Annotated in this window: 87 protein-coding genes (2 of these 87 only partly in view); 37 read left to right on the top strand and 50 right to left on the bottom strand. The window is 32.4% G+C overall.

Going from position 1 to position 115,343, the window contains the following annotated elements:
* Window positions 1-340, bottom strand: the 5' portion of a protein-coding gene (locus Q4Q47_RS16040) for a CoF synthetase (protein WP_303307649.1). 968 nt of this gene lie to the left of the window's left edge; only the first 340 of its 1,308 coding nucleotides appear in the window; it begins with the start codon at window positions 338-340; the stop codon falls past the left edge of the window.
* 202 nt (window positions 341-542) lie between these two features.
* Here Q4Q47_RS16040 and prfB point away from each other — a divergent pair.
* The 4 genes from prfB (at window position 543) to Q4Q47_RS16020 (ending at window position 5,135) form a co-directional block, all read left to right on the top strand.
* Window positions 543-1,653 (top strand): peptide chain release factor 2 gene (prfB, locus tag Q4Q47_RS16035; protein WP_303307648.1). Its coding sequence is split into 2 segments (ribosomal slippage): window positions 543-605 and window positions 607-1,653, totalling 1,110 coding nucleotides; the frame shifts between segments, so codons are not numbered across the junction.
* Complete coding sequence (locus Q4Q47_RS16030) at window positions 1,650-2,267, top strand: HAD family hydrolase (protein WP_303307647.1); 618 nt, start codon at window positions 1,650-1,652, stop codon at window positions 2,265-2,267. Before prfB ends, Q4Q47_RS16030 begins: the two co-directional genes overlap by 4 nt.
* A complete protein-coding gene (arsC, locus tag Q4Q47_RS16025; RefSeq protein ID WP_303307646.1) occupies window positions 2,267-2,608 on the top strand; it encodes an arsenate reductase (glutaredoxin) in 342 nt (113 codons plus the stop codon). Before Q4Q47_RS16030 ends, arsC begins: the two co-directional genes overlap by 1 nt.
* An 85-nt stretch (window positions 2,609-2,693) precedes the next feature.
* Window positions 2,694-5,135, top strand: coding sequence for a TonB-dependent receptor domain-containing protein (locus Q4Q47_RS16020; protein WP_303307645.1), 2,442 nt, complete (start codon window positions 2,694-2,696; stop codon window positions 5,133-5,135).
* Window positions 5,136-5,303: 168 nt separating this feature from the next.
* On the opposite strand, the gene Q4Q47_RS16015 is transcribed toward Q4Q47_RS16020, so the two are convergent.
* Window positions 5,304-5,480 (bottom strand): hypothetical protein, encoded by a 177-nt coding sequence (locus tag Q4Q47_RS16015; protein WP_162880248.1) that lies wholly within the window; start codon window positions 5,478-5,480, stop codon window positions 5,304-5,306.
* Window positions 5,481-5,573: 93 nt separating this feature from the next.
* Window positions 5,574-6,215, bottom strand: a complete 642-nt coding sequence (locus tag Q4Q47_RS16010) for a peroxiredoxin (protein ID WP_303307644.1) — start codon at window positions 6,213-6,215, stop codon at window positions 5,574-5,576.
* A 211-nt stretch (window positions 6,216-6,426) separates the two neighbouring features.
* Here Q4Q47_RS16010 and fumC point away from each other — a divergent pair, with 211 nt between their 5' ends.
* Window positions 6,427-7,824: a class II fumarate hydratase gene (fumC, locus tag Q4Q47_RS16005; protein WP_303307643.1), complete on the top strand. Its 1,398-nt coding sequence runs from the start codon at window positions 6,427-6,429 to the stop codon at window positions 7,822-7,824.
* Between the two features lie 146 nt (window positions 7,825-7,970).
* Here fumC and Q4Q47_RS16000 read toward each other — a convergent pair whose 3' ends face one another.
* Entirely contained in the window at window positions 7,971-8,546 is a 576-nt protein-coding gene (locus Q4Q47_RS16000; RefSeq protein ID WP_303307642.1) for a Crp/Fnr family transcriptional regulator, read from the bottom strand.
* Window positions 8,547-9,016: 470 nt separating this feature from the next.
* Entirely contained in the window at window positions 9,017-9,901 is an 885-nt protein-coding gene (locus Q4Q47_RS15995; protein ID WP_303307641.1) for a chromosome partitioning protein ParA, read from the bottom strand.
* Between the two features lie 111 nt (window positions 9,902-10,012).
* Here Q4Q47_RS15995 and Q4Q47_RS15990 point away from each other — a divergent pair, with 111 nt between their 5' ends.
* The 6 genes from Q4Q47_RS15990 to Q4Q47_RS23730 all read left to right on the top strand — a co-directional run bounded on the left by Q4Q47_RS15990 (window position 10,013) and on the right by Q4Q47_RS23730 (window position 18,698).
* A complete protein-coding gene (locus Q4Q47_RS15990) occupies window positions 10,013-11,032 on the top strand; it encodes a formimidoylglutamase (protein WP_303307640.1) in 1,020 nt (339 codons plus the stop codon).
* A gap of 77 nt (window positions 11,033-11,109) precedes the next feature.
* Window positions 11,110-11,835, top strand: a complete 726-nt coding sequence (locus Q4Q47_RS15985; RefSeq protein WP_303307639.1) for a hypothetical protein — start codon at window positions 11,110-11,112, stop codon at window positions 11,833-11,835.
* Window positions 11,836-11,841: 6 nt separating this feature from the next.
* On the top strand, window positions 11,842-14,592 hold the full coding sequence (locus Q4Q47_RS15980; protein WP_303307638.1) for a TonB-dependent receptor: 2,751 nt from the start codon (window positions 11,842-11,844) through the stop codon (window positions 14,590-14,592).
* Between the two features lie 7 nt (window positions 14,593-14,599).
* Window positions 14,600-15,802 (top strand): DUF4249 domain-containing protein, encoded by a 1,203-nt coding sequence (locus Q4Q47_RS15975; protein ID WP_303307637.1) that lies wholly within the window; start codon window positions 14,600-14,602, stop codon window positions 15,800-15,802.
* A 12-nt stretch (window positions 15,803-15,814) separates the two neighbouring features.
* Window positions 15,815-17,572 (top strand): hypothetical protein, encoded by a 1,758-nt coding sequence (locus Q4Q47_RS15970; protein ID WP_303307636.1) that lies wholly within the window; start codon window positions 15,815-15,817, stop codon window positions 17,570-17,572.
* A 175-nt stretch (window positions 17,573-17,747) separates the two neighbouring features.
* Complete coding sequence (locus tag Q4Q47_RS23730) at window positions 17,748-18,698, top strand: bifunctional helix-turn-helix transcriptional regulator/GNAT family N-acetyltransferase (RefSeq protein WP_331497743.1); 951 nt, start codon at window positions 17,748-17,750, stop codon at window positions 18,696-18,698.
* 1 nt (window position 18,699) lies between these two features.
* On the opposite strand, the gene Q4Q47_RS15955 is transcribed toward Q4Q47_RS23730, so the two are convergent.
* From Q4Q47_RS15955 to Q4Q47_RS15905, 11 genes are all read right to left on the bottom strand, one after another.
* Complete coding sequence (locus Q4Q47_RS15955; RefSeq protein ID WP_303307635.1) at window positions 18,700-20,865, bottom strand: S9 family peptidase; 2,166 nt, start codon at window positions 20,863-20,865, stop codon at window positions 18,700-18,702.
* Window positions 20,866-20,965: 100 nt separating this feature from the next.
* The gene (locus Q4Q47_RS15950) at window positions 20,966-21,463 is read right to left on the bottom strand and encodes a hypothetical protein (RefSeq protein WP_303307634.1); all 498 of its coding nucleotides are present in this window, start codon (window positions 21,461-21,463) and stop codon (window positions 20,966-20,968) included.
* Window positions 21,464-22,000: 537 nt separating this feature from the next.
* Window positions 22,001-22,279, bottom strand: coding sequence for a hypothetical protein (locus Q4Q47_RS15945; RefSeq protein ID WP_303307633.1), 279 nt, complete (start codon window positions 22,277-22,279; stop codon window positions 22,001-22,003).
* Window positions 22,280-22,290: 11 nt separating this feature from the next.
* On the bottom strand, window positions 22,291-24,003 hold the full coding sequence (locus Q4Q47_RS15940; protein ID WP_303307632.1) for a hypothetical protein: 1,713 nt from the start codon (window positions 24,001-24,003) through the stop codon (window positions 22,291-22,293).
* Between the two features lie 144 nt (window positions 24,004-24,147).
* The gene (locus Q4Q47_RS15935; RefSeq protein WP_303307631.1) at window positions 24,148-24,669 is read right to left on the bottom strand and encodes a hypothetical protein; all 522 of its coding nucleotides are present in this window, start codon (window positions 24,667-24,669) and stop codon (window positions 24,148-24,150) included.
* A 186-nt stretch (window positions 24,670-24,855) separates the two neighbouring features.
* Window positions 24,856-26,091: a DUF6638 family protein gene (locus tag Q4Q47_RS15930; protein ID WP_303307630.1), complete on the bottom strand. Its 1,236-nt coding sequence runs from the start codon at window positions 26,089-26,091 to the stop codon at window positions 24,856-24,858.
* A 157-nt stretch (window positions 26,092-26,248) separates the two neighbouring features.
* Window positions 26,249-26,854, bottom strand: a complete 606-nt coding sequence (locus tag Q4Q47_RS15925; protein WP_303307629.1) for an NUDIX domain-containing protein — start codon at window positions 26,852-26,854, stop codon at window positions 26,249-26,251.
* The gene (locus tag Q4Q47_RS15920) at window positions 26,844-28,808 is read right to left on the bottom strand and encodes an AAA family ATPase (RefSeq protein ID WP_303307628.1); all 1,965 of its coding nucleotides are present in this window, start codon (window positions 28,806-28,808) and stop codon (window positions 26,844-26,846) included. The genes Q4Q47_RS15925 and Q4Q47_RS15920 overlap by 11 nt, the downstream gene beginning before the upstream one ends.
* A gap of 211 nt (window positions 28,809-29,019) precedes the next feature.
* The gene (locus tag Q4Q47_RS15915; RefSeq protein ID WP_303307627.1) at window positions 29,020-30,081 is read right to left on the bottom strand and encodes a hypothetical protein; all 1,062 of its coding nucleotides are present in this window, start codon (window positions 30,079-30,081) and stop codon (window positions 29,020-29,022) included.
* A 2-nt stretch (window positions 30,082-30,083) separates the two neighbouring features.
* Complete coding sequence (locus Q4Q47_RS15910) at window positions 30,084-30,626, bottom strand: hypothetical protein (protein WP_303307626.1); 543 nt, start codon at window positions 30,624-30,626, stop codon at window positions 30,084-30,086.
* Between the two features lie 186 nt (window positions 30,627-30,812).
* On the bottom strand, window positions 30,813-32,159 hold the full coding sequence (locus tag Q4Q47_RS15905) for a coiled-coil domain-containing protein (RefSeq protein WP_303307625.1): 1,347 nt from the start codon (window positions 32,157-32,159) through the stop codon (window positions 30,813-30,815).
* Between the two features lie 345 nt (window positions 32,160-32,504).
* On the opposite strand from Q4Q47_RS15905, the gene Q4Q47_RS15900 reads away from it, so the two are divergent.
* Entirely contained in the window at window positions 32,505-32,747 is a 243-nt protein-coding gene (locus Q4Q47_RS15900; RefSeq protein WP_303307624.1) for a hypothetical protein, read from the top strand.
* A 227-nt stretch (window positions 32,748-32,974) separates the two neighbouring features.
* Here Q4Q47_RS15900 and ettA read toward each other — a convergent pair whose 3' ends face one another.
* The 7 genes from ettA to Q4Q47_RS15865 form a co-directional block, all read right to left on the bottom strand.
* Window positions 32,975-34,666 carry an energy-dependent translational throttle protein EttA gene (ettA, locus tag Q4Q47_RS15895; RefSeq protein ID WP_303307623.1) on the bottom strand — a complete coding sequence of 564 codons (1,692 nt, stop codon included), beginning with the start codon at window positions 34,664-34,666 and terminating at the stop codon, window positions 32,975-32,977.
* 71 nt (window positions 34,667-34,737) lie between these two features.
* The gene (locus Q4Q47_RS15890; protein WP_303307622.1) at window positions 34,738-34,920 is read right to left on the bottom strand and encodes a CAL67264 family membrane protein; all 183 of its coding nucleotides are present in this window, start codon (window positions 34,918-34,920) and stop codon (window positions 34,738-34,740) included.
* 323 nt (window positions 34,921-35,243) lie between these two features.
* The gene (locus Q4Q47_RS15885) at window positions 35,244-35,960 is read right to left on the bottom strand and encodes a pirin family protein (protein WP_303307621.1); all 717 of its coding nucleotides are present in this window, start codon (window positions 35,958-35,960) and stop codon (window positions 35,244-35,246) included.
* Between the two features lie 103 nt (window positions 35,961-36,063).
* Window positions 36,064-36,936, bottom strand: a complete 873-nt coding sequence (locus Q4Q47_RS15880; protein WP_303307620.1) for a pirin family protein — start codon at window positions 36,934-36,936, stop codon at window positions 36,064-36,066.
* Between the two features lie 101 nt (window positions 36,937-37,037).
* Window positions 37,038-37,475 (bottom strand): MarR family winged helix-turn-helix transcriptional regulator, encoded by a 438-nt coding sequence (locus tag Q4Q47_RS15875; RefSeq protein WP_303308485.1) that lies wholly within the window; start codon window positions 37,473-37,475, stop codon window positions 37,038-37,040.
* A gap of 15 nt (window positions 37,476-37,490) precedes the next feature.
* A complete protein-coding gene (locus Q4Q47_RS15870) occupies window positions 37,491-38,021 on the bottom strand; it encodes an NADPH-dependent FMN reductase (RefSeq protein ID WP_303307619.1) in 531 nt (176 codons plus the stop codon).
* A gap of 1 nt (window position 38,022) precedes the next feature.
* Window positions 38,023-38,379: a DoxX family protein gene (locus Q4Q47_RS15865; protein ID WP_303307618.1), complete on the bottom strand. Its 357-nt coding sequence runs from the start codon at window positions 38,377-38,379 to the stop codon at window positions 38,023-38,025.
* A gap of 244 nt (window positions 38,380-38,623) precedes the next feature.
* On the opposite strand from Q4Q47_RS15865, the gene Q4Q47_RS15860 reads away from it, so the two are divergent.
* The 4 genes from Q4Q47_RS15860 to Q4Q47_RS15845 all read left to right on the top strand — a co-directional run bounded on the left by Q4Q47_RS15860 (window position 38,624) and on the right by Q4Q47_RS15845 (window position 43,574).
* A complete protein-coding gene (locus tag Q4Q47_RS15860) occupies window positions 38,624-40,252 on the top strand; it encodes an acyl-CoA carboxylase subunit beta (RefSeq protein ID WP_303307617.1) in 1,629 nt (542 codons plus the stop codon).
* A gap of 33 nt (window positions 40,253-40,285) precedes the next feature.
* Window positions 40,286-42,280 (top strand): DUF3352 domain-containing protein, encoded by a 1,995-nt coding sequence (locus Q4Q47_RS15855; RefSeq protein ID WP_303307616.1) that lies wholly within the window; start codon window positions 40,286-40,288, stop codon window positions 42,278-42,280.
* 54 nt (window positions 42,281-42,334) lie between these two features.
* Window positions 42,335-43,054, top strand: coding sequence for a hypothetical protein (locus Q4Q47_RS15850; RefSeq protein ID WP_303307615.1), 720 nt, complete (start codon window positions 42,335-42,337; stop codon window positions 43,052-43,054).
* A 97-nt stretch (window positions 43,055-43,151) separates the two neighbouring features.
* Window positions 43,152-43,574, top strand: coding sequence for a DoxX family protein (locus Q4Q47_RS15845; protein ID WP_303307614.1), 423 nt, complete (start codon window positions 43,152-43,154; stop codon window positions 43,572-43,574).
* Between the two features lie 338 nt (window positions 43,575-43,912).
* On the opposite strand, the gene Q4Q47_RS15840 is transcribed toward Q4Q47_RS15845, so the two are convergent.
* Entirely contained in the window at window positions 43,913-44,185 is a 273-nt protein-coding gene (locus Q4Q47_RS15840) for a hypothetical protein (RefSeq protein WP_303307613.1), read from the bottom strand.
* A 182-nt stretch (window positions 44,186-44,367) separates the two neighbouring features.
* Here Q4Q47_RS15840 and Q4Q47_RS15835 point away from each other — a divergent pair, with 182 nt between their 5' ends.
* Window positions 44,368-45,204 (top strand): AraC family transcriptional regulator, encoded by an 837-nt coding sequence (locus Q4Q47_RS15835; RefSeq protein WP_303307612.1) that lies wholly within the window; start codon window positions 44,368-44,370, stop codon window positions 45,202-45,204.
* A 938-nt stretch (window positions 45,205-46,142) separates the two neighbouring features.
* Here Q4Q47_RS15835 and Q4Q47_RS15830 read toward each other — a convergent pair.
* The 7 genes from Q4Q47_RS15830 to Q4Q47_RS15800 all read right to left on the bottom strand — a co-directional run bounded on the left by Q4Q47_RS15830 (window position 46,143) and on the right by Q4Q47_RS15800 (window position 56,913).
* On the bottom strand, window positions 46,143-48,488 hold the full coding sequence (locus tag Q4Q47_RS15830; RefSeq protein WP_303307611.1) for a YfbK domain-containing protein: 2,346 nt from the start codon (window positions 48,486-48,488) through the stop codon (window positions 46,143-46,145).
* A gap of 134 nt (window positions 48,489-48,622) precedes the next feature.
* Window positions 48,623-48,748: a hypothetical protein gene (locus tag Q4Q47_RS15825; protein ID WP_303307610.1), complete on the bottom strand. Its 126-nt coding sequence runs from the start codon at window positions 48,746-48,748 to the stop codon at window positions 48,623-48,625.
* A 145-nt stretch (window positions 48,749-48,893) separates the two neighbouring features.
* Window positions 48,894-49,988: a DUF5007 domain-containing protein gene (locus Q4Q47_RS15820; RefSeq protein WP_303307609.1), complete on the bottom strand. Its 1,095-nt coding sequence runs from the start codon at window positions 49,986-49,988 to the stop codon at window positions 48,894-48,896.
* Window positions 49,989-50,016: 28 nt separating this feature from the next.
* Entirely contained in the window at window positions 50,017-50,664 is a 648-nt protein-coding gene (locus Q4Q47_RS15815) for a fasciclin domain-containing protein (RefSeq protein ID WP_303307608.1), read from the bottom strand.
* A gap of 25 nt (window positions 50,665-50,689) precedes the next feature.
* On the bottom strand, window positions 50,690-52,231 hold the full coding sequence (locus Q4Q47_RS15810; RefSeq protein ID WP_303307607.1) for a RagB/SusD family nutrient uptake outer membrane protein: 1,542 nt from the start codon (window positions 52,229-52,231) through the stop codon (window positions 50,690-50,692).
* A gap of 5 nt (window positions 52,232-52,236) precedes the next feature.
* Window positions 52,237-55,428 carry a SusC/RagA family TonB-linked outer membrane protein gene (locus Q4Q47_RS15805; RefSeq protein ID WP_303307606.1) on the bottom strand — a complete coding sequence of 1,064 codons (3,192 nt, stop codon included), beginning with the start codon at window positions 55,426-55,428 and terminating at the stop codon, window positions 52,237-52,239.
* Window positions 55,429-55,548: 120 nt separating this feature from the next.
* The gene (locus Q4Q47_RS15800) at window positions 55,549-56,913 is read right to left on the bottom strand and encodes a Gfo/Idh/MocA family protein (RefSeq protein ID WP_303307605.1); all 1,365 of its coding nucleotides are present in this window, start codon (window positions 56,911-56,913) and stop codon (window positions 55,549-55,551) included.
* A 407-nt stretch (window positions 56,914-57,320) separates the two neighbouring features.
* Here Q4Q47_RS15800 and Q4Q47_RS15795 point away from each other — a divergent pair, with 407 nt between their 5' ends.
* Entirely contained in the window at window positions 57,321-61,292 is a 3,972-nt protein-coding gene (locus tag Q4Q47_RS15795) for an ATP-binding protein (RefSeq protein WP_303307604.1), read from the top strand.
* A 210-nt stretch (window positions 61,293-61,502) separates the two neighbouring features.
* Here the strand turns inward: Q4Q47_RS15795 and sppA are convergent, their stop codons facing one another.
* The 7 genes from sppA to Q4Q47_RS15760 form a co-directional block, all read right to left on the bottom strand.
* The gene (gene sppA, locus Q4Q47_RS15790; protein ID WP_303307603.1) at window positions 61,503-63,275 is read right to left on the bottom strand and encodes a signal peptide peptidase SppA; all 1,773 of its coding nucleotides are present in this window, start codon (window positions 63,273-63,275) and stop codon (window positions 61,503-61,505) included.
* 91 nt (window positions 63,276-63,366) lie between these two features.
* Entirely contained in the window at window positions 63,367-64,464 is a 1,098-nt protein-coding gene (locus Q4Q47_RS15785) for an AMP-binding protein (protein ID WP_303307602.1), read from the bottom strand.
* A complete protein-coding gene (locus Q4Q47_RS15780; protein WP_303307601.1) occupies window positions 64,454-65,431 on the bottom strand; it encodes a CPBP family intramembrane glutamic endopeptidase in 978 nt (325 codons plus the stop codon). Before Q4Q47_RS15780 ends, Q4Q47_RS15785 begins: the two co-directional genes overlap by 11 nt.
* 3 nt (window positions 65,432-65,434) lie before the next feature.
* Window positions 65,435-66,472: an o-succinylbenzoate synthase gene (locus Q4Q47_RS15775; RefSeq protein ID WP_303307600.1), complete on the bottom strand. Its 1,038-nt coding sequence runs from the start codon at window positions 66,470-66,472 to the stop codon at window positions 65,435-65,437.
* Complete coding sequence (locus Q4Q47_RS15770; protein WP_303307599.1) at window positions 66,473-67,150, bottom strand: metal-dependent hydrolase; 678 nt, start codon at window positions 67,148-67,150, stop codon at window positions 66,473-66,475.
* Between the two features lie 44 nt (window positions 67,151-67,194).
* The gene (gene menA / locus Q4Q47_RS15765; RefSeq protein ID WP_303307598.1) at window positions 67,195-68,109 is read right to left on the bottom strand and encodes a 1,4-dihydroxy-2-naphthoate octaprenyltransferase; all 915 of its coding nucleotides are present in this window, start codon (window positions 68,107-68,109) and stop codon (window positions 67,195-67,197) included.
* The gene (locus Q4Q47_RS15760) at window positions 68,097-68,936 is read right to left on the bottom strand and encodes a 1,4-dihydroxy-2-naphthoyl-CoA synthase (RefSeq protein WP_303307597.1); all 840 of its coding nucleotides are present in this window, start codon (window positions 68,934-68,936) and stop codon (window positions 68,097-68,099) included. The genes menA and Q4Q47_RS15760 overlap by 13 nt, the downstream gene beginning before the upstream one ends.
* Before the next feature lie 54 nt (window positions 68,937-68,990).
* Between Q4Q47_RS15760 and Q4Q47_RS15755 the strand changes: the two genes are divergently transcribed.
* Window positions 68,991-70,112, top strand: a complete 1,122-nt coding sequence (locus tag Q4Q47_RS15755; protein ID WP_303307596.1) for a C1 family peptidase — start codon at window positions 68,991-68,993, stop codon at window positions 70,110-70,112.
* Between the two features lie 290 nt (window positions 70,113-70,402).
* Here Q4Q47_RS15755 and Q4Q47_RS15750 read toward each other — a convergent pair whose 3' ends face one another.
* Together Q4Q47_RS15750 and holA are read right to left on the bottom strand one after the other, a co-directional pair.
* Complete coding sequence (locus Q4Q47_RS15750) at window positions 70,403-71,068, bottom strand: uracil-DNA glycosylase (RefSeq protein WP_303307595.1); 666 nt, start codon at window positions 71,066-71,068, stop codon at window positions 70,403-70,405.
* 1 nt (window position 71,069) lies between these two features.
* Window positions 71,070-72,077 carry a DNA polymerase III subunit delta gene (gene holA / locus Q4Q47_RS15745; protein ID WP_303307594.1) on the bottom strand — a complete coding sequence of 336 codons (1,008 nt, stop codon included), beginning with the start codon at window positions 72,075-72,077 and terminating at the stop codon, window positions 71,070-71,072.
* A 128-nt stretch (window positions 72,078-72,205) separates the two neighbouring features.
* Here holA and Q4Q47_RS15740 point away from each other — a divergent pair, with 128 nt between their 5' ends.
* From Q4Q47_RS15740 to Q4Q47_RS15730, 3 genes are all read left to right on the top strand, one after another.
* Entirely contained in the window at window positions 72,206-72,661 is a 456-nt protein-coding gene (locus Q4Q47_RS15740; RefSeq protein ID WP_303307593.1) for a type I restriction enzyme HsdR N-terminal domain-containing protein, read from the top strand.
* A 224-nt stretch (window positions 72,662-72,885) separates the two neighbouring features.
* Window positions 72,886-73,875, top strand: coding sequence for a glycosyltransferase family 2 protein (locus tag Q4Q47_RS15735; protein ID WP_303307592.1), 990 nt, complete (start codon window positions 72,886-72,888; stop codon window positions 73,873-73,875).
* A gap of 99 nt (window positions 73,876-73,974) precedes the next feature.
* Window positions 73,975-74,814 (top strand): OmpA/MotB family protein, encoded by an 840-nt coding sequence (locus Q4Q47_RS15730; RefSeq protein WP_303307591.1) that lies wholly within the window; start codon window positions 73,975-73,977, stop codon window positions 74,812-74,814.
* Window positions 74,815-75,142: 328 nt separating this feature from the next.
* Here the strand turns inward: Q4Q47_RS15730 and Q4Q47_RS15725 are convergent, their stop codons facing one another.
* The 5 genes from Q4Q47_RS15725 to Q4Q47_RS15705 all read right to left on the bottom strand — a co-directional run bounded on the left by Q4Q47_RS15725 (window position 75,143) and on the right by Q4Q47_RS15705 (window position 83,741).
* Window positions 75,143-76,333 carry a redoxin family protein gene (locus tag Q4Q47_RS15725; protein WP_303307590.1) on the bottom strand — a complete coding sequence of 397 codons (1,191 nt, stop codon included), beginning with the start codon at window positions 76,331-76,333 and terminating at the stop codon, window positions 75,143-75,145.
* A gap of 550 nt (window positions 76,334-76,883) precedes the next feature.
* Window positions 76,884-78,284, bottom strand: a complete 1,401-nt coding sequence (locus tag Q4Q47_RS15720) for a RagB/SusD family nutrient uptake outer membrane protein (RefSeq protein ID WP_303307589.1) — start codon at window positions 78,282-78,284, stop codon at window positions 76,884-76,886.
* 11 nt (window positions 78,285-78,295) lie between these two features.
* A complete protein-coding gene (locus Q4Q47_RS15715) occupies window positions 78,296-81,754 on the bottom strand; it encodes a SusC/RagA family TonB-linked outer membrane protein (protein WP_303307588.1) in 3,459 nt (1,152 codons plus the stop codon).
* 196 nt (window positions 81,755-81,950) lie between these two features.
* The gene (locus Q4Q47_RS15710; protein ID WP_303307587.1) at window positions 81,951-83,078 is read right to left on the bottom strand and encodes a FecR family protein; all 1,128 of its coding nucleotides are present in this window, start codon (window positions 83,076-83,078) and stop codon (window positions 81,951-81,953) included.
* Window positions 83,079-83,141: 63 nt separating this feature from the next.
* Window positions 83,142-83,741, bottom strand: coding sequence for an RNA polymerase sigma-70 factor (locus Q4Q47_RS15705; protein WP_303307586.1), 600 nt, complete (start codon window positions 83,739-83,741; stop codon window positions 83,142-83,144).
* A gap of 244 nt (window positions 83,742-83,985) precedes the next feature.
* On the opposite strand from Q4Q47_RS15705, the gene Q4Q47_RS15700 reads away from it, so the two are divergent.
* The 3 genes from Q4Q47_RS15700 to Q4Q47_RS15690 all read left to right on the top strand — a co-directional run bounded on the left by Q4Q47_RS15700 (window position 83,986) and on the right by Q4Q47_RS15690 (window position 89,650).
* Window positions 83,986-85,536 carry a phospholipase D family protein gene (locus tag Q4Q47_RS15700; protein ID WP_303307585.1) on the top strand — a complete coding sequence of 517 codons (1,551 nt, stop codon included), beginning with the start codon at window positions 83,986-83,988 and terminating at the stop codon, window positions 85,534-85,536.
* Between the two features lie 383 nt (window positions 85,537-85,919).
* On the top strand, window positions 85,920-88,229 hold the full coding sequence (locus tag Q4Q47_RS15695) for a M1 family metallopeptidase (protein WP_303307584.1): 2,310 nt from the start codon (window positions 85,920-85,922) through the stop codon (window positions 88,227-88,229).
* Window positions 88,230-88,339: 110 nt separating this feature from the next.
* A complete protein-coding gene (locus tag Q4Q47_RS15690) occupies window positions 88,340-89,650 on the top strand; it encodes a VOC family protein (RefSeq protein ID WP_303307583.1) in 1,311 nt (436 codons plus the stop codon).
* A gap of 16 nt (window positions 89,651-89,666) precedes the next feature.
* Here Q4Q47_RS15690 and Q4Q47_RS15685 read toward each other — a convergent pair whose 3' ends face one another.
* Window positions 89,667-91,238 (bottom strand): M28 family peptidase, encoded by a 1,572-nt coding sequence (locus tag Q4Q47_RS15685; RefSeq protein ID WP_303307582.1) that lies wholly within the window; start codon window positions 91,236-91,238, stop codon window positions 89,667-89,669.
* 342 nt (window positions 91,239-91,580) lie between these two features.
* Window positions 91,581-92,201, bottom strand: a complete 621-nt coding sequence (locus tag Q4Q47_RS15680) for an L-threonylcarbamoyladenylate synthase (RefSeq protein WP_303307581.1) — start codon at window positions 92,199-92,201, stop codon at window positions 91,581-91,583.
* Between the two features lie 47 nt (window positions 92,202-92,248).
* Between Q4Q47_RS15680 and Q4Q47_RS15675 the strand changes: the two genes are divergently transcribed.
* From Q4Q47_RS15675 to Q4Q47_RS15650, 6 genes are all read left to right on the top strand, one after another.
* The gene (locus Q4Q47_RS15675) at window positions 92,249-93,112 is read left to right on the top strand and encodes an alpha/beta hydrolase (protein WP_303307580.1); all 864 of its coding nucleotides are present in this window, start codon (window positions 92,249-92,251) and stop codon (window positions 93,110-93,112) included.
* Between the two features lie 43 nt (window positions 93,113-93,155).
* The gene (locus Q4Q47_RS15670) at window positions 93,156-94,121 is read left to right on the top strand and encodes a retropepsin-like aspartic protease (protein ID WP_303307579.1); all 966 of its coding nucleotides are present in this window, start codon (window positions 93,156-93,158) and stop codon (window positions 94,119-94,121) included.
* Complete coding sequence (locus Q4Q47_RS15665) at window positions 94,118-95,086, top strand: glycogen-binding domain-containing protein (protein ID WP_303307578.1); 969 nt, start codon at window positions 94,118-94,120, stop codon at window positions 95,084-95,086. The genes Q4Q47_RS15670 and Q4Q47_RS15665 overlap by 4 nt, the downstream gene beginning before the upstream one ends.
* A gap of 107 nt (window positions 95,087-95,193) precedes the next feature.
* Complete coding sequence (locus Q4Q47_RS15660; protein ID WP_303307577.1) at window positions 95,194-96,021, top strand: CPBP family intramembrane glutamic endopeptidase; 828 nt, start codon at window positions 95,194-95,196, stop codon at window positions 96,019-96,021.
* Window positions 96,022-96,281: 260 nt separating this feature from the next.
* Complete coding sequence (locus Q4Q47_RS15655; protein WP_303307576.1) at window positions 96,282-96,872, top strand: CPBP family intramembrane glutamic endopeptidase; 591 nt, start codon at window positions 96,282-96,284, stop codon at window positions 96,870-96,872.
* 59 nt (window positions 96,873-96,931) lie between these two features.
* Window positions 96,932-97,804, top strand: a complete 873-nt coding sequence (locus Q4Q47_RS15650) for an alpha/beta fold hydrolase (RefSeq protein ID WP_303307575.1) — start codon at window positions 96,932-96,934, stop codon at window positions 97,802-97,804.
* 415 nt (window positions 97,805-98,219) lie between these two features.
* Here Q4Q47_RS15650 and Q4Q47_RS15645 read toward each other — a convergent pair whose 3' ends face one another.
* A complete protein-coding gene (locus tag Q4Q47_RS15645; RefSeq protein ID WP_303307574.1) occupies window positions 98,220-100,553 on the bottom strand; it encodes an ATP-dependent helicase in 2,334 nt (777 codons plus the stop codon).
* A gap of 134 nt (window positions 100,554-100,687) precedes the next feature.
* Here Q4Q47_RS15645 and Q4Q47_RS15640 point away from each other — a divergent pair, with 134 nt between their 5' ends.
* From Q4Q47_RS15640 to Q4Q47_RS15630, 3 genes are read left to right on the top strand one after another with little or no spacing between them, the layout of a single operon-like run.
* A complete protein-coding gene (locus Q4Q47_RS15640; protein ID WP_303307573.1) occupies window positions 100,688-101,959 on the top strand; it encodes an amidohydrolase in 1,272 nt (423 codons plus the stop codon).
* 1 nt (window position 101,960) lies between these two features.
* Window positions 101,961-103,541, top strand: a complete 1,581-nt coding sequence (locus Q4Q47_RS15635) for an FMN-binding glutamate synthase family protein (protein ID WP_303307572.1) — start codon at window positions 101,961-101,963, stop codon at window positions 103,539-103,541.
* 6 nt (window positions 103,542-103,547) lie between these two features.
* The gene (locus Q4Q47_RS15630; protein ID WP_303307571.1) at window positions 103,548-104,069 is read left to right on the top strand and encodes a DUF7935 family protein; all 522 of its coding nucleotides are present in this window, start codon (window positions 103,548-103,550) and stop codon (window positions 104,067-104,069) included.
* Here Q4Q47_RS15630 and Q4Q47_RS15625 read toward each other — a convergent pair.
* Complete coding sequence (locus Q4Q47_RS15625) at window positions 104,055-104,984, bottom strand: patatin-like phospholipase family protein (RefSeq protein WP_303307570.1); 930 nt, start codon at window positions 104,982-104,984, stop codon at window positions 104,055-104,057. The two genes, Q4Q47_RS15630 and Q4Q47_RS15625, sit on opposite strands and share 15 nt — an antisense overlap.
* A 276-nt stretch (window positions 104,985-105,260) precedes the next feature.
* On the opposite strand from Q4Q47_RS15625, the gene Q4Q47_RS15620 reads away from it, so the two are divergent.
* Window positions 105,261-111,344 carry a PKD domain-containing protein gene (locus Q4Q47_RS15620; protein WP_303307569.1) on the top strand — a complete coding sequence of 2,028 codons (6,084 nt, stop codon included), beginning with the start codon at window positions 105,261-105,263 and terminating at the stop codon, window positions 111,342-111,344.
* A gap of 18 nt (window positions 111,345-111,362) precedes the next feature.
* The gene (locus Q4Q47_RS15615; protein ID WP_303307568.1) at window positions 111,363-112,358 is read left to right on the top strand and encodes a PorP/SprF family type IX secretion system membrane protein; all 996 of its coding nucleotides are present in this window, start codon (window positions 111,363-111,365) and stop codon (window positions 112,356-112,358) included.
* Window positions 112,359-112,373: 15 nt separating this feature from the next.
* On the opposite strand, the gene Q4Q47_RS15610 is transcribed toward Q4Q47_RS15615, so the two are convergent.
* Entirely contained in the window at window positions 112,374-114,329 is a 1,956-nt protein-coding gene (locus tag Q4Q47_RS15610; RefSeq protein WP_303307567.1) for a M1 family metallopeptidase, read from the bottom strand.
* Window positions 114,330-114,438: 109 nt separating this feature from the next.
* On the opposite strand from Q4Q47_RS15610, the gene recG reads away from it, so the two are divergent.
* Window positions 114,439-115,343, top strand: partial view of an ATP-dependent DNA helicase RecG gene (recG, locus tag Q4Q47_RS15605; protein ID WP_303307566.1) — the 5' portion only. Its footprint extends 1,267 nt past the window's final position; the window shows 905 of its 2,172 coding nt (coding positions 1-905); it begins with the start codon at window positions 114,439-114,441; the stop codon falls past the right edge of the window.

Here is a 115,343-nt window from a genome sequence, read left to right as displayed (position 1 = left end):
ATGGTGTCCCTGTAGAACCGCTTGAGGCTACTTTAAAACTTTTCTCTAATAAATACGATTCAGATTTAAACTTTTCAAAGTTATCTTTTATCAAAGATTTATCAATAACAGGAAAGTCTTGTAAAGATTTATAATTTTTATAAGATTTATAAAATGGCGTCGTAGAAATCGCATGACTAAGTAAGTCATCAAGATTTTGCTTCCTTAAAGTATTAGATTTATCTGAATGATAATTCTCATAGATGTATTTGATTTCTTTAAAGTGTCTTAGCATCTTTCCACCTTTAAGGAAATCCATACTCCAAAACACCCTATTTCTAAGTGTTTCAAAAAAAATCATACAATATTCAGGGTTATGCAGTTTGGTTAATAATAGCAGTTAAAATATAAGTCAATAAAATCTTACCTTAAAAAAAAATCTTTGAAAAGCACTATTTATCAGTTGATTAGGATAATGAAGTATTAATAATTATGATGTTTTTTTGGCGATATGATATCTTTTAAAGTATTAAATTCTATTTTTGTTCAAAATAAAATAACTTATGATTACTTCAGATCAAATTAAAGATCTTAACTCCCGCCTTGACAAACTAAGGCACTATCTTTGACGTAGATGTTAAACTTATAGAAATACAAAACGAAGAAGAGCAAACGTTCGACCCCAACTTCTGGAATGATCCAAAAGCTGCAGAGGTGATTATGAAATCACTTCGAGTTAAGAAAAAATGGGTTGAAGACTATAATAAAATAAAGACCCTAATTGAAGATTTAGAAGTTCTTTATGAGTTTTATAAAGAAGGAGAATCTACCATAGAAGATGTTGAAGGTCTATATAATGAATCTGCGAATTTGCTTGAGGATATTGAGTTTAAAAACATGCTATCTGAAGAAGGTGACAGCTTAAGTGCTGTTTTACAAATTACAGCTGGTGCTGGTGGTACAGAGAGCTGTGATTGGGCCAGTATGTTAATGCGTATGTATTTAATGTACGCAGAAAAAAGTGGATTTAAGGTAAAAGAACTTAACTTTCAAGAAGGAGACGTTGCTGGTATAAAAACGGTTACTTTAGAAATTGAAGGCGATTTTTCTTTTGGCTGGTTAAAAGGTGAAAACGGTGTACACCGATTGGTGAGAATTTCTCCTTTTGATAGTAATGCCAAACGACACACAAGTTTTGCTTCTGTTTATGTATACCCATTAGTTGATGATACTATTGAAATTGATATCAATCCGGCTGATATAGAAATCACAACGGCCAGATCTAGCGGCGCTGGAGGTCAAAATGTAAATAAGGTTGAAACTAAAGTGCAACTAACCCATAAACCAACCGGTATTCAGATCTCATGTTCAGAAACAAGATCACAACACGATAACAGGTCTCGTGCTTTGCAAATGTTGAAATCACAGTTATATGAAATCGAGCTTCAAAAGCAATTAGCACAGCGTGAAGATATTGAAGCAGGTAAAATGAAAATTGAATGGGGAAGTCAGATTCGTAATTATGTGATGCATCCATATAAACTGGTAAAAGATGTAAGAACAGCTCATGAAACTGGTAATGTTGATGCGGTCATGGACGGAAATATAGACGAGTTCTTAAAATCTTATTTAATGATGATGGGGCAAAAAGTAGAAGACGATAATCAATTATGAGTAAAATAGATACTATAATTTTCGACCTTGGAGGGGTTTTAATAGATTGGAATCCCGAATATGTTTATTTAGATGAATTTAACGGAGACCGCGAAAAGATGCAATGGTTCTTTGATAATATTTGCACAAATGATTGGAACGAAAATCAGGATGCAGGATACCCTATGGCTAAGGCTACAGAAGAACGCGTGGCTCTTTTTCCAGAATATGAAACCCTAATAAGAATGTTTTACGGAAGATGGGTAGAGATGTTAGGTGAAGCAATAACAGGTACTGTAAATATTCTTAAAAGACTTAAAGAGTCTAAAAAATATAAAGTTGTTGCTTTAACCAATTGGAGCGGTGAGACCTTCCCTATCGCTTTAGATAAATTTGAATTTCTACATTGGTTTGAAGGTATTATTGTCTCTGGTGATGAAAAAACAAGAAAACCTTTTGATGCCATTTATAACCTGACTCTAGATCGTTTTAGTATCACTGCCGAAAATTCGATTTTTATTGATGACAATTTAAGAAACATTGAAGCAGCTAATGCTTTAGGAATTAATGGCATTCGGTTTAAATCTCCTGAACAACTTATTCAACAATTAAAAAAATATAATATTCACTTATAATGATAAAAATATACCATAACAACCGCTGTAGTAAATCGCGTTGCGGATTAGAGATACTTGAAAAATCTGGTAAAGAATTTGAAATAGTTAAATACTTGGAAGACGTTCCTAATAACAAGGAATTAAAAGCCATAATAAAGTTATTAGATATAAAACCTATAGAATTAGTTAGAAAGAACGAATCCATTTGGAAAGAGACATTCAAAAATAAAGATTTAAGTGATGAAGAAATCATTACTGCAATGGTTGAAAACCCTAAACTAATTGAACGTCCGATTATTATAAATGGTAAAAAAGCTATTATTGGTAGACCTCCCGAAAAAATACTAGATATTATCTAATACTTGATGTTCATATTAACACAATTTTAACCATCCTTCATTAAACCTTAAGTTACTTTTACTGTTTAAATAGTAAACGTAATTAATGAACAAATTTATTTCAACTAGTCTGATGTTTTTGCTGAGCATCCTCGCGACTTATGCGCAACCAAAAAACAATACGGAATCAATAATACAAAAGGATGTTATAATAACTGGTAAAGTACTCGATAAAGAGACTAAAGACCCTCTTGAATATGCGACAATTTCATTTTTTAATAAACGTAAAAACAGAATTGTAGCTGGCGGTATTACTGATATTAATGGAGCGTTTAGTATTCCCGTTCCTAAAGGTACCTACGATATTTCAATTGAATATATTTCGTTTATAACACAAACAATTCTAAACAAAAAAATCACATCCAATATAAACCTCGGAGTCTTTTCTTTAGAAATTGATCTAGAATCGCTTGATGAAGTTGAAATAATAGCTGAACGCACTACTGTTGAAATAAAACTCGATAAGAAAATATACAATGTTGGAAAAGACCTTACCGTTAGTGGTGGCTCCGTTAGTGATGTTTTGGATAATGTACCATCAGTTTCTGTAGACGGAGAAGGCAATGTAGCGCTAAGAGGAAATGACAATGTTCGTATCCTTATAAACGGTAAGCCTTCAGGCTTGGTTGGCTTAAGCTCAACTGATGCACTAAGGCAACTCCCTGCTGAATCTATTCAAAAAGTAGAAGTTATAACATCTCCTTCTGCCAGATATGAAGCTGAAGGAACTGCGGGTATCTTAAATATTATTTTACGTCGCAGTAAATTACAAGGACTTAATGGTTCTGTAACAGCTAATGTCGGACATCCAGATGCAGCTGGTCTTTCAGGAAATATAAACTACAGAACTGGAGATATCAATTTTTTTAGCACGACCACATATAGATATAATGAACGCATAGGTCACTGGTACAACAATGTTAAATATAATGATATAAACACGCCTGATTTAGATGAAAAAAGAAACTGGACAGATATACAAAAAGGCATAAATACCAATACGGGATTAGAATGGTATATAAATGATTCAGCTTCATTAACTACATCTGTAGTATATAGTAATAACAATAATGATGATCGTTCTGTTAATAACCTCATACAATTAGATAAAAATACAGGTACGACTACTAGAAGTCTCAGGTTAAATCCAGAAATAGGAGATAACGAAACGATACAGTATGCTGCCAATTTCATGAAAAATTTTAAGGATAGTGATCATAAATTAACCTTCGATTTTCAATATGAAAACACCAATAATGACAAAAATTCGATAATAAACCTTAATGGTATAGAGACCGAAATGGTCGCTAATTTTGAAGATCAAACACAAATATTATTACAAAGTGATTACGTTTTACCTATTGGTGAAAAGAGTCAATTTGAAATAGGATACCGTGGCGATTTTAGTAACAATTCAACTGATTTTAGAGTAGATACATTAAATGTAAACACCAATGAGTTTGAAGCAAATAAAAATCTTACCAATATTTTTAATTTCAAACAATATTTAACCGCTGCGTATGTTCAGTTTGGTAGCAAAATAGATAAATTTTCATATCTACTAGGGTTACGTCTTGAAAATACGAAAACAACCATAGATCAACCTACCTCTGGTGACTTTAAAAGAAAAAACCTTACTGGCTTATTCCCTACTGTTAATCTAAATTATGAAATAAGCGACGATGAAAGCGTTACCATAGGTTATAACCGAAGATTAAGAAGACCCAGAGGTTTTATGTTAAATCCTTTTCCTTCTAGATCGAGTATAACTAATGTATTTCAAGGTAATCCAGATTTAGACCCGACATACACCGATAGGTTTGAATTGGGGTATTTAAATAAGTTTAATAAATTTACATTGAGCTCAGCCTTATACTATGCTTATTCTACAAATGTGATGACCTTTGTGAGTAGAAGAACTGGTGAAACTGTTATTATAGAAGGTGAAGAATTTCCAGTTATTGAAAGGGGGCCTGTAAATTTAGCAACCGATAACCGTTATGGTTTTGAATTTAATTTGAATTATAGTCCATCTAGAAAATGGCGTATTAACACCGATTTTAACATTTTTAAATTTGAAAGGGATGGTAGCTTTAATGGCGTTAATTTAGAAGCAAACAATTTAACTTGGTCAGCCAGATTAACCAACAAATTAACACTGCCTTATAAAGTAGACTGGCAAACTAATATAAATTATAGAGGTCCGAGTGAAGATGCACAAAATAATAGAAAAGGTAGGCTAACTACTAACCTGGCATTTAGTAAAGACCTATTTAAAGAAAAAGCTTCTGTAGCGTTTAATATTCGAGATTTATTCAATAGCAATATTTTCAAAAATCATATTACAGCAGAAACGTTCACTGCAGATCAAGAGATTCAATTTAGAGGAGGCCGTACATATAACTTATCTTTTACTTATAGGTTTAACCAACAGAAAAAACAAGAACGCAATGGTGGTTTTGATGGTAACGGTGGTGTAGAAATGTAATAATACCATTTCTCATGTGGTATTACCAACTCAAATCAAAATCAATAAAATGGACAGGCAGATTCTCACGTCGCGCTTAGGCACTCCTCAGAATGAATGACAACAAAGCATAAAAAAAGGAAGCTAATTTAGCTTCCTTTTTTTATTCATATAGATTATCAAATAATGTTATGAATTTTGACGTTTTGCTTTTTTCTCTTCTCTAATTTCTTTTAATCTTTCAATTAAAGAACCTCCTATCCAATAAGGAATAACAAAAGTTAATAAGAATATCATTAACCAAAATCCTATAGTTAGTATGGTTAAAAAAGCTAAAAATCCTAAATATTGATCAAAATCAAACATAATTGTAAGTGTGTCTTTTAAAAAATCTTATGCAAAGATAATGCAAAGCTATTTGTTACACAATATCAAATTAAAATTTATTAAGGATACGCTTTAATTTAAATTGGGTTGTGGTGTCATTCTTAAATAAGGCTTCACTTCCTTAAAACCTTTTGGGAAGATGTCTGGAATGTCTTTTGTTTCAACAGCAGGAACAACAACGCAATCGTCTCCATTATTCCAATTTGCTGGAGTTGCCACTTTGTGATATGCTGTTAACTGTAGAGAATCGATAACACGTAATAATTCATCAAAATTTCTCCCGGTTGAAGCTGGATACGTTATGGTTAATTTTACTTTTTTATCATTTCCAATAACAAAAACAGATCGTACTGTTAAATTACTATCCGCATTAGGGTGAATCATATCGTATAACTCAGATACTTTTCTATCTTCATCTGCTATAATAGGAAAGTTAACTGTTGTTTCTTGTGTTTCGTTAATATCATTAATCCACCCATGGTGTGAATCGATACCATCTACACTAAGAGCTACAACTTTTACATTGCGCTTATCAAATTCTGCTTTGTATTTTGCTACTGTTCCCAATTCGGTAGTACAAACGGGGGTATAATCTGCTGGGTGTGAAAACAAAACGCCCCAACTATCTCCTAGCCAATCATGAAAACCTATAGTCCCCTCCGTTGATTCTGCTGTGAAATTTGGAGCGACGTCCCCTAATCTAATTGCTGCCATAATTATGATTTTTAAGTGTTTATAAAATTAATTTTGTATGGATGGATATTCCATTTTTTCTAATCCTTTACAAGATACAACTTTTACAATATCTATTTTAAATAACCGTGTTAGGTCAGTGTTAAAAAAGTCTTTAAAAAACTAACATATATCATATTAAAAAGCATCTTAAAACGATTAACTTTGTAACTTAAATTTAATCATTAAAGAGATGAGTTACAGAATAGAGAAAGATACTATGGGTGAGGTTAAAGTTCCTGCTGATAAGCTTTGGGGAGCTCAAACTGAACGATCAAGAAACAATTTTAAAATTGGAACTTCTGCTTCTATGCCATTAGAAATAATTTACGGGTTTGCGTATCTAAAAAAAGCGGCGGCATATACGAATAGCGAACTTGGCGTTTTGTCTGTTGAAAAACGTGATTTAATCGCTAATGTTTGCGAAGAAATATTAGAAGGTAAACATGATGATCAATTTCCTTTAGTTATATGGCAAACGGGTTCGGGAACTCAAAGTAATATGAATGTTAATGAGGTGATTGCCAATAGAGCGCATCAAATAGCAGGAAAGGTCATTGGAGAAGGAGAAAAAACGATTCAACCAAATGACGATGTTAACAAATCACAATCTTCTAACGACACCTTCCCTACTGGTATGCATATAGCTGCATATAAAAAAGTGGTAGAAACTACAATACCTGGGGTAAAACAATTACGCGATACTTTAAAAAAGAAATCAGACGATTTTAAAGCCGTTGTGAAAATTGGGCGTACTCATTTAATGGATGCGACACCGCTTACACTTGGGCAAGAGTTATCCGGTTATGTTGCCCAATTAGATTATGGTATTAAAGCCTTAGAAAACACCTTACCACATTTAAGTGAATTAGCACTAGGTGGTACTGCGGTTGGAACAGGATTAAACACCCCTAAAGGATATAGCAAGCGTGTCGCAGAATATATTGCAGAGTTTACAAATTTACCATTTGTAACAGCTCCAAATAAGTTCGAAGCTTTAGCTGCTCATGATGCTTTGGTAGAAACTCATGGTGCATTAAAACAATTGGCTGTTTCTTTAAATAAAATCGCTAATGATGTTAGAATGATGGCTTCAGGGCCTCGTTCTGGCATTGGAGAAATTATTATCCCAGCCAACGAGCCTGGAAGTTCTATTATGCCTGGAAAAGTGAATCCAACTCAATGTGAAGCCTTAACCATGGTCTGTGCTCAAGTTATGGGTAACGATGTGGCAATATCTGTTGGTGGTCTGCAAGGACATTACGAATTGAATGTATTTAAACCTGTAATGGCTGCAAACGTTTTACATTCTGCACAATTAATTGGTGATGCTTGTGTTAGTTTTGATTTGAATTGCGCTATAGGTATAGAACCCAATAAAGAAGTTATTACTAAATTATTAAACAATTCTTTAATGCTTGTAACAGCTTTGAATACAAAAATTGGTTATTATAAAGCTGCTGAGATTGCTAATACTGCACATAAAAATGGCACAACTTTAAAAGAAGAAGCTGTTAATTTAGGCTATGTTACTGCTGAAGATTATGATGCTTGGGTGAAGCCAGAAAACATGGTTGGGAGCTTAAAATAAATTTGGATTAATACACTATATAAAAAAACAGGTAATTATATTACCTGTTTTTTTTTGGTTGGTTAGCTATCAATCCTTTTATTTTACAATTAAAAGGAAATCTTTTCAAAGATATAATTTAACATAAGAATGATAATTAACAAATGTTAATTGCCATCAATTTTTTTTCTAATTCTACTTAATTGCACTGGTGTTATACTCAAATATGAAGCGATATGATATTGTGGAATTAAATCATCTACTCTAGATATTTTCTTTCTTAATTTTAAATACCTCTCTGTTGCATCCATAGAAATAAACTCCAATTGCCGTTCTTCATATCTAATAAAAATACGTTCTAAAACTTTGCTATACAGGTTACTAATATGAATATCTTCACTGCAAAGTTTTGTGATTTCTTCGAAATTTACTTCGTATACTTTACATGCTGTAAGTGTTTCGTAAGTTAACTTAGAAGGTGCTTTTTTAATCAAAGCCGTAAGTGATCCAACAAAACTAAAAGGCATAAAAAAATTCTTATTGAACTCTTTTCCTGTTTCAGAACTAAGGTAAGCTCGTATAATTCCAGATACAAGCATATAAATTTTACTAGGAATCTCTCCAGGGCGGTCTATTTGAACACCTTTTTCAATTTTTTTAAATGTTGATATACTTGCAAGTTTATTAAATGTTTCTTCCGAAACATCCAAAAAAGAATTTAAAAAAATCACATTGGGATCCATCTTTTATAGTTTTAAAGTTGCCTCAAACACATTTGGAACGCACATTGTAATTGTGTCGTTTTAGAATATACTGAAAAGTCGGTTAGTCTATTAATATAAGTAGTATTTCAGTATATTCTAAAATAACACCTTCTTCGCCATTATCTATTAATTTCTCTATAATTAGCAAATAAACTTGTTTAGATGCACCATTCTATCTCCTTTTTGACAACTCAGAGCAGATTATTCTATGAAAGTTATTTTTTATGACAAATCACAATAGCATTTTTTTGTAGGTTAAATTTTTAGCTTAACTAACGTTTTTTCCTATTCTTTTAGACTATAAGTAAAACCAATTATATCCAAACACATTAAGACCTAGACTATGCATGGTCTCTATATACTTTTATAAAACTAAATTTAATGCAAAAAAAAATCGCCTAAAAATTACTTTTTAGACGACCTCTTTGCTCTTAAGTGTTATATATAATTTACTTTAAAGTAAATTCAGAGCTTGAAACTAAATCTTTTTCGTTAAAAACATTTACAATATAACGTCCTTTTTCAAAACTATTTTTTCCTTTTGATGCTACAAATTCACATATATTAAGACTAGCATTCTCATAGTTAAACTTACTAATAATACTATAACTTAATGTTTTGTCATTAAACTGAACTTGCGCATTTAAACCCAAAGTATTGTTTTTAGGATCTATAACCTGCACATATAATTCTTGGTCTCCAGCTTGAACTAATCCATTTTTAGCAACAGTAAAACATACTCTAATTTTATCTGTACGAGTAGCTCTCTCTGTCGGTATTAATTTACCAGAAGTTCTTTCAATAACTCCAAACCCTTTTAAACCAACTGTATTTAAAACTGCTGCATTTTCAACAACTTCAGCTAAAGCATTGTTTTGAACTAATAAAGAATCAGTAAACATATTACGCTCCTCTAAACGCACACGAGTACTGTCTAAAGACGTTGCTAAATACGAGTTTTCAACTCTTAAAGAATCATTTTGCGCTAATAATACATCCATTTCTTTTTGTAAAGACTGGTACTTCTTTTTATACCTCCATAAACTTCTTACGTTTGTTTCAGAAATTTTTAAGGAGTCTATTAAACCTTGAATACGAGATCTAGCGTCTGTTAAGTTTTTGTTTGCTACATCATTTTCACTAATAGCCACATCATATTGTTTTGCCATAGCGTTTAAATCGTTCATAACCAATTGCTTTTCTTCAGTTAAGTCTTTTTGTATCTGATTACTGCTCTTATACAAGTTCATTGTATAAAACCCAGTTCCTAAAAATAAAACTAATGCAATTCCTAATCCTACTTTAAGCCCCATATTACTCTTGCTGTTTTCCATAATTACTTGTTTTTAAAAATTTAGTGTTATTCTAATTTTAATAGTTTATTTTTTTAAATGCCATAAATAAATAATGATGTATTTTTAGTGCTCAAAAATTTATTTACTCAAATGGATAAACTAGTTTTATTTAAAAATTCTTCACGAAATAAATTATTAAACAAACGCCTTGGTGAATCCAAATTTGGTCAATATACTAAAATATTAACCAGCATTTCCAATATATACGAACAACTTAAAAATTTGGATGTTATGTATGTAATAATTGGTTTACCCGAGGATGTTGGAGTGCTTGCAAATCACGGAAAATCAGGAACTTCAAAGGCGTGGAACGCTACCCTTAAAGTTTTGTTAAACATTCAAAGCAACCAGTATACACAGGCTGACAAAGTTTTAATTTTGGGACATCTTGACTTTTCTTCGGAAATATCAGAAGCTTCAAGGTTAGATCTTTCTAAGAAAAAGGATATTTTAAAAGCCAGAAAAATAGTTTCAAAGATTGATAACCATGTAACATATATTATAAACCAAATAATTTTAGCTGGAAAAAAACCAATCATTATTGGAGGCGGACATAACAATGCCTATGGAAATATTAAGGGCACATCTTTAGCACTAAACAAACCGATTAATGTTATTAATTTTGATGCACATTCTGATTTTAGATCAGAGGAAGGGAGGCATAGCGGAAATGGATTTAGCTACGCCTACGCAGAAGGATTTTTAAAAAACTATTTTATTTTCGGTTTACACGAAAATTACACTTCGGATAAATTATTTAAGACCTTGAATAAATTAAAATCTATAGAATACAATACCTTTGAATCTTTAGAAATTAGAAAAGAATTAGAATTTAAAGAAGAATTAGAACGTGCTTTGAATCATATTTCTAATACACCATTTGGTATAGAAATAGACTGTGATGCAATCGAAAACATTCCGAGTAGTGCCATCACTCCTAGTGGTTTTAGCGTTAACAAAGCCAGACGATTTTTAAGCTTTTTTGCCAAACAAGATAATGCCTGTTATTTACACATTTGTGAAGCCGCTCCTAATAAAAAAACAAACATTATGGTTGGTAAACTCATCTCCTATTTAATTACCGATTTTATTAAAGCTCATAAGAATTAATTTTTTCTAAAAAAAAGTTAATTGACAGCTAATAATTTAATAAATGTAGTATTTTAGTTCTGACTAATTCAGAAACTTTGAAATACTTCGCTTTATTATCCATTTTCCTTAATTCTTTTAATTTTTATGCTCAAAATGAATCAAGCATAAGCACCTATTATAAATGGTTTGACTCTATCATAGACATAAGTAATACAAATTTACTTAATGGTATTGAATTCAAGGAAAAGTATAGGACCATAGAAGATAACAATCAATATTTTTTGACGAAACAATTTTTGCCTGGATATGTTGTTTACGATGGACAACCTTACTATGACATTCCTATGAAATATGATATTCATAGTCATGAATTAATTATTAAGCTAACGAATAAAAATGGTTATTTCGCTATTCAATTACTAAAAGAACATATTGAAAGTTTTCAAATTGACAACCATCGATTTATAAATAAAAGTCAATTAGTATCAATGGCCACTTCTGATAGCTACAAAGGTTTTTACGAAGTTTTATCTCGTAATCAGAATTTATCCCTATTCAAAAAACATATAAAAAATATTCAACAACGGAGAAACGATAGATTTGCTTACAGTGCTTTTATTTATAAAAACGAATTTTTGATCCATTATAAAGATAAAATTTCCAGTATAAATTCTAAAAAAAATCTAATACAATTGTTTCCCGAACAAAAAAAAGCCATTAATGCGTTTTATAAAAAAAATAGAGTTTTAATGAGATTCAACTATGACAAATTTCTGGTTAATCTAATGGGATATTTGAACAATTTATTAAAAACAACATAGGGATCAATGAAATATACTATAATAATCTTATGTGTTTTAAGCTTTAATTTTTCTTTTTCACAAAACCAAAACGATCAAAAAATTTCATTGCAATATGAAAATTTAAGTAAACATGACATTATAAAACGTATCGAAGAGCTAACTAATTATCGTTTTTTCTTCCTTGAAGAATGGATAGATGATATGCAGCTTTCCGCTCAATATAATAATGTTTCTATAAAACATATATTAAATGATATCTTTGGCTCAACGGATATTAATTATTATATAACCTCAGATAACAATATTATCTTAACGCAGAATAGTTTAATTAATAGTACGCTACCTAAAGACTTTTTTAATGATACGGAAACTAATTCTTCTACAGAAGAATACGCATCACCAATATTATATACCAATCCTTCCGTATCTGAAAATGACTTCGATCAAACAGTAAGAATTGGAAAAGAGAACGGTAGGTCGAAACAACAAACTTATACCCTATCCGGATATGCAAAGAATACAAAAACTAAGGCTCCTATTGCCAATTTAGTCATAGTGACTACTGACAAAAAAATAAGTACACAAACTGACGAAAATGGTTATTATAGAATCAATTTACCGTATGGTGTAAATTATATTGAAACGCAAGGTATGGGACTTTCTGGTTCTAGAAAAAGAATTATAATGTATAGTAATGGTCGTTTTAATTTTAATTTAAAAGACGAAATTGAGGTTTTAGACGAAATCCTTATTGAAGCAAACAGGGATAAAAATGTTAAAGAAGCTTTAACGGGAGTTTTACAAATAAAAACCAAAGAAATAAAGACTGTCCCTCTTGTTTTGGGAGAGCGGGATATTTTAAAAGTTGCCACGACCCTTCCAGGTATAAAAACAGCCGGCGAAGGTGCTTCTGGTTACAATGTTAGAGGTGGAAAAGAAGACCAAAACCTTATATTATTAGATAACGGCGTACTTTATAACCCTTCTCATTTTTTTGGAATCTTTTCTGCTCTAAACCCATTTACGTCTGGAGATGTCAATATTTATAAAGGCAATATTCCAAGTGAATTTGGAGGGAGGCTCTCTTCTGTTTTTGATATTAAAACTAAAAATGGCAATACCGAAAAACTTTCAGCCGAAGCCTCTATCGGACCAGTGACCAGTAATGTTTCAATGGAAATACCTGTAGTTAAAAACAAGTCTTCTTTGATGGTTGGAGCCAGAGGTACTTATTCTGGATGGATTTTAAAATCATTGGATGACAAATCTTTAAAAAATAGTCAAGCCTCTTTTTACGATCTCGTTGGAAAATATCACCATAAAATAAATGAGAATAACACTATAGAAGCCACTGGTTACTATAGTAAAGATGCTTTTAGTATTACATCCGATTCTTTATTTAGTTATAGTAACAGACTTATGTCTCTTAAATGGGATCATACTTTTAATGAAAAACACCTTGGTAATTTTATAGTTTCTAACAGTCAGTATAAATTTAATATTGAACTTGATGGTAATCTTGATAAAAATTTCGATTTAGGTTACCGTGTAAACGAAACCGAGTTTAAAATAAGGATGAAATACCTTATGAACAAAAAATATAAGTTTGATTATGGTATGGCCAGCAAATTATATACAATAAACCCAGGGAGTATTAATCCTAAAGGGACTGAGTCTATTGTTAACGCTGTTGAAATCCCTAAGGAAAGTGCTTTGGAATCTGCGCTATATCTTTCAGGCAATTTTGAACTAAACAAGAAACTATTACTTAATTTAGGCATACGATATTCTATGTATGCAGCACTTGGAGAAGCCGAGCAGCGTATTTATCAGGATAATTCACCCAGAAATATTGGTTCTTTGTTAGAAACTAAAGAATTTGGTAAAAATGAAGTTATTAAAACCTATGGAGGTCCTGAGTTTAGAATGTCTGCAAGATATTTTTTAGGTCCAGATCTATCGATAAAAGGGGGGATTAATACAACGTATCAATACATTCATACCCTAACTAATAACACTACGGTGTCCCCAACAGATACATGGAGACTATCTGATACAAACATTAAGCCCCAGCAAGCAACTCAATTTTCTTTGGGTATTTATAAAAATATAAGCCCTTATGAATTTAGTATAGAAGGTTATTATAAAAAGTCTAAAAACATTCTTGATTATAAAGTGGGCGCTGATTTAATACTAAATGAAACTATTGAAACAGAAGTGTTACAAGGTAAAGGAAAAGCCTATGGTATTGAATTTTTAATGAGAAAAACGAAAGGAAGGCTTAATGGTTGGTTAGGATACACTTACTCGAGATCTTTTATTAAATTAGCAAGTGAATTTCCCGAAGAACAGGTTAATGGAGGTAGTTTCTTTCCTGCTAATTATGATAAACCTCATGACATAAGCCTGGTAACAAATTATAAACTAACCAAACGCTTTAGTTTATCATCCAACTTTACCTATCAAACTGGAAGACCTGTAACATTTCCTACGGGTAGCTATATTTTAAATGGTGTAGAGCGTGTTTTATATAGTGATCGTAATGAATTTAGAATTCCGGATTACTATAGGTTAGATCTGGGATTAAATATTGAAGGAAACCATAAAATTAAAAAACTGGCTCATAGTTTTTGGAATATTTCAGTTTATAATGTATTAGGTAGAAACAATCCATATTCGGTATTCTTTGTAACAGAAAATGGTAAAATTCAAGCTTATCAAAGCTCAATTTTTGCTATTCCAGTACCAACAATAACCTACAACTTAAAGTTTTAATTAGTTTATGAAAAAAGCAAAGCCTCATATTATTTATATGATTTTAATAAATGTTCTAATTAATAGTTGTATAGATCCTATTGATGTTGATAGTAATGTATTAGAAAATGCCATAGTAATTGAAGCAATTATAACAAATGAACTTAAGCATCATCAAATAAACTTATCAAGAACATTTGACCTAGATAAAGACGAACCTTCTCCCGAAATTAATGCTGAAGTAAAAATTATTGATGCCTCACAAAACGTATATAATTTTAATGAAGATACTCCTGGCAAATATATTTCTACATCAGAATTTGCAGCAGAAACTGGCAATACCTATCAGTTATTTGTAACAACTGGAGCTGGTGATTCATATACATCCAACCCATTACCTTTAACAAGTGAAACCCAAATAGGAGATGTTAATATTGCAGTAGAAACTAATGAAGATGGTGTTTTGGGAGTTGGCGTATTTGCAAATAGTTTTGATTCTTCTGGAAATTCCAGATATTACCGCTATGAATATGAAGAAACCTATAAAATAGTAGCTCCCTTCTGGAATAGGTTCGACGCTATCGTTGTATCCCCTACAGAAGTTGGACTAACTCCAAGAATTAAAGAAGAAAAGGTTTGTTATGGTAGCGCATTGTCTACTGGTATTATCCAAACAGAAACCAGTGGTTTTTCTGAAGATCGTGTAACGCAAAAACTCGTTAGATTTATTCCGGTAGATAACCCTATAATTACGCACCGGTATAGCGTTTTGATAAAACAATATGTACAATCGTTGGAATCGTATACGTACTTTAAAACACTTAAGGAGCTATCAGGCTCAGAAAGTCTCCTCTCTCAGAATCAACCCGGATTTATAAGTAGTAACATATTTTCAGAAAAGAACCCTAATGAAAAAGTGCTAGGGTTCTTTGATGTATCTTCGGTCTCGAGCAAACGAGTATTTTTTAATTTTCGAGATCTTTTTTCAACCGCACAACGTCTTCCTCCTTATTTCGTAGCCTGCGACTTTTTCGCACCGCTTGATAATGACAGTGACATTTCTTTAATTAAAGCTATTCAAGCAGGAAGTTTTAAATATTACAGACAAAATTACATTTTTGGATCGCCGCCTGTAGTTCCAAATGGAGGGCCTTATGTCTTAGTTATTCCGGAATGTGGAGATTGTACAACCATTGGAACTAATGTGGTTCCTGAGTTTTGGATAGATTAATTTATATATAAAATGCAAAAATATTTCTCAATAATAATAGTTTTCTTTTTTAGTAACATCTACTTAACTAGTGGACAAACTTTACTTAACGAAGATCAAACAGCGATATATAACAAGATACCTCAAGAAAAAATATTTGTTCATTATAATGCGTCGCTTTTATTTTCCGGGGATTATTTCTTTTATAAAATTTACAACATTAATTCTCAAACAAAAGAACTGAGTGACCTAAGCAAAATGGCTTATATTGAATTAATTGGAGTGGATAAAAATTTCGTTTTCAAACATAAAATCAGTTTAGAATCTGGTGTAGGACAAGGCGATTTCTTTATACCAACATCTGTCCCTACTGGAAATTATAAACTAATAGCATATACCCAATGGATGAAAAATGTTGGGAATCGTTATTTTTTCCAGAGCGATGTTAGCATTATTAATCCGTTTCTCAAAAATCAAAATTCAATTCATATAAAAGCACCAAATTCTATTACCAATGAAACGTATCATTCAAGTGAAAATAAAATAGATAATACCAATAAACATATACATTTAGACATAAATGCAAGAAATTTTTCTAAAAGAGAAAAAGTTATTTTAAACATTAAAACCTTGATGAATGAAGCCTTATTTGGTAGTTATTCGATTTCAGTAAGAAAAAAAGATTCTATAACGACTCCCAATCAACCAAGTGCTAATTCATTTGAACACATTTATTCTAACATTATAAAATCGAAAACTTTATCAGATAAAAAACCTATTTATCTGCCAGAACTCCGGGGAGAATTAATTAGTGGCACCGTTTTTATGAAAAACACTAATGAAAATATACCTTATAAAACTGTGAGTATGTCTATTTCTGGTAAAAAACCTGTTTTTAAAACATCAACTACCAGTAGTTCCGGAACTTTTTATTTTAATTTAGATAAGACTTATGAGGTTCTTAATGCTAATCTCCAAGTTATAGATGAGGAACATGAAAACTATAAAATTAAAATAAATCAATACCCGCCTGTAAATTATGACGGGCTTGTTTTCAGTGATTTTAAAATTAGTTCTGAAATGAAAGAATTAATCACAGAACATAGCATAAATAACCAAATAGAAAATGCCTATTATAATGTTAAAAAACATAAAACGAAACAAAAAGAAAGTATCATACCATTTTATAGCGGACAAGAGACCGTTTATAATTTAGATGACTATACACGTTTTAAAAGCGTTAAAGAAACTATTGTTGAAATAGTTAATAAAGTTTGGATTGAGGAAAAAAAAGGAGTTAGTACATTTAGATTAAGAAACGAAAACCCCAATGATAAAAATTTACCAATTTTAGTTATTACAGACGGTCTTTTAGTTTTAAATCATGATGACTTAGTTTCTTACGATGCAAGAAAAATAAAAACAATAAGCGTCATTAATACAAAATATAAATATGGAGGTCATACTTTCAAGGGGATTATTTCTGTAGAAACCTTTAAAGGTGATTTTAATAATAATATTTCAGGTAACTATACTAAAAGCATCACGCTTATAAGACCTCAAGATAATAAGGATTACTTTAATCAAGAATATGATGATACGAAGTCATTAAAACGAATTCCTGACTATAGAAGTCAATTACTCTGGAACCCTAACCTTACGATAAACAAAAAGGATAACACCGTTACTTTTTATACCTCAGATTATGTTGGTGACTACCAAATCAGTATAGAAGGTTTTACCAAAGGAGGTATACCTATTTCTTTAAAAGAAACTATAAGTGTTAAGTAAAACTAGAGTTAGGATTAATAAAGTAAATTCTTTCCTCTTTTTAATAATTTACTCTTACTTGTAATATATTGGGTTAACAAAGGCATCCCCTACTTAAATCAATTTATAACAACGACATGTTTTTTTTAAATAATTATTGTATATTTACATAAGCACTTATATAAATATTAATATTATGGATGCATTACGTGGTTATGGTGAATTAGGATTAGGATCCAGACTTAAAAGGGTGAGTGAATATATGATGAAAGAAACACAATTAGTTTACAATCATTTTAATGTAGATTTTGATCCCTACCTGTTTCCGATATTTAAAATAATAGCTAACAAAAAAGGGGTGACAAATTCTGAAATACAAAACGCTTTACAATTTACACAACCCGCCATAACTCAGGCTATAAATAAACTAAACGATAAGGGTTTGATTATCTATCAATCAGACAAATTAGATAAACGAAAAAAAATAATTCATCTATCAGATAAAGGACACCACACATTAAAAAAATTAAAACCTATCTGGAAAAGTATTGATAAAGTGATTAAAGAATATACTTTGGAAAGTTCTTCTTCCTTAATAGAACATTTAAATATTTTGGAAAATAAACTTAACGCTAAAAGTTTTAGTAATGCAATCATTAATGATGTTAAAATGAATACAACAAAAGCCCTTGAAATTATTTCTTTTAATAAAAAATTCGCTAAAGACTTTTATGAGCTAAATGTTGAATGGTTGAAAACATTTTTTTATATAGAACCCTATGATGAAGAAGTTTTAAGCAAACCTGAACAATACATTATTAATAAAGGTGGTCATATATTTTTTGCGAAACTTAATAACCAGATTGTTGGAACCGTTGCGCTTATGCCTATAGGTAATGCTGGGCTTTTTGAGTTAACAAAAATGGCTGTTTCTCCTAAACATCAAGGTTATAAAATTGGCCAACAGCTTATGCAACACTGTATTGATTTTGCAAAGTCTATTGGTCTTCCTAGCCTTATACTCTATTCAAATACAACTTTAGAAAATGCCATTTATATATACAAAAAATATGGATTCATAGAGAAACCGTTAGAACCTAATACACCATATAAACGAAGTGATATTAAAATGGAATTAACGTTTTAAACTAGTCTTCAATACCTTCTAAATCAAAAATAAAGGCGTAGGTTAAAGCTAATCTTTTATAACGTTCAAACCTCCCGGATGCACCTCCGTGACCAGTATCCATGTTACAATCCATCATTAATAAATTGTCGTCTGTTTTCAATTCACGTAATTTTGCAATCCATTTAGCTGGTTCCCAATATTGTACCTGACTATCCCAATAGCCTGTTGTAATTAAAATATTAGGATATGCTTTTGCTTCCACATTGTCGTAAGGCGAATACGATTTCATATAATCATAATATTCCTTATTCTTTGGATTTCCCCATTCATCAAACTCAAAAGTAGTTAACGGTATCGTTTCATCCAGCATCGTCGAAATAACATCAACAAAAGGAACCGCTGCAATAACACCATTCCATAAATCGGGAGCCATATTTAATATGCCTCCCATTAATAAGCCTCCAGCAGATCCTCCGTAGGCATATAAATGTTTACTACTGGTAAATCCTTCATTCACTAAATATTTACCAGCATCAATAAAATCTGTAAACGTATTTTTCTTTTTAAGTAGCTTACCATTTTCATACCAATCCCTTCCCATTTCTTGTCCACCGCGTACATGTGCAATTGCATAAACAAACCCTCTATCCAGTAAACTTAATCGGGACGAACTAAAAGTGGGCTCTGTATTGTTTCCATAAGAACCATACGCATATAATAACAATGGTGTTTCTCCATTTCTTTCTAGTCCTTTTTTATAGACCAGAGAAATAGGAATTTTTGTTCCGTCTGCTGCAGTAGCATATAAACGTTCTGATCTATAGTTATCTGTTAAAAAATTGGGATCTAGTACGGCTTCTTGCTTCAACAATACTTGCTCATTAGTCTCCATATTATATTCTAAAGTACTATTAGGCGTTGTTAAAGAACTATATCTGTAACGCAAAATTGGGGTGTCAAAATCTAAATTAGAAGTTGTAGAGGCATAATAAGCAGGGTCTTTAAACTCAATATAATGGTCATTTTCTCCATTCCAAAGCATCACTCGAATAGCTCTTAATCCATCTTTACGCTCTTCTGAAACTAAATAGTTTTTAAAAAGATCCATGCCTTGAAAATACACATCATCTCTATGCGGTATAACATCTACCCAATTTTCTTTTTCTGTTTTGTTTATAGGCGTCTTAACCAGCTTGAAATTTTTAGCACCCATATTGGTTCTAATATAAAAATGATCTTCAAAATGATCAACACTGTATTCCAATCCTTTTTCTCTAGGTTGAATAACCTTCCATGCTCCATCAGGCGTATTAGCATCTAAATATCTGTACTCTGTAGCTAATGTTTGAAAGCTACCAATCATTAAATAGGCCTCCGATTTTGTTTTAAAAACACCACATCTATAGGTGTCGTCCATTTCTTCATAAACAACAACATCTTCAGACTGATTCGTACCCAAAACATGTTTTAATATTTTATTCTGACGTAATGTTTGTGGGTCTTTAGTCGTGTAAAAAAGGGTTTTACCATCATTTGCCCAGGTCGCACTACCTCCTGTATTACTAAGTTTATCTTTTAATAATTGACCTGTTTCTAAGTTCTTAAAATGAATTGTGTATTGACGTCTAGAAACTGTGTCAATACCATAAGCTAACATCTTATTATCAGGGCTAACTGATTGCCCTCCAAAACTATAATAAGAAAATCCTTTTGCCAATTCCGGCCCGTTAAGCATAATTTCTTCTTCTGCATCTTCTGCTATTTTTTTTCTACAATACAACGCATAGTCTCCGCCTTCTTCAAAGCGGCTGTAATACGAATATCCTTTGTGGTTTACAGGTACAGACTGATCATCTTTTTTAATACGATCCACGATCTCGTTATACAGATTTTCTTGAAACATATTAGTATGCGCCATGGCTTTCTGCAAATAATCATTTTCGATATTTAAATAGCTTAGAACGTCTTGAGTTTGTGCATCTGGTGTTTCTGCATTTTTTTGTTCATCGCTTAGACGCATCCAAAAATAGTTATCGATACGTGTATCATCATGAATGGTCAATGTTTTAGGAACCTTCTTTGCTTTAGGAGTTTGAATGGCTAAATAAGGTTTCTCATTTTTGTTTGATTTACAAGATGAAAACATGGTTGTAAGAGTTATAAATGTAAGTAGAATACGCTTCATTTCGATTAATTTTTGGTATTATAAAGGAACGAAAATTAGTTCTTAAGGTTATGTTAAAGTTTATATTAGAAAATATAGCCTAAATCTAAAGTAGAGTGGTTTAATAGTCGTTTTGTAAATGCTTATCTAAGGCATCACAATACGCAATATCTTTACTACAAAGAATACTCAAAGTTTCAATTAATAGTTGATTCAACTCCTTATCATTAGGTCGAATAGCATAAGCTAGATTCAATTCGGAATACGCCGCTACTATTCTATGTTGTTTTAATCTATTTTTTCCAGAATTCAATAAAAAATTAAAAGCCATATTGTCTTTATCCGTTTTATAAATGGCTATTTGCTTTGATCGCTCATTTGAATAAACAACAAAATGCTTGTAACAAGAATTTAATATTATAGCAAAACCAATCACCGTAGTAATAGTCAAAAACCCAACTAATATTTTATTTTCCTTAATACTCGGTTTTATTGTAAAAGTTCTTGAATATTTAGGAAGCGCTGTGAAAGATGATATTCTTTCTTTTACATAAAGTTTTTTTCGTGGATTTCTGGAATAAATCCATTTTTGTAGTCCGAAACCCATATAACCTCCCATGATAATACTTTATTTATAGGTCTGAAATATGATGTAAATGTTACGGAATAAACTAGAATTAACTTAAGTGATAAAGATTTTTAGAAATAAAGAGTAGTACCGAAGCGAAACAACCTGTTGTAAAAGAAATCAAATTATAGCTTATCAAATCTTTCTTTTTAATTTTATAACAATCTAAGGTCACTTTCTGATGATTTATCATTAATAAGAATAACACTATTACTGTTTCAAAAACAATCAAAAAAAGAAGATTATTAAAATCATCTTCAAAAGACTGAAAAAACACATTGCATATTAAAAAATAGAAATAAAGATTTATAAAAATCCATCCAATTTTCTTTATCAAAAAAACACCGATTAAAGGAAAAACAAGAAACAATGTGGTTTTAAAAGCATTCATAATTGCAAATGAATGCCATGAAAAATCATCTCCTGTCACTTCAAAAAATTTATACATTCTAATTGACTCGAAAATTACTGAGCTTATAAATAGAGTCAAAATCGCCCCATGAATTAGATATACTAACTTGAACTTCATTAATTCATGAAATAATAAAATGAAATAAAAAGAGTCAAAAAAAGAATAAAAAACAGTAAATAGTCTTTTAATTTATCTTTTTTAATATTACTTCTTATTCCTGCTTTTAACCTTTCAAGTTCTGATGTTCTTAAGTTTGGAGAATTAAATTCAAGCTTTTTCCCATACCTTTTGTTGAGCAGTTTTTTTTTATCAAACTTACCACTAGCTTTATCTTTTCGCTCATTACGCCTTTGTAAAACAGCTTTAAAATGTCCTGAACCACCAAGTCCTAGCATATCTCTTTAATTTAATTAACCGCCTTCAAAGAATCAATCTGTTTCTGTAATCTTTCAATTTCTTCAGCTTTTTTCTTATCCAGAACTTGTTTTGGTAAGACATTATTTGGAATCTCCATTATGGAGTCTTTTACAGCCTCAGCGATATCTATTTTTTTAGTCGCTTCGGTAAAATAATAACCAATTCCTTCACTAGCTCTCCAGGCTTCATTTAATTGATCATAAACGGTTTTATTCCATTGACTTGGGTGTTTTACATCTATCCAAACAACATCTCTATATTCACTATCTATCAATGCTAAGTCTGGTGTCGCTGAACCGTCAAAACTATCAGAACCTTCTCTTATGGCAGATATAGTCCCTAAGAAAAACATACGCTTTCTTCCTGCAATATCTTTAATATATGGCCTAAACTCAACAGGTTTATTCACTGACCAATCAAACTCTTTACGGGATTCAATAACTTTTAAAGGCATCGCAGAAACCCCAGCATATCCTTGTTTCTTTGAGGCATGATCATAATAATAAATCTTATCCGTCCCATCTGCGGGAATAAAAACACTAAAGGTTAAACTGGTGCGCTCATCCCCTACTGGTTCTAAGCCAAACCAATGATACAAACCACTATAAGCATCAGAATCGGTATCAGAGAAATCAAAATCAGTTACAAATGGTTGCTGATTCTGATCGTCTGGTAAATCGGGAATTTTAACAGCCGTTTCCATATTCCATGGTAATGGGTCGCTAAACCCTCCTAAAAACTTTAAAGACTCCGCTTGTAAACGCGATACTTTTTCTGCTAATGTGTTTTGTTTTGTGAGATAAGGGTGGTTCTTCATCTCATCAGGTCTTATATAAGTCCCTTTTCCTATTAAAATACGCTCTATATAATCATTAAAATCGTGTTCACCATTCTCAATAACCATGACACCTCCAAAAGTTGGATAGGGAAACAAAAAACCTTTCCATTTAATTAAACTTACTACCTCTACCCATTGACCTGTATCATTTTTCATGTAATAGGTGTCACTAGGTTCCATGGTGAATAATTGAAAAAAGTTAAAACGTTGTACCACCGCATTATAGGTGTTTCTGCTAAACTTTAACGATTCTCCTATTGAAAAGGTTACAGGAATTCTATTCTCGTTAGAAAATCTCGGAAATGGTGTGGTGCTGGATACCGCAAAAACTTCTTCGGTATTATCAGTCATACCTTGCCACATATATTTTTCAGTAGGTTGAATAGCCATCGTCCATTTATTCTCATCCCCAATTCTTACTAAATGTGGCAATGAGACATCTTTTGTTTCTCCAACACTTTCATTTGCCATAGAAAATACATTTCTCAAAGGTTGGATTCTTTCGTTTTGTGTTAGAGGTAGCTCATTAATTTCAGTTTTATTTAGATTATTAAAAACATTGTATGTTTTCATATAATCATACATCTTAAAGTGCCAGCCTAACACATATAAAATTCCAAAGAAAACAACTAACAGGCCTAAAATCCCTAAACGTCTACCTGTACTTGCAGAACTTCTAAATTTCCTTAAACCAAAAAATAAAACAATGGCACTTAATAAAATGATGAAAATAAATTTTCTAACAAATAATAAGGCTGGTTGATAATCGTCACGTAAAACAAATAATGAGATAAGTAAGATTAATGCAATAATTATTGTTGTAATCTTTTGACGTTTTCCTCTATTCCAGTAGTTTTTAATCATTTCTTGTATTTTGTCATTCCTGCGAAGGCAGGGATCTTATTATACTATAACGTTTTTAAAGTGGATTCCTGCCTTTACTTCGACAAGCTCAATATGACTGATTAACTTTTTTTGTATTTATAATTATATAGTCAAAACTTTTACTCACAAAAGCCCTTTATCCTTCAATCGTTCTCTGGCACTCTTCTCATCTCCTTTAGGTTTTTCCTTCATTTCTTTTTGATCTTCAACTTCTTCAGCATCTTTAGTTTTTAAATCTTCAATAAAGTCTTTTCCTTTTTCAATAGTATCATGTACAATGTCTTCTAAGGAATCTGATTTTTCTTCAATGACTTTACCAGATTTAAATACAAAATTTGCCAAATAAGTGCCGGCCAGTGTACCAACAATCATAGACGCAAATATTGAAATGGTTGCGATATCTATTGGAATTAAAAAGCGGGTAATAACAATACCTATTAAAAATAGAAATCCAATAAAAATTAATCGAACTAAGAATGTTTGCTGATATACAAAACCTTTTTTATCAGTAGATTTCATTTGTAATGCTTTCGAATTAAAAATTTTATTAAAAAACCGATATAAACCATTACTATGAGACTCTCTCCAATATAGAAAGGCTCCGAAAAATATAGCTGCAATAAAAATTATTAAATCTAGTCCCATGTTATCAAAGTTAGAAGTACGAAATTAGAAGCTTGAAGTTTCTTACTCATACTTGTTAATTGTTTTTGCCATACTGAACTTGATTCAGGATTCATTAGTATTGATGATGATTTCCTTTCATTTAATAATGGATTCTGCGTCGTAGCGCAGAATGACAAAGTTATTTATAAAGTTAGTCTATAATTTTTAAATTTTGTTACTAATAGTTGCTATAGTCCATTCTTTAAGCGAATCGTCCCATGACTCAAAGCTATTATAAAAATCTTCTTTATCATACCAATACCAATACAGCACATCTTTAGGCGATACATTTACTAACAATTTCCAAATTAAATCCTGGTGTTTGCCTTCTAAAGAGGAATGTGGCCTATGTAATGCTTCAAATAACTTTAAATCTACGATGTCGGCTATTTTATATTGATTACTTGTTTCTAGTTTTTCTAAATAACGCTCTACACTCATTATCTTTTTACGTGATTCTATATCTAATTTATTAAGATAACTTTTATACAAAATAGGATTGTCTAAAATATCTTTAATGGGGTGCTGTGTTTCTTTCAGGTATTGAGTCATTTCAAACTTTTTAATACGCTCGTAACGTTCTGTTTTTACTGCAACCTCTAGATCGTATTCTATAATCACATGATCACGTAATTTATCCATTAATTCTGGCTGATGAATATGATATATCAGTACCTCATAACTCGTGTCTTTAATGGCTTCTTTATGCCAGGTCTCATCTTCAAAAACTATGATAGGTGTAATAAAATCACGTAAAACATATACACCTCCAAAAGCTCTAGTATAAAAAGAGCTTACTGAAAAATCTATAGCAGGTAATTCTAAATCTCTAGCTCTTAAATCACCATAAGTTTTAGCCGAATTCAATAATTCTGAATGCACCTCTTCATCTATAAAATTATGACCTTCTTTAAATTTTTCTATTAACTGGAGTTGTTCATTTTGTTGATGATACAAATTATTCATTAAGTGAAAATTAATGTGTATTGTATTGTATTTCAACAGATCCAAAGATTCATAAAAAGCATCTATCTTTTGATCAAAATCAATACAAATTGCTGAATCTCTGGTAATATCATTGATTTTATCTCCATAGGTTTTAAATATCTGCTGCATCATTTCTCTATCAAAAGTATGATACGGTAAATACACGGGCTTACCTTTTTGTAATGGTGAAATAATAATACCATGTGGATTTGCTTCTCCGTTATTTAAGTAATGAAGATTCTCTTTTTCTTCAGCTACTTCAGGACTCCATCCAATACCGTCTATATGAAACGTTTTTAACTTCGTTTTGGTAAACCCAAGTTTTACTAAACATTTATTATATCGTTCCACTAGTTTTCCACTAATAGGAATAAGCTCGCTTCTATATAAATTGGCTTCTTTTAGTTTTTGCATGTTTTTGTCATTCCCACGAAGGTGGGAATCTTATCATTTTTATTCCTGCGAAGGCAGGAATCTTATTCTTTATTGTTATTAAATAATATTCACCCTATTACTCAATTATTACACTTAATTCTACCTCGCAAATGCTTAATTATTATCCACTTTGTAGTTATGAGATTCCTGCCTTCGCAGGAATTAGCAACTTATTAATTATAGCATATTGCAACAACACAATAGTTCTCGTATCTACTATTTTTCCAGTATGCAACATATTAACCGCTTCTGAAAAAGGCATTTCCAATACGTCGATATCCTCATGTTCACTATCTAAACCTCCTCCTTCACTCACTTTCATATCATCGGTATATTCACCAATAAAGAAATGCATTTTTTCGGTCATCACACCGGGTGATGAATACCCTTCATATACTTTTTGCACTTCTTTTATCCTATATCCGACTTCTTCTTCTGTTTCTCTTATAATACAGGCTTCCGGATTATCTTTATCAAGCATACCAGCACAAATCTCTACTAAAAATCCATCTTCATTATCATTCATATAAGTAGGCATTCTAAACTGTTTTATTAAGATAATGGTTTGTTTTTCTTTATTATAAAGCAGGATCCCTGCACCATCTCCCCGATCATAAACTTCACGCATTTGGGTAACCCACTTTCCGCTTTTCATTAAATAATCAAAAGTTAGTTTTTTGAGTATATAATAGTTATCTGAAAGTAAATTGCTTACTATGTTTTTTATACGATTAGTTACCATCTTCAAAAGTACTTCTTGCTTCTCTTTCTATATTTAATTGGTTTACTCTGGCATCTACTTTTCGTTTAAAATCAGTATCAGCAATGGTTGCTACATTATCTAAATAACGCACTACTTCCTGACGACGAATTTCTGAAAAATCCAATCCTTTCATATTAGCACGCATCAATTCCTGAAGCATATTAAATTTCGTTTCATAATCCTGTTTAAAATAGATTTCTGGATTTTCGAACCAATTTTCTTCTAAATCAAAATCTGTTAATCGCAATGATACAGCACTTTGAATATTCCTCACATCTCGTGATGAAAAGAAAGGAAAGGCCTTTTGCATATCTTTATAAAGATTGGCATAAAACAAATGCTGGTTGGATTTAAACTGTTTTTCTACTTTATTATAAATATCATGTACACGTTCTTCGGTAGGCTTATTGCTAACATTTAATATTTCTCCCATATTTTTAGCTAAGCCCTGATCTTGTAAATAACTATAGTTTTCCGGGCCTTGCATGTTTACAAAATCAGGCATGGTTTCATCCAGTTTACGCCACCATAAATGATCTTGATCTAAAAAGTCATGTTCTGTTCTTGCTCCATCTATTTTAAATCGCCCTTGTACACGAGAAATCACTGCCTTATCTAGCATTTCGGGTAGATTAGTAAATAATCCTATCGAACTGTTTCCATAGTTTACAGCATAGGCACCTTCTGTATAGCGCAAAAATACGCCAATCACTTCTTTTACTCCTGCCGAAACGCCTTGAGCCGTTCGTTCCTGCAAATTGTTTTCTGCATCATCAATAGGCGCAAAGATTAGTTTTGAAGGGTCTTGCATGGGTTTCATCCACTCTACCATTTTTTCTGCTGAACCTCCTTGAAATGTACTTATCAACGTATCTGGCATCGGATGAAACAAAAACGGAATATCTAAGGTATCACAATGCTCTTTAAGTCGAGTTGCTATAGCAGCAATAAGCATACTCTTTCCTGTTCCTGGAATTCCATATCCCATGAAAACTGGCATAAATCCACCCAATTCTTGAAATGGATTTTTTTTGGCTGTAAAATCATAGCTTAGCATACGCTCTGTTAAACGACGCGCAAAGTGTTTTGCATCCCGGTTACCTACAATTTGCTCAAACTTAATTTTATTGAACTCAATACTTTTTGCTGTTCCTTGAAATACATTACTCCAACCTGAAACGGCAAATTCTGATTTTTCTAACTTGTAAGTTCTATCTTCAATTGTTTCGGTGTATTCTAAACTACTTTTACGTAATTGAATTTCATCTATCAATGCTTCAAAATAGACCACCGTAAAGTCTATAACATCTTTATCTGACTTTATAATTTCCGGATGTCCTAAATACTTATCGTAATAGAACAAACTGCATGAAACCCCTTTTAAAGGTGTCATAAGCGACACTTCAGGAATACCTGCAAATTTTTGTTTCATCACGCTTAAATCGTCAGAAGCGTGCGGTTTTAAATCGTTTAATATTTTATATGCTGTACTAAAAAGCATAAATGCAGTTGCAGTATGCATTTTACTTTCAAATTCTCGTTTACCATTAGTATCTAAGGCTGATTTGTTTTCGTTTAAACTTGACAACCCTGAAGCATCATAGTAACTATCTTTAATCCAAATACCTAAAGTAATACCTTCCTGAACGGCATATAACGTTTGATTTAAATAAATAGGAATTGCTATGGAGTCGGGTAACAGACGTTTTTTTAGAGCCAAAATTGTTTTTGATACTGAGGTTATTTCTGCTGTATTACTACCATTATTAGCACGAGATAGATATAACAGGATAGACTCATCTTTGGCTTCTTTATTTTTATTTTTTGCACGCTGCCCTTGCTCCCATTGTACACTTTTTAAATAGGAAGATGCTTCATCGCGAAGCATATCAAGTTCGGTTAATTTTATTGGGAATGTTGAGTTGTGTTCCATTTTTTAAGTCTTCAGTTGGCAGTCTTCAGTTTTTACTCTTGCGGCTTGCTCTACTATTTTCTCTTTTGTTTATTGTATCTGGCATTGAGTATTTACTCATACCTTATATGTTCTCTTTAATATCTTATTTTTAACCTTATCATTTACAAATTTATCTTCTACATTAAAATCAAATCTATTTATTGACTGAATACTGCCAACTGCACACTGTTTACTTCTTAGAGTATTTCAAACTACTTATTTCAACAGGCGGTTTTGCTAAATCATTCATGAGTTCTGGTGTTTTATTATGCAATAATTGAATAATACGATGTGGTGCAAACACATATTTTTGTTTAAACACATCGTTCCATTTTTGCAATATCTGTTTTGAAAAAAAACCACCGTCTTTAAACTCACTTCCAGACGCTACTTCATCTATTCTTAATGAAATCGCATACGATTCTAATGGAATTTCTTTCTTTCCGATACCTTGTAAAATGGCATGTGTGATATCATTTTCATCTTTTGCAAAGACATTATGCATAGGTCCTAAATCGATTCGTTTTATAAGTTTTGGTAATACTTTTGGCAACTTCCTGTCTATAGTATACCCCATAGTATCCAAAGACATGTCTCTATCTGCAGTAGTTTTTAAAACCTCGTAAATGTCATCTTTATAATCTTTTACGTCAGTTCCACTATAATTGAAATACATAAAGCAAATAAATGGACGGTTGTGGGATACATCGAAAAAACTCCAACTTGTCATATATTTTGTATCTATTTCTTCTGGGGCACTTAAAATTTTACCTTGTACAAAACGATTAAAAATATATTGTTTTTGAACTGATGAATAGTATACTATAGAGGCTGCTTGAAACAATTTACTTTTTTTAATAGGTTCCTTTTTACGCATTAACGTATCTAAAAACTCTTCTTTTAAAGTAACTACTGGTGTTAGCCTGTCTAAATAATCATCACGCAATTCTAAATCGTTAAACAGATACCGAAATTCCAAATAGTTTGGAAACCCTGAATGGGTTAAATCGACTTTCATATTATCTTCATCATCATACATATACTTAATACGCATGGCTTCAATAGAGTATAGTAATAAATCACAATACTGTTTAAACAAAAGGATTTCTTGATTATTGCATAGGGCTTGTTGTTGTACTGCAACTATAAGTTCTTTAAATGCAAAATCAACCATTTTATGATAGAAAACATAATGTTCTTTGGAATCTAGAACTGCTGAATCTAATGGTGTTACAATGTGATTTACGGACATTTTTAGTTACTAGAATTATTTAAACTTTTGGATGCGATATAATGAAACTCTCTTTCTAGGTCGTATTTAATTTTTTTAACACTAGCTCTCATCATTCTAATTGGTATAAAAAACATAAATAAAGCATGGAATACGCAAAAAAGGACACCCAATAATGGTGCATTACCTTGTATAATACTAGAGAAAAAAAGAAGGTAAAACAGTGAAGCTATTCCAAAAAAGAAATACATGAAATCGTTCCAGCCATTAATCTCAGTTATTACTCGTAATTTGTTCCCTTTATGAACATATGATCCTTTTGCTTTTGCAAAAACAAATGAATTAAAAAACTGATGTCTCTTTTTAATTTCAAATCCACTTAAACCAACTCTTCCTTTATACATTTTCTCACTTGATCTTAGAAGAACATCATACATGTCAGAAAAAAGATCTGTTGATCCTTTATCTACAGATAACTCGAACCTGCTAACAAACTCCTGCTTTGAAATATCTAAATCTGTTTCTAGAGTATCTAAAAGTTTTATTTTCTTTAAAAATTCCTTCATTAAAATTCTGCGTTAAGGATTGAATCATTGTCGAAGCTTTTCTTCTTTTCTCAAAAAAACGACTACCAAAAGCCTGTTTTTTTACTCATAAGTATATTTTTTTATACTTATGAGTAAAAAGTAACGCCCAAATTATTTAAATTTTATCGTTAGTTTGATGAGATTCCTGCCTCTGCAGGAATAAAGTTAACTCAACAAATCATCATCGCCTGCTTCTGGTTTTGGCTTTCCTTCTGGTTCATCATCATCGCCTTCTGAAGCTTTATTTGGATCGACTTTATAGTAATCTTCAAAAATCTCTTTCATATCGATACCATAACGCTCTGCAAAATTCTTTTGAATATCATTGTCTTTGGCACGAATTTCTTGTAAGGCCTCTGCATAACTACTATATACACCTTGCATCACTTTTTCGTGAACTGGAATATTATCCATCATATCTTGACGCGCTTTGGCACTTGCGGTATGCATAGATGCTAGCGTTTCTCCGATATGCTCATCTGTTTTTACTCCCAAATGTTCTAAAATGGCAGCAAATTCCTGATCTGTTCTAGCTTTTAAAGCTACTACATAACCATCATAGTACTTTAAGCGTTCTTCGGTATCACTTTTTAATTTAGCACGATGCGTTTGTAAATTACTTCGCAATGAGGTTAAAACTTTAATAGTTAAATTATGTTTGTGTACAAAACTGTCTTTACTCGCCGCGAGTGTAGTATAAGCATTTTTCAAGCCTTCTAATTCTTCCACTTTTTGTTCTAAAGTTGTTACTTTACCAACAGCCTGCGCATAATCTGCAGATTGCTTATCTGCAATATCTTCGAGTTCTTGACGTGCTTGTTTTAACAATGCATATTGCTCTTCTAATTTTGCTTCTACTTCTTTCTTCTTTTCTAAAGCTTTTGTATGGTTTTTAGTGGCTTCTACGATAGCATCTTGCAATTTATCTTCTACTTCTTTAATCTCTACCTCACGATTTTTCAATCTACTTACAGCTGCTTGAGATTTATAAGATAGTTCACTTAATAATGTTTGAACATCGGCACTTTCAATACGCTCTTGGAACATTGCTTTTGCTTTATTATCGGCAGCAGCACGCGTTTTTTCAGCAACTTTAAGTTCGTCTTGAGCTTTTTTAATTTTGCTTTTACGCCCCCAAAGATTATTCCACCAGGTATTTGGTTTTGCTTCAGCATCTTCTAATTCTATTTTGGCACGCTCTAAAGCTTTTTGAGCATCGTCGATGACCTTTTGCTCAGTAGCATTAAGTGCAGAAAATTTTTCGAAAATAATACCAACTTCGTCTTGATAGTCGGTTAGGTCTTTAATAGCATCTAAAAGCGTTGTTCTGTCTTTTTCAGCCATATGTACCACATCATCTAAGGTGGCATTTAATATTTTTTGTCGAACTTCTGGATCATCTTCTTGAGATAATTTAGATTTCATAGTGTCTATGGCCTTTCCCCAATTGACATCTACTTTCTCTGTTTTCTCGTTAGAATTGGTTTCCAATAAATCAAAATCGTCAGACATATGAGTGATGTATTTTTTAGTTGTACAAATATTTAAATAAGCAATGTCGTTAAAAAAAACCAATTTTGAAAGCAAACAAATGCTTACTTTTTAGGTTCTTATTTTTATTGAAATAAGTTCAATAAAAATAAGAAATGACCATTAAATTAATCTAAAATTTAAATCTAAGTCATGTTTTTTTTAATTGACTACTGTTCAAATTATAAGTATAATATATTATTGAAATGTTACAATATTTTTTAATGACTGATTTTTCTGTCATAGTATTGTGTTTTTCACTAATTTGCCGAGTGAATTAATTATATTATATTTGAGTAGCTAATAATCCAAGCTATAAACTAAGTTATGATACTAAACTATTTGACTTTTTTTTTACGAACTCCCCTCTTAATGAATCAATCTGATATTGTTACAATACTAATTATTGTAGTTGTAGTTTTCTCTATTTTACTGATTTTAGGTGTAAGAAAATCCTATAAACTTAAAAAGGAAAACGAAAGATTAAATAATATGAATACAAAAATGCCTGAAGAAGAAGACGAAACTTACAAAGACTTTACTGATGGGCATATGTATGATAATAAATAAAAACGCCTACTTTTCAGCTTGTATTTATTTTAATGATTTAACTTTGGACACGAATTTCACGAATTCACACTAATTCATTGCCAAGTGGTTATGTTATAGTGGACAAAACATGGACACAAATCATTAAAGCTGTCTATTACAGATTAATTAGTGAAAATTTGTGGAATTCGTATCTTTTTAAAATTATACAAAACAGCTTTTTTAGCAAGTATTAATGTTTTGTATGCTTATCTTACTAGTTTTTTATACTTTATTCGCTTTGGCATCAAATCACCACCTAGACGTTTCTTTTTATTTTCTTCATAATCACTAAAACTGCCTTCAAAGAAATACACTTGAGAATCTCCTTCAAAAGCTAGAATATGTGTGCATATTCTATCTAAAAACCACCTGTCGTGAGATATAACCACTGCACACCCAGCAAAGTTCTCCAATCCTTCTTCTAAAGCACGTAATGTGTTCACATCAAGATCATTAGTCGGTTCATCTAAAAGCAATACATTGCCTTCTTCTTTAAGTGTCATGGCCAAATGCAAACGGTTTCTTTCTCCTCCAGAAAGTAATTTTACTTTCTTATTTTGTTCGCTTCCTGAAAAATTAAAACGACTTAAATAGGCACGTGAATTTACCTGCTTGCCTCCCATCATAATCAACTCTTGTTCATCACTGAAGTTTTGCCAGATCGATTTTTCTGGATCTATATTTGAATGGCTTTGATCTACATAGGCTATTTGAGCAGTGTCACCTACTTTAAACTCCCCTTTATCTGGGGTTTCTTCGCCCATTATCATTCTGAAAATAGTCGTTTTACCTGCACCATTTGGTCCGATAACACCAACAATACCAGCCTGTGGTAGGTTAAAATTTAAATCGTCGTATAGCAATTTTTCATCATAACCTTTACTAACTCCTGAGGCTTCAATAACATTGGTTCCTAATCTTGGACCATTAGGAATATATATTTCTAGTTTTTCGTCAAGTTGTTTTTGATCTTGACTCATTAGCTTATCATAATTCTTTAAACGTGCCTTTTGTTTAGTTTGACGCCCTTTGGCTCCTTGTCTTACCCATTCTAACTCACGTTCTAAAGTTTTTTGACGTTTAGAAGCTGTTTTACTTTCTTGTGCTAAACGTTTCGATTTCTGATCCAGCCAAGAGGAATAATTTCCTTTCCATGGAATGCCTTCACCTCTATCTAATTCTAAAATCCAGCCTGCTACATTATCTAGAAAGTATCTATCGTGCGTTACCGCAATCACGGTGCCTTTATATTGTGCTAAATGATGCTCTAACCAATGTACAGATTCTGCATCTAAGTGATTGGTTGGCTCATCTAATAATAATACATCTGGTTCCTGCAAAAGCAAACGACATAACGCCACACGGCGTTTTTCTCCTCCGGAAAGGACACCGATTTTCTTATCACTATCTGGTGTACGTAAGGCATCCATAGCGATTTCTAATTTGGTGTCAAGTTCCCATGCATTGGCAGCATCAATTTGATCTTGAAGTTCTGCCTGACGTCCCATTAACTTTTCCATTTTGTCTGGATCAGAATACACCTCTTCCAAACCAAACATGTCGTTAATTTTATTATACTCGTCGAGAATAGCAACGGTTTCGGCTGCTCCTTCCCGTACCACTTCCATCACTGTTTTATTATCATCTAGTTTTGGTTCTTGCTCTAAAAACCCAACTGAATAATCTTGCAAAAAGGTAACATCTCCCTGGTAATTTTTATCAACACCTGCTATAATTTTTAATAAGGTTGATTTACCAGAACCATTAAGACCTAAAATCCCAATTTTAGCTCCATAAAAAAAGCTTAAATAAATATTTTTTAATACTGGTGTATTGGCACCTTGAAATGTCTTGGTTAAACCAGACATAGAGAAAATTACTTTCTTATCGTCACTCATTATTAATTATTAGTTTAAAAGTCGTTAGACTCTTGTATGTAAAAATTGTCAATCAAAAAAAACAGGAAATCTTATACTCTTCCTTTTAAGGCATTAAACACCCATGCGTTAGCAAAAAAACCTACACCTACAGCTGCAAAGCCCCAACCTGCAACATCATCGTACCTAAATGCTCCTAGACCAATCAATGCCAGTCCTACAAAAATCATTATCCATGTGGCCCACGCCAGCACAGTGTTTTTATTCATTGTCATAATAACTATTTCATTTTGGGCGCATCCTTGATAGTTTAGACAAGGCAGGCTATTTTATTAAATCTTTTAAACACCATAAACACTTAATACTAAGTGTATTAAACATTATAAAAAATGTCTTTTTCTACCCTTTTGCGCAGTTAGAGGAGCAAATATCGTATTTTTAAATAAAAAAGCATCTATTTTCTGGATGCTTTCTTAATATTAACCAATCTTAATAAAGAATTTCTTTAAACCAAAATTCTTTATTAAGATTCCCGTTTTCAAGGGAATAACAATTTCATCGGAAACCTCGACACGCTGTACCGAGGAATTTTTTTTGATTAATTCATTGGTACTTCAATGATTAATATTTTAGAGTCTCCTTTAGATTTTATTAAAACGTTATCGGTTTCATAAACACCTATGGCATCTCTATTTTTAAGTGTTAAGTCTTCTACTTCTATTTCTCCTTCAACTAAAAAGATATAAAAGCCATTATTTTCATTTTTTGGATGCAATGTTATTTCATGTCCCGAATCTAAATCTGAGCGATATATATAGGCTTGCTGGCTAATAGGTAATGCTTCACCTTCTAACTTATCTTTTGGTGCTACAAGGGTTTGCAAGGTATTCTTCTGAGCTAAATCATTAAACTTTCTTTGTTCATAATTTGGCGTTACATTCATTGTTTCTGGAATAATCCAAAGTTGTAAAAAGTTAACGCTATCAGTTTTGCTGTCGTTAAACTCTGAGTGCGTTAAACCTGTACCAGCACTCATTACTTGTACTTCATCTACTTCTATAGCTTGTTTATTTTCCATACTATCTTTGTGGGACAATGCGCCTTTTAATGGAATAGAAATAATTTCCATGTTTTGATGCGGGTGCGTACCAAAACCCATTTTTGGCTGCACGACATCATCATTAAGTACTCGGAGCGCTCCAAAATTCATGCGTTCTGCATCTTGATAACTAGCAAAACTAAATGTGTGATGTGATTTAAGCCAACCATGATTGGCATATCCTCTGGTATCTGCTTTGTGAATTATTGTTTTCATTTAATGAGTATTTTTTCATTTCCTTGAAGAAGGAAATCTTATTATTTAATTTTTAAAGAGATTCTTCATTTCATTCTGGATGACACGTTTTAACCTCCTTCTTTTATTTTGCCGGAAGAAATCCCATTTTACCCATTTGATAATCTCGCATGGCTTCCATGATTTCTGTTTGTGTATTCATTACATATGGTCCGTAAGTCGTCACTTTTTCATTAAAAGGTTCACCAGAAAGAAATAATAGTTTACTTGCATTAGTGCCTTTGATAGAAAAACCGCTCCCATCTTGATTAAACTGAATTAACTGGTTTTCATTTAGTTTCAAGGTTTCCGAACCATTAACAGTTACATCACCATATAATAAATACAACATAGATTGATGCGTTTTAGAAACCTCAAAAAAGTACTCACCTCCTTCTTCAATATCTATCATATAAACATTTACAGCTGTTTGTGTACCTATTTTCCCATAGTTTCTTTCTAATTCACCTGCAATGATTTGAACTTTCACTTTACCATCTTCAGAATTAATTAGATTAAAATCCTCGTTTTTTGCGTGCTGATAATTAGCAGGGATCATTTTCTTTTCTGCTGGCAAATTCAACCATAATTGAATCCCTTCAAGGGTTCCTCCTTTTTTTACAAACTCTTTTGTTGGTGCTTCGGCATGAATAATACCTCGCCCTGCTGTTGTCCATTGTACATCACCAGCTTTAACAACACTCTCATTCCCTAAAGAATCTCTATGTAATTGTTCTCCCTGAACTATAAATGTAATCGGTTCAAATCCGCGATGTGGATGTGGGCCTAGATCAAAAGGGTTATTCTCTTCTGAAATTTCATAAGGACCATAATGATGTAACAATATAAAAGGATCTACCATGTCTATATTTTGACTTGGCAAAGGTTGTCTTAACTGTATAGATCCCATATTGACAAAATCACTCCGCCCTACTGTTTTTATTGTATTTGATTTCATGAGTTCTTATTTTTTTATTCCCTTGAAAAAGGGAATCTTTTTATTGCAACCACAAAAAATATAATGAGATTCCCTCCTTCGAGGGAATGACAAATTAATTGTCATCGCATTTTATCCAGCAAATTGCTTAATTGTTCTGCTTCTTCTTCATTTAAATTTTTTAATAAATCATTATTGATATGAAGTGGTATAGATTCTAAAAGCTTTTTTCCTTCATCAGTAATAACAATTTTAACGACACGCCTGTCATGTTCAGAAGGTAAACGTTTAATATAATCCTTAGCACATAATTTATCCATTAATCTGGTCGCATTAGGAGAACGCTCTAGCATTCTATCCTTAATCACTTGTACCTTTAAAGGTTCTTTAGCGCCATTTAATATTCTTAAAATATTGTACTGCTGAGGAGAGATCCCAAATGGTTTAAAAAAATCATTTTGATAACTCGTTATCCAACTCGCAGTATATATAATGTTTAGCAGAGCCTTAACTCTGTTATTTGGAAATTTTGAATTGATATCTTTGGAAAAATCTCCCATAATTTTAGTATTCAATTACAGTTCTTTTTGAAATGATGCTACTTTGTTCTTTAAATCAGAATTTAACACTTCATTGGAAATCTTTCTTTCTGTAAAGTTATCATTGAACGATGGAAAAGAAAAGTCTTCAATAATATTTCCTCCCATATAAGCAAAACGCCCTTTAGCTATATCCAGAACAGTCGCCCCTCCTCTACCTCCAGGTGAGGCAGCCATTAATAACATTGGTTTTTCACTCCATAATTTGCCATCAATACGAGACATCCAATCAAATAGGTTTTTAAATACCGTTGAATATGCTCCGTTATGTTCTGCTAATGATAAAATAATACCATCTGAAGCTTTAATAGCGTCTAAAAACTTATGAGCGTTATCTGGAATACCATGAGCAATTTCATAATCAATACCATATAAAGGTAATTCAAAATCGTTTAGGTCTAAAATGTCAACTTGTACATTTTCAACCAAACTTGAAGCATAAATAGCTAGTTCTTTATTTATAGAGTTTTTGCTATTGCTTCCTGCAAATGCTATAATGTTTTTCATATCAGTTATGTATTTTTTTGTTAAAAATATAGGACACGATTAATAATACAAAGGCTATTAATGCTCCTGTTTGTTCACCGTCTCCAATCATGTAATGTGCAAAAAACGCTAAAATAAAGGCAAAAAAGAAACCGGCATAAGCCCACTCTTTAATTGCTTTAAAATTGGGATTCCAAATTGCAAATAGCCCTAAAAGTTTAGCAACAGCATACGGATAAATGATGTATGTTGGATAACCAAACTTAGTAAACATGTTAGATACATCATCATGTTTAAAAAAGTACATGCTTACAGAAAACAACATCAATAAAGTTAACAGTCCTGTAGCGATGTAATAAATAATTTTATCTCTTTTCATCTTTTTAGTTTAAAATTCTAGAACAAAAATACAATATATAATTTTATTTTCCAAGGAAAATAATTCCATGTAATATATTTTATGACAACATTAACATATATCAAAACACCATCGCAACCCATAAGTTTACTATTTTTATTTTATAAAATTTATAAATAAAAGCAAAATAGTAAGAAAATATTTTCCTTTTACACATTTCACAGAAATGCCAACTTTTGTACATTAGCAACAAACTATATTATACATGGATATTAACTTCAATAAAAACGAAGATCATAATAAACTTTTACTCTCTGATTTAAATATGCGCTTAGCCAAAGTAAGCCTTGGTGGTGGAAAAGGTCGTATTGAAAAGCTTCATGCTAAAGGAAAAATGACTGCTAGAGAACGTATTAATTACCTTTTAGATACTAAGTCAAAATCTGTTGAAATCGGTGCCTTCGCAGGAGAAGGCATGTATGCTGAACATGGTGGCTGTCCGTCTGGTGGGGTTGTTGTAAAAATTGGTTATATTAAAGGCAAACAGTGTATTGTAGTTGCTAATGATGCTACTGTGAAAGCTGGTGCCTGGTTTCCTATAACTGGAAAAAAGAATTTACGTGCTCAAGAAATTGCTATCGAAAACAGGCTTCCTATTATATACTTAGTCGATTCTGCTGGTGTATATTTACCACTTCAAGATGAGATATTCCCGGACAAAGAACACTTTGGACGTATTTTTAGAAACAACGCTGTTATGAGTAGTATGGGGATTACTCAAATTGCTGCCGTTATGGGGAGTTGCGTTGCCGGAGGTGCATATTTACCGATTATGAGTGATGAGGCTTTAATTGTTGATAAAACAGGAAGTATCTTCCTTGCTGGTAGTTATTTAGTAAAGGCTGCTATTGGAGAATCTATTGATAATGAAACTTTAGGAGGCGCAACAACGCATTGTGAAATTTCCGGAGTTACCGATTATAAAGCTAAAGATGATAAAGACGCTTTAGATACCATTAAGAATATTATCGATAAGATTGGAGATTACGATAAGGCTGGTTTTAATAAAAGTGATTCAAAAAAGCCAAAGGAAAACCCTGAAGATATTTACGGCATATTACCAAAATCCAGAGCTGATCAATATGATATGTATGCTATTATAAAGCGATTGGTTGATAATTCTGAATTTGACGAATATAAAGCCGGCTATGGACAAACCATTATTACTTGCTATGCAAGAATTGATGGTTGGGCAGTAGGTATTGTTGCTAATCAGCGCAAACTTGTTAAAACAAAAAAGGGTGAAATGCAATTTGGTGGCGTTATCTATAACGATAGTGCAGACAAGGCAACGCGTTTTATTGCGAATTGTAATCAGAAAAAAATTCCATTAGTATTTTTACAAGACGTTACTGGATTTATGGTTGGCAGTAAAAGTGAGCATGGCGGTATTATTAAAGATGGTGCAAAAATGGTAAATGCAGTTAGCAACTCTGTAGTTCCAAAATTTACGATTGTCATAGGAAACAGTTATGGAGCAGGCAATTATGCTATGTGTGGGAAGGCTTATGATCCTAGGTTGATTGTTGCATGGCCAAGTGCAGAACTTGCAGTTATGAGCGGAAATTCGGCTGCCAAAGTATTATTGCAAATTGAAAAGGCTTCGTTAGAAAAACAAGGTGAAAAAATTACTCCAGAAAAGGAAACAGAGCTTTTTAATAAAATAAAAGACAGATACGACAATCAGGTGTCCCCTTATTATGCTGCTGCTCGTATCTGGACGGATGCGATTATCGACCCTCTGGATACCAGGGATTGGATTAGTATGGGCATTGAAGCCGCTAACCACGCCCCCATTGAAAAACCATTTAATTTAGGAGTTTTACAAGTATAATGAAACATTTTCAACCCCAAATTTGTTTAGATTATGAAAAAAAGGAATATTCTATCCCTACTAGGCCTACTTTTTGCTAGTTATGCGATATACTTAATTTACACATTCTATATTGATAATAATGACAATATAAAATCCATCTATCTAGTTCCGAAAGATGCCGTTTATATCATTGAAAGTCAAAAACCAATTGATAATTGGAATACTATAAGTAAAAGCGATATATGGAAACACTTAAATACCAATACTTATTTTAATAATCTTACCGAAAGCCTTAATAAACTGGATACCATCTTTAAACAAGATGAAAGTATTTTTAAAAGATTTGGAGACAGAGAAATACTCATATCTGCTCATATTTATGCTCCAAGGAAATATGATTTTTTCTATGTAATTGATTTACAAAAAATAGCAAAACTTAATGTGCTTAAAAATCATTTAAACACCATTACTACTGATAATTTTAAGGTAAGTAAGCGCAAATATCACGAGCATCAAATAACAGAGGTTTATGATATAAAAACCCATGAAACACTATACATTAGCTTTTTACAAAATCAAATGATTTTGTCTTATGTACATACGCTTGTTGAAGCTTCTATAGACCAATATTTAGAACCTGAGATTGGAAGGCATCTTGATTTTATAGAAGTAAATAAAGAAGTTGGTTATAATGATATGTTTCGTTTATATTTTCAATATGAATATTTGGATGATTTTATTAAAGTATTTTCTAATGACTCTGGTTATCTCGAAAAAACGTTAAGCAGTAGTCTGGAATTTAGCGGTTTTAGCTTTGATTTAGATGATAATACGATTACAGCAAACGGGGTGACAAATTTTAACGATAAAGCAAGTGTGTACTTAAAAGCGCTAAAAAAATCTGGAACAAGCACACGTAATATTAGTGAAGTTGCCCCCAAACAAACAGCATTATATTTAAGTTTTTCATTCAGCAGCTTTAATGAATTTTATAATAATTTTGAATCCATTCAAAAAGAAAACCCGGAGCAATTTAAAAGTTATATTGAGGGTATAGAAAAAGTAGAGAACTTTTTAAAAATTGATTTAAAAGAACATTTTATTAGTTGGATAGATGATGAAATAGCGCTACTCCAACTACACTCCACAGTATCTCAATCTAAAAAAGATGTTGCCATAATTCTAAAAACTAATGATAATAAAAAAGCTAAGCAAAATTTAGATTTTATTTTAGAACAAATACGTAAACGTAGTCCTGTAAAATTTAAAGAAGTTAATTACAAAGGCTACCCTATTAACTTTATGTCCATCAAAGGTTTTTTTAAGATACTGATAGGAAATTTGTTTAAAGAGATTGATAAACCTTACTATACTATCATAGAAAATTATGTGATATTTAGCAATCATCCTAATACCTTAAAAAGCATTATAAATAGTTATACAAATAAAGAAACTCTAGAGAATTTTGAAGCTTATAAAGACTTTAACAATGCGTTTGATAGCAAGTGTAGTGTTTTTGCATATATCAACTCTCCTAATTTATATAATAGTGCGTATAATTTTGTAGATACAAAAGCAAAAAAACAATTAAAAAAGAATAAAGATTATTTTATTTGTTTTCCGCAAATTGGCATACAACTAACACCAGAAAAAAGCTTTTTTGAAAGTAAAATAGTGATTGATTATGAAGATCCGGATATTGTAAAAACTAAATACGCATTTGCAGACACTAAATCGCCATCAAAAACAAACAATCCACCTCCTTTAATAGAAATTACTGAAGAAAGTTTAAATGAAGAAACTATTTTCAATATTCCCGAAATTTTCCCTACAGATTTAACAGCCAAAGAGTTTATAAAAACACACACCAATGGAAACGTTAAATTTTCCGTGGAATTAAAGGATGGATTAAAACATGGAGACTATAAAGAGTATTATAAAAATGGTAAGCTAAAAATCTCTGGTAAATATTCTAAAGACACCCAAAATGGTGCTTGGCGCGTTTATAATTTTGATGGTGATTTAGTATTTAAAAAAAGGTTTTAGTGTTATAAACTATAGAACTTGTTTTATTATTTATAAATCAATTACAATTAAAAAATGAAAAGAACCTTATTTATAGTTTTTGTATTTACAACTTTAATAGGATGTAAAGACAATAAGCCCAACGAAATCAAAGTCGATTTAGTAGACAATGAAATAATTAACGATACATTATCTAAAAAAGTAACTAACAATTTAGCAGATACACTAAGTGCAAAACAACAATCAAGTATAACTTTTGACACAGACTTTTCTGATTGGAAAACTGATGAAGTTGATTTGTCTCAATTTGAGTTTTTAGAAAGAACCAATGATACCTTAAAAATAATTGCGAGAGATACCACTATCAGGCTAGTTAATGAATATTTTGACGATGAGAAACAAAATTATGGAGCCTCAAGATTTATTGTAGCAAACGTTTACCCTAACCACGATGTTATTGAATTACAAGCAATTTCTTATGAATACTCCTATCATGTTTTGGCTTACTTAAAAACAGGTGATACCATTTTTTCATATGGTAAACCAATGTTTTCTAAGGATGGCAAGTACATTTTTACTTCAAATGTTGATTTAAATGCAGGATTTGATGATAATGGCTATCAAATAATCAAACTAGATTCTTTAGGTTTTAAAAATGTTAAAACTGTTGACATTGAAAACTGGGGAATTCAAAAGGCTTCATGGATTGGAACTGATAGTATAGTTTATTCTAAAGTAACCTTAAATGAAAACTATGGCTTCGATACTGAGGTAAAAAAAATAAAAATAAAATAGCATACACAAACCGACATTCGAATAGTCTGTTTTATGTTTTTTTATTTTCTCGTGAAATTTCTGTATCTTAATGGTTGATAACCAATACTTTTCAATCATGGGAACAATAAAAACGCTCAACAAGTGGGCAAATGCACATACGTATTTACCTCTTGATATCATTCGTGTCGCTCTAGGTGTCTTTTTATTTATTAAAGGCATTAGTTTTATGTCTGACAGTGCCATGCTGATGGAATTATTTAAACCAATACAAAATTTGGCTGGTGGTATGGTAATCATCCATTATGTAGCACCTGCTCATTTTATTGGCGGTCTTTTAATTGCTTTTGGTTTACTCACCAGATGGGTCATTATTGCTCAGCTCCCAATTTTAATTGGCGCTATTGTCATAAATTTTGCAGGAGAAATGAATGCTTCAAACCTAACATTAGCATTAATCACTTTTGTTGTTTGTTTATTTTTCTTGTTTTATGGTTCTGGTAAAAACTCACTCGATTATTATTTTAAAATGCAGAAATAAAAAGGTGTCATTCAGAACATTATCGAAAACAAAATATATTTTGTTTGAAGATACAAAGCAAAGCTTAAGAAGAATCTTTTTAAAATTAGATACTTATTATCAGTGTTTTTAATTTTTTTGACTGCACTCAAAATGACAACTTATAAACTTTTTAATTCCCTTTTTTACAATTCTTACTGCAAATTTTGATAAGAAGAAATAAGTCGCATGAATTCTACTCTATACCCCTTTTGCCATTACATCATACATAAATAATTTACTTTTAGGTATTTTACTAAAATCGTAGACTTGTCTAGATGAGATACTACGCAATTATCATCTTTACTTAATACCTAAAATTATTTATTCTTTGCTCTCAATTTATCTAATTCCTGTTTTGAGGCTTTTAATAATAATTCTAATTCTTTTTTTTGAAATCTACAGCAACAAGAATCAATATCTGCAATAGTTCTAAAAATTAAAGATTCACAATAATTAATTCTAATAAAATAAGAGAAATCAGAGACTATGTTTCTATAAAACTCATCAATATCGCTTAGAGAGGCTTCGAATATTACTTTATCCTTAAAACGTAAAAAGTTTAATTTAATCTTTAGTATGTGTTTAAACAAAATTTATTGAGGTTTTTCTTTATCCATCGCAAAGTTTATTCCATAAGGCTTTAAAAATGAATATCGCCAAATTTTGAGTGCAAATGGGTATTTATTTTTCCTCTAAACAAAACTTGATGGCATTATTAATGATAATATCATAACGCTAACAGTTTTATTATCATTTAAATATATTATGTATTATGAATAACAAAAAGTGTGCTTTAGAAAGTAATAGGAATGAGCCAAAAATTATAGTTAAAAAAACAAATTATGATAGCGCGTATGATCCTAGAGTCACTTCTAGAAATAATTATTTTGAAATTCTACTTTATAAAATTGGAAATTGCGGCAGACATATTATAGATTTTAAAGAATATGAAATTACTAATGGAAGTGTTTTTATCATTACACCTGGAAGAGTACATTTACTAAAACAGAACCCTGAAGAAAATGGAATTATTATTCAATTTACAAAGGAGTTTTTAGAGCTTAGTATCTTACCTTCTCAACTTGATTGGTTCTTAAAATTTTATGCAAACCCCAAAGTGAGTCTTGACTCTTTTCAGTCAGAGAAATTATACTTTTACTTTGAAAAAATAAAAGAACTTTATGACTCTTCTAGTATTTTAAAATTCCAGAAGCTGCAAAAGCTTTTTGGATTAATTTTATTTAAACTATTAGAGTTTATTCCAGATCAGGTTAGGTTATATAAAAAGGAAAGTGTTTCCTATGAATTCATGTCTTTGGTAATTGAAAAGTTTAGGGAAATTAGACTAGTAAAAAAATATGCCGCACTTCTTAATATTCCTATTAATAAGTTAGAAAAAGAAGTGAAGATGCATTATGGAAAAAGTCCTCTTAAAATAATTAATGAGCTACTTGTCATAGAAATTAAAAGGTTGCTAATATCCAATAAATTATCTCATAAAGAAATATCTTTTGCGCTCAATTTTGACTCACAAAGTTCATATACTCGATTTATTAAGACACATACTGGTAAAACACCTACCGAACTTAAAAAAACCTTGATGTTTTAAATAAGATTAAATAAGCTAAAAAGTACAGTTATTAATTAAATGTTGTCATTTATTGCTTTCGAGATTGTATTGTTTATTCTGTTAGTTATTTTTAAAATGGTTAGCATCTGTACATTTTAGTTTTTTGTAGGTACTAGACTATGTACAGGTATAGCTATATATTTGGTATAAAGACGAACTTAGGTTCGTCTTTATTATTACTGTTATTGGTTAATAGTTACCATTTATTATTTTTGAGATTGTTCTTTATACATGCTTATTTATTTTAGTACTTTCATACTTAATTGAGTAAGATAATTAATTCATTGAGAGGGTTTTATTAATCTAAAAGAATGAGTATTATAATAGTTTAAAGATGAGTCGGGGGGCTGGCTCATCTTTTTTACATATATTCTCCAATTATTATATTTTTGCTTTTTGGTTGAATTTTTTCAATTATACTTTCAGTTATCGTAATCGCCATTTTAATTTACCTAAAGAATAAAGGAAGAGGAAATAACAATGAGAATTTTGATAATTTCGACTTCGATTAACTACAGTTATTAACTAATTTCTATCACTTATTTGTTTTTAGATTACCCTTCATTTTGTTTCAGTTATGTTTGAATATTCTAAAAATGATTTTTTTTGAGAGGAAAATCATTTTACAACCAAATTGAGAGTATCTTAAAAAAGGTGGACTTGTTCTCTGTTCATCTTTTTTTGTTTATAATAATAGCAATCAAAACACAATCCTTTTACCTTTTGGCAGACCACTAGTCTAAAATCACCGACGTAAGTACATTTATATTCTAACTCGTCTTTTTGTTTCATAGTAACTACAGTAACTATTGACTTAACCTTATCTGTCGCCAAACATAATTCAATATTTAAACTTATAAAAGAGGTCTAAAAAACACTGTCGGAATATTTACTTTTTAGACCTTTTTATAATATTACTACAAATTTTGATAAGAAGAAACAAGCCGCATAAATTCTGCTCTATAACCATCTTTATCATTACCTCTACCTTGTTTAGCTAATTCAATAACATCTTCTGTTTTTGAATTATTATGATATTTTGACTGCCTTAACTGCATTCCAAACAATGCTACAGCTGAAGCAAATTTTAAATCTTCAGATGCTTCTGAAATTGTATTTTTTTGCACATGAACCATTTCTATACTTTTATCTCCATCTGGTTTTTTATATCTAAATTTTACTGTAAACAATTCATCAGCGTAGTTTTGGGCTACCTTAGTTTTAGTATATTTTAAATCAGCCACATCTTTGAGATAATCACTTTTTACACCATTCGGAATCACCTCATACAAAGCTGTAACAGTGTGTCCGCTCCCTAATTCACCTGCATCTTTTGTGTCATCAATAAAATCTTCATCCTCAAGCATTCTATTTTCGTATCCAATTAACCTGTATGCCTGTACTTTATTCGGATTAAATTCTATCTGGATTTTCACATCTTTTGCTATGGTAAATAAGGTGCCTCCAAATTCTTTTCCAAAAACTTTTTGAGCTTCTTGCATATTATCAATATAGGCATGATTCCCATTACCTTTATCTGCTAATATTTCAAGTTTAGAGTCTTTATAATTTCCATAACCAAACCCTAAAACGGATAAAAACACACCAGATTTACGCTTTTCTTCTATTAATGTTTCCATAGCTTTATCACTAGACGCTCCTACATTAAAATCGCCATCAGTGGCTAAGATCACTCTATTATTCCCATTCTTTTTATAATGCTTCTCTGCTAATTTATAAGCTAATTTTATACCAGCTCCACCAGCTGTAGACCCGCCAGAATTCAAGTTATTTAAAGCGCTTAATATTTTTTCTTTTTGCTTTCCAGAAGTTGGCTCTAAAACAACACCAGCTGCACCTGCATATACTACAATAGATACTTTGTCTTGCTCACGTAATTGATTTACTAAAAGCCTGAAAGCCGATTTTAAAAGGGGTAATTTATTTTGCGAGCTCATAGAACCAGAAACATCCAACAGAAAAGTAAGATTTGATGGAGGTAGCTCTTCATTGGCATATGTTTTTCCTTGTAAACCAATTTTAACAATTTTTGTATCATTATGCCATGGTGTTTTCGCTACTTCTGTATTTATAGAAAAAGGATGTTCATCTGTTGGTTGTGGATAGTTGTAATCAAAATAATTAACCATCTCTTCGATTTTAACAGCATCTGGTTCAATGGTCTCCCCATTATTAATCATACGTCTTATATTACTATATGAGGCCTTATCTACATCAATAGAGAAAGTAGATAATGGTGAAAGTGATGTTCTTTCAAAACTATTCTCTTCTATAACCGCATAACTTTCATTATTATTTATTCTAAAATTTCCTTGATGTGTCGTTATAACAATACAGCCATTTTTAGCAATTTTTCCAAACTTTGTTTTAGCATCAGACTTATCATATTCTTTTTTACTATTAATATCTGATTCTCTTAAACTCTCAATAATATGGTTATTCTCTTTTTTAATAGGCACGCCATCAACAATATACAAAAGCTCCTTTTCTTTATTAGTTTTGTTGTTTTTTGTGCTGATCAAAATAACACCATTTGCTCCTCTACTTCCATAAATGGTTTTTGATGCAGTGCCTTTTAAAACATCTATAGCTTTAATGCTTTTTGAGTTTATTTCTTCTAATTCTTTATAAGGAGCAACAACATCATCTATGACAACTAAAGGTTCTTTATTTCCAGATAATGAAGATATGCCTCTTATACGAATTTGAGAGTTTGTACTCGGTACACCCGAATTACTAGTGACATTAACACCTGCAACTTGTCCTTGCAATGCTTTTGATAATGAATTAGATTGTATTTGACTTGCTAATTTATTATGATATGCTTTTTGTTTTTGACGTTTTATTTGGGATGCAGATGGAGAATACGCCTTAACTGCCGAAACAGAACCAGTAACAGCACTTCTTCTTTGTACTGCATATCCAGTTACTACAACTTCTTCCAAACGAGAAACATCTTCTTGTAAAGCTATAGAAATTGTATTAAGATTTCCTACTTTTTTTTCTTGTGTTACAAAACCTACATAGTTAAAAACAAGAATATCTGTCGGTTTTGCTTTAATTTGATAAAGTCCATCAAAATTAGCAACGACTCCTTTACTGGTCCCTTTAATTAAAATATTTGCTCCTGCTAAGGGTAAATTATCACTTGCCGATGTTACTTTGCCAGATATTAAACGTTCTTGAGCTTGCACTTGTATGGAAATTGCCAATACAATAATGATTTTTAGTAATGCTTTCATGAGAATTGATTTTAAAGTTTAACATAAAACTAATCTCAAACCCTTTCTTATAAAACCAATAATGAGTGAAGTGCCCTTTTGAATGAGTAAGGCACAAAAAAAAGGGTAAACTCTTGTTTACCCTTTTTTATATATTAGAATTTTATTTTTCCAACTTCAAATTCATCTTCTTTTTTATCCAATCTTAAAATTTTTACTTTTTTGGTTTCATTTTCACCTCCATAATTAGTGAATATGGTAACCTTTAATGTTAACCCCAAGTCAAGCTTTTTGTTTTTTAACTGATTTTATGTACTTCAGTCAATATAACCCTCAATGATGATGATGATCTTAATTTTTATATGTTTAGCTTTGGATAAAATAAAATTTGGCTAGATGATTTACCCTCATCTAGCCAAAATTCAATTAAGGTTGTTCTTTAATTTTAGTATAAGGAATTCGCATCTTAATTTCCCAAGTTCCTGTATCATTAATTCTAATACCCCATCTTATATAGGCTCTATTAAGAATCTCGCTGGTACCGGGATCTGTATAAGGCGTCCAATCTTTTGGTCCATTATCAGCTTCAAAAGCTTCTGTATCTACAGTAAAGGCATTTCCAGTTGTTAAATAGTACATTAAATATGTATTATCTCCTGAATACGTTCTTCCAAATTGAGGGAACGGAGGTGCTGGTAATGAAAAAGTTGTAGAAGTTGCATCTGTAATAGTCTCGACGGAGTTATCATGATAATTTTGTAAAAATGTAGATCCCGTAGGATAAAAGGTTATCTCATCAGGGTTTAAAGGCTTATCATAACTATCTGTAATAACCATTTTTACTTTTACGCCCAGAGAGGGTTCATCACTTATTTTAGTAATATTAATATAAGGATGTGTACCATCTAAAACACTTGGAATATTTGCATCTTCACTATTCACTATTCTAGATGTATATGCAATATCGTAACCACCACTTACTTTACCTAATTGAAGTCTAGACCTCATTTCTCTAAGAAACTCTACAGGTTTAAATGGCTCAAGCTTAACTACTACATAATCATCTAATTGTCTTTCCCCTCTTACATTTGTAGCTTTAACATTGAGCTTATATATATCCTGATCATCTACAAACTTGCTAGCTTGTGTAAAAGCTAGTTCCCCACTTACATCATTAATTAAAAGTGTAGGCTTGTTAGCTAGCTCTAGTTTTTCCTGAGCCAGTTCTAACGTAGTATCGGTAAACGGATTAAATGCTTCTTTCCATATCAATATTTCATGTTCATCGAACAAATCGTTGGTTGAGTTCCCTTGAGCATCTGTAACATCAGTTATTTCCCAACTCATAGGGTAAGTAGACCCTTCTATATTTGGTGCGGCTCCCAATTTAAAAACACCTCTAGGAACAAATATAGTGTCTTCCAAAGCATGAATATTATCGCTTATATAGCCTATTTCTGGCGGCTTACAAGAAGAGGCCAAAAGAGCTAAGATAAACACGGTATAAAATATATTTTTCATATGTCTTTCTTTAAATTAAAAATTCTAATTAGTCGTTTTTGTAATTAAAAAGCGTATGCGAACCTTGTAAAACATGGATAATACCATTGGTAGAAACTAGATTTGATGTTTTGACTAACACTTTATCATCATCATCAATATCATCCCAGACATCCCAATCATCTCCATTTTTATAAGTATAAAATACATACTCCGGCTTGTCATCTAAATAATCACCATAACTATCCGATGGCTCAAGTGATATTCTTCTTTCTTCACCGTTTTCAGAGGCATATATTTTCCCTTGCTCTTTAGTCATATTTTCTCGTGTAATTTTTCCCGGAAAGATATACCCTCCCATATACTTTTGTAATGTATCCGTTGGGATATCATTTATAGTATATTGGGCATTAGCGTTTGTCTCTCTCAATTCTGTTAAAATATCTTCAACATAATTTTTAATAGACAAATTGTTAGGAGCAAAAATAGTTGTTTCTCCATTTACCAAATTTCCCATTCCTGCTCGCTCAATCAACAATGCTAAAGTATCCAGTTGGCTGTGCGATTTGAAAAAATCCATTGTAGTAGTTCCTACTTCAGGACTGCTTAAACCACCGTCTACCAAATAACCTCCACCAGTCGAGCACGCATTAAAAGCAAAAATTACGATTGTTATAATTCCTATTATTTTTTTCATATTATTTTAATTTTATAATTAAGACTTATAATTTGCCTCTCCAATATTCTGTTTGAACAATATCAGGATTGGTAGAAATAATGTTTGGATGTACAGGCCAAAAATAACCTTCCTTATTATTCCTTGTCGGGCTTGCCCAAGGCACACCATCAAAATAATCCATTCTTACTCTGTCATACCCAGATTGTGCTTCTCCTACAAACTCTATAGCGCGCTCATCGAAAATAGCTTTCATAAGCGATGCCCTATCTGTAGCTCCCATATAGTTAGGCACATTGGCTTGTGATCTTATCATATTTAAATCTGCTACCGCAGGTCCTGAATTTCCTAATCGGGCATTCGCTTCTGCTCTTAAAAGATACATATCTGCCAATCTGAATATTAAAATATTAGATTCTGAAAATAAGGCGTAAGCACTTTCTGAGCTTGGATCTTGCGATGCATGTGAATACTTTTGTAAATAGGAGTCATCATTTGTACCATATTCGAAGAAGAATAAATCTTTTCTAACATCATTTGCTCTGTCCGAGTCTCCAGCCATCATTTCATTCCCATAAAAATCTGGGTCCATAAAAGGGCTTCTGTTTCTATTAATTGATGAAAACACCGGGAAATTTAGGGTAAGTCCAGTATGACTACCATCTGATGTGGTTACACTAAATGATTCGTCCATACTAGAATTCACATTAAGCTCAAAAAGCCCCGTAGCAGATTGTCCCATGCACATGGCATTAAAGCCATCTTCACCTTCACTTACATAGTCTATTAATCTGGCACCACTATTATTAATTACAGAAGTAGTTGCCGCTATAGATTGTTGAATCATATCGGCATTTTCATTATCTCTACTAGCATACCATAATGTGATGTGTGCTTTTAAAGCTTCTGCACTTGCTTTATTAGCTGTTATTGCCCATCCTGAAGCTCCTGGTGAAGAATAGTCTAATAAGCTTATCGACTTATCTGCTGCTGCTAAAGCATAGTCTAACACCTGTAATTCGTCTACTCTTGGGTTTCTTACAATGTAACCATCTGGGGTAACTAATTGGTCTGAGCTTTCTATAGACTGCTCAACTATTGGCACATCTCCCCATATTCTTGCCATATAAAAATAGGTAATAGACCTAATAAATGCAGCCTCTCCTAAAAGTCTGTTTTTTTCTGATTCAGAATCAAAAAAGTCAACAGACATCCCTTCAATGTATTGTTCTATGGTGAAAGCCCAGTTTGCAGCCCTAAAAAAGTTTTTCCAATTTCTTGAATCTCCTCTATAGGCTAAGTCATAGTTTCCACTACCTTCTATATAATTAACAATCCAACTTCGGCTATTCATAAAGGTCATTCCAGGCCATTCCCCCCAATACATAAAGTTAGATTGGGTTAAAAGTGCTGATTTAAATAATCCGTAAGCGCCGGCAACAGCTTGCTCTGCATTTGCCTGACTCACCCAAAAAGCATTCGGGTGCGTTATACTTAATGGTTCTTGATCTAAAAGATCTGAACAACTTACAGTTCCCATCAAGCATAAAATCAATCCGAATATTTTAATATTTTTTACTTGTTTCATAACGTTTAAAATTTTGTATCTATTCCAATAAAAATTGTTTTACCTTGTGGGTAACCATTTCCATAAGTGTGTCCTTTAGCATCTACCATAGAGGCATCTACTACTTTTTTAGATCTTTGCCATTGATACGGATTTAACACAGACGCATAAAGACGTAAACGTGAAAACCCTATGTTTTTCATGAAATTATCTGTACCATCAAAAGTATAGCCTATTGAGGCATTGGTTATTTTCCAATAGTCTCCACTATCAATCCATAAAGATTGGTTACTTCTAAATCTGTAAAAGTTTCCTACACTAGGAGCGCTAGTTGGATATAAGGCCGGAAAATCTACACCGGCAGCACCATCTCCCGGATTTTGCCAAAAAGTATGCTCGCTTAAATCGGCCAAACCTCTTTCTGCCCACGGAGTATTACCTCGATCATAATTATCTAAATAACTGTTAAGTACCGTATTTTTTATATCGGCACCAAATGAAAATTGGCTATACATTTGGAAGTACCACTTTTTATAGCGAAGGTTTATATTAAAAGACCCTTGAATATCCGGAATAGGCGAATAGTCTGTTGTTAGTTTCCAATCATGAGTTTCATTAAGAAAATAATCACCGTTTAAATCACTCCATATCGGGAATCCCGGAGCAATAGTTGCCCAAGCACTTTTACCCGCTAAAGGTTGTCCTGTAAAAGGGTTTACCGGTAATTGACTTAAATCGTCAAGAATATACTCATTAATAAACATCTTGTATAGGTTAAGAGGCCTTCCTACTACGTAACCATAATCACTACCTATATAATCGCGATTACCGTTTGGCAATTTAGACACGTAGTTTTCATTTCTAGAGAATCCTAGCATTAACTCCAAGCGTAAATCATTACTTTTTGGAAAAACGTGATAATGTATCATAGATTCCCATCCATAATTTACAACACCTGCAATATTAGTTGGTGCTGAGTTGTATCCTGAATAGGCTGGGAAAGCGGCATCAAAAAATAATTTATCTGTATTTTTATTATAGGCATCAAAAGTTAAACTAACACGATAATTAAACAGATCTAAATCAACACCAATATTCCATTGCTCTGTTTCCTCCCAGGAAAGCGAGGTATTCCCTATTTGGTTGTAATTAGGAATTACTCCTGTTACACCTCCATAACTTGAAACGTCCATTTGGCTAGTTCCTAATGGTGTACCTCCATAGCCAAGGCTATAAGCTCCAAATCTTAAAAAGTTTTCCGGAAATTGTTTTCCATTAATACCCCAAGACGCTCTTACTTTAAGAAAGTCTACAACATTAGAAATGTGTGGTTTAAGAAATGGCTCTTCTGATATGGTCCATCCAGCATTTACCGATGGGAATTTTGCCCATCTTACATCTTTACCAAATCTTGACGATCCATCCATACTAAAGCTGGCTCCTATTTGATAACGTTCTTTATATTTATAAGCGAAACGCCCAAAGTAAGATACCATAGCATTCGAGCTAATATCTGTAGAGCCACTTATTTGATCTTGTGTGTACCTATCATTTATTACTTTAATAGCATCACTACCAAAACCAAAAGCTGCTAATTGCATAGATTCGTATTGATTGTAATCTATTCTATTTCCTAAAACAGCCGTGACTTCATGATTATCATTTCCAAAGTTTTTAAATAGACTTAAATACGTTTCTGCTGTTAGGTTTTTTCTATTATATAATGCATAACTGGCAAAACCATCTCCTTCATTACGAATGGTTGAAGGCTCATAGAAATTCTTTTTATTGCTATCGTATACAAAACTTAGCTGTGAGTTTAAACTTAAGCCTTTAATAACATCAACTGAAGCAAAATTTGAAAGTGTTAAATTTACTGTTCTGTCTGTGTTCAGCTTATCATTTAATTCCCCACTTAACGATTTGATTCTTGAATCTGTAATACTAAATAAGGAGGATTGTAAATATGCTGGGCTTACTGGTAGTGAAGAATTTAGGCTAAAAGGTCCTTGATATGGGTTACCTTGTCCTGTATCTTGATCGGAATAAGTAAATCTAGTGATAAATCGGTTTCTAAAACTTTTACCAGCTTTAAAATTCAAATTAGTAGCCAAAGTAATTCTATCAACTCCAGTGCCTATAATAGCTCCTTCTTGCTTATCATACCCTAAAGAAACGCGGTAATTAGATTGTTCACTGCCACCTCTAACACTAAAATTATGTTTCTGCATAATTCCTGTTCTGTAAAACAAATTTTGATAATCAACATTATTGTTAAATGATGGGTTTATACTATCTGTTAACACCATAGGTGCATAACTGGACTGTAGCTCATTGGGCTGCCACCATCGCTGAATCATGTCCATTTTAGCACGACGCTCTGCAGCTCCAACTAATATAGGTACTAAATCTGGTTTTGGTTGAATACCTAGACTGGTTGTGAATGTAAACTCAGGTTTATCAAGATTAGCGCCTCCTTTGGTTTCAATGATGATAACACCATTTGCCCCTCTGGATCCATAAATAGCTGCAGCTGATGCATCTTTTAAAACATCAATACTTTTAATGTCATTTGGATTAAGAGATGCTAAAAAATCTACGTTAGAAACTCCATATCCTGCTAAATCTTCTAAACTCGTTTGTACACCATCTATAACGTATAATGGATTACTATAAGCCAAATCAGCATCAATATTAGCTCCTACACTTGTATTACCACGAATAACGATAGCGCCTCTACCCGCTGGGGCTCCAGTTAATGATACGCTTTGCATCCCGGTTACTTGTGTCGCAATTAAACCTGCTACATTAAGCACAGGAATACTCTCTAAATCATCACTTCGCACACTAGATACTGCTCCGGTAACATCTCGTTTATGTACTTTTTGATATCCAATGAGTACAATAGCATCTAATTCTGTTAAATCTTCTGCCATCGTAATATTTAAAACAGTATTTTGTCCTACTGTAACTTCTTTGGTCTGGTACCCCATTAGAGATAGTACTATAATGGATTCTGAATTAACATTTTTAAGTTTAAAAGCGCCATCAAAATCGGTTGCAACGCCTAATGCTTTATTCTGTTTTAGATAAACACTAACGCCAGGCAAAGGTATCCCTGTCTTTGAATCTGTTACAGTTCCACTTATCGTACCTTCTTGACTATAAGAAAACGATAAACTCAGAAGTGCAACAGTCATAAATAATAGTTTCTTCATAAATTCTTAATTAGTTTAGTTTGGTTAATAAATTACATAGCATTTACATTTTGGTACTTTGCGTAATTGTTTTTTCATACACGTTTGTTTTGGTTATTAGTTAATAATTGAATTGATTTGTTAATATGTATCTTTTATCCAGTTGTAAGGCTTTCTTTTTATCCAGTTTCCACGTGTGAAATCTGGAAAATCTTGTGGTTCTCCATTGTTTTCTATAGATGATTCTGATAATGGTGTTACGGCACTCCATGCAGCTGCATCATAAGCATCCATTGGGGGGGCTATGTTTTGTTTTGCTGATTCTACAAAGGCTTGCATAACAAAGAAATCAATGCCGCCATGCCCTGCTTCTGTAGCACCTTCTCCATACTTTTTCCATAATGGATGATCATATTTTTTAAACCAGGCTTCCATAGCTTCCCAACCATGCCCTTTGGTTGTACCTTCTATATGAATACGTTGGGTATGGTAATCGAAGTCTGTAAGTCCTTGTACACCTTGTACTTTGAATCCTAAAGAATAAGGGTGTGGTGTATTGACATTATGGGTTACTATAATGGTTTCTCCATTAGACGTTTCTATGGTTGATGTGATAATATCTCCTTGTTTCCATTTTAGTTTAGCATTGGGATGGTTCTGTCCTGCATTATCTACTATATATTTATTTAACCCTATGGCTTTAGTTGCATGTGATGTTAAAGACAGGAAACGATTCCCTCTGTTTACATTGGCCATAACTGCTATAGGCCCTAAACCATGGGTAGGATAAACATCTGCATTTCTTAGTAATGAATGTTGGGTTCTCCATGCGGATTCTGAAATTCCTTTCTCTCCAAATTCTACGCCTTTACCATAAGCTGTTTTTCCATCGTTTAATTTTACATGTCTAAGATCATGTTGATAACCACAGGTAAAGTGTAATAATTCACCAAATACATTTTGTTTCACCATGTTTAATACGGCTAGCACATCGCGTCTGTAATTTACATTCTCTAGTATCATTAAATGCGAACCGGTTTCTTCGTGTGTGTTTACCAAATCCCAACATTCTTCTAAAGTATTAGCGGCTGATACTTCTAGGCCTGTGTACTTCCCTGCCTTCATAGAGTCTACTGCCATACGGGTGTGCCATAACCAAGGAGTTGCTATAATGACAGCATCCACTTCTTTTAATTCCAGCAAGTTTCTGTAATCATAATCATTACTTCCAAATACTTTAGGTTTTCTTTGCCCTGCTTTGTCTATCATTTTTAAAGCAATAGGGATTCTTCTGGAATCTATATCGCAAATAGCTGTTACTTCAATATCTTTTCTTTGTAAAGCATTCCTTAAATGATTGGTACCCCGCAGTCCAACACCTATAAATGCCAGTTTAAGAGTCTCTCTTTTTATGTTATATGAAGTTCCAAATGTTAAACCTGGAAGTAATGCTATTCCTGCGCCAGCTATAGCTGACTTCTTTACAAAGTTTCGTCTTGATGACATAATGATAATTAATGATAAAGTCCTTATTTAATTTATTAGAACTATCAAAAATGACTTTTCATTACTATAATTATGTTGACATTTCAATCTTTTAGGTGGAATATTCAATATTTTAATCTATTTTGGTTATATTATACACCTTTCTGATTGTTTTAACCTCGTTTTAATTTATTCTTTAAAGGATATTTACATACTATCTTAAATAGTATTTCATAGCCTTTAAGAGACTCCTTTCACCATTATAAATATTGCCTACTCGTTTACTAAAAACTTAAATGATGTTTTCACTAAAACGTTATATTCTTATTACTTTTTTTATAGTCTACCCATCTCTTTTTTTTAGTCAAAGTCATAAGAATTTTCAACGTCTTCACCCTACGCTTGACAATAAATCTGTTTTTGTTAAAATGACGATCCAAGGACCATTGGGAAATATTTGGTTAAGATGCAGTAAAGGCATATTAGTATATGACGGGTATAATTATAAGCTTATTAAGAATAAAGCTGTTTTTTTTAATGACAAAAAGAAAAATCGTGTACAAGATATGTTGACTGATAGTGATGGTAATATTTGGATTACATCTGCATCCGGTTTACTAACAAAATATAATGCTTCAACTGGATTATTTGAAGACATGTCATCATTATTAGCAGAAAAAGACCATGTAAATAATATCTTTTCAAAAGGAAAAAGTATATGGTTAGCCTCTAAAAGTGGAAATATATATCGCTATACGGATTCTAAAATAAGTAGAGTAATAACAATACCGCATATAAACCCGCCTCTTAAAAACATTTTCGACATCGAATTAGTTGGAAACAAACAGTTATATATAAGTACAACAGATGGAGAAATTTTTAATTACGACCTTAAAACAAAGCAATTAACTAAACTAACTGGTTCGTTTAATAACTACCCAGGAAATATAGTTTTAACAGCCGACAACAGCAGTAATAGGTTATGGATAGGAACAGAGATTCACGGGCTTTTTGTTTATAATACAACCAGTAAACAGTTTGTACAAGATATTTTCTTTAAAAAGAAAAAATTTAATATTAATAAAGAAATGTTCATAACCTTATTTTGTGATAGTCATGGATATATCTGGGGAGGTACAGATGGTGGTGGCTTGTATAAAATCAATTCTAATACAGGAAGTATCGATTTGTTTACCAAACAAGATACTAATGAGTTCTCTCTTAATAGCAATAGTGTTTTAAATATTAGCGAGGATAGCCATAAGAACATTTGGGTTACCACCAATTATGGAAGCTTATTTGTACTTCCCAATGCGAACATAAATATTAAATACCATACGGGATCTGAAAACAATACGCCTCTAAGAATATTAAGTATTTACAAAAGCTCTATTGGGGATTTATTTATTGGTACCGATGGAGCTGGTTTAACCAAAATAGTAAATAACCCAGATGGAACAACTAATGCAACTCAATATTTTAATAATTTACCTAGAGATAAAGGGTTTTATGTTCAATCTATAACTGAAGATGAACATGCCAATATTTGGCTTGGGACTTATAGGAATGGCTTATGGTGCTTTAATACAAAAAACAATACACTACGAAAAAAGATTAGCATCTATAATTCAAAAGAACAGGAAGCCACCGATGTGAGAACTGTTTTTAAAGATTCTAAGGGACGTATTTGGATAGGTTCAAATATATCAGTAAGCATATTTACTGACGATTTAAGACCAATAGCCAGTTTTGAAAATAATAAGAATGGGCTCAAAGGTTCCAATACCGAAAGTATTTTAGAAGACAAAAACGGAACCATTTGGTTGGCTTTATACAATGGTGGTTTATTTCAATTTAATGAGAACACTGTAGATATTAAACAATCTATGTTTACTAAGTATTCTAGTTATGAAAACAATGATATTTTTAGCGCTAAATCTATGGTTCTTGGTGAGCCTAACGAAATATATTTAATAAACCATAATGGTAAGCTATTAAAATTTAATACTACAGATAAAACCTATAGTAATTTTGAACATATAGAATCTATCAATGAGCAAATATTTTCTTCTATAATTAAAGAAAATGATCAAATTTTGTGGATCGGCTCTACTAATAATGGTATTAGTCGTTTAGATATTAAAAAATCTACATTAAAAACCTTTAATACTACAGATGGATTTCAAAATAATATGTTTTTATCCACAAGTTCTTTTAAAGATAAGGAGGGTTTACTTTATTTTGGCGGCATAAAAGGAATCAATTATTTTAACCCTAAACATTTAAGAAAAAAAGTATCTAAAGCGATATTGCGAATAAATGATATAGAGATTCTTAATCAGCCTGTTGACTCCTTGATCCCCTCACAAGTTACTACAGGGATACATAATATAGAGTCATTAAAATTAAAGTATAATCAATCTTCTTTTTCGTTTAGATTTTCTGCTATAGATAATATCCTCAATCCTAAATATTACTATGCGTATCGGTTAAAAGGGTTTGATGATAAATGGATTACAAATCATTCTGAACGTGTAGCTATTTATACTAATATTCCTTCTGGCGATTATACTTTTGAGGTAAAAGCCGGCACCAAAAAAAATACATGGGATATTCCAACAAAGCAAATTAATATTACCATAGAACAACCTATATGGAACAAACCTTTAGCCTATATTATCTATTTATTTATAATGGCATTAATAGCATACGGTATAAGACGATGGTATTTGTTGAGAAAAAAATTGTTTTTAGAAAAGATTGATCATAAAAAGGAAAATGAATTGCATGAAATAAAAATGAATTTTTTCACAAAAATGTCTCATGAAATACAAACTCCAATAACTTTAATTTTAGGGCCTATTGACGATATGTTAAAGAGAGCTGAACAAAATGGGAACTTATTGCTTAAACAACGCTTAAACATTATATCAAACAATACCAAACGCCTTTCTAAAATTGCTAGAGAACTAACTCTGGTTAGAAATAAAGAATTAGATAAGCTAAGGCTTATTGTAAACAAAAACAATTTATATAAAGACATTGAAAACATTTCACTTTCTTTTAAAGAATTAGCTAGACAAAAACAAATTGATTTTGCTATAAACTGTCCAAAAAATTTGTCGGAGGCATGGTATGACAAAGAAAAAATAGAGCATATTATATACAACTTACTCTCTAATGCTTTTAAATTTACTCCAAAGGAAGGTTATATTCAATTAAACGTAATTCCAATTGATTTTAAAAAAGCAATAAGATTATCTGTAGTAGATTCTGGACCAGGAATTCCTCAAAAAGAGTTAAATACTATTTTTGAGCTATTTTATCAATCTAAAGCAGGCAAAAAAAATAAAGGGTCAGGTATTGGATTAGCACTCACAAAAGAATTGGTAGATTTACACAAAGGGAGTATTGAAGTTGAATCGACACCGGGGAAAGGCACTATTTTTACAATTACATTACCTATTAAGGAAGAAGCCTATACGGAATCTGAAAGAATTACAACCAACACCTTCGAGGAACCAAATGTTATTGATACAGTTCTGGAAAATGAACTCTCAATAGAACCTAATGGCAGTTTAAATACTACTAAAAAAACCATACTAATTGTTGAAGATAATTATGATCTACAGGCTTTTTTAAAAGACCTTTTATTCAATCAATACAATATTATTTTAGCCGAAAATGGTGAGGAAGGCTATTTATATGCAAAAAACAACTTCCCAGATCTTATTATAAGTGATATTATAATGCCAAAAATGGATGGTATTAAAATGTGCGACAAACTTCAAGACGATAAATTAACTAAACACATTCCTATAATATTACTTACTGCAAAAAACTCTACGCATTCCAAAATTCACGGACTCCAGTCCGGTGCTATAGAGTATATTAACAAACCTTTTAATACCAAAGAACTCCTGTTAAAAATTAAAAACATTATATCTTCTAAAGAGCATATTATTTCTAAATACCGAAAAGAAATGATAAGTAATCCTAAAATAAAACAAAAAAAATCTCAAGACGAAATTTTTTTAGAAAATATGATGTCTTATATAACTTTAAATTTAAACGACACTAATTTTAAAGTAGAAGGGTTGGCGGGTTTCCTTAATATGAGTTATTCCAGTTTATATAGAAAATGTCTGGAATTGACAGGGCAAAGCATTGTTGATTTTGTTAGATCATTACGCTTAAAAAGAGCAGCTATTTTAATCACAAAATATGGTTATAGTATTTCAGAAGCAGCCTTTATGAATGGGTTTAATGATCCTAAATATTTTTCAAAATGTTTTAAAAAGCAATTCAAGAAAACGCCTAAAGAATTTAAAAACGAAGCTGTAAAAACAGACATCCCATCTTATTTAAAAAAACATGCCATTAAATCTTTAGACTTATAATCTAAGACCAATACTTTTAAAAACAAAAAGACAGGAATCTAAATTCCTGTCTTTCTAATTCAATGAGGTCTAAAAAGTAATGTTTTAGACGATTTTCTTTTTAAGTTAATTTAAATTTTTGGCGGACATTAATAATTTAGATATAAAATCATTGAAAAAGAAAAGTTAAAGCTAGCTTGGATAGCTAAACTAGACAATTATGCTTCTAAACTATTTAATTTCTAAACTATAAGGAAATAATAATTGGATACCCCTTTTTTTGGATAATGATTTTATTTCTTTATATATTCTATAATGTTCCTCTCCTAACTCTTCTTTTAAAATGGTTTCTTTAGTATTAGAACCTCTCAATAATTGATTCATTATTACTTTAGCCAAATCTTCTTCCTCATAAACAGGAAATTCTTCTATTTTATAATCTTCAATTTCTGCCGCTTCAGAAGCTCTTTGCAGTGCTAAATCTAATCCACCTAATTCATCTACCAGCCCATTGCTTAAAGCATCTACTCCCGTCCAAACACGTCCCTGAGCAATGGCTTTGACATCATCTTGTGTCATATTACGACCTACTGCTACTCTATTCGTAAACAATTCATAAATATCAACAATCCCTTCTTTAATAAAAGCGCGTTGTTCATCATTTAAAGGTTCAAAAAAGCTATACGAAACCGCATTTTTATTAGTGATGACTTGTTCTGCATTAATCCCCATGTTTTCTGCTAATTGTTTTCCATTGGGTAACACTCCAAACACACCAATGCTTCCTGTAATGGTTGTTGGTTCTGCAATAATTTTATCAGCATTACACGCTATATAGTAACCACCAGATGCAGCAACATCTCCCATTGAAACGATGACCGGTTTCACCTTTTTAGTTAATTCTATTTCTCTCCAAATTAATTCACTGGCTAAGGCACTTCCACCAGGAGAATTGATACGCAAAACAATAGCTTTCACTCTGTCATCTTCTCTTGCTTCTTTTAAAGAGGCATTCATAATGCCCTGTCCAACAGTCTCCTCATCGCCTTCCCCATAGATAATATCGCCTTCTGCATAAATAACTGCAATTTTGTTTTTACTCTTATTGGATTTTAACTTATTGGCTGTATAAAGTGAATAATCTGCTATAGTAACGGACTTTAAATATTCATCAAATTCGATTCCGACTGCATCCCTAATGTCATTAATATATTCATCATGGTATGCTATTCTATCTATAAGATGAGAAGTCTTAGCCAAATCAGCTGTTCTCCCCAATAAACTATCCGCAATAATATTTAATCTATCTAAAGTTATGTTTCTACTTTTCGAAATATCTTGCTTCATTTCATCCCAAAGTCCGTTTAAATAAACAGAAATCTGATCTCTATTTTCATCACTCATTTCATTTGTTAAAAATGGCTCTACGGCACTCTTATATTTCCCGAATCGTACCACTTCCATCTTAAAACCAGTTTTTTCTTGAAAATCTTTAAAATATAAACGTTCTGAATACAGCCCTTTAAACTCCATCATACCAACTGGGTTCATATAAATAGTATCGGCTACAGAGCTTAAATAATAGTCTTTCTGCGTATAAATATCCGCGTATGCAACTATAAATTTTCCAGATTCTTTAAATTTTAATAAAGCATTTCTCAAAGCTTTTGTTTGTGAAATCCCTGCAATAATGAAATTATTGTCTATTGAGATGCCTTTAATTTTATCGTCTGTTGCCGCATAATTTATAGCATCAATAATATTGAATAAGCCATTCTTTTCATCTTCATTAAAAAATGGATATTCTGCAAACTCTGTTTTATCAGCATAATCTTTTATTGGAAAATCTAGTGTTAATTCTAAAACGGAATTGGATTTTACCTGAACAAGATCTTCAGATGAAGACCCAAGTAAAAGTCCAATTATAAATAAACCAAAAAAGCAGATAACAAAAAATACAATAATACCTGTTACTGTTGATAAAACACGCCTAATAAAATTCATAGTTTCTATTTTCTATTTGTATTGAAAAAGGTGGTAAAGTTACAACTTATACCATTTAAACTTCAAAATGATGTATATAATTCAATTGATATTAAGCTATTAAATCTAATAACTCCAATGTTTTTTTACGTTGAATTTTTCCTGAATGTGTCTCAACAAATCGCTCAACCGTATAAACCCTCTTTGGTTTTTCAAATTTGTCTAAGTCTAAAAAAATGGATTCATTAAATGTATTTGAATCACTTTCTACAATCAAAATAAGTTGTTCTCCTAAAGTTTCATGAGTGCTTGAGGCTACAAAAAAACGTTCTTTTATTTTGTCTTGAAGTTTTGTTTCTATCTTTTCGGGGAATAATTTGACTCCCCCTGAATTTATAACATTATCATAACGCCCCAACCATTCAAATTCTCTTTCGGAAAAACATTTCACCATGTCATTTGTTATAATTTTATCCTTTGAAAGCTTTGGGGCATCTATTATTAAACAACCTCTTTTATCTTGCGAAATTGATACGTTAGGTAGTATTTTAAAATAAGACTCGACAGGTTGCAAAGCATTATCTCCCAATAATGCTGGTAAATTATCTAGTTTTTTAACTGCGATATGGGTCACTGTCTCGGTCATGCCATAGGTTTCGTAAACATTTGAATTAAGGCTTTGAATGGCATTTTTCAATACATTTGATACCGGTGCACCACCAACAATAATAGTTTTAATACCATCACAATTATTCAATGCATTTTGAAGTTGCAATGGAATCATAGCGCAAAAATCATACTGCTTTTTTGTATTAAAATTTAGTTGTAAGGTAGGTTCTGCCAAATCTAATTCTAATCCTAAAATCATCGCTCTAACAAGCATCATTTTTCCAGCTATAAAACTTGAAGGTAAACAATGTAACGCCTTATTTCCCGGCTCTAGATTGAAAAAATCACCTGTTGCTATAGCAGAATTAACCATGGCTTGTTTTCTAATTGAAATAGGTTTTGGTTTTCCTGTCGATCCAGATGTATTAATCACTATAAAATCATTATGATCTAGCCAATCAAGTAAAAACTCACCGATAAGAATCTCATAGGGCACACCTTCTTTTACAAAACTATAAGCCACTTCCATGAGATCTTCATAAGTATAATGAATCCCATTTAGTTTAAATCGTATATGTACTTTATTATATTTAGGCGTCACTTCCTATATTTTCTATAATTTTATAATCTTCTTTTGGCGGTTCTACAACATTTCCGAAAAGCTTTTCTTTCCAATTGGTCCAATTATATTTTTTAGAAAGAATAAAAAGTAAGATAGGAAATACAACAAATACTGGAACAAATATCTCCATTAACCCCATGGTCTCCGGGTCTGACATATCTTTAAAAATAGAATGTGTTTGAAAAGCAGTCCAATCTGCGGTTACGAGAAGTGCTGTAAACAAATTATTAGCAGCGTGAAATCCTAATGCTAATTCCAGACCCTCATCCATAAGAGTTATAATCCCTAGCATAAGTCCTGTGCCGATGTAATAGATCATGATAACATACCCAAGCTTTTCAACTTCAGGATTAGCTATGTGTAGTAAACCAAAAACTAGAGATGTTGTAATTAATGGCACCCATTTGTTTTTCACAATAACCCCAATCCCCTGCATTAAATAGCCTCTGAACAAATACTCTTCAAAACTTGTTTGTAAAGGAACTAATATGATGGCAATAACACTAAGTATTAAAAATGGTACTAATTTGAAATTAAATACATAATCTTCTGGGGTGAAATAATAATCTACTAAAACAAAACTACTCGAGACTATGCCCCAAAGAAAGAAAATAAACCAAAATCGTTTCCAATCTATTTTTTTTCGAGTGGTCGTTAAATGTTTAAATGATTGTTTATGCAAATACTTAATAGCTAACAGCAAAAACAATAAGCCGCCTGCAAAAGGCAACAAAACAAATACTAAATTTAAATTTGGCTCAAACAATGTCATAATATAGTTGGTATCACTCATTTGTGATTGATCTATATTACCATTAAAGGTTTCTATTCCTATGGCTATTAAGTGTGGAGCAGAAAAAACAAAAACACCTACAATTGTTATTATGACTCCTATTATATACCGCCACCATTCATGCAACCCTTTAAAAGCTTGAGTTATATACATATATTATAAATTTATATTCCAATTAATACTATTATTATACTGCAATGTACCATTTTTAACTTGTAATGGTGAATTAAAATTATTAGTAAACAATCCTCCTGTTCCCAATCCTTGAGGCATATTATTTTGCTTGCTATAAGTATATTGAGCTATCGCATTAAGCCCAATATTGCTTTCTAAAGCACTCGTAATCCACCACCCTATTCGCAGCTCCTCTGCTATATTAATCCACTCATCACTTCCTTTAAATCCTCCAACCAAACTAGGTTTTAAAATAATATATTGCGGATTTATAGTTTGTAGTAATTCCTGCTTATTTGTTACAGAAAATATGCCTATAAGTTCTTCATCTAAGGCTATTGGTAAAGGTGTCTCTTTACATAATTGTGACATGATCTCTATTTGTCCCTGTTTTATGGGCTGTTCGATAGAATGTAAATCAAAATCTGATAATATTTTTAATTTTTCCAAAGCTTCAGAAGACGAGAATGCACCATTAGCATCTACTCGTAATTCAATATCTTCTGAAGTAAATTCTTTTCTAATGGATTTTATAAGGTGTATTTCAGTTTCAAAATCAATCGCTCCAATTTTCATTTTAATACAAGAGAAACCTGCATCTAACTTTTCCGCTATCTGTTGCTTCATAAATGCTTCCGTTCCCATCCAGATTAAACCATTTATTGGAATTGAATCCTTACTCTGAGTGAATTTTGATGGGAATAATTCAAATTTATTTTGACTTTCTAAAGATTTTAAAGCTGTCTCTAAACCAAATTGAATGCTTGGAAACTCAATTAATTCAGATAATAGATCATCAAAGCTCTTATGGATGTTTTTACACAACCATTTTAATTTTTCTTCATAATCAGGTCTGTCATCGGCTGAAAGTCCTCTAAATATACCACACTCTCCTATACCTTGTTTGTTTTCAGAATTTAAAATAAGGAACCATGTTTCTTTGGTTTTTAAAATACCTCGCGAAGTGCCACTGGCCTGTTTAAAATTTAAAATGTATTTTTTATAGGATGCAACTATCATCTACAATTCGATAAAATCGCCAATTTCAAGAAGCATTAAATCTTTTTCTTTTTCGAAAAACTTTCGTTTTGCTACCTCATGGTCAATTTCAATATACCCAAATGTATCAAAATGATAACCCAATACTTTATCGCATGCAACAAAATCACTTGCCAAAATAGCATCATCAACACCCATTGTAAAATTATCACCAATAGGTAAAATTGCTAAATCCAATTTTGTTTGAAGTGGAATAAGTTTCATATCAAAAGTCAAAGCAGTATCTCCCGCTATATAAATATTTTTATGCTCACCTTCAATTACAAAACCTCCTGGTTGCCCACCATAACTACCATCGGGAAAGGAAGATGTATGAATAGCATTGACATACTTAACAGTACCAAAATCAAAATCCCAATTTCCTCCATGATTCATAGGATGACATTCTATTCCTAATTTTTCAAAATATGAAACAATTTCAAAATTAGAAACAACAACAGCTCCTGTACGTTTGGCTATGGCTTCAACATCTAAAATATGGTCCTGATGCGCATGTGTTACCAAAATATAATCAGCCTTTAATTCATCTATATTTATATGGGATGCTTTTTGGTTTCCGGAAATGAAGGGATCTACAAGTATGTCAACATTATTTACTTGTATACCTAAGCTAGCGTGACCGTAAAATGTAATTTTCATTATTTTGTGGTATTAAATTTTTGTAAAAGTAAAATACAAAAAAACTATAACAAATGGCCTACTCCCATAAGAATAGCTAATAAAACTGTAGTTAATGCTATTTTTTTTAACTCTGGATCTAATAACTTGGGCTCTTTATTTATACTTACCTTTTTAATATGAATTAATAGAGGAATGTATGCCACCATAAAAATTAAGTTATATGGCGATGTGTAATATAATATTCCGAATAAGGCAGACAATAAAATAGCCAATCCAATTAACGCATAATGGTATATTCTAGCATTTTTAATTCCAAACTTAACCGCTAGCGTTAATTTATTTGATTTTTCATCAGATACAATATCTCGCATATTATTAAGATTAAGAACGCCAACACTTAGTAATCCTACAGTGCAAGCTGGAAGGAAAACAACATGGTCTATTGTTTTTGCATACAACACATAACAACCAATAACGCTCACTAATCCAAAAAAAACAAATACAAAAAGGTCACCTAAACCTCTATAACCATAAGCATTACTTCCAACAGTGTATTTTATGGCACCGACAACAGATGCAATACCAAGTATAAAAAATAAAAGCGTGAGTAAAAAATGCTTCACTCCAAATGCGCAGAAAATGAGTAAAAAAGCTAAACCAATAGAAATTAGAACATTAATCTTAATGGCATTAAACATTTCATCCGGAGAAATCTTTCCAGACTGTATAGCACGTTCTGGTCCAATTCTACCATTATTATCGGTGCCTTTAATACCGTCACCATAATCGTTGGCCAGATTCGATAATATTTGAAAACTTAAAGTGGTAAGAATCGCAAGAATACCTATCTTCCATTTAAAATAGCCATTGTATTCTGCTAAACATGACGCCAAAATAATCCCTGATATTGATAAAGGTAACGTCCGCAGACGCATTGTAGAAATCCAAAGAGAGACTTTATTCATTATGGAATCCATTTTTTAGCAAAATTAGGTTTTCGTTTTTCAAGAAAGGCATTTCTACCTTCAATAGCTTCATCTGTCATATAAGCCAAGCGCGTAGCTTCTCCTGCAAATACCTGCTGACCAACCATACCATCATCTGTTAAATTCATGGCGAATTTAAGCATTTTTATAGATGTTGGTGATTTAGCTAATATTTCTTGTGCCCACTCATAAGCAGTGGCTTCTAATTTGTCATGAGGTATCACCGCATTTACCATGCCCATTTCGTAGGCCTCTTGTGCTGAATAATTTCTTCCTAAGAAAAATATTTCACGTGCTTTTTTCTGTCCCACCATTTTTGCTAAATAAGCAGAGCCATACCCACCATCAAAACTAGTTACATCAGCATCTGTTTGTTTAAAGATGGCGTGTTCTTTACTGGCCAGCGTTAAATCACAAACAACGTGTAAGCTATGTCCACCACCTACAGCCCAACCAGGTACAACAGCAATGACTGCTTTTGGCATAAATCTAATTAAACGCTGAACTTCTAAAATATTTAAACGATGATACCCATCTTCTCCTACATACCCTTGATGTCCTCTAGCCTTTTGGTCGCCTCCACTACAAAAGGAATATACACCATCTTTAGTTGATGGTCCTTCTGCAGATAATAGGACAACTCCAATATTTACATCTTCATTAGCATCATAAAAAGCATCGTATAATTCGCTAGTTGTTTTCGGTCTAAAAGCATTACGAACGTCTGGTCTATTGAAAGCGATACGTGCAACACCATTATATTTTTTATAAGTGATATCTTGATATTCTTTAACAGTAATCCAATTTTCTTGGTCCATTTTTATTATTTTAGTCAAAAATAAATTTTATTTCAAGAAATCACTTACTTCCCCATGAAAAATAAATTTTTAGCTTCTGTTTTTACTTTTTTCACCCTTTTTATCTATTCTCAATCTTATGATTTTAAAACTATTATAGACCTTGATGCTACAGATGTTATTAGTCAGGATAATACTGGAACCTGTTGGAGTTTTTCTACATCATCATTTCTTGAAAGTGAAATAATTCGCCTCACAGGACAAAAAATTGATTTGTCTGAAATGTATAACGTCCGCCATACATATCTTAATAAATCATGGAACTATGTTATGAGGCAAGGAAAAACACAATTTAGTCAAGGTGGATTAGCACATGATGTTATCAATAGTATTTCAGAACATGGATTTGTTCCGAATGATTTATACACCGGCTTAACAAATGGCAATAAAAAACACAATCATTCCAAATTAGTAGATACACTGAAAAAAACTTTGGATAGATATATAAAAGAACCAAAAACCTATAATTGGAAAAAGGAGACCAATGAAATTTTAGACACTTACCTCGGTAATAATATTGAAAGCTTTGATTATAATGGGACTAAATATACGCCTCTATCTTTTATGAGGAAGGCTCAAATCGATCCAAAAAACTATGTTACAATTACGTCATTTTCACATAAACCTTATCACACAAATTTCATACTAAATATTCCTGATAATTTTTCTAATGGTACATTTTTTAATGTAAAATTAGATGAACTCGTACATATTGTAAATAATGCGTTGAAAGAAGGTTTTACTGTTGAATTAGATTGTGATGTTAGCGAAAAAACGTTCTCATCAAAACATGGATTGGCAATCATTTCTGAAGACGGTGTAAATATAGAAGATGCTTTGGTAAATGTATCTAAAGAAAAGGAAATAACGCAAGAATTCAGACAACAAGAGTTTGAAAACTATAACACCACAGACGATCACTTAATGCATATAACTGGGTTATTAAAAGATCAGAATGGAACCACCTACTATAAAGTAAAAAATTCATGGGGGACAAACCCTAAAAGAGTTAGTAATGGGGGGTATATTTACATGAGTGAAGCATATCTTAAATTAAAAACTATTTCCATAATGCTAAATAAAAAAGCACTCCCTAAAAAAATTCTTAAAATATTGAGAAAAGCGCAAACATTTTAAGCGAACTTTAGCATAGTGATAAAAACAAAAATACTTATATATAGACATTTGATTGTAGCTTTTTTTTTATTATTTTTGTCCAGAATTTTATTTTTATCGACAAAACACTTTGTTTTAACGATAAAAATCGTATTTTGCCGATTATTAATACCCAGATCTTATGTTACTTACAATTACTATTTCCCTCGCAGTACTCGTAACTATCAATTTATTACTACTAAAATTTAGTGCTAATAAAATTGATAAAACGGCTAAAGCAAACAAAAAACCAGTGGTACTTACACCACAAATCACCATTGAACAGGCACCTGAGAGGCTTGCTCCAACAGGGAGTTAGTCTTACTGAAATGCTTATTACCAAACCAATAGCCTCTATTAGCGCTTAAAGGTGAAGGGTGTCCGGAAGTCAATACTTTATGGTCATTAGTATTTATTAGCTTTACTTTTTGCTTTGCATAACCTCCCCAAAGTAAAAACACAATATTCTCTTTCTTTTCACTTATCATTTTTATAATAGCATCAGTAAAGGTTTCCCAACCTCTTTTTTGATGACTCCCTGCTTGGTGCGCTCTAACTGTCAGCGTAGCATTCAATAATAGCACACCTTGATCAGCCCAACGCATAAGATCACCATTTTCTGGATATGGAATTCCTAAATCTGTTTCTATTTCTTTAAAAATATTAATCAATGATGGCGGATGACTAATATCTTTATTAACAGAAAAACACAATCCATTTGCTTGCCTAGGTCCATGATATGGATCCTGACCAATAATAACAACTTTCACATCATCAAAATGGCAATGATTAAAGGCATTAAAAATTTGTTTTCCCGGAGGGAAACAAGTTTGAGATCTATATTCAGATTTAATAAAACTTACTAAATCTTTAAAATAAGGCTTCCCAAATTCTTCTTCTAAATAAGGTTTCCAACTTTTGTGAATATCTACATTCATACTAATTAGATAATATTCTTACTAACAATTCTTTTAATAAATCTCCTTGAGGAACAGCATTAGCACCTACGCCTTTGCTTTTTACATCAAACTCCCTCAATGTAGAAACAACCGCACTTACTTTACGCATTGGGTAATGTCTCGCTGCTGCTATATATTCCTTCACAAAGTAAGGGTTTATTTTCAAAGCAGATGCAACATTTCTAGGGGACTTATCACTTAATCCATGAAAATGAAGCAATTGTGAAAAAAAATTAAATAATAAAGACACGGTTACTACCATCGGATTATCTTTAGGATTTTCAGCAAAGTAATTAACAATTTGATAAGCCTTTATAGTATTCTTTTCTCCAATAGCTTTGCGTAATTCAAAATTATTATAGTCTTTACTAATACCAATATTTTCTTCAATATGCTCGGGCGAAATTTGAGTCCCTTTTGGTAAAATAATTTGAAGTTTTTCCAACTCATTATTTATTTTACTTAAATCTGTTCCTAAAAACTCAACAAGCATTTGTGCTGCTTTAGGTGAAATAGAATAGTCTTTAGAAGATAATACACGGCGAATCCAGTCAGCAACCTGATTTTCGTAAAGTTTTTTGCTTTCGTAAACGATGCCAGTCTTTTTTAATGTTTTATATAGCGATTTACGCTTATCAATCTTTTTATACTTATAGTTTACCACTAAAACAGTTGTAGGCTGTGGATTTTCAGCATAAGAAGCTAGCTTTTCAATAGTCCGCGATAAATCCTGAGCTTCTTTAACAATAACCACCTGATACTCTGCCATCATGGGATAGCGTTTTGCATTGCTGGCAATATCTTCAATCGTTACATCCCGACCATATAAAACCATTTGATTAAAACCACGTTCTTCTTCTGCTAAAACGGTACTTTCAATAAAATCGGAGATCTTATCAATATAATAAGGCTCCTCTCCCATTAAAAAGTAAATGGGTTTTAGTTTTTTATTCTTTATATCTGTAACTAATTGTTTGACTTCGTCCAAACTATCTTAAATTTTCAAATTACAAACGCCAAATTCCAAATAAGAACGACATTTAATCGGGATTTGATGTTTGATTATTGTAATTTCTGGTTTTGTAGCTTAACTTTGAAAAAAATCAGTATGCATTCATGCAAGAACTTAATTTTCCAAAGTTTTCGTTTCGATTCAAAAATAGCGAAAATAAAATTTCTATATTCGATAGTATTCGTAAAAAATTTGTGATTTTACAACCAGAAGAATGGGTTCGTCAACACTGTGTTCAATATTTAATAAATAATAAGGGGTATCCTAAATCTTTAATTAACGTAGAAAAAGAATTGATTATTAACTCTTTAAGAAAACGATACGATATTGTAGTATACAATTCTAATGGCAGTATTCATTTAATAGTAGAATGTAAAGCCCCAAAAATTATTATAAACCAAGATACATTCGATCAAATAGCACGTTATAATTTAGAGTTAAATGCTACATATTTAATGGTTACCAATGGATTAAATCATTATTATTGCCAAATGGATTTTGAAAATGAACGTTATAATTTTTTAAAAGATATTCCTAGTTTTAGTAAGCAGTCGCAGTGATCAGTGTTCAGTAAGCAGTACCCCGTAGCAGTTTATTATAATTCCTGTGTAACTTTGCGCCTTTGCGCCTTTGCGAGATTAAAATATTTAAATTCGCATCGTATTAGAGCTAAACAATCGCGGTATTCAGTGTTCAGTGTTCAGTGTTCAGTGTTCAGTGTTCAGTGTTCAGTGTTCAGTGTTCAGTAAGTACTAAATAAATTTTTAAACTATATTCTTGAAACTTGAAAATAGCAATCGTTATATTAAATTGGAATGGTAAAAAGCTTTTAGATCAGTTTTTACCATCGGTCATTGAACATTCTAAAGAAGTAGATATATATGTTGCTGATAATGCCTCAACTGATGATTCTGTTTCTTTTGTAAAAGCCACTTACCCGTCTATAAAAATAATTCAAAATAAAGAAAATGGTGGCTATGCTAAAGGCTATAATGAGGCTTTAAAACATATAGAAGCAGATGTTTTTTGTTTACTAAATAGCGATGTAGAAGTTACTAAAAAATGGCTACTTCCTATTATTGAAACTTTTAAAAAGGAGGTTAACACAGCTATCATTCAACCTAAATTACTAGATTATAAAAAGAAAGATTATTTTGAATATGCTGGAGCTGCTGGGGGGTTTATAGATAAATATGGGTACCCGTATTGCAGAGGTCGTATTTTTAATACTATTGAAAAAGACTCTGGGCAATATAATGACAATTCTGAAATATTTTGGGCATCAGGAGCCTGTTTCTTTATCAGGAGTACCGTATTTCATCAGTTAAATGGATTAGACGAATATTTTTTCGCTCATATGGAAGAAATAGACTTATGCTGGCGCGCTAAAAATTTGGGGCACTATATAAAATATGTAAGTCGATCTGAGGTTTATCATGTAGGAGGTGCTACACTTAATGATACCCATCCTAAAAAGACCTATCTAAATTTTAGAAATAGTTTGTTTGTCTTAACTAAAAATGCAAAAGGTTTATTATTTTCTCTAATATTTGTTAGATTAATTTTAGATGGCATTGCCGGAATAAAGTTCTTACTTGAATTTAGACCAAAGCATACTATAGCCATAGTAAAAGCGCATTTTGGATTCTATAATAATTTAAGAAGATTATTAAAACAACGAAAATCCACAAAAAATAAAATTAAATATTACCAAAGAACATCCATAGTCGTTGATTATTTCGTAAATAAAAAGACCAATTATAAAAGTTTATAAATAGTTCGCAAAAGTTTTGTTAACATTGTTAAATTTTGGCGTTTTTTATATACTTTTGTTTAATCAATTTTTAAAGGAAATTAATCCGCATAACGCATTATGAAAAAACTTTTATTATTAAGCTTATCTACAACACTTTTATTAAGTTCTTGTATTTCTAAAAAGCAATTTACAGACCTTGAAGCAAAACAAAAAGAAACTCAAGATTTACTTAACACCGCAACGGTAAAATTAAATTCTTGTATCACTGACAAAGCAACTGCAATAGCAAGAGCCACTGCTTTGGAAGAACAAATAGCAGATTTACGAAAAAGTAATGACAATTTACAGGTTCTATCTGCAAAGGGAGCAAGTAACATCGAGAAAACTTTAGAGAGCATTAAAGAAAAAGATTTGAAAATCACACGTTTACAAGATGCTATCACTAAAAAAGATAGTGTTACTTTAGCATTAGTAACGAGTTTCAAACGTGAAGTTGGTATTAACGATCCAGATATTGAGGTAAATGTTGAAAAAGGTGTTGTGTTTATTTCTATTGCTGATAAATTATTATTTAAAAGCGGTAGCTACAATGTAACATCTAAAGCTAAAGATGTTCTTGCTAAAGTTGCTAAAGTAGTAAACAGCAAGCCTGATTTTGAATGTATGGTAGAAGGTCACACAGATAGTGTTCCTTATAATAAAGCGCCATTAATTGATAACTGGGATTTAAGTGTTAAGCGTTCTACATCTATTATCAGAGTACTTGAAACTTTAGATGTAAATCCTGGAAGATTAATTGCTGCTGGTCGTAGCTCTTATGTACCATTAGTAGATAATGATACTGCAGAAAACAGATCAAAAAACAGACGTACTCGTATCGTGGTTCTTCCTAAAATCGATCAGTTTTATGACATGATTGAAAAAGAAATGAAAAATCTTGAAGCTGGCGGAAACTAATCAGTTTTAAAAAACATAAATGAAAGCTCAACTTTTTAGTTGGGCTTTTTTTATGGGGTTATCTTATCAAAATATTCTTAATTAAAAAGTTACATTCTATTAGATTTACTTAGCAACCGAATAGATAACTTACTTGGTATAAACTTTTTGCTTTATTTTACCTTTAAATAAAGAGAGAGGAAATATAATAGTGGTATCAATTATTAAACAAGATAAGAAAGCGTCTTTATCTAGTTTTTTTATAATGACCAAACTATGCAAATGTTTTTCTCATTGCCTGAAACAAAAATAGCTACGACTTATCCGACATAGCATACTTGATTTGACACTAGTTTAATAATTCTTCTAATAAACTAAATGTATCTTCTCCTGATCCTAAATAACGTTTAACGATTTTACCTTCAGGATCAATAATGAATTTTGTTGGAAATCCTTTTACATTAAATCGATTGACAAAATTATCTGGAGTGTTTGCTTTATCACTCATTAATTGTTGCCATTGATAGTCATTATTTTTTAAAAATTTAACCACCCTTTTTTTTGTATCCCCTGAATTAATGCCTAACACGACGAGTTGATCTTTATATTTTTCTTGAAAGCTTTTCACTTTAGGCATTTCCTCAACACAGGGGCCGCACCAAGTTCCCCAAAAATCGATTAATACATATTTCCCTCTTAAAGAGAAAATATCAAACTCGCTACCATCTATCGTGGATGTACTTTTTATGCTAGGTACAAGCATTCCCTCTTTGGTAGCTTCAATTCCTTCAATTCTTGATGAGATCGCCTTATAGGTTTCAGTAGATGTTAAGTTGGGAGATGCTTTTTGATAAAGTGCAATGGCTGTATCATCATCTATTTGTTCTGTCATAATCATATTTTCAAGATACCATAGCGCAGCTAAAGATTCTGGATGGTTTTTTATATAATCGATCTGTGCTAATCTTACTAATTCACTGATACTATCTGATGCTTTATTGAGTATTTCAACTTTAGAAGAATCTTTTTCAAAGGAGGCTTTTATCATTAAGTTGGCGCTTTCATTATAATTTGGAAAAGTAATTTTGTTTATCTCTGCCAAGCCGTTGTTATAGATATCTCCAGAAGGGTATGCATTCATAAAATCAATTGCCTCTCCTGAGACTTCAATAGATGCGCCAGGAAAGGCATACATCATTAAATACATCGATTTTACAGGATAAAACCCACCACTTTTAGCAATTTTATATAAATTATTTTTCTTTGTATCATAACTTGTATAAAAATTGAGTAGGGATAAGTTAGAAATCGAATCCGTCAATGAAAATTTACCATTGGTCACCACGATAGAGTCTGAAGGATGTTCTCTTGAATATTCTTTATCTGGATGCCTATAATACAAATTACTTGTTAAACCTTTTATTTTACCTTCTATAGTAAATGTATGTTCGTCTTTATTAAGCTGTCCTTCTGTTTTGCAAGAAGTAAATCCAAGGAAGGATATATAAAGGATACCCGATAGTTTAATCGCTAATTTCATATGTTATATTTTAATCAAAATTTAAATAGTTTAGATGAAAAGTTTATCCTCTAACGTGAGAGAGGGTTAAGCTTATATCTTGGTTTTAGTACATGTTTTAATCCAATATGTAATTCTTTTTTAAGAAGGTATCTACTAAACATTCTTCTGTTTATATATTTTTAGGTTATAAATATTAATATCTTTTCCGCCCATAGTACCACTTCCTTCAATTTTACTGTAAATATTAATTCTCGACTCTAAAATCTTTAGGAACTTCGTCTTTTTCTTTACACCCGCTAAAGAATATAGCATAAAGGCTACTTATAAAAAGAAATCTTAATTTCATGCTTTTAATTGAAGTATTACACAATGTATTTTTAAATACTTTCACTCATGACTCTGTCAAAAAGGTTAAATCTGTTCTTTGTTTCAAGCAGTATTGTCTCTTTTATTTAATGATATATATAGACTTAAAAGTATGGTGAAGTTGCTTAAATATTTGAAGAATAGCCCTCTCTATAAATTTTAAATCCACATGAGAGGGCATTTATAGACTAACTCATTTACATTAATCTCTTATATTCTCACCAATTTCTGGAGTTGATACTATGTATTTTTGAGCAATAGGTATAGCCCAGTTATTGCCTCCCGGAGGAAGCGTATGTATTGTTCCGTTATGAGTTACTGTTAAAGAAATGTTTGCGTTATCAAACTGATTGTATCTTTTCAGGTCAAAAAACCTCAACCCGTTTCCTGCGAGTTCCAATCGTCTTTCTTTTTTAACCAAGTCAAGAACTTCATCTTTATCTGTACTGGTTATTGGGGTATGCGTTCCCGTAATATATCTCTTTTCTCTTAATAAATTTAGGTCGCCTACAGCCAATCCTGTATTATTAAGCCGAACATTACACTCTGCTCGAGTAAGCAGCATTTCCGCCACTGTAAATCCTAACCCCCTATAATTTCTTCGGGTGTAAGCTGGTAATAAATATCCCTCCTCTGGAGAACCCCAATAGTCGATTGATGCAATATACAACCTTTGTCTAAGATCATCTGCTTCATATAAATTATACAATTCATCTGAAGCAGTTAATGAAGCATGAATTTTTGGCGTCTGTTTTCTCCATAGTACTTCAATATCATTTTCCAGATCATGCAACCGCAATACATTACGACTAAATCCCAATACATTATAGTCAATGAGAGTATTTTTAATCTTTAAAGATTCCGTGGCTGCATCCAATGCATCATCATAAAGCCCCATATACAATAAAACTCTTGCTAAAAGTGCGTAAGCGCTTACTTTTGAAGGTCTGTGACTATGAAACCTTGTTTCAGGTACATCTGGAAGGTTAGAAATCGAAGCTTTAATATCTTCAACCATTAAATCATAGATCTTCTGAACGGGTACTCTGGACAAATCTCCTTTAAATGATGAATCTAATCGTAAAGGAACTCCAGGGGTAGAAGATGCATCGGGACCATAATGAAGTGCATACATATTTACAAGCGCAAAATAACTATATGCACGATGTACTTTGGCCTCTGCTAGAAGCTGTAACTTCTCTGCTTCTGTACCATTGGTTGCAGTCATAACTTCTTCAATGGTAATATTAGCTGGATAAATTTGCCCATACAAGTTTTTCCAATCCGGATCCTCTTCATTGAGTTCAAATATATTATCAGCCCAAGTACCTCTTCTTACGTCCGTAACACCAAAATAATGTTCGTCGTTAAAATCTGACATAGGAAAATCATCAGACATGAGATCGGTGTTAGAATATCCTGTGGCAAAACCAGGTGAAATCTTATCGCCATATCGACCTGGTTCTACTTGATCTAATAATAGTCTATAATCATTAACAGCAGTTGGTATCAGTACTCCTTTAGGTTGAATCTCTAACCATTCTTTATCGCATCCACTAAAAATTGATAAAATTACTAGGTATATTATATATATTTTTTTCATGATGTTTAAATTTAAAAAATAGCTGAAAAATTGAGTGTATATGTAGGCATAGTAGGTCGGGTTAAACTCTCAGGATCTTTATCCCACTTATTGAAATTGATAAGGCCTAAGTTTCTGGCTTGCGCGCTAATACTTAATTTACTTAATCCTATTTTATCTAATAATTTAGAATTAAAATTATATCCTAAAATTATTTCCTTAAACCTAATATGTGCAGCAGAATCAATGAATCTATCACTCTGAAAGTATCTCTTATAGCCACCTCTCCTTCCAAGTAGTTCATCTCCTGCCACAGGTATTCTTGGAATGTCTGTGTGGTTTTCGTCACCTGGCTCTCTCCATCTTTTGTCAAAATCGCTATGGATATGTGCTAATTTGCCATCGGTACTCACCCAATCATAATTTAAAATATCAGTATTTCTAAATACATGCCCAAATTTAAAAGTGGTTAATGTTCTTAGATAAAAATTGTTATACGATATATTGTTTATCCACGAACCGTAATATTTTGGAGTTGTTGTCCCATGATACACTAAAGCATTAAGGTCAGTTATCTCTACATCTTCAGGAGTACCATTTACATCAGTTTGCCCCTTTAGATCCACTAATTGGCCTTTTTCATTATAGATATACGGGTCTCCGTTAGCACCTAAACCATCAGACCGGTAACTATATAGGTATCTTAACGGTGTATTTAAAAGAGGTTGCGAAGCTAAATAGGTTGGTATAGTTTCTTCAGGGACTTCAACCTCTGTTACTGTATTTTTGTTATAGCTAAAATTAAATATCGCATTATATTTAAGTGCTCCTTTTCTAGCAACATCTACCTTTAAGTTAACATCAAATCCTTTGTTTTCCATTTTCCCAACATTAATAACGGCAGAATTAAAACCGTATAGTGAAGGAAAAGATACGGGAGATAATAAATCTTGACTATTTTTATGGTAATATTCTACAGTACCACTTAATAAACCATCAAATAATCCAAAATCAACACCAAAGTTGGTAACAAATACTTTTTCTAATCTAAGCTCTGGGTTTTTTACGTTTTTGATATATGCAAAGTCAAAATTTCCTTCTATATATTTTTCTATTCCCGCAATTAAGTATGGAGACGTGCTTCTATCTACATTTCCATTAACGCCATAAGTTCCTCTTAAACTAAGATAATCAATGGTATTGCTGTCTTTAACAAAGTCCTCCTTACCAATGTCCCATTTGCCTCCAAAAGAGTAAAGCGGAATAATTCTGTATTTTTCACTAGCTCCAAAAAGATTGGTATCATCTAGCCTAATACTCCCTGTTAGGGTATATTTGTTATTATAGGTATAACCAGCGTTTGCATAATATGAAATATATCTATTTTCTTCTTGGTTTACAATACTTGGGTTTCTAACAGCTACATCCCAACTTCCCCATCCACCTGTAGTCGGTACTTTTACTCCAAATGGAATATCAGCAGATACTAGCGTCTCTGGATTATATCCATAAAGTATAGTACGGCTACTATTAAATAGTTCTTGTCTCAATTCATAACCTGCCAATGCTGTTACTTTGTGAAGCCCTTCGTTAAAAGATTTATCAAAGTTTAGCTGTAGACGTCCTTGATGTGCTTTATTATATGAACTACTGCTAGTAAGTCTACTGCCTTTAGGAATATGGCTAATTATATTACCGCCTTCCTCTCTTGTATAAGTATTGACTAGATGTCTTACGGCATAGGTATTCTCATTCTCTAGATTATTTACATTTGTATTACTCCATTCAAACTGATAGGATGCCATAATTGATAAATAATCTAATACATCATATTCTAATGCAGTTTGAACTCTTATTACTGTTGATATAGATTTATTATTTTTATTATCAAATTCCTGTTTTAAATTATAATCCCAGTTATATGGATATCCTTCAGCAGCTTTTTGTTCTTTAAAAGATGGAAACCAGTCTTTTCGTTGAGCAACATAATCCCCCTGATCATCTAATATACGCTGATACTCAGGAAAACTGGTATAGTCATTTAGACTCATCCCATTTGATTTATTATTTTGGGAAGTTAAACTAAAATTAGAGGTAAGCTTTAGTTTTGAGTTTAGATAAAATACCTCTCCAAGATTAAGCAAAACCTCATCAGCTTCGTTCCCAGTAAAAAAACCAAGATTCTCGTTTTTATTATATGTCAATGATGCACGATAGGTATTTACTTTCCCTCCACCATTAAAGGCAAGGTTATATTGAGACCAATATGTATTATTCCTAAAAAGGTCTTCAAATTCTTTTCTACCATCTGTATTTCTAAAATCATTAATGATATTATCAGCTTCATTTTGGCTTATTTGCCCTTGATCAAGAAGAAAATAAGTATCCAGTGCTGTATCAAAGTATCCTCCAAAACCAAATCGATACAGCCATTCGTTATCGACTCTGTGTTTTTGGAATTCTAAAAAACTTGAACTAGGGGCATAGGACAAATCTTTTAAACTATATTTTGGAGTAATCGCAAAATTTGTTGAGAATTCAATCGTTGGCTTACGTTCTCTATTTCCTTTTTTTGTTACAATAACAATTACGCCATTGGCGGCACGAATACCCCAAATTGAAGCGGCAGCAGCATCTCTCAATACAGAAATGTCTTTGATATCATTAGGGTTTATTGAACTTAAATCTTGGGTTATAGGAAAACCGTCTACCACAATTAAAGGTCTTCCTCCAATTTTCATAGATCCCAAACCTCTAATTACGAATTCGTCTTTCTCATCCACCAAGAGCCCCGCAACTTCACCTTCTAATTTTGAAAGTATATTTTGAGCTGTTTTAACACTAAGGTCTTTATTTCTAATTTGTTGAACCGAACCAGTAACTCTTTCTTTAGATATTTTTTGATATCCTGTACTAACTACTACTTCATCCAGCTTTGAAACATCTTCGAGTAAAACAACATTTATTTTGGTTTGATTCGCAACCAAAACCTCCTGATCTTTGAAACCTAGACTACTAAATACCAAAACATTTTGTGAGTCTGTAACCGTAATAGTATAAGTACCATCAAAATTTGTAGCAATGGCCTTTATTGTGCCTTTAACTTGTACAGTGACACCAGCTATAGGCAAACCTGCTTGGTCTATTACTTTACCAGAGATTTGACGTTGCTGAATGGTTTTTGCATCTTTAACAATTATGGTATTACTTTTTGAAACTACTACATTAAGATTTTTATACCCTAAACTCCTTCTTAACAGTTTATTAGCGTTTTCAGCTCCCTTTTTAACTTCAATAGTTGGAAAATCTTTAAATAAGCCTACTTCATAAATAAAGTTATAGTCCGTTTGATCCATTATAAGTCTAAACACTTGATCTACGGTTAAGTGTTTGTCCTCTTTTATTTTAATTTTTGATTTTTGAGACAATACGGCATTTGGCATGAAACCAAACATCGTAATACTAAATAAAAAAATGAAAGTCCTCATCATGATTATTAAAAGCCGTTTTCTAAAAAAAACAACAGCTCTACTAAATTTAATTTCCATAAATTTGTGAATTATTAGTTAGTTATATAATTAATTAGTAATAAATACGAAGGGGTGAAGTCATAATACTTTGAACGGTTAGACTTTATTCCCTTTTTTTGTGATTTGATTTTACATAGGCATTAAGTTATTAATTTGTTTACTTCAATATGATTGTTTTATCGTGTATTTCATAATTGTTAATGGAACTTGACATAATGTATGTTAAGATTTCCTCAATACTTTGATGCTTTCTTAAAACACCTACAAACTTAATCTCCTCAAGGGATTTGTTTTCAAAAACTACTTCCATATCATACCAACGTGATAGAGATACCATAATTTCTTTTAATGATTTTTCATTAAAGCTAAACACATCATCTTTCCATGATATTTCATTATAAACATTGACTGTAGTTATAGAAATACTATTAGAAGTGATATCGAGATTTGCTTGTTCTGTAGGTGACAATACTTTGCTCTTATTGGCTGCATTAATAACCACTTTACCTTCTACCAACGTAGTATAAATATTGGTTTCATCTTTATAGGCTTTGATATTAAACTCGGTTCCTAACACTTCCACTTCTTGCTTGTTATGAAATACTTTAAAGTCAGCTCCTTTATGATTGGTACTTGACGACACATCGAAATAGGCTTCTCCATAAACAAGTTCTACCTGACGACTATTACCGTCAGTAAAGCTTACGGGGTATTTCAATTGACTTTCTGAGTTTAACCATACCTCTGTACTATCTGAAAGGGTTAAATGGAATTTCCCTCCTCTAGGAACTGTTAAATAGTTATAGACTAATTCAAGTGATGTATTATTATTATAAGTTATCTCTTTTCCATTGCTAGTAGCATGTGGCGTTTGAAAGGAATTCCCTTTTATTAAAGTAACTTCCTCTCCATTCTCCAACGTTAGAATTGCTTTGTCGGTACCTGTTTGGATTTGGTTGTTTACAATAATTGAATCTTGGAACTGCGATGTATCTTCATCTCTATTTAGGAATATTGTTAGTCCTACCATCAATATAATTGAAGCTGCAACTGCGTATTTGTAATATTTGGGTTTCGGTTTTATAGCTTTTGTAAATTTGATATACCCCTCTTCTATATCAATTTCTTGAACGGTATTATCAAAAGTTGCGGCAACGTATAAAGCCTTTTGCTCATTGAATATTTTGGCATTTTCTTGAGATGCGGTAATCCAATCCTCCATTTTTTTTTGTTCACTTTTCGAGGACTTTTCAGTTAGGTATTTTATAATTTCTCGTTCTTGCATAATGTTCCTTTATGCATTAAAAACGATTTAAAAAAGGTTTACACCTAGTCGAAAGTTAATTTTTTACAAAAAAATTGTTAGGAAATCTTTCAAATGGAGTTTCATATGTTTAATTGCTTTTGAAACGTGGTTTTCTACGGTACGATGAGAAATACCTAATTCATCAGCAATTTCCTGATGTTTTAACCCCTCCATTCTACTTTTAATAAAAACCTGCCTGCATTTTTCTGGTAGAAGATCAATGCTTTTCATTATCCTTTGCTCCAACTCACTTTCTAAAAGCAATGATGCCGCTTCGTCTTTAATAAAATCATATTGAATACCTGCCTTTACTCTTAAATTATTATCTATAAACTTGCGCTTTATTTTTTCGTGGCGCAATTTATCAAGACACATATTTTTAGTCATTGAAAACATGTAACCATTGATATTTGATATGGTTTTGAATTTGCTTTTTTGTTCCCATAACTTTAAAAAGACATCTTGCACAACTTCTTCTGCATCTTCTTGATATATTAAATAGCTTTTGGCAATATGAATTAATTTAATGTAGTAAAGCCTAAACAAAGTTTCATAGGCAACCTCATCTCTTTTTTCAAGAAGAGATGCAAATGATACATTAATATTTGATACGCTATTTTTCAATGAATTAATCCCTGCCAAAACTAAATAAAAGAAATCAAACTTTATGTAATAACAATCTTACACATATAATGTAGCTCATTGCTTTTAATAAATTAATATTTGAATTAGTGACAAACCTTTTGATACACTAACCTTTGATATAGAATTAATTGCTTGTGCTAGCCTGCTTATAAAATCCTCGCAGGTTTTCCATTCAGTCTGTATTTACTATCTTAGTTCTTAAACAACAAGCTAAAGAAACAAGTCAACCCCAAGAACACATATGACAACAAGAATATACCCTACATTTAAGTTCAAAAATTATTGCCTTATTGTTTTAATTGTATTCTCTGCTTGTAATACAAAGAAAACCAATGTACAAGAAACAGATTTTTGCTCGCAAATTCATAGAAATGATGATGTAACACTTTCAAATGAACTTGAAGATGTAGCAGAATTAATGAAAACTAAAACTGGAGTCTATGTTCTGGAAGATGGCAGTGGTTCTATGGTTGCCAGAGCATGGTTAAGTGAATATGCCGAAAAGACGATAGATATTCAATACTTTATTTTTTCAACAGATAATGTCGGACTCATCGCTTGTGACTATTTGATAAGAGCGGCAGATCGTGGTGTTAAAGTAAGAATTATTGTTGATGACATTATGGTTGATGCGGACATCGAAGATTTACTCACCTTTAGTTCTCATGAAAATATTACCCTAAAAATTTATAATCCAGGTGTTAATCTAGGAAAGAACCTTTTTAATAAAATTAAAAAATTTGCAACAGACTTTAGAACTGCTAATCAACGCATGCACAACAAAGCATTTATAGTAGATGGCAAAGTGGTTATTACAGGTGGTCGAAATATTGCAGACGAATACTTTGATTATGACCACGAATATAATTTTAGAGATAGAGATATTCTACTATTAGGCAAAGAATCTGAAGAAGTTAATAAATCCTTTGATGCATTTTGGAACAGTGCTTTAAGTAAAGATGTTACCAGTATCATTGAAGAAGATTCTAAAAAGGTTTATTCAGAAAACAGATTTAATAATCTTCATGAGTACGCATGCAACCCTGATAATTTTTGGCCACAAGTAAGAGAAAGAATAGAGAATTTACCTGCTACATTTAAAGACATTAGAAATTCCGGAGGGCTAGTTTGGTTAGATGATGTAGAATTTGTTTCTGATATTCCAGGTAAAAATGATGGTCAAAATGGTTTAGGGGGTGGAGGCATTTCAACCAGTGCATTAATTGATCTGGTTAAAAATGCGAAATCTTCCATTGAGATCCAAACACCGTACCTAATTACTTCTGAGTTAAGTCAAAACCTATTTAGGGAAGCCGTTGAACGTGGCGTAAAAATTAGAATACTTACCAATAGTCTGGCTTCAACAGATAATGTAGAAGCTTTTAGTAGTTATCAAACAGACAGAACCAAATTGTTGCATACTGGTGTTAAAATATATGAATTTCGTCCTGATGCAGCAGAACGTATGAAAATAATGACCGGAGAACTCCAAGAAACTTTAGACCATAAACCCATATTTGGACTTCATGCAAAAACCATGGTCATTGATAATAAAATAACAGTCATAGGCACCTTTAATCTTGATCCCAGAAGCGCAAATTTAAATACGGAGTGTATCGTTATTGTTCGTTCAGACAAGGTTTCTAGTGGTGTTTTAAAAGGTATGGAAGAAGAATTTAAACCTGAAAATTCGTGGGAAACAACTCTAGAATTCAACCCAGATTCTGAGGTAAATAAATATAAGCGTATAAAAACCTGGACACGAAAAATAATTCCAAAGGAAATTTTGTAAATAACAGGTATTAAGCCTGAAATCTCGCTAGATACTGAAACAAGTTCAGCACATGAAGCGGGATTAGTTCAACTATCCGTTTTAAATGTATTGCTTCTCAACTTTTCAAAACAGCGTTCTCCTGCCACGCAATAAGCGTGGACTCTTAAAAATCGAAATCGGGTTATAAAAGCCAACCGTTTAATTTACCAGATAAATGTACCGTATTGGGTAGGAGGACCAAAAGAAATCATTCCCTTTTTCTTTGATCTGCCAAAACAATGTTAAATCGTTTTTTTGATTTTGTCTTATCAAGATAAGTGCTGTATATTGCATTCTGTATTTGTCTAACTTTTTGATTTTTAAATCATTCAAAAACTAAACTATAACAGCTAAACTTCACCATGAAAATTGTATCTCCCTTTTTCTTTATAATTATATTACATTACTTTTTTAGCAATCTATTAATAGCACAAGAATACCCCTTGCAAAATAAATTTAAACAGTTAGATCAGGAATTTTCATCACCAAACACCTACAGAACGGCTTCTGGGTCGCCGGGACATGAATATTGGCAACAGAAAGCAGATTATGATATTGATATTATTCTAGATGATCATTCTCAAAAAATTTATGGAACAGAAACAATAACTTATTATAATAATTCGCCACACAAATTAAATTATATCTGGATTCAACTGGATCAAAATGTTCGAAAAAGACAATCATTATCAGATCTAACCAGCACATCCAATTTTTCTCAAAATATGAGGCTTAAAAACTTAAAATCACTACACAATGATTTTGACGGCGGTTTTAAACTAAACCATGTAAAGGATAACGAAGGCAATGATTTAAAATTTATTGTCAACCATACCATGATGAGAATTGATTTAGCTAAGCAGCTTTTACCTGGAGAAAATTTCACATTCAACATAAAATGGTGGTATAATATCAATGAAACAACAAAAATTGGAGGGCGCTCAGGAATGGAGTATTTTAAAGAAGATGATAACTACTTATATTCCATAGCACAATTCTACCCAAGACTTGCTGTATACAGTGATGCTCAAGGTTGGCAAAACCAACAATTTTTAGGTGATGCTGAATTCGCATTAACATTTGGAGACTTTAATGTAAACATTACTGTTCCAGCAGACCATATAGTTGCTGCAACAGGAGAATTGCAAAATTCTGATGAGGTATTATCTACCAGTCAAAAAAAGCGTTTAGATAAGGCAAAAACATCAAATGCCCCCTTAATAATAGTTAGTGAAGGAGAAGCAAAAGCTGCTGAAAAGAAAAAAGTAAAGAATACAAAAACGTGGCAATTTTCAGCAAAAAATGTACGTGACTTTGCCTTTGCCAGTTCCCGAAAATTTATTTGGGATGCCATGGGAGTGCATATAGGTGGGAAAAAAATCATGGCTATGTCCTATTATCCTAAAGAAGCTAATCCTCTATGGGGGAAATTTTCAACCCAAGTGGTAGCACATACTTTAAAAGTATATTCAAAACATATTTTTGACTATCCGTACCCTGTTGCTATTTCTATTGAAGCTAGAAATGGTGGGATGGAATACCCTATGATTTCTTTTAATGGGATTAGACCAGAACCAGACGGCACTTATTCAGAAAGAACCAAATGGGGAATGATAGGGACAATCATTCATGAAGTTGGACACAATTACTTTCCCATGATTGTGAATTCAGATGAACGCAAATGGGCATGGATGGATGAAGGGCTTAATACTTTTGTCATGGGAATAGCTGAAAGGCAATGGGATTATAATAATACCACATGGATGGGGAAACCTACTTCAATTCTGGATTATATGAAGCGTAACAAAACCAATATAAGACCCATTATGACAAACACTCAATCCATTTTTCAGATTGGGAATAATGCCTACTTAAAGACCGCATCGGCGCTTACTATATTGCGAGAAACCATTATGGGACGTGAATTGTTTGATTTTGCATTTAAGCAGTATGCACAAAAATGGAAGTTTAAACACCCTACTCCCGAAGACTTTTTCAGAACTATGGAAGATGCCTCTGCTGTTGATTTGGATTGGTTTTGGAGAGGATGGTTTTATACAACAGATCGTGTTGATATTTCTTTAGATCATGTCTCTCTTTTTAGAACAAATACACATAACCCAGACATTGAAAACCCTATTAAAAAAACCGAAGTGGCTAAAACCCCTGAACATATTGCCCTTACCAGAGACAAGGAAACTGTAAAATCAACAGTTCAAGAAAACCCTAGTTTACGTGACTTTTATTATTCTTACGATCCGCATAAGATTTCAAAAAAAGACAAAGCCGAATATGAAGCTTTTTTAAGTTCATTATCCAAGGAAGAAAAAACATTACTTAGTAACAATTATAATTATTATGAGTTACAATTTTCTAATATTGGAGGTCTGGTAATGCCATTAATTATAGAGTTTGAATTTGAAGATGGTGAAAAAATAATAGCTCGAATACCTGCAGAAATATGGCGAAAAAACAATTATACCGTAAAAAAAATATTCCCTTTTAAAAAACTAGTTAAACACATTGTAATAGATCCGTTTAAAGAAACTGCTGATGTTGATACAAGTAATAATTATTGGCCCAAAAAACTCCCAGTTACAAGGTTTAATACCAATAAACATATACCTTCAACCAAGAATAACCCTATGCAAACACATAAAAATAAGCATTAACGATAGCCCAAACACCATTGTTATAAGACAGGTGCGATTGTATTAAAAGACCTATTTTTGAAAACCTAAATCTTAGTTAGTATTTCTTATAAATTAAAAAAACCATTATAATGTTATCGAATTCATTTAAAATTACAGCGATATTATGCGCATGCTTGTTAGTGGCGTGCGGAGAGTCCGAACCGCAAAATAAATCTAAGAGCGGTTATGAAAAATCATTCGAATCTGGTGCTACAGAGGGCTTCTGTGAATTAGTAAATTATGGCGTTAAGGAGTTAGGGTTGGGTGTTCCAATGACCCCCGAAAAAATGGATACGTTTTTCCCACAGGCTGAAATAATTGCAAAAAAACACAATGTCCTGCTTTATCGAGAACCAGACTTAATCGATACCGATCTTTTTACAAGAGGAATAGCAAAAGGAAGAGATGTTCCGTTAATATACAATGGAGCAACACTTACCAAATATTTTGATCTAAAAGCAGACCGAAAAAGATTAGAGGAAAATGGTTTATATAAAGGGAAAGCTCGTGAAGAAATTGCAAGACGCTTTGGCAGGCTTTTAAGCTATACCCCAAGAACAATAAATAATCAGTTAGCTATGCACACTGATTTCAGAACAATGTATGATTTCGACATCAAAGAAAGCAATTTACTCTTTTACTATAAAGATCTTACAAAAGCCACTCAATTTTATACCAATACTTTAGGTTTAGAACTTGTAGCAGATCATAAAACATCAAAAGTAGTTCGAATCGCTAACGATTCCTTCCTTACACTAGTTGATGCATCTGAAGGAGGAGCTTACTCAAATAAACCTAAAACTGTTGCTTTAGCTTTTGTTACGGATCAGGTTGAGGCATGGTTCCATTATCTTAAAAAGAAAGATATTCAAATCAAACATACCTATAAGCCTGTAGACGGAAAACCATACCATAGCTTTGTAATGTCAGATCCAGAAGGGTATTTACTGGAATTTGAAAAATTCAACCAACACCCACAAAATGAAGATTTAATACCCATCTTAAAAAACAATAAAATTTCGCACCCTAATACTAATATGGGTAAAAAACTGAGCATCAATTCAAGCATTACCTGGCTTTATTATAAAAACGTATTAGAAATGCAGTATTTTTATCAAGATGTTTTGGGGCTTGAGTTAGTTTGTGACCAAGGGTGGGTTAAAATCTACCAATCTTCTAAAACAGGATTTATAGGACTAGTAGATGAGAAAAGGGGAATGCATAAATTCGCCGAAGACAAAGCCGTTAACGTATCTTTTGTTCTTGAAGATATTGAAAAATGGTACGAATACGTTAAAAGTAACAAAACCTTTAAAATAGAATCTCTAGATATGGATGACAAAAAATTGTTTAAAGGCATAGATCCTGAAGGATATCATATGCTATTTATGGCAAAATAGGGTTATTCTTCGCATACTATCTTTTTGTTTTTTTTGAAGGTAAATAAAATCCTTCTCTAGGTAAAAGATGATCTAAATTGGCAATTCCATAAGCTATTATTGCTTTTACAATTGATGAATACTCCTGATATTCAGGAATATTTTTTTGATAAAGATCCCGTTCTGTATGCCATATCTCGCGATAACTAAAATCATGTCCCCCGTGATCGGATGTTCCCATGTTCACCGCTGGAACCCCCACGTGAGCAAATGGTACATGATCACTACCTCGCACTTTCTCAGGCAATTCTGGAACATGCTTAACTAAGCTAAATGGAAATTCATTATTAATTTTATAAATAGGTTTGCAAACTTTTTCCATATCAGACCACATAGCTTCAGTAACATTAATAGATACCGGAATCCAAGAAGCATCATCACGATTGATGACAAAAGATATTTTACCCCATTTATCTTTATTTCTTTTCACCCAACTTGTTGATCCCCATAACCCAAATTCTTCTCCAGTCCACAGACAGAACAAAATAGTTCTTTTAGGTTTTCCTCCAGCCTTCATAATTAGTCTAGCAGCTTCCATCATAGGGGTAACCCCAGAACCATTGTCTATAGCTCCAGTAGCAACATCATAGGAATCTAGATGTGCCCCCATAATAACATACTCATCCGGGAATTCAGTACCAGGAATCACGCCAATAACATTATGATAACCAACAGGTCCCATTTTAAAGTGATTTCGTATATCAAACTCTAATTGAAACCAATGTCTTTCTTTTACCATGTTTTCAATAAGTTTATATTGATGCTCATCGAGTTTAATATCTGGAACTGTAGGCAAAGTTTCAAAGGTCATATCATAAATAGCATCTTTGTGCGACATAGCCTTAAGAGGCACTGGCGAAGATTGAATAATACCCAAAATACCTGCATCAACCATTTGTTTATAAAATAATCCCGGTTTTTTATTAATAGGTATTAATTCATTTTTAGTACCGTTTTTTCTATTTTCTTTTTTTATGTGATCATTTTTTTCAATAATCAATTTATTTGCAGCGATAATCGAATCTAGTGTACCATTACTCAGAGAAAAATGATCAATTGGCATACCATTATTACTTCCTCCAATTAACACCCAAGCTCCCTTCAGTCTCGTCTTAATTTTATTAAATTCTTCTTGTGTATATGGCTCATATAAAACATGACCTCTTTGTGCTCCTTTTGTCCCTGAAGTGTATGAAGGTGTTACAAAATGAAGTGGCATCCCACTTCCCGAAAGTAGTCTCCCAAACCAAGGGCCTCTGTTAAAACCAACAGGAAGTTCTCCTGCTAAATCCATTTCAACTTGCATACCCCAAGATTTAAATTTATGAGCTACCCATTCTGCTGCATTATCGTATGCATCAGATCCGGCAGGTCTCCCACCGAAACGATTAGTTAGTACATCAAGATAATCCATAGTACGGTTATCCGTTTTTCCTATTTCAATAATTTTATCAATAACAGGATTGTTTTGTGCATGAAGAATTGACTCAAACAATATAACTAAGCATACGGTAAAAACTGTAATACTTTTATTCTTTTTTAGGTTCATTGGGTTATAATAAAAAAGTTTTCAAAATCTACTATTTAAAAGAAATAATATCCTACGAAGTAAAAATATAATAAAAAAAGAGATTTTTCTATATTATTAAATATTGAACTCATTAAAAATCTGGGCACGAAAAATAATTCCAAAGGAAATTTTATAATTTATATGTGTGATTATTATTTCGTCAAAATTTAACGTCTTAGCTATATTTGCGTCAGGTCGAATTCAATCGAGACTTAATTAGTATATTGAAAATTAATAATCGTTCATTAAGCTGTACTTAATATTTTCAATACAAAACACACTTTATATTTCGAAAATGCTCGAGTAAATAATTATCCGTTATCAAAAAATCTCTAAACTCCCCTTACCTTCTCTAATGACAACTGGTTCATCTTCAGAAAGGTCTATAACCGTAGAAGCTTCATTATCACCATAACCGCCGTCAATTACCAAGTCAACTAAATTATCCCATTTTTCTAGAATAAGCTCTGGGTCTGTGGTGTATTCAATAACTTCATCATCGTCACGTATAGAAGTCGATATAATGGGGTTTCCAAGTTGTTTTACAATTTCTAAGGCAATATTATTATCTGGCACACGAATACCAACAGTCTTTCTTTTTTTAAACGGATTAGGCAATGATTTAGACCCGGGAAGGATAAATGTGTAAGGTCCAGGAAGGGCTCTTTTTAAAATCTTAAAAACCGAAGTATCTATTTGCTTGACATAATCACTTAAATTACTTAAATCATGACATACAAATGAAAAATTAGACTTTTCTAGTTTTACGCCTTTAATTCTCGCGATACGCTCTAAGGCTTTAATATTAGTAATATCACAACCCAAACCATAAACAGTATCCGTTGGATAAATAATAATCCCACCGCGCTTTAGAATAGCCACTACCCTTTCCACCTCTTTTGGATTAGGGTTTTCTTCATATATTCTAAAAAAATCAGCCATAATAACTATCTTGTATTCTCGTTTACAAAGTAAATATTATTTTCGTTATGAAAAGTCTAAAATATCATTTCTTAAGCTTAATTTTTATAATACTGTGTTTTAATTGCTCTAATGAAGCAGCTGAAAAAGAAGAAACTAATGGTTTAGATTCAAAAAATTATTATCAAGAACTAAACATTTCATATGGAAATGATAACCATCAAAAATTCGATTTGTACCTGCCTGCAAATCGAAATTTAAACACCAAAACAATCGTTTTGATACATGGTGGAGGCTGGACCTCGGGAGATAAAGAAGATATGAATCCTATTAAGGATTTATTACGGATAGATTTTCCAGACATAGCTGTTGCTAATATTAATTATAGATTAGCCGATACTAACAACAAGGCATATCCAATGCAAATTGAAGATATTTCTTCTGTTATCAACTATTTAAAAAATAATAAAGAAAAATATACCATTTCCGAAAACATCGGTTTTATTGGTACTAGTGCTGGTGCTCATTTATCGCTATTATGGAGCTATGCTTTTGATAACGACAATAACACAAATATGGTTTGTAGTATCGTAGGGCCTACTAATTTTACAGATCCAGCTTATTTAAATAGCGCAAGTACTGAATTACAGGAGTTATTAGACTTATTGGGGGTCAATCGAACAACCCCATTTTTAGAAGAAGTTAGCCCTTATCACCAGGTTACTGCTTCTGCGCCTCCCACCATTTTATTTTATGGAGGTAAAGACCCATTAATCCCTACGACGCAAGGAACCGATTTACGGGATAGACTTGAAGATCTTGGTGTCATAAATCAGTTCACATTATACCCAAATGCCGGCCATGGGTGGGTGGGTTTAGAATTGCTAGACACCTGGACAAAACTTAAAATTTTCATAAATAATCATTTGTGATTTAAATAATGTAACAATTCATTATTATTTTAGTCTTATTAGTATGCTAAGACTCTTTTGTTTTATATTATTTCTAGCTTTTAGTATCAATCAGACAAATGCGAATGATGATGCTTCTCCTCCTATATTTTTTACTAAAGCAGAAGTTTTAGATACTTATACCACTAGAATTCCATTTAAATTAATTGACCATTTAATTGTTGTGGAAGCTGAACTTTTAAATAAAAAAGGGAGCTTTATTATTGATACAGGTTCTGAAACCATGATCCTTAATAAGGTTCATTTTCCTGATTTTTATGAATATCAGAGAAAAAACCAAGAAACTTCAGGTGTCATACAGTCTATTGATAATTCATATGAAAGAAGAATTGAAGCGTTTGCCTTAGAAAGCTTAAAACTTCATGATAAAGATTCTGATGTTATTGACATATCACATATTGAAAAAAGTAAAAAAATTAAGCTTTTAGGAATCATAGGCTATAATATTTTAAAAGATTATGAGGTTTTTATAGACTTACACTTAAATCAAATAACGCTGACGCAAGTGGACCGTTTCGGAAATAAGCTAAATGATGATGTCTACTTAGAAAAAATTGTAGATAGTTTATCTTTTAACTTAAAAAACCATACTATTATAGTAAATGGAACCATTAACAATCAGAAAGTTAAATTTGGAATAGACACCGCTGCAGAATTTAACCAGATAAACAGAAAAGTTAACAGAAAGGCTTTGAAATATTTTATTCCAAAAAGACGCTTATCTTTATCCGGTGTTGGTAACAAAAAAATAGAAGTTCTGGCAGGAAAACTGCATCGCGTTAAACTAAGTGAAACTATTTATTTTGGTCCCATGCTAACAGTACTGACAAACTTAAATAAAATGAATGAAGCCTTTGGAACGCAATTAGATGGTATTTTGGGCTATGAGTTTTTTGCTCAAAAAAGAACCATAATTAATTATCAAAAAGAAAAATTATATTTTATTGATTACCCATTAAATACACAGTGAAGCAAATAAAGTTACATATCGGTTATTTAGTTTTTGCTTTTATAGGTTTTTACTCGTACGGACAAAACAATACGTTTAAAGGCTATGAAATAAAAGGAGACACTGTTGTATTTGCTTTCGACGTTAGAGATTATTCAAAATTCACTCAAGAATATACGGGTCAAATTCATGATTTTGAAGATTTTGATATTGAAAATGTGGTTGTTTCCGGAGAGTTTAATCTTTGGTCCAGAGATCATTGGCAGATGAAAAAAATTGATGAGTTCAACTATGAACTTAGAAAACACATTGAAGATTTTAAAGATGAATTTTCATGGGAATTCAAATTTGTTATAAACAATGCTTATTGGGCAGAACCTTCAAAAAAAGACTCGAACGTTTCTAAGGCACTAAAAAATGGACGGAAACTTCGAGGTGTATATAACCTGAAAATGTATACGGCTTACCCAGATAAAAATGGCAATGCCAGTTTTAAATTAAAAGGCTATAAAGATGCTAAAAAAGTTATTTTAGCGGGTTCTTTTAATAAATGGGACGAATCGCTTTTTAAAATGAACAAAACGGAAACCGGTTGGGAATTAACTTTGCAATTAAAACCGGACATATACCAATACCGTTTTATAGTAGATGGGCATTGGATGGAGGATCCCAATAATCCCCATAAAATAGAAAATGAATTTCATGAATATAATTCAGTTATAGATATAAAAAAATATACAGCGTTTAAACTTAAAGGCTATACGAAGGCCAAGAAAGTCACTTTAGCTGGTTCCTTTAATAATTGGAACAAACATGATTTGGTCATGCGAAAAATGGATTATGGATGGAAATATGTTGTGCCATTATCCGGAGGAAAACATCATTATAAGTTTATTGTGGACGGCATATGGGTCGTGGATCCCAATAATAGTGTGAAAGAATATGATGGAAACGGGCATGTGAATTCGGTTTGTATGGTGAAGTGATATTTATTTAAACTTTTTTTCACCTTAAATATTAATCCTCATATTTTTTTAAAGCTACCCATATTTTGAAGTTATATACTACATAAAACCCTGACTGGAATTTAAATATGTATAGAATTTTTAAATATTACCCTAATATATCGAGACTAGTTCTTGCTGGTATACTTATAATTATTGCTCTTTTTTTAAGCTCAATAATTAAAATCCCAAACTTGAAAGAAGTGTTTCCTTTTATTGGCACAATACTCTTAATAATAGTAAACGGGGTGATGTATAAAACAGAGAATAAAGGTCTTAACGAACTCGGACTTAATCTAAAAAAGACAAATCTGTATTTTCTACCTCTAGGGTTGGTTTTAGGTGTACTGGCTGTATTAATTGGTTATTACTCTAAATCAATTCTAATTGGAGATACCATTCATCTGAATAGAGATGTAGATTTTTTGAATGTTTTAAAACATTTGTATTGGATTTTACCAACAGCAGCAGTACAAGAATTAATTTGTCGAGGGTATATCTACAAAAAGTTAATTTCAACTACCAACCTTACCAGAGCTAATGTTATTATGTCAATAATTTTTATATCTATGCATGATGTTTTTGGAATAGGAATATTTGGAGCCATCTTCTATTCTATTTCCTTAATTATTGGACATTTGGTATTTGCCACAGCATTACTCAGGTCTGGTACGATTTTATTTGCGATTGGAATCCATTGGGGCAGCAATGTTGCAAATAACCAATTATTTACAGATGATAAACTACAATCTTCTATTTTATACTTAACTAAAGCTGTTCAAGAAGAACCAACCGGATTCAATCCTATTGGGATTTTATTATATCTTTTTGCTCTAAATATTGGATTTATAGTTTTAGGAATTGGAGTTTGGAAATGGAAAAAAATATTCGTTAAAAAAAGTATTATTATCCCCTAGTTAACCTTTATTAAAAACTACTCATAATCAATTGAAAAACTTATTTACACCATCAATTATACAGGATAAAAAAGAAAAGAAAAAGTATCGTTGGCAGGTTTCTATAACCGTGCTTGTGCTATTTATTTTTAGTTCAGTCATAAATATACCTTTTTAGCAGAGAAGTCAAAAGATTAAATATAGAAGCAGGCAGAACAGACATCAAGCTGAATGAATCAATTTTTGATGATTTAGCTACAATTGGAATCAGTAGTCTAATCTTGGGTGCCATTTTGGTTTTTATTGGTTTATGGGTTTCTTCAAGAGCCAATCTGGGTGCGCCTCTTCTTGCCAGAATCTTTTCTAAAGAGCCTATTAATGAATTGATAAATTGGAAATCTATCCTAACAAGTATTTTTTTAGCAGTAGCAGTAGCTCTCTTTTTATTGAGCTTATTTGAATTACAAAAAGAGCTTTACCCTGTTTCAAGTAAGCTTTCACGTCCATCCAAACCTTTTTATGCTCTTGTGTCATTCTCAGCTGGAATTAGCGAAGAAATAATGTTTAGGTTAGGATTAATGTCCTTAATAATTGCTATCATTCAATTTTTAAAAAAAGTAGAAAACGCATCAAATAAAATAGTTTGGTCAGGTATAATAATTTCTGCAGTATTTTTTGGGCTTATCCATCTTCCCTTGTCGAAAAATTTCGTGGAACTAACACCTTTCACAATTAGCGTAACAATGATTGGAAATTTAATAACAGGTTCCATATTTGGATGGATATTTTGGAAGCAAGGACTATTAATCGCTATCATATCACATATTGCTTTTGATATAGTTTTTCACGTCATTGGAACACCATACACATAGAGAAATAACAAAAACTAAAGACATAAATAAAACCGTTAACTACAATTAAAACTGACAATATGAAAAATTCAATCAAACAACTATTATTACTTTTCGCCATTCTACTTTTTGGAATTTCTAGTGCTCAAGTCGAAATGAATTTCAAATTTGACACTCCTTATGGAAAAAATCAAACGGTTGGAAAATATGCTGAAATAAATGAAACAAAAATATATTATGAGGCATATGGAAAAGGTGAGCCATTGTTATTGATCCACGGAAATGGAGGTAATATTGAATCAATGGGAAATCAGATTGATTATTTTAAAACTAAATACAGAGTTATTATTGCTGATAATAGAGGACATGGAAAATCTGAGTTGAAAACAGATTCTTTGACATATGCTCAAATCACAAAGGATTGGGATGGATTAGTTAATTACTTAAAATTAGATTCCATTAATATTATTGGATGGAGTGATGGTGGCATTGTTGGATTGAAAATGGGTATTTCAGGCAAATCAAAAATTAATAAAATTGTGGCTATGGGTGCAAATTTGAGACCTGACTCAACAGCTGTTAACTCTTGGGCTGTCAAAAGTGTTATGAAATCGAAAAAAATGGTTCAATCAAAAATTCAAGAGCAAGACACCACTCAAGATTGGAATTTACAAAATCAACTTCTAGGGCTTTTGGGAGATCAACCAAATATTCCTACGAAAGACTTATCAAAAATAAAGGCCAAAGTGCTAATAATAGCTGGTGATGAAGACATCATTAGAAACAAACATAGTTTAGAAATTTATAATAATATCCCAAAGGCTCAATTATGCATAATGCCTGGAGAAACACATTTCACACCTGCTTCAAACCCGGAGTTATTCAATACTATCGTGAATAAATTTTTATCAGAACCATTTAAAAGACCAAGTTCTGACTGGACAAAGTGGTAGACGCAACTGTAGCTAAAAATGTGCCCTAATGAGGCACAATAGAAATAAATAAATTCTACTAATCTAAATACTTTGCTTTTAATAATAATTAAGCCTGCCTGAATAATTCTGATTTATAGAAAATGATATTTGTTTATCAGTTAGTTATAATCAAGTCTTTATTCTTGGGTCTAATAGCAAAGCGGTCTTATGTCTTATACCAGACATTAATAGAATAAAAATGACCTTCAACTATAGCTAAGTCGATATAAAATGGCATAAAATATTTAGAAATAAAAAATTGAAGTTCAAGGCAAAAAACGTAGACATAGCCTAGTTACGGCGAGTATTTTTAACGAAAAAATTCGGTTTTTTACTCTGAAGATTCATGTTATTTTATATTGATTTAGCTATATATAAAATTCTTTAAAAACCATCACCCCACAACCTCCAACTTAGCAAAACGTAACAGCAACTTTTTAACACCGCCATGCTGAAAATTAATTTCAGCTTTAATATCTGCTCCGGTGCCTTCTATTTTTAAAACTTCTCCTGTCCCAAAACGAATATGTTTAACAATATTTCCAACGACTAGTTTACTATCAAATAAATTAGTGTTCCCATTAGTATTAGCAACGGGTTTTAAGTTTTTAGGTGTTGTTACTTGAAACTTTTCAGGAGATTTCTTTGCTGTACCCCCTTTTTTTAGTACAGGCTGTTTAGCTGGCTTATACCTAATCTTATTAGGCTCAACATCTCCAAAAATATCAGCATCCAACATCGGATTAAAACGACGTTCTTCAATAGGCGTCATAACTTCTAAATATTGCTCGTCGATTTCTTCAATAAAACGACTGGGATCAGAATCAACTAATTTACCCCAACGATACCTTGACAATGCATAGGTTAAATAGGCTTGCTTTTCAGCTCGTGTTAATGCGACATAAAACAAGCGTCGCTCCTCCTCCAATTCACTGCGGGTATTCATACTCATGGCACTAGGAAACAAATCTTCTTCCAGTCCAACAATATATACATAAGGGAATTCCAACCCTTTTGCTAAATGTATGGTCATGAGCGCTACATGGTCTGTATCACCTTTATCAGCATCTAAATCGGTAGCTAAGGCCACATCTTCCAGAAATTCTGCCAAAGACCCCGTGGTATCTGCAATCTCTTTTTGCCCTTCCACAAAATCCTTCATACCATTTAAGAGCTCTTCAATATTTTCCATTCGGGTGACACCTTCTGGTGTTCCGTCTTTATTGAATTCTTTTATAAGTCCGCTCGTTCTCGTCACATGCTCAGCTAACTCAAAGACATCAGCAGTTTGGTTTAATACTTGAAAGCTTTCTATTAAAGTTACAAAGTCCTGAAGTTTAGTCCTGGTACCTGAGTTAATTTTAACATCTGCTTTATCAATGTTTTTCATCACCTCAAATATGGTACGATTATAACCATTGGCAGAAACGATCAATTTGTCAACCGTTGTCTGACCAATACCTCGAGGCGGGAAATTAATAACTCGCTTTAAAGCCTCTTCATCAGCAGGGTTAATAATCAACCGCAAATAAGACAAAACATCTTTTATCTCTTTACGTTGATAAAACGATAAACCACCATAAATTCTATAAGGAATATCACGCTTGCGCAACGCATCTTCAATGGAGCGCGATTGTGCATTCGTTCTATATAAAATCGCAAAATCACTGTTTTTTAACTGATTTTGCATCTTGTTTTCAAAAATGGTACTCGCTACATAACGCCCTTCATCACCATCTGTTAACGAACGGTTTACTATTATTTTAGCGCCTTCATCATTGGCCGTCCAAACTATTTTATCAAGTTTTGTTTGGTTTTTATCAATAATAGAATTCGCCGCATTTACAATATTTTTTGTAGAACGATAATTTTGCTCTAGTCTAAAGACCTTCACATCGTCATAATCCTTCTGAAAATTTAAAATATTATTAATATTAGCACCACGGAATGCATAAATACTCTGTGCATCATCACCCACTACACAAATATTTTGAAATTTATCAGACAACGCTCTCACAATTAAATATTGAGAATGGTTGGTATCTTGATACTCATCAACCAAAATATATTTAAAACGATTTTGGTATTTCGCTAAAACCTCTGGGAACCGTGTTAGTAACTCATTGGTTTTAAGTAGTAAATCATCAAAATCCATAGCGCCAGCCTTAAAGCAACGATCTACATATTCTTTATAGATATCACCCATTCTAGGACGTCTTGCCATGGCATCAGCTTCTTTTAGCTCGGGGTTTTGAAAATAAGCACGCACCGTAACCAAACTATTCTTATAGGATGAAATTCTAGAACGCACTTGCTTGTATTTATAAATATCTTTATCAAGATTCAGTTCTTTAATAATAGATGCTATCAACCTATCAGAATCTTGAGTATCATAAATAGTAAAATTACTTGGATACCCTAGCCTATCCGCTTCTATTCTTAAAATCTTAGCAAATACAGAGTGAAAAGTACCCATCCATAAATTCTTGGCTTCACTAGCTCCAACAATGGTAGCAATACGCTCTTTCATTTCGCGAGCTGCTTTATTCGTAAAGGTTAACGACAAGATATTAAAAGCGTCAATACCTTTACTCATCATATAAGCTATACGATACGTAAGCACACGTGTTTTTCCTGATCCCGCACCTGCAATGACAATCATAGGACCGTCAATTTGAATAGTGGGTTCTAATTGCGCCTCGTTTAACTGACTTAAATACTTTTCCAATTCATTTTCATTTTAAGATGTGAAAATAACCATTGTTGCGCTTTTAATTAAGGGGAATTATTAATAATTATAAACAATTATCACTTGCTTATTCTTTTTGAATATCTTTAAGCTTCAAAAGCTAAATAAATTTTATGAGATTCTTTTTTTTAGTAGTTATTTTCTTTGGAATATCTATTTCCCATGGACAAAATAGTTTAGAGCAACAGTTTATAGATATTGAAAGTAAAGTTATTGAATGGCGTCGTCATTTTCACCAAAACCCTGAACTTTCAAACAGAGAATTTAAAACCGCAGAAACCATTGCTAAACATCTAAAATCATTAGGATTAGAAGTACAAACGGGTGTGGCCCATACTGGTGTTGTTGCTGTTTTAAAAGGAAATACGCCTGGCAAAGTTGTCGCTTTAAGGGCAGATATTGATGGCCTACCAGTAACAGAGAGAAACGATCTCCCTTTTAAATCTGAAGTTAAAACGACTTTTTTAAATACCGAAACAGGCGTTATGCATGCTTGTGGTCATGATACACATACGGCCATTTTAATGGGAGTCGCAGAAATTCTGACAAAAAATAAAGACAAAATTAAAGGTACCGTGAAATTTATATTTCAACCTGCTGAGGAAGGCCCACTTCCGGGTGAAGAGGGCGGTGCAAAAATGATGATCAAAGAAGGCGTTCTAGAAAACCCAAAAGTAGATGCTATATTTGGATTACATATCCGTTCTAACTACGAAGTTGGAACCATCCACTATAAAAAAGGAGGTATCATGGCTTCGGTAGAACGTTTTGTCATTAATGTTAAGGGTAAACAAACACATGGAGGAAGGCCTTGGCAAGGCGTCGACCCTATTTTAATTTCTGCCAAAATTATTGATGGTTTACAAACCATCATTAGCAGAGAGTCAAAATTAGTAGATGAAGCAGCAGTCATTACAGTTGGAAAAATAACAGCTGGTACACGTTTTAATATCATACCAGAAGCTGCTGAACTAATCGGTACCGTAAGAACCCTAGATCCCAAAATGAAAGCACATATTGAAAAACGAATGACCGAAATGGTAACAACATTAGCTAAAGCCTATGGTGGTGAAGCAACTATTAGCTTTCAGAACAATACAGCTATTACTTATAATGATTCTAATCTGGTAGATCAAATGTTACCCACTTTACAAAAAGTTGCCGGTGTAAAAAATGTGCGCTTAAGAAAAGCAACTACGGGAGGCGAAGATTTTTCATATTTTCAGGAAGTTATCCCCGGGTTTTATTTCTTTTTAGGAGGCATGACTCCAGGGAACAAAGAAGCATTTCCACATCATACACCAGACTTCAAAATTGATGAAAGCGGCATGCTTTTAGGTGTAAAAACATTGACTCAAATAGCTTTTGATTTTTTAAATAATTAGAATGGATAACATATTAGATTTTTTATCAAACATGTCTTGGTGGGCTTGGATTTTAATTGGTTTGGCTCTGGTGGCTATACGCGATGTCTTTTTTCAAAAAAGTCACACTATTAGTCATAACTTCCCTATTATTGGACATTTACGGTATTGGCTTGAAGGCATTGGACCAGAAATGCGTCAATATTTTGTAGCTAATAATAGAGAGGAATTACCTTTTAACCGTATTGAGCGTGGTTGGATTTATGCGTCAGCAAAAAAAGAAAATAATTACGAAGGTTTTGGTACCGACAGAGATATTTATGAACACCAACATGTGTTTATTAATAATGCCATGATGCCTTTTCAAATTGATAAAAATCATCCAAATAGTATTGACAAAACATTCTTACCCTGTGCTAAAATTATAGGTGAGTTTAATAAGCGTAAAAGGCCCTATCGTCCAGCATCTGTTATTAACATATCTGCCATGAGTTTTGGCTCGCTTTCCGCCAAAGCGGTAGAATCGCTAAATAAAGGTGTTAAAATAGCTGGAGCTTACCATAATACAGGAGAAGGTGGCTTATCTCCCTATCACAGTAACGGAGGCGATGTGGTATTTCATTTTGGTACGGGCTATTTTGGTGTTCGTGCAGAGGATGGTGGGTTTTCAATGGATAAAATGAAGAAACTAGTCAAGGATAATCCTTTTATTAGAGCTATTGAAGTAAAACTATCTCAAGGAGCAAAACCAGGAAAAGGAGGCCTATTGCCGGGAGCAAAAATTACTAAGGAAATTGCAACCATTCGTGGTGTTGAAATTGGGAAAGACGTACTATCCCCTCCTAACCACAAAGCATTTTCTAACGTCTCGGAAATGGTAGATTTTATAGAAGATATTGCTGAAGCTACAGGCTTGCCCGTCGGCATTAAAGCTGCTATTGGTAAGCTGGAACAATGGGAAGAACTCGCCGATATCATGTTAAAAACAGGAAAAGGACCAGATTTCATTACCGTTGATGGTGGTGAAGGTGGTACTGGTGCGGCACCACCAAGTTTTGCAGATCATGTATCACTCCCCTGGGTTTATGGGTTTAGTGACTTATATAAACTCTTTAAACACAAAGGACTATCGGAACGTGTTGTATTTATTGGTAGCGGAAAATTAGGGTTTCCGGCCAAAGCTGCTATGGCATTTGCCATGGGTGTAGATTGTATTAATGTGGCAAGAGAAGCTATGATGAGTATTGGTTGCATTCAGGCACAAATTTGTCACACCAATAGATGCCCAAGCGGTGTAGCTACACAAAGTAAATGGTTACAAAATGGTATAGACCCGACTTTAAAATCGGAACGATTAGCACAATACTTTAAAACCTTTAAAAAAGAATTAGTAGAGATTACGCATGCGGCAGGATATGAGCACCCCTGTCAATTTAAAATGAATGATGTTGAAATTAATGTTGATGATCATAATCTTTCAAAAGAATTAGATAGAACTTATATGTATAAAAAAACACCTGTACCATTTACTAGTATGCAAGATTTAAAAGATTGTTTATATTTGGGAGGAAATTATAATTGGTATAAAACCCAAATCGATTAACATTTTATGGATGCACAAAGAGTTTTAGATTTATTTTTATTCGCAATCCCATCATTAATAACCGGTGTCATTGCATATTATTTTTTCAGAGAGCATACTAAAAATGAAGATGGCCGAAGACGGTTTTTATTAAAAAAGGATTTACAAGTAACCGCCATGCCTTTGCGCTTGCAAGCTTATGAAAGAATGGCTTTGTTTTTAGAACGCATTACACCATCGAAACTATTAATTAGAACCACTCCTTTATCCTCAAATAAGGAAGATTACGAAGCCTTGCTTATACATACCATTGAACAAGAATTTGAACATAATTTATCGCAACAAATTTACATTAGTGACGAGTGTTGGAACATCATTACCACCGCAAAAAATGCCACCATTCAACTTATTAGAAAAGCCAATTTACTTGAAAAAACGGATACAGCAAATAAATTAAGAGAAGTTGTTTTAACAGAAATGATGGAACGACGTTCACCTAGTGATGCAGCACTTTCTTTTATTAAAGAAGAAGTATCAGATTTGTGGTAAATCATTATCAATACGGAGTTCGTTTGAACGGGCTTCTTGACATTTTTCTTTAGCATAATCATACCCTTGTTGCCACCACGAAGTCATCAATTTCTTATTAAAAATCAATGAATTTTCAATAAGCTTTGATGGTGTATAATACAAATTAAGTTTGACATCTTTATTTTTTGCTGCTAATTTGCCAATAGTAATGTCGCTACGCTCCACTTGATCTAACAGGTGACTAAACAAATTAATCATTAGAGAAAAAGGGTTTTTACCTAGCACTTTATTGTATTCCATGTTTTCAGATTCTAAAATAACCGCATCAACCTCAGTAGCCCCTCGCAATATAGCTTCTCGAATAGGAACCACGCATCCTAAACCTCCATCGGCGTATTCAAAATTATTTCTTGTCACAAGTGACATAAATGGAATATAGTTACAGGAAATCCATACCCAATCACAAAATTCATCATAACTAAAATCCTTTATAGACTTATATTCGACTCTGTTTTTAGATAAATTTGATACCGTAACAACAACATCTTCTTTAGTCTCTCTAATTATGTTATATTCTGCTTCTGTAAAATGTTTTTTTAAGTAGCGCCTTAATGCTTTACTCTCTCCAAAAGTTCGTTTCATTTTTATGAATTGCCAGATGGTATTTATAAAATCGATTGAAACGAATTCTCGATTTCCTTTTTTACGTTGCACAAAAGGGTTTACGCTAAAAATGTTACTTTGATTGACATTTGTAAATACCTTTTTAATTTTATCAATTTCGCCAGCAGCCAAATGTGGCACCAATAAACTTCCAGTAGATGTCCCCAAATACATATCATAACCTCTACCTTCCTCTTGTATTAAATACTGAGCAACACCTCCAGCATATGCTCCTTTACTACCTCCACCTGAAATCACTAATGCTTTCATATTTTTTCTTCTAATTGTAAATATATAAGAACCTGTATTAATTTTAAGACTAAAAATCCTTTATTTAATTATTCTCCGTTTTACATATTCATTTTATGCATTTTGTGGAATGAGTTATGTTAATTTCCAACACATCAACATTAACTTAATTGTAAAGTGTTTTATATGCCATAAATTGTGCATTTTATAGAATAATTTAACATATGTTATTATTAAATAGTGTCTCATTAAAAAGAATATCTATTTTAGTATCAGCTATTAACACAATTATTCTACATGGGGAAGAATTATTTTCTTACAGCTTTTTCTTTTTTTATAATCAGTCTTTCGTTCTTTGCTTTAAATCATTCTGGTTTAAAAAACACAATTAAAACAGACTCATTAAAAGGTCTTAAAAAAACCAAAATTTCACTCCCACCGTCTGCTACTATTTCGGGTACAACACAAGTTTGCAGAAATGATACACAGCCACAAATAACATTTACTGGGTCTGGAGGTTATGCACCATATACGTTTACCTATAATATTGGAGGTCCAGATTTAACCGTAACATCTACTGGAGATATAGCTACAGTTGATGCAAGTACAAACAATGTTGGCTCTGTTACCTATCAATTGGTATCTGTTCGAGACAGCTCCAACGACACATCACCTGCAAACGGTACAGCAACTGTGACTGTTAGTGAACCTACTGTAGATTTTACTTTTAATAATAACGGCGCTTGCTCCGGAACCTCAGTAAATTTCACATCAAATACAACTGGTGATGGACCATTTACTTATAGTTGGAATTTTGGGAGTGGAACTCCCAAGACTAATGCCAATCCTTCTCACACATTTATCTCTTTAGGATGTGGATTTCAAAATGTCAACGTAACACTTACAGTTACAGATACTAATGGTTGTAGCAATTCCGTAACTAAGGCTGTTTCAATTCAGCAAAAACCCAGATTAGAATTTGAAGATATAGACAGCGCATTCGATCCGTTTAATAATTGTGGGAATAACACAACAGACCCTTCTTATACTATTAATGTTGGAATAAGTAGTGTTTCCACAGCCTGTATAAATTCGTATGACGTAAACTGGGGAGACGGAAGTGCCATTGAAACAAATGTCACATTTCCAGCCACACACACTTACACGCAGTTAGGCTCTTTTAATATGGACATAACTGGAAGAGGTAATAATTGCGACAATACCGTTACTTATTTAATCAAAAACTCAAGTAACCCAACAGGTTCTATTGTAAACCCAGGAAATACAGTAAATTTATGTATTCCCGTTTCTCCTATTGATTTTGCTATTGGTTCCTGGGGAACTAACCCTCCAGACACTATGTATGAAGTTGACTTTGGAGATGGAGTTCTCGAAAATTACACCCAAGCACAATTGGAGAGCTCTGCATATTATAACACAGCAGACCCTGCAAATTCTCAAAACTTTCCAATACCTCATATTTATACACAATCAAGTTGTCCTAATAGCTATACCGTTCAGTTGAACATTTCCACATCGTGCGGACAAACAAACTTAACGGCTGGTCCTATTATTATTTTAAGAAAACCTGAAGTCGATTTTGAAAACCCACCTATTAGTTGTGTAAATTCTTCTGTTCAGTTTAACAACACCTCAACTGGCGGCTACAGTAATGATTGTAATGTTAATGACGGCTATTTCTGGGACTTTGGAGATAGCACTACATCTACATTAAGAGATCCAAGTCATGTATATACTACCCCTGGTACCTATACCGTTTCTTTATATGCTCAAAACTCTTGTGGCACTACAAACACCATTACTAAAAGTATATGTATAGAACCTCAAATAACTGCTGCTTTTACATTAAACACCAACAATGGTTGTGCGCCGCTTGCGGTACAAACAACAAATACAACAGACCTCTCATCGGGTTGCGGTAGTGAAACTTATCTTTGGGAAGTTGCCTATGTTTCCGGTTTTTGTGGTACTGCTCCGGCAACTTGGAACTTCACCAATGGAACCGATGAAAATTCAGCAGCTCCAAGAATAAATTTTGTAACGGCAGGTACATACACACTATCACTCACCACTACAAATTCCTGCGGTAGTAATACCGTTTCTGAAACTATAGAAGTAAAACGCCCTCCAATAGCTAACATTGATCCTATTGCTGATTTTTGTGGTGCTGCAAGTATTAACCCTGTAGCAAATGTAGTAAGTTGTGCACCAGCATCTGAAACTTTAACTTATAGTTGGAGTTTTCCTGGTGGAACACCAAGCACATCTACTGCTTTGAACCCAGGAACAATAAACTACACCACTCCTGGTAATTATCAAGTTACATTTAGTGTTACAAGTAGTTGTAGCACCACGATAGATACCGAAGACTTTATTATCAACCCTATTCCAACGATAACTAATACTAACCTAACACAAACTATTTGTTCAGGTACTAATACAACTCAAGTTGTTTTAACATCAGATATAGCTGGCACTACATACAACTGGACTGCTACTGCTCTTGCTGGTGTAACAGGCTTTACTGCTTTTGATAATACAAGTACAATTCCTGTACAAACCATTTTTAATTCTAACAACACCTCAGAAGACGTCACTTTTACCATAACCCCTTCTGTTGGTGGTTGCTCCGGAATTCCTGTAAACCTTGTGATAACTGTTGACCCTGCGCCTTCTTTCACCAATCAACCTCAACCAGAAACCATTTGTTTAAACGGTCCGATAAATCAATTGTCCGTTGTCGTAAATGGTCCCGGAACACCAACATATCAATGGTATAGTAATACCGTTAATAACAATACAACAGGAACTATAATAACAGGAGAAACGGCAGCAACATACACGCCTCCAAATACTCCGGTTGGTATAACTTTTTACTACTGTGTAGCGTCCTTTACATCTGGCTCAGGCTGTGATGAAATAACTTCTGATACAGCTCGTATTGAAATTGTAAATGGTATCCAAATTGATACAAACCCAATAACCAGTCAAAATACCTGTATTGGTGGTGATGTAAATACTGCATTATCTGTTGTTCATTCCGGCGGTACTGGAGTTATTACCTACCAATGGTATTCTAATACTACCAATTCCAATACAGGAGGAACTATTATTACGGGAGCGAATAACTCCAGTTACACCCCTCCTACTTTTACTGTCTCTGGAAATTACTATTATTATGTAATTATAACTCCAGACGGAAGTGGTTGCAGCCCAATAACCAGCAACACCTCTGAAGTCATTGTGGTAGACGATCCTGCTATTGCAACCCAACCCATAGCCTCTCAAACATTATGCGAAGGTACAGCATCTCAAGATTTACAAGTGGCAGCAACCGGAGGGTCAGGAACTACATATAATTACCAATGGTACAGTAATACAACTAACAGCAACTCTGGTGGCACTCTAATAACTGGAGCTACAAACGCCACCTTCACCCCTCCAACAACTACAGTTGGTATACTTTATTATTATTGTATTATTACCCAACCATACCCAGGTTGTAGTGTTGTGAGTAATACTTCTGGCGTTATTGTTAACCAAGCACCTTCATTTTCATCTCATCCTTTATCCGAAACTATTTGCTTCGGTGAGACTTTCAATACACTATCAGTAGCTTATTCTAATGGTGTAGGAACACCCACTTACCAATGGTATTCTAATACGGTTGCCAATAACACAACAGGAAGCATTCTAACCGGAGAAACGGCTTCTACCTATAGCGTCCCCTCTGGAACTATTGGTACAGTCTATTATTACGCAATCATAACATTTTCTAGTGGTGGATGTACTCAAATCACATCTCAAACTGCTCAGCTCACAGTTAATCAAACTCCTAATATTTCAAATAAATCATTAACTATTTGTAGCGGTGTTAGCTTTAATATTATTCCAGATTCTAGTGGCGGAGATACAGTTCCTGCCGGTACACAATATACATGGACAACTCCGGTAATAAATCCAACAGGTACCATAAGTGGTGCTACGAATCAAACTACTCCTCAAAGCAATATTAGCCAAACGCCTATAAACAACACAGCTAATCCTGCCACAGTAACTTATACAGTGACTCCAGTATCTGGTAATTGCACAGGAACAGATTTTACTATTACCGTTACGGTTAATCCTTCAATCAGCATTACCAGAAACCTAACTAATAGTAGATGTTATTTATCTAATACAGGCGCTATTGAAATAACTATTAGTGGCGGTATTCCTTTTTCAACAGGAACCCCATACCTAATATCATGGACAGGTCCTAATGGATATACCAATTCAGATGAAGATATTTCCAATTTAGAACCTGGCATTTATACTGTAACTATAAATGATGAAGGTGGCTGCCCGTTTACAGATACATTTACCATTCTAGAACCTGAAGAACTTATTTTCAGCTCCATTAGCTTTAATCCGGAAACTATTTCCTGTTTTGGTGCTGATGATGGTACTATAAATATTGATATTCATGGAGGAACGATACCTTATACATATAACTGGACACGGAACGGGAGTTCTTTTTCTAATGTAGAAGATTTATCAAATCTAGGACCCGGAGATTACCAAGTTACTGTTACCGATGCAAACAATTGTACACCAATAGTTCAAAATTTTCAGATTATTGAGCCTCCCGCATTAAATGCAAGCTTAGTAAATCAGGTTGATATTATTTGTTTTGGAGATGCTACCGGTGCTATTAACATCAATACTACAGGAGGAAGACCAATTGAAGTATCACCAGGCGTTTTTGATTATTCTTATTCATGGACAGGACCAAATGGTTATACAAGCAACCTTCAAAATCTGTCGGGATTATTTGCCGGAACATATAACCTCACCGTTACTGACAAATCCAACTGTACGGATACTTTACAGGTTATTCTAGATCAATCTGATGAAATTATTATAGATTTTTCCACAACCGAAATTGAATGTTATGGAGATAATAATGCTTCTATAACTATTGATAATATTTCTGGGGGTAATCCCCCTTATACGATACAATGGAGTAATCTCGGTTCAGGATCTGATCAAAACAACTTATCTGCCGGCACTTATATTATTACAATTACCGATAATACAAATTGTGAAAAGCAAGCAACCGTTGTTATTGATGAAGCTCCGGAATTTTCAATCAACCCTACAATAGCAAATGTTTCCTGTTATGGAGAGAATGATGCCAGTATTGCTCTGAATTTGGTTGGAGGAATCACACCTCTAACACTTGTTTGGAATGATGATGCTTCTGCAGGTGTAGAACGAAACAATTTAACCCCAGGAACTTATTCCGTAACCATTACAGATGCCACTCCATGTATCATAACAGAAACTTTTACTATTTCAGAACCGGATCCATTAGAATTATCCGCAGTTACAACAGATGCTTTAGATTGTGATAATGCAAATAGCGGCGCTATTAATTTAATAGTAACCGGTGGTACACTTCCTTTAAGCTATTCATGGTCTAACGGTGAAACTACTGAGGATTTAGACGATATTCCCCCTGGCACTTATTCAGTAGCTATTACAGATGCCAATGGATGTGAAATATCGGAAAACTGGACGGTTAGCAGATTTGATCCGCTTACGATAGAAGTAGATACTATTACCGATTTTGATTGTATAACCCGAAATGTAGAACAAACTTTTGTAGCCAGAGTTACCGGGGGCATTCCTCCTTATCAAATAAGTTGGTCTAGCGGAACAGTTAGTGGATCTAATAATGAAATCATGAATACTAACCAGGATGGTTTAACAATTGTTGATGTGACTGATAGTTTTGGGTGTTCCACAAGTTTTTCACATCATGTAGATATTCCAATTCTTGGTGATGCAAATTTTGAATTAAACTCCATTGGCTATACCTCTTTTGGAATATATTCAAAAAAAGATCCTATCCAATTTACAAATACTGCTATCGGTGATTATATTTCTGTTCTTTGGGATTTTGGAGATGGTAATTTTTCTAGTGAAGAAAACCCGTTACATACTTACATTACGGAAGGAGATTATATAATCACACAAACCGTAACTTATCCTTTCGGTTGTGTTTATGAAAAAATCATCACGTTATCTATCGAAAAAGGATACAGTCTTATGATGCCTAATGCTTTCACCCCTAACAATGATAATATAAATGATTTTTTCAATCCGGCATTTGTTGGGTTAAACAATATGGTTTTAGACATTTATGACACCTGGGGAAGTTTAATCTATTCTGAAAAAGGAGATGATATTGATGGCTGGAATGGAAAAGTAAAAGATGCTGATGCAGAAAATGGTAATTATTACTTTAAATTTTCTGCTGAAACTTTTTATGGAGAAACCATTACGAAAGAAGGCCCCGTTGTATTAATTAAGTAGAAGTACCAAAACAAACTAATGAAAATTAAAATATTAGTCCCAATTATTATAAGTTGCTTTTGTTTAAAAGCACACGCCCAAGACCCTATATTTACTCAATACCATTTAGTGCCAGAAACTATGAATCCAGGATTTTCAGGCTTTGAAGATGCCACATACCTTGGTTTAATTCATAGAACACAATGGCCAAGTCTGAATCTAAGAGTCGATACCGAATATGCTTTTTTCAATACTTGGGTTGAAAATATTGGTGGTCTCGGTGTTAGTATTTTAAATCAACATGAAAACAATACGAACTACAATCATTTACAAGGAAATATTAATTACTCATACCATGTAAAGTTAGCTAACGGTTGGTTTTTCAGACCTGCCATTGAATTTGGTTTTGGCACCAAGTCCTTCAATTTTGGAAACTTAGTGTTAGCAGATCAAATAAATATTAACTCAGAAACTATAAACCCTATTTCATCAGACATATTTGCCTTGAATGCAAATAGAAATGTTAGCTTTTTTGATTTTAATGCTGGTTTTGTTTTTGATAAAAAAAACACACGAAATGATACCGACTTATGGTTAGGTGCTTCTATAAAACATTTAAACAAGCCCAATATTTCATTTGTAAAAAATGGCAATGTTCCGTTAGATATATTTTATTCCATACACGCTAATTACAAGTTTCCGTATTTTGATTATAACGATATGCTTATTTCTGTTAATTATATGCAACAAGGACAGTATAACAGATTAGATATAGGAACCACTGTAAAACTCGAAAAACTTATGTTAGGTGCTATGGCCGTTACCAATCCTGCTAAAAACAGTTTAAACAGTCATTTATTAACCTCAATTAATGCTTTTATAGGGTTAGAGTTCGAGCAGTTACGCTTTGGCTTCTCCTATGATTTAAACACTTCTAAAATTGGTAGGACAGATGGGGTTTACGAACTTTCAATCACGTATTTAGCAAGCTGCCTAATTTGTAGAAACCCAACCAATTTGGAAAGAAGAAAATAATACCTAGAACTCTTCTTATTTAACTTTTAGCATTTCTTTAGCAAATTTTGAAAATTGCCAATTATGATGTTTTGTGGCTTGTTTCAAATTTTCTTGGCATTCTTCGCCGCAAGAACTAATCCACATCAAGTATCTAAATGCATTCTGACGGATTTCAAAACCATATTTTGGGCTTGTATAATCAAGTAATTCTTTAAAATATAGTTCGTCGTTTTCGGGTTCAAAATCGTCAGTAACTAAAGCAAGTGTTAACCAAAGAATTCTAATATTTTTATCATTAAACCCTTGAATACCTTTGGTTGTTTCTAAGTATTTATTTTGTTCTTCTGGAAAACTATTCCATAATCCAAATAAAGCCGCTTCAACAGTTAAATAAGACTTATCATCAAGAAGTGTCTCGTATTCTTTTTTGAGTGTTTCTGGGACTTTATACAAAGTTTTAGCAATGGCCTGACGCACTTTTACAGGATTCTTAAAATCTTCTTTTTGTAAACGATTTGGCATTTGTGAAATGACTTTTGCTTTAGCCTCATCCGAAATTCCAGATGATAAATACTGCTTGCACTTAGACGTATAAGCCTCACAATCAACCATTAAATATTCTTGTATAAAAACTGACTTTTTAAGACTCTCCAGAGCAGCATCATAATGAAATTTTTTAGTTTCCAGCCAAACATCCACAAATGTGTCTAAATCCTGACCACTAGCCTGCTCTATTTCATTTATAAAATCATCCGTTTCTACGTTTTTGAATTGATTTTTATTCAAATAGTTTTTCACTGCTGTTTTAAAAGCCTCGTCCCCTACCTTTTCTCGTAGTATATGTAATACCCAGGCACCTTTTTTATAAAATGTGGTACTACTCGATTTTGGGTCTAAAAGCGCTGTACTTTGTCTTGCCTTATGCTGTTCCAACAACTCTTGAGCATACTCATATAACCTCCAATAGTAATAATTATCCCCAAACACCTCTCGCTCTGCTAGTAAAGCATAATAAGTAGCAAAACCTTCTTGCAACCAATGGTGTGTTCCAGACGTTTCGGTAACCAAATCGCCAAACCATTGGTGTGCTAATTCGTGCGCATTAACATTTACATAGTTTTTATCAACAAAGGCTATAGAATCAACTACAAAAGCGTCAGAAAAAATAGTAGTACTCGTATTTTCCATACCTGCATACAAAAAATCTTTTACCGGTACTTGTTTGTAATTTTGCCACGGATAAGGAACACCAATTTCTTCTTCTAAAAAATCAAACATGTGTTTGGTGTAACGATAAGTGGGTTCAAATTTTAAAGAATCTTCCGGATAGTAATACATCTCTATAGGAATCCCACTTTTTGAGTATTCAACTTTTTTATTGTATTTACCAATAGCTAAAGCAACCAAGTAGCTTGACATCGGTTTTTGCATATCGTAGTGCCATTTTTTTGCGCCATGATAATCATCAGTACTAGTCAGCTTTCCGTTCGAAATAACCTCATAATCTTTATGAAAAGTGACGGATAAATCAAATTCAATTTTATCATTCATATCATCAATACTCGGCAACCAATTGCTTGTGTATTTTCCTTGTCCTTGTGTCCATATTTGTTTATTCCCGTCTTCATAATCCCAATCTATAAAATACATGGCTTTTTTCGGAAATGTCATCCATGAGATAAGTAATTCTCCAGATGTATTCGCTTTAAACTCATTTTTCACTATAATATGCTTCCCGTTATTAATATGCTCGCATACACCATCACCAATTGACGTTTCTGAATGATAAATATTTCTTGCATCAACGTAAATAGAGTCCACATCTTTTAAAATATCATATTTATATAACACTTTACCTGCTACCTGACCTTTATTAACATCATTAAAGTTTAACTCTACTTCAGCAGTATTAAAATCAACGTATTCAGATTGTTGAGATATTGCAAAACATACAAAAAGCAAAAAGAAAAGGAGCAGTAGATTTTTCATATATAAATAATAGCAAGGATTAGACCAAGATAATGCTTTAATTCAGAATCTGAAAAGTTACAATATGATAAGATTCCCACTTTCGTAAGAATTAATTAAATTCGCCTTTATGTCTGTAAAACTTCAAACACCAATAGATTATTTAAAAGGCGTCGGTCCAAACCGCGCTGATTTATTGCGAAAAGAATTAGGCATTCATACCTATCAGGATTTAATTAACTTATTTCCAAACAGATATATAGATCGAACTCAGTATTACAAAATTAATCGACTACAACGTAACAATGCAGACGTTCAAATAATTGGGAAAATTACAGCTTTTAAAGAAGTAGCACAAAAACGAGGTAAGCGCTTAGTCGGAACTTTTCAAGATGATACTGGTACGATGGAGCTAGTTTGGTTTAGAGGACAAAAATGGATACGTGAGAGCCTAAAACTTAATAAGCCATATGTGATTTTCGGAAAAACCAATTGGTTTAATGGTAAGTTTAATATGCCACACCCAGATATAGAGGGGCTAGAAGAACATAAAGGAAATTTACGTTCTGTCATGCAACCGGTATACCCTTCAACAGAGAAACTATCAAATAAGGGTATTACAAATCGTGTGATGAGCAAAGTCATGCAACAACTATTTTTGGAAACAGGTAAAAAATTCACCGAAACGCTATCTGAAAATTTACTTACCGAACTCAAACTAATCCCAAAAAGCGAAGCGCTTTTTAATGTACATTTTCCAACGAGTCAGGAGCTCCTTTCTAAAGCCCAATTTCGATTAAAATTTGAAGAATTATTTTATATTCAGCTACAACTTATCATCAAAAACTTAGTTCATAAATCAAAAATAAAAGGCTTTCCTTTTGAAAAGGTTGGCAACTATTTCAACACCTTTTTTAAAGCCCATTTACCCTTCGAATTAACGGGAGCACAAAAGCGCGTTTTAAAAGAGATTCGTGCTGATTTGGGCAGTAACGCACAAATGAATAGACTATTACAAGGAGATGTAGGTTCTGG

This window comes from Flavivirga spongiicola, assembly GCF_030540825.1.
Classification (GTDB): domain Bacteria; phylum Bacteroidota; class Bacteroidia; order Flavobacteriales; family Flavobacteriaceae; genus Flavivirga; species Flavivirga spongiicola.
The sequence above is the reverse complement of the archived record's forward strand: the minus strand, read 5'-3'. Positions and strand labels throughout refer to the sequence as shown.

Excerpts from the sequence above, each read along its gene's own strand:
- Q4Q47_RS16030 (WP_303307647.1), top strand. The coding sequence starts at position 1,650 with ATGAGTAAAATAGATACTATAATTTTCGACCTTGGAGGGGTTTTAATA.
- arsC (WP_303307646.1), top strand. The coding sequence starts at position 2,267 with ATGATAAAAATATACCATAACAACCGCTGTAGTAAATCGCGTTGCGGA.
- Q4Q47_RS16020 (WP_303307645.1), top strand. The coding sequence starts at position 2,694 with ATGAACAAATTTATTTCAACTAGTCTGATGTTTTTGCTGAGCATCCTC.
- Q4Q47_RS16015 (WP_162880248.1), bottom strand. The coding sequence starts at position 5,480 with ATGTTTGATTTTGATCAATATTTAGGATTTTTAGCTTTTTTAACCATA.
- Q4Q47_RS16010 (WP_303307644.1), bottom strand. The coding sequence starts at position 6,215 with ATGGCAGCAATTAGATTAGGGGACGTCGCTCCAAATTTCACAGCAGAA.
- fumC (WP_303307643.1), top strand. The coding sequence starts at position 6,427 with ATGAGTTACAGAATAGAGAAAGATACTATGGGTGAGGTTAAAGTTCCT.
- Q4Q47_RS16000 (WP_303307642.1), bottom strand. The coding sequence starts at position 8,546 with ATGGATCCCAATGTGATTTTTTTAAATTCTTTTTTGGATGTTTCGGAA.
- Q4Q47_RS15995 (WP_303307641.1), bottom strand. The coding sequence starts at position 9,901 with ATGGAAAACAGCAAGAGTAATATGGGGCTTAAAGTAGGATTAGGAATT.
- Q4Q47_RS15990 (WP_303307640.1), top strand. The coding sequence starts at position 10,013 with ATGGATAAACTAGTTTTATTTAAAAATTCTTCACGAAATAAATTATTA.
- Q4Q47_RS15980 (WP_303307638.1), top strand. The coding sequence starts at position 11,842 with ATGAAATATACTATAATAATCTTATGTGTTTTAAGCTTTAATTTTTCT.
- Q4Q47_RS15975 (WP_303307637.1), top strand. The coding sequence starts at position 14,600 with ATGAAAAAAGCAAAGCCTCATATTATTTATATGATTTTAATAAATGTT.
- Q4Q47_RS15970 (WP_303307636.1), top strand. The coding sequence starts at position 15,815 with ATGCAAAAATATTTCTCAATAATAATAGTTTTCTTTTTTAGTAACATC.
- Q4Q47_RS23730 (WP_331497743.1), top strand. The coding sequence starts at position 17,748 with ATGGATGCATTACGTGGTTATGGTGAATTAGGATTAGGATCCAGACTT.
- Q4Q47_RS15955 (WP_303307635.1), bottom strand. The coding sequence starts at position 20,865 with ATGAAGCGTATTCTACTTACATTTATAACTCTTACAACCATGTTTTCA.
- Q4Q47_RS15950 (WP_303307634.1), bottom strand. The coding sequence starts at position 21,463 with ATGGGAGGTTATATGGGTTTCGGACTACAAAAATGGATTTATTCCAGA.
- Q4Q47_RS15945 (WP_303307633.1), bottom strand. The coding sequence starts at position 22,279 with ATGCTAGGACTTGGTGGTTCAGGACATTTTAAAGCTGTTTTACAAAGG.
- Q4Q47_RS15940 (WP_303307632.1), bottom strand. The coding sequence starts at position 24,003 with ATGATTAAAAACTACTGGAATAGAGGAAAACGTCAAAAGATTACAACA.
- Q4Q47_RS15935 (WP_303307631.1), bottom strand. The coding sequence starts at position 24,669 with ATGGGACTAGATTTAATAATTTTTATTGCAGCTATATTTTTCGGAGCC.
- Q4Q47_RS15930 (WP_303307630.1), bottom strand. The coding sequence starts at position 26,091 with ATGCAAAAACTAAAAGAAGCCAATTTATATAGAAGCGAGCTTATTCCT.
- Q4Q47_RS15925 (WP_303307629.1), bottom strand. The coding sequence starts at position 26,854 with ATGGTAACTAATCGTATAAAAAACATAGTAAGCAATTTACTTTCAGAT.
- Q4Q47_RS15920 (WP_303307628.1), bottom strand. The coding sequence starts at position 28,808 with ATGGAACACAACTCAACATTCCCAATAAAATTAACCGAACTTGATATG.
- Q4Q47_RS15915 (WP_303307627.1), bottom strand. The coding sequence starts at position 30,081 with ATGTCCGTAAATCACATTGTAACACCATTAGATTCAGCAGTTCTAGAT.
- Q4Q47_RS15910 (WP_303307626.1), bottom strand. The coding sequence starts at position 30,626 with ATGAAGGAATTTTTAAAGAAAATAAAACTTTTAGATACTCTAGAAACA.
- Q4Q47_RS15905 (WP_303307625.1), bottom strand. The coding sequence starts at position 32,159 with ATGTCTGACGATTTTGATTTATTGGAAACCAATTCTAACGAGAAAACA.
- Q4Q47_RS15900 (WP_303307624.1), top strand. The coding sequence starts at position 32,505 with ATGATACTAAACTATTTGACTTTTTTTTTACGAACTCCCCTCTTAATG.
- ettA (WP_303307623.1), bottom strand. The coding sequence starts at position 34,666 with ATGAGTGACGATAAGAAAGTAATTTTCTCTATGTCTGGTTTAACCAAG.
- Q4Q47_RS15890 (WP_303307622.1), bottom strand. The coding sequence starts at position 34,920 with ATGACAATGAATAAAAACACTGTGCTGGCGTGGGCCACATGGATAATG.
- Q4Q47_RS15885 (WP_303307621.1), bottom strand. The coding sequence starts at position 35,960 with ATGAAAACAATAATTCACAAAGCAGATACCAGAGGATATGCCAATCAT.
- Q4Q47_RS15880 (WP_303307620.1), bottom strand. The coding sequence starts at position 36,936 with ATGAAATCAAATACAATAAAAACAGTAGGGCGGAGTGATTTTGTCAAT.
- Q4Q47_RS15875 (WP_303308485.1), bottom strand. The coding sequence starts at position 37,475 with ATGGGAGATTTTTCCAAAGATATCAATTCAAAATTTCCAAATAACAGA.
- Q4Q47_RS15870 (WP_303307619.1), bottom strand. The coding sequence starts at position 38,021 with ATGAAAAACATTATAGCATTTGCAGGAAGCAATAGCAAAAACTCTATA.
- Q4Q47_RS15865 (WP_303307618.1), bottom strand. The coding sequence starts at position 38,379 with ATGAAAAGAGATAAAATTATTTATTACATCGCTACAGGACTGTTAACT.
- Q4Q47_RS15860 (WP_303307617.1), top strand. The coding sequence starts at position 38,624 with ATGGATATTAACTTCAATAAAAACGAAGATCATAATAAACTTTTACTC.
- Q4Q47_RS15855 (WP_303307616.1), top strand. The coding sequence starts at position 40,286 with ATGAAAAAAAGGAATATTCTATCCCTACTAGGCCTACTTTTTGCTAGT.
- Q4Q47_RS15850 (WP_303307615.1), top strand. The coding sequence starts at position 42,335 with ATGAAAAGAACCTTATTTATAGTTTTTGTATTTACAACTTTAATAGGA.
- Q4Q47_RS15845 (WP_303307614.1), top strand. The coding sequence starts at position 43,152 with ATGGGAACAATAAAAACGCTCAACAAGTGGGCAAATGCACATACGTAT.
- Q4Q47_RS15835 (WP_303307612.1), top strand. The coding sequence starts at position 44,368 with ATGAATAACAAAAAGTGTGCTTTAGAAAGTAATAGGAATGAGCCAAAA.
- Q4Q47_RS15830 (WP_303307611.1), bottom strand. The coding sequence starts at position 48,488 with ATGAAAGCATTACTAAAAATCATTATTGTATTGGCAATTTCCATACAA.
- Q4Q47_RS15820 (WP_303307609.1), bottom strand. The coding sequence starts at position 49,988 with ATGAAAAATATATTTTATACCGTGTTTATCTTAGCTCTTTTGGCCTCT.
- Q4Q47_RS15815 (WP_303307608.1), bottom strand. The coding sequence starts at position 50,664 with ATGAAAAAAATAATAGGAATTATAACAATCGTAATTTTTGCTTTTAAT.
- Q4Q47_RS15810 (WP_303307607.1), bottom strand. The coding sequence starts at position 52,231 with ATGAAACAAGTAAAAAATATTAAAATATTCGGATTGATTTTATGCTTG.
- Q4Q47_RS15805 (WP_303307606.1), bottom strand. The coding sequence starts at position 55,428 with ATGAAGAAACTATTATTTATGACTGTTGCACTTCTGAGTTTATCGTTT.
- Q4Q47_RS15800 (WP_303307605.1), bottom strand. The coding sequence starts at position 56,913 with ATGTCATCAAGACGAAACTTTGTAAAGAAGTCAGCTATAGCTGGCGCA.
- Q4Q47_RS15795 (WP_303307604.1), top strand. The coding sequence starts at position 57,321 with ATGACGATCCAAGGACCATTGGGAAATATTTGGTTAAGATGCAGTAAA.
- sppA (WP_303307603.1), bottom strand. The coding sequence starts at position 63,275 with ATGAATTTTATTAGGCGTGTTTTATCAACAGTAACAGGTATTATTGTA.
- Q4Q47_RS15780 (WP_303307601.1), bottom strand. The coding sequence starts at position 65,431 with ATGTATATAACTCAAGCTTTTAAAGGGTTGCATGAATGGTGGCGGTAT.
- Q4Q47_RS15775 (WP_303307600.1), bottom strand. The coding sequence starts at position 66,472 with ATGATAGTTGCATCCTATAAAAAATACATTTTAAATTTTAAACAGGCC.
- Q4Q47_RS15770 (WP_303307599.1), bottom strand. The coding sequence starts at position 67,150 with ATGAAAATTACATTTTACGGTCACGCTAGCTTAGGTATACAAGTAAAT.
- menA (WP_303307598.1), bottom strand. The coding sequence starts at position 68,109 with ATGGATTCCATAATGAATAAAGTCTCTCTTTGGATTTCTACAATGCGT.
- Q4Q47_RS15760 (WP_303307597.1), bottom strand. The coding sequence starts at position 68,936 with ATGGACCAAGAAAATTGGATTACTGTTAAAGAATATCAAGATATCACT.
- Q4Q47_RS15755 (WP_303307596.1), top strand. The coding sequence starts at position 68,991 with ATGAAAAATAAATTTTTAGCTTCTGTTTTTACTTTTTTCACCCTTTTT.
- Q4Q47_RS15750 (WP_303307595.1), bottom strand. The coding sequence starts at position 71,068 with ATGAATGTAGATATTCACAAAAGTTGGAAACCTTATTTAGAAGAAGAA.
- Q4Q47_RS15740 (WP_303307593.1), top strand. The coding sequence starts at position 72,206 with ATGCAAGAACTTAATTTTCCAAAGTTTTCGTTTCGATTCAAAAATAGC.
- Q4Q47_RS15730 (WP_303307591.1), top strand. The coding sequence starts at position 73,975 with ATGAAAAAACTTTTATTATTAAGCTTATCTACAACACTTTTATTAAGT.
- Q4Q47_RS15725 (WP_303307590.1), bottom strand. The coding sequence starts at position 76,333 with ATGAAATTAGCGATTAAACTATCGGGTATCCTTTATATATCCTTCCTT.
- Q4Q47_RS15720 (WP_303307589.1), bottom strand. The coding sequence starts at position 78,284 with ATGAAAAAAATATATATAATATACCTAGTAATTTTATCAATTTTTAGT.
- Q4Q47_RS15715 (WP_303307588.1), bottom strand. The coding sequence starts at position 81,754 with ATGATGAGGACTTTCATTTTTTTATTTAGTATTACGATGTTTGGTTTC.
- Q4Q47_RS15710 (WP_303307587.1), bottom strand. The coding sequence starts at position 83,078 with ATGCAAGAACGAGAAATTATAAAATACCTAACTGAAAAGTCCTCGAAA.
- Q4Q47_RS15700 (WP_303307585.1), top strand. The coding sequence starts at position 83,986 with ATGACAACAAGAATATACCCTACATTTAAGTTCAAAAATTATTGCCTT.
- Q4Q47_RS15695 (WP_303307584.1), top strand. The coding sequence starts at position 85,920 with ATGAAAATTGTATCTCCCTTTTTCTTTATAATTATATTACATTACTTT.
- Q4Q47_RS15690 (WP_303307583.1), top strand. The coding sequence starts at position 88,340 with ATGTTATCGAATTCATTTAAAATTACAGCGATATTATGCGCATGCTTG.
- Q4Q47_RS15685 (WP_303307582.1), bottom strand. The coding sequence starts at position 91,238 with ATGAACCTAAAAAAGAATAAAAGTATTACAGTTTTTACCGTATGCTTA.
- Q4Q47_RS15680 (WP_303307581.1), bottom strand. The coding sequence starts at position 92,201 with ATGGCTGATTTTTTTAGAATATATGAAGAAAACCCTAATCCAAAAGAG.
- Q4Q47_RS15675 (WP_303307580.1), top strand. The coding sequence starts at position 92,249 with ATGAAAAGTCTAAAATATCATTTCTTAAGCTTAATTTTTATAATACTG.
- Q4Q47_RS15670 (WP_303307579.1), top strand. The coding sequence starts at position 93,156 with ATGCTAAGACTCTTTTGTTTTATATTATTTCTAGCTTTTAGTATCAAT.
- Q4Q47_RS15660 (WP_303307577.1), top strand. The coding sequence starts at position 95,194 with ATGTATAGAATTTTTAAATATTACCCTAATATATCGAGACTAGTTCTT.
- Q4Q47_RS15650 (WP_303307575.1), top strand. The coding sequence starts at position 96,932 with ATGAAAAATTCAATCAAACAACTATTATTACTTTTCGCCATTCTACTT.
- Q4Q47_RS15640 (WP_303307573.1), top strand. The coding sequence starts at position 100,688 with ATGAGATTCTTTTTTTTAGTAGTTATTTTCTTTGGAATATCTATTTCC.
- Q4Q47_RS15635 (WP_303307572.1), top strand. The coding sequence starts at position 101,961 with ATGGATAACATATTAGATTTTTTATCAAACATGTCTTGGTGGGCTTGG.
- Q4Q47_RS15630 (WP_303307571.1), top strand. The coding sequence starts at position 103,548 with ATGGATGCACAAAGAGTTTTAGATTTATTTTTATTCGCAATCCCATCA.
- Q4Q47_RS15625 (WP_303307570.1), bottom strand. The coding sequence starts at position 104,984 with ATGAAAGCATTAGTGATTTCAGGTGGAGGTAGTAAAGGAGCATATGCT.
- Q4Q47_RS15620 (WP_303307569.1), top strand. The coding sequence starts at position 105,261 with ATGGGGAAGAATTATTTTCTTACAGCTTTTTCTTTTTTTATAATCAGT.
- Q4Q47_RS15615 (WP_303307568.1), top strand. The coding sequence starts at position 111,363 with ATGAAAATTAAAATATTAGTCCCAATTATTATAAGTTGCTTTTGTTTA.
- Q4Q47_RS15610 (WP_303307567.1), bottom strand. The coding sequence starts at position 114,329 with ATGAAAAATCTACTGCTCCTTTTCTTTTTGCTTTTTGTATGTTTTGCA.